Below are 115,343 nucleotides of genomic sequence, written 5' to 3'. Positions count from 1 at the left end.
CGCCAGCATTTTTGCGGCGACTGGGGCGGGCGCTGGATTTTGACGGCGGGCCTGGGCGGCATGGGCGGCGCGCAGCCGCTGGCCGCCACCATGGCGGGCGCCGTGTCGCTCAATATCGAATGCCAGCAAAGCAGCATCGACTTCCGCTTGCGCACGCGCTACCTGGACAAGCAGGCGGCCAGCCTGGACGAAGCCCTGGAACTGGTCAAATACCATACCGAACGCAAGGAAGCCATTTCCATTGGCCTCCTGGGCAACGCGGCCGAAGTGCTGCCGGAGCTGGTGCGCCGCGCCAAGGCGGGCGGCCTGCTGCCGGATCTGGTGACGGACCAGACGTCCGCGCATGACCTGGTCAACGGCTATCTGCCACGCGGCTGGAGCGTGTCGGACTGGAAGGCGGCGCAGCAAGACCCGCAGCGCCACGCGCGCCTGTCGGTGGCCGCCGCCGATTCCTGCGCCGCCCACGTGCAAGCCATGCTCGATTTCCACGCCATGGGCGTGCACACCGTCGACTACGGCAACAACATCCGCCAGGTGGCGTTCGACCAGGGCGTGCTGAACGCCTTCGACTTCCCCGGCTTCGTGCCCGCCTACATCCGCCCGCAATTTTGCGAAGGGCGGGGGCCATTCCGCTGGGTGGCCCTGTCGGGCGACCCGGAAGACATCTATAAAACGGATGCGAAGATCAAGGAACTGTTCCCGCACCACGCGCAGGTGCACCACTGGCTGGACATGGCGCGCGAGCGCATCGCCTTCCAGGGCCTGCCGGCGCGTATCTGCTGGCTGGGACTGGGCGAGCGCCACATCGCCGGACTGGCCTTCAACGAGATGGTGCGCACGGGCGAACTGAAGGCGCCCATCGTCATCGGCCGCGACCACCTGGACACGGGTTCCGTCGCCAGCCCGAACCGCGAGACGGAAAGCATGAAGGACGGCACCGACGCCGTCTCCGACTGGCCGCTGCTGAACGCCATGCTGAACACGGCCGGCGGCGCCACCTGGGTCTCGCTGCACCATGGCGGCGGCGTGGGAATGGGGTATTCTCAGCATGCGGGCATGGTCATCGTGGCCGATGGCAGCGAAGCGGCGGCGAAACGCCTGGCGCGCGTGCTGGTCAACGACAGCGGTTCCGGCGTGATGCGCCATGCCGATGCCGGCTACGAAACCGCGGCCGCCTGCGCCAAGCGCAACGGCCTGATTCTTCCCATGCTACCTTGAGACCTTGATGCGAATGACTATGACACAGCATGCCAAAAGTTGGACCCTGAAACCGGGCGCGATGACCCTGGGCGACCTGCGCGCCGTCTGGGCCGCACCCGCCAAACTGATTCTCGCGGCCGAGGCCTATCCCGTCATCGAGGCGTCGGCTGCGGCCGTGCAAGCCATCGTCGCCAAGGGCGATGCGGCCTACGGCATCAACACGGGCTTCGGCTTGCTCGCCAAGACGCGCATCCCCGATGAAAAGCTGGAGCAATTGCAGCGCAACCTGATCCTGTCGCACTCCGTCGGCACGGGTGAACTGCTGTCGGACGCCGTCGTGCGCCTGATCATGCTGATGAAGATCGGCAGCCTGGCGCGCGGCTATTCCGGCGTGCGCCCGCTGATCGTCGACACCCTGATCGCGCTGTACAACGCTGGCATCATGCCGGCCATTCCTGCCAAAGGTTCCGTCGGCGCCTCGGGCGACCTGGCACCGCTGTCGCACATGACCCTGGCCATGCTGGGCGTGGGCGACGTGCGCGTCAACGGCGAATTGATGCCGGCCCCCGAGGCACTGGCGCAGGCGGGCATCGCGCCCGTCGTGTTGGCGGCGAAAGAGGGCCTGGCACTGATCAACGGCACGCAAGTGTCGAACGCGCTGACGTTGCATGGCCTGTTCATGGCCGAACGCCTGCTGGAAGCGGCCATGGTCACGGGCGCGCTGTCGCTCGATGCGGCCAAGGGCAGTGATGCGCCATTCGACGCGCGTGTGCACGCCGTGCGCGGCCAGCCGGGACAAATCCTGGCCGCGCAGATGTACCGCCAGCTGGTGGCCAATAGCGCGATTCGCGCCTCGCACCTGGAAGGCGACGAGCGCGTGCAAGACCCGTACAGCCTGCGCTGCCAGCCGCAAGTCATGGGCGCCTGCCTGGACCTGATTGGTAACGTCGGCCGCACCCTGCTGATCGAAGCCAACGCCGTCACGGACAATCCGCTGATCTTCCAGGACGGTCCCGGCGGGCAGGCGGAAATCGTCTCGGGCGGGAACTTCCACGCCGAACCGGTGGCGTTTGCCGCCGACACGCTGGCGCTGGCGATCGCTGAAATCGGCGCGCTGGCCGAGCGCCGCATCGCGCTGCTGATCGACGCCACGCTTTCCGGCTTGCCACCGTTCCTGGTGCGCGATCCGGGCGTCAATTCCGGCTTCATGATCGCCCACGTGACGGCCGCCGCGCTGGCGTCGGAAAACAAGTCGCTCGCGCATCCGGCCAGCGTCGACAGCCTGCCGACGTCCGCCAACCAGGAAGACCATGTGAGCATGGCCACGTTTGCCGGGCGCCGCCTGGACGACATGGCGCACAACACGGCCGTCATCGTCGGCATCGAGCTGCTGGCCGCCGCGCAGGGCATCGATTTCCACCGTCCGCTGAAAACCTCGCCGCACCTGGAACACGTGCATCACCAGTTGCGCCAGAAGGTGCCGTTCTTCGACGCCGACCGCTTCTTCGCGCCCGATATCGAAGCGGCCAAGCAGATGGTGCTGCAGGGTGAATTGAGCAGCACCTGCAAGAATTTGTTCGCCCCGTTGTACGCCTGAGCGGGCGCAAGGAGACTAGCATGGATTTCCGCTTCAACGAAGGCAGCATTCCGCTGCTGGTATCGATGCCCCACGTGGGCACCGACATACCCGACGATATCGCCGCGCGCATGACGCCGCAGGCCCTGATCAAGGCCGACACGGACTGGCATTTGCGCGAGCTGTATGGCTTTTTGCAGGAGATGGACGCGTCCGTGCTGTCGGCGCGCTGGTCGCGCTACACGATCGACTTGAACCGCCCGCAGGAAGACACGAATCTGTATCCGGGCCAGGATACGACGGGCTTGCTGCCCAACGATACCTTTCATCGCGAGCCGCTGTACCTGGCCGGCAAAGAGCCCGATGCGGCTGATGTGCAGCGCCGTCTGCAGCGCTACTGGGCGCCGTATCATGCGCAGCTGCGCGGGGAACTGGACCGCCTGCTGCGCGTGCATGGCGCGGTGGTGCTGTGGGATGCCCATTCCATCGCCTCGCACGTGCCGCGATTTTTTGAGGGCAAGCTGCCCGACCTGAACTTCGGCACGGCCGATGGCGCCAGTTGCGATAGCGGCCTGACCTCCGCCGTGGTCGATATCGCACGCGCGCAGGAGCAATTTACGGTTGCCCTGAATGGCCGCTTCAAGGGCGGTCATATCACGCGCCATTACGGCCAGCCGCAAAGCCGCGTGCATGCGATCCAGCTGGAGATGTGCCAGTGCCTGTACATGAATGAACCTGGCATGGACGACGCGGCGCCGTTCGGCTACCGGCCCGATCTGGCGGCGCGGGTGCAGCCGCTGCTGCGCCAGATGATGGACGCGGCCGTGGCGTGGGTGGCGCGTTGAGCAGCTGTCTGTTCGCGCGCCATGCGCTGCTGCCGCAAGGCTGGCGCCGCGACGTGCTGCTGGAATGGGACGCGGCCGGCGATCTGACGCGCATCCAGGAGGATGCCGTTCCGGCGCCTGGCGTGGAAGTGGCGCAATATGTCTTGCCCGGCATGGTCAACCTGCATTCGCATGCGTTCCAGCGCGCGCTGGGCGGCATGACGGAAGTGGCCGGTGACGAGGTTAATCATGTAGCGGATAGTTTCTGGACCTGGCGCGACCTGATGTACCGTTTCGCGCGTCACATCACGCCAGAGCAGATGCAAAGCATCGCCGCGCAGCTGTTTGCGGAATGCCTGCGCCATGGCTACACGGCCGTGTGCGAATTCCATTATCTGCAGCGCGATGCGGCCGGCGCGCTGTATGCGCGTCCCGCAGAAATGGCCGAACGGGTGCTAGCCGCTGCGCGCAGCAGCGGCATCGGCCTGACCATGCTGCCCGTGCTGTACAGCCATGCGGGCTTCGGCGCACAACTCCTCAAACCCGAGCAGGCGCGCTTCCGCACCGATGCGGATGATGTCTTGCGCATCATCGAGGCGCTGGCGCCGCAGCGCGGCGGGCAGGTGGAGGTGGGCTTCGCGCCGCACTCGCTGCGCGCGGCCGACGTGGCGCAGATCCGCGCAGTGGCGCAAGCGTTGCCGCCACTGCGCCCCATTCACATTCACATCGCCGAGCAGCAGGGCGAGGTGCGCCAATGTGTTGACTACAGCGGCCGGCGCCCGGTGCAGTATCTGTATGATCAGGTCGATGTCGACGCGCGCTGGTGCCTCGTGCATGCCACGCATGTACAGCCAGACGAGGTGGCGCTGATGACCGCCAGCGGCGCCGTGGCGGGCCTGTGTCCGACGACGGAAGCGAACCTGGGCGACGGCCTGTTCCCGCTGGCCGAATTCATCGCCGCCGGCGGGCGCTTCGGCGTCGGCAGCGACAGCCATGTATCGCAGTCGCCGGTGGAAGAATTGCGCTGGCTTGAATATGGCCAGCGGTTGCAGCGCCAGCAGCGCAATGTCGCCGCCACACCCGATGAACGGCATGTGGGCGACTACCTGTGGCAGGCCGCCTTGCGCGGCGGCGCGCAGGCGTCCGGACGCAAGCTCGGTGCCCTGGCGCCGGGCTGTCGCGCCGACTTGCTGGTGCTCGACGAGGCGCATGTGAACCTGTGCGGCGTGGCCATCGCCGATGTGCTGGGCAGTTTTATCTTCTGCGGCAACGACAAGCTGGTGCGCGACGTGCTGTGCGGTGGCCAGTGGCAGGTGCGCGATGGGCGCCACGTGGCGCAGGACGCCATCGCGGCTGCCTACAAGCGCACCCTGGCGCAACTGAGAGCGCTCTGATGGCGACCTTCATCCCGCAGGAATGCCTGCGCGCCGCGCCGTGGAAAAACGGCGGCGGCAGTACGATGGAAATCGCCATTTCGCCAGCGGGCGCCAGCCTGATGGAATTCGACTGGCGTATCAGCCTGGCGACGATCACGGCCAGCGGGCCGTTTTCCAGCTTTCCCGGCATCGACCGCAGCCTGATGCTGGTCGATGGCGACAGCGTGCAATTGACGCTCGATGGCACGCGCAAGGTGACCTTGAGCGCGGCGCAACCGATGCTGTGGTTTCCCGGCGAGGCCGTCGTGTCCGCGCAAGTCAAGGGGACGACGACGGATTTCAATGTGATGACGCGGCGCGACCGCTGCCGCCACCAGCTGGAAAAAATCACGGCGCCGGGCAAGCTGGCGCGGCGCAGCGCAGCCACCTTGCTGTTCGTCGCCGGCGAGGGGCCCGTGCTGGCGCGCGCAAGTGACCAGCAGTTCGCGCTGGCCCGCCATGACGCGCTGCTGCTCGATGCCGACGATGCGCAGGAATGGCGGCTGGAAGCTCTGCAGCGCACGGCCGTGTTCCGCGTCGACCTGTTCATCTAACGAGGAAAATACCATGCAAGACTGGGATCTGGTCATCCACAACGTTCACCTGGCCACCATGGAACACGGTTATGGCGAGCTGCTGGACGCGGCCATCGCCGTCAAGGATGGCCGCATCGCCTGGTTCGGCCCCGGCGACGAGCTGCCGGCCAGCGGCGCGGTGCTGCAGGATGGCCAGGGCTGCTGGCTGACGCCCGGCTTGATCGACTGCCATACGCACATCGTCCACGCGGGCAACCGCAGCGACGAATTCGAGGCGCGCCTGAATGGCGCCAGCTATGAAGACATCAGCCGCGCCGGCGGCGGCATCATGTCCACCGTGCGCGCCACGCGCGCGGCCAGCGACGACGAGTTGCTGCGGCAAAGCTTGCCCCGCGTGCTGGCGCTGCTGGCCGAGGGCGTGACCACGCTGGAGATCAAGTCCGGCTATGGCCTGACTGCGGACAGCGAAGCGAAGATGCTGCGCGTGGCGCGCAGGATCGGGCAAACGCTGCCCGTATCCGTGCGCACCACCTTCCTCGGCGCGCACGCGCTGCCGCCCGAATATGCGGGCCAGGCCGATGCGTATATCGAGCTGCTGTGCGCGCAGATGCTGCCCCGGCTGGCGGGCGATGGCCTGGTCGACGCCGTCGACGCGTTTTGCGAACGCATCGGCTTTACGCCGGCGCAAACCGAAAGGGTGTTCGCGGCGGCGCGCGCCTTGAACCTGCCCGTGAAACTGCATGCGGAGCAGCTCTCGGACCTGGGCGGCGCGGCCCTGGTGGCCAAGTACGGCGGCCTGTCGGCTGACCATCTGGAGTTCTTGTCGGAAGAGGGCGTCGCCGCCATGGCGCAGCATGGCACGGTGGCCGTGCTGCTGCCGGGAGCGTATTACTTTTTGCGCGAGACGCAGCAGCCACCCGTCGCGGCCTTGCGCGCGGCCGGCGTGCCGATGGCCGTGTCCACCGATTGCAATCCGGGCACCTCGCCCATGACGTCCTTGCTGCTGGCGATGAACATGGCGTGCACCTTGTGGCGGCTGACGCCGCAGGAAGCGCTGGCCGGTGCTACCTGTCATGCGGCGCGCGCGCTGGGCCTGCAGCATGAAACGGGCAGCCTGGTGGTGGGCAAGCGCGCCGATTTCGCCCTGTGGCGCATCGCGCGCCCGGCCGACCTGGCGTATGCGCTGGGCCTGAACCCGTGCGCGGGCGTGGTGCACGGCGGTGTCTGGCGCACGCCGGTGGTAAGCTTGCCGGATTGATCACTCATCCCGGAGCGCCGCGTGCGTGCTGCTTATTTGCCGTTTTATTTGCTGTTCTTGCTTGTCTTCGCCGCCGCGCCCATGTCCTCCCTTGCCATGGACGGCGGCACCCTGAAGGTGGGCTCGAAGCGCTTCACGGAATCGTATATTCTCGGCGAAATCGTCCAGCAGAGCGCCGCGCCGCACGTCAAGGCGGAGCACCGCCAGGGACTGGGCAATACGGCCATCGTGCTCGCTGCGCTGCAGGCGGGCAGCATTGACGTGTATGCCGAATACATGGGTACCATCGCCAGCGAAATCCTCAAGCACGAGAAAGCCATCGATCTGGAACAGATGCGGCGCGAACTGGCGGCACTGGGGCTGGGCGTGGCCGTGCCGCTGGGCTTTAACAATACCTATGCGCTGGCCATGCGCGGTGATGAACAATCCATCGCCAGCCTGGCGCAACTGGCGCAGCACCCGGCCCTGAAGTTTGGCCTGTCGCATGAATTCATCGGCCGTGTCGATGGCTGGCCGGGCCTGGCCGCGCGCCATGGCTTGCCGCAGCGCCCGCGCGGGCTCGATCATGGCATCGCCTATGAAGCGCTGGCGCAGCGCCAGGTGGACGTGATCGACATTTATTCGACGGATGCGAAGATCCGCCAGTACGGCTTGCGCGTGCTGGCCGACACGCAGCAGTATTTTCCCCGCTACGACGCCATGCTCCTGTACCGCCTCGACCTGCCGCCGCGCTTTCCCGCCGCCTGGCAAGCCTTGCAAGGGCTGCAGGGACGCATCAGCGAGGGCGACATGATCGCCATGAATGCGGCCGTGGAAATCGACGGCAAGAGCTTTGAGGACGTGGCGCGGCAATGGCTGGCCTCCGGCACGCAGGTGGATAAACCAGCCGCCGCGCGCAGCAATCTGCTCGATAAAATCATCGGCGACGATCTGTGGACGCTGACGCGCCAGCATCTGACCCTGGTACTGCTGTCGGTGGCACTGGCCTGCCTGATCGGCATTCCGCTGGGCGTGCTGGCGGCGTTTTCGGCGCCGCTGCGGCAAACGGTGCTGGCCTTCGTCGGCGTGCTGCAGACGGTGCCCTCGCTGGCCCTGCTGGCGATCTTGATCCCGGTGCTGGGCATGATCGGCACCGTGCCGGCGCTGGTGGCGCTATTCGTGTATGCCTTGCTGCCCATCGTGCGCAACACCTGCACGGGCATCTTGCAGGTGCCGCAAGGCTTGCGCATGGCGGCGCTGGCGCTGGGCTTGAACCGGCGCGACCGCCTGCTGCACGTGGACTTGCCGCTGGCCTTGCCGGTGCTGCTGGCGGGCGTGAAAACGGCGGCCGTGATGAGCGTGGGCACGGCCACCATCGCCGCCTTCATCGGCGCGGGCGGCTATGGTGAACGCATCACCATCGGCCTGGCGCTGAACGACAACGACATGCTGCTGGCCGGCGCGATCCCTGCAGCCGTGCTGGCCCTGCTGACGCAAGGCTTGTTCGAGCTGGTGGAGCGCTGGGCCGTGGCCGGCCGGCAGCGCTGACGGCATCACGCTTACAGCGAGTGCAGTTTCGAGCGCACCGAGACGACGGCCTGGTGCAGGATGCGTTCGGCCTGGAAGTCGTTCTCGCGCTGTTCGGCGATGGCTTGCAAGTCGCGCGTGTAGCGTTCCAGGCGGGAACGCAGGTAGGCGCGGTAGATTTTCATGACGAGCGGTTTGGCAGAGACATTCATGATGTGGCTCCCGTATGCGATTCGTTCATTGATTCGTTCATTGTGTGTGAGCGCATTGCCGCCATTTTGCGTCGCATCAAACGCCAGCGCGCCGTCACGTTGACGCGTTTGATATTGCGCAATGCCCCACCAGCAGAAGATGCCACACTGAATCTTCCCTGTTTGGCCATCATCGGCCGCAGGCTCTGTTTTCCCTGATACCTATAAAAAACTCAAGGAGCGTCGCATGGTCATTTTTGCCGTGGTAGCTGGCTGCATCGCCTGCCTGACAGTGTACCAAATCTATCAAAATGCGCAGGGTGGCAGTGGGGTTGCGCAACAACATATCGGCTTGCATGGCACGTTGATTGAACCACGGAAATAATCAGTGTCCTCCGAGCGACACTTGGTTAGCGGACTTAAGTCAAATGTAAGGCCCGGTAAGCAAATGTAAAGGTCGACGCGTTGGCAAGTCGTAGCGTTTATATTGATAACCGTTGATTGCATTCTCCCCCTCCCACTTGACAATGGGTTCACCCCGCGGTGCCGCTAGCCCGCGGGGATTTTTTTGGGAACTTACTGCGCGGCGCGCCTTGCGGCCTGCGATGCTTACTGTACCTAGCGTACAGTTCCGCTTCTCGGCCACAAATCGCATCCGCTCGCTACAGTTCCCCCTTCTTACCGTTTCCCCTCTAATCAGGCCGCTTTCGGCGTGCCCGCCGACAATTGCGTCAAGGCATCACCAGCCACGCGGCAGATGCGCCAGTCCGGCATCACGTCCGCGCCCATGCCCTTGTAGAAGTTGATCGCGTTTTCATTCCAGTCCAGCACCGACCATTCGAAGCGGCCGCAATCGCGTTCGACGGCCAGTTGCGCCAGCGCCACCAGCATCTGCTTGCCATAGCCCTTGCCGCGCACCGATTGCTTCACATACAGGTCTTCCAGGTATAGCCCCTTGCGGCACAGGAAGGTGGAAAAATTATGGAAGAACAGGGCGAATGTCACCACCTCGCCATCTTCCTCGCCGACCAGCGCTTCGCACGCGGGGTGCTTGCCGAACAGGCTGTCGTGCAGCATGGATTCTTTGGCGATCATCATGTGTTCCAGTTTTTCAAACACGGCCAGTTCATGGATCATGCCGAAGATGGCGGCCACGTCGGTTTCCTGGGCGGGACGGATGGCGAGGGAGGAATAGGTGCTCATGTTGCCTTTGCTGATGGAGTGGTGGAAAGGGATGCAATGGTATTCGTCTTGCGCGCGCCCGAGGTCAGGGCCCAGGCCACGCTGGACAGGCATAGCAGCATGCCCACCCATTCGATGGGGGCGGGCCGGTAATGTTCGAATTGCACCGACAGCAGCACGGAAATGACGGGCGTGACGACGCCGATGTACACGGTCTTTTGCGTGCCGATGCGGGCGATTAACGTGAAATACGCACTGAAGGCGATCACCGAGCCGAAGATGGCCAGGTACACCAATCCCATCCAGTAACTGGGGCGCGTGGGCAACTGCCAGGACTGGCCCGTGGCGATGGCCCAGGCGGCCACCATCAAGGTGCCCCACAGCATGGCCCAGGCCATGGTCAGCATCACGTTGCCCGAATGTTCGCGCACTTTCATGACCAGGGCATTGCCGGCCGTGCTGGAAATGGTGGCCACCAGCGCCAGCATGAAACCGAGCAGAAAGTGGCCATTGCCGCCGCCTAGAATATCGTGCAGCGCCGCGCCGATGGACTGGTAAAACAGCAGCACGATGCCGCAGATGGCGACAAACGCCGCGCAGCAGGTGCTCCAGGTAATCGGCGTGCCGAAGGCGATGCGGTTGAGCAAGGGCGTCCAGAACACCATCAGCGCGAACAGCACGCTGACGAGGGCCGAGACCAGGTATTGCTCCGAGCTGTAGGTGCACACATAGCTGAGGGCAAACGAGGCCAGGCCTTGCAGCAGCATCCATTTTTGCGCGCGCCAGGGCAGGCGCAGGGTGTCGCCGCGCAAGGCGCACCAGGCAAACAGGGTGGCCGAAGCCAGGCCGAAGCGGTAGACCACGGAAACGGCGGGGGCGACATCGCCCAGCTGCAAGGTGATGGCCCAGAAGGTGGAGCCCCAGATCAGGCAGGCAATGATGAACAGGAGAGGAGAGGACATCGCGCAAGTATACGGGCATCGCGCGGGGATGGCGAGTCTTGGTCGAGCTTGCTCACAGAACGGTCAGGAGACACCCGGGCATTGAGCCAGCGCAGCGCTTCTGGAAAATGTTGAATTTATGAAAATATTTACTTTATTATTAGGTAAATATTTTTTGAATTGCCTCTTTGAAAGGGAGCCGCCATGCCAGCCTCACTGCAGATCAAAGTCTGGAGCCTGCTTGTGTATGTCGTCGTGACCGCTGTGATTGCCATCTGGCTACACCCTTCTGCCTTGCTCGCTGCCGGCGCATTCGGCTGAGCGCATGCGCCGACAAGCAGATCAATGCGTGACGCGGGTCTTGCGGCCATCGGACAGCAAGCGCACGCGCTCGCCCGGGCGGAACAGTTCGTCCGCGTCCTGCACGATGGCGCGCATGTCGCCATTGTCCAGGCGCACGGTGATTTCCAGGCCGGCTTTGTTCGAGGCATTCGCTTCGATGCTCTTGCCGGCCATGCCGCCGGCAACCGCGCCGAGGATGGTGGCCGCGATGGCGCCCTTGCCGCCGCCCACTGCGGAACCGGCCACGCCGCCCAGTGCCGCACCAGCCAGCACGCCCGTGCCCGTTTCTCCCTTGTCGATGCTTACCTGGCGCACGGATTCAACCGTACCCATGCGAACCGATTGTTCATTCTGCGCCTGGCGTGCGTTGTACACGTTCGCCGAGTTCGGTTGTACGGCGCAGCCGGCCAGGGTGGCGAGCAATGCCACTGCAATAATTGGTGCTTTCATGTAGGACTCCCTTGGACAAAAGTTAGTTGCCGATTGCGTCGACCGGCAGTAAAGATACTGACTTATCATAAGGACACTTGCCTCAGATAACTAGTTGCGAATAGTAAAAATCTGTTACCGGTTCCGCGTGACCAAGGGGCCACCTGCTGCTCAATACGCCAGCCGCAGGCGCCGGTATAAAAATCCCAGCACGAACAGCGGACCCACGAGTAAAAAGCGCACATCGTCGAGAAACGACGGTTTCTTGCCTTCGATCTGGTGGCCGATGAACTGGCCTATCCAGGCCAGCACGAACAGCGCCAGCGACACGGGCAGGATGGTCAGCGCCGGCATCAGCAGCAGCAGGCCCAGCATGATGGCCAGGATCGCCAGCATGCCCGCCGCAAACGGACGCGACAGCTTGTAATAATAGTATAAGGCGAGAATACTGGCGAGCAGCGCCACGCTGGGATGCGCGCTCCACAGCAGCCCCAGCAGACTGAAAACGATCAAGGGCACGCACACGATGTGCACCCATTCATTGACGTGGTTGCGGTGGCTTTCGCCATACTGGGCCAGCAGGGTGTCGATGGTGCGCATGGGCGGTCTCTTGTGTGGGGTTGTCCGGGAATTCTACACCGTCGCGTGGCCGGGTAAAATGGCCCTTCATTTCCCCTTCCGGACATCTCATTTGAATAGCCCAGTCTTCTTGCCAGACGATGGCGCCGCCCCGCGCAAGCGCTGTTTCGATCCCGTCGTCGACGCCGATACGCGTTTGCTGATACTGGGCAGTCTGCCAGGAGAAAAATCGCTGGCGGACAGCCAATACTATGCGCACCCGCAAAACAAGTTCTGGATGCTGCTGGGTGAAGTGCTGGGCGTGGAGTTGAAGGGCCTGCCCTATGTAGAGCGCCTGGCAACCTTGCTGGCGCACGGCGTGGGCCTGTGGGACGTGGTGGCGCAGGCGCAGCGCACGGGCAGCCTGGACAGCAATATCCGCGCCCGCGACGACAACGACCTGGTGGCCCTGGCCGCCAGCCTGCCACGGCTGCAGACGATCGCTTTCAACGGCGGCACGGCGGCGAAGCTGGGTGTCAAGGTGCTGGGCGAGCACGCGCAGCGTTACCGCATCGTCAGCTTGCCGTCGAGTAGCCCCGCCTACACCTTGGCGTATGTGCAGAAATTGCAGGCTTGGCGGGCCTTGCGTAACTGATATGGGATGTCAGACAGCGGCCCTGTGCATGTGGCGTCGCGCCTGTTCCTGCCGGTACTGGCGGCGCCAGAACCAGGCGATGCAGATCAAGCCCAGCAGGGATGGCGCCAGCTGCGTCCAGGGTTGGCCCATGCGCAGCAGGTTGCCTGCGGCGGCCGAGAGCATGGCGAACAGCGAGGCGAGCAGCTTGTAGATGTGTTCATAGCGCCACAACACGCCATGCCAGCGGCGGGGAAAGGCCCAGCGCGCGCCGTCGTAGACGAGGATGGCGGCCAGGCCGCCCAGCGATGACAGCACGACGATGGCTTGCTGACCGGAAGCATCGTGCTGCAGGCGCAGCAGGATCAGCCCGCCCGCCACCAGCGCCGCTGCCGTCATGGCGCCATCGACGGCTTGCGGACCGGCCTCGCGCGTGTAGACGGTGCGCCAGCCGCTCAGCAACTGGTACAGCACCAGCACGGTCAGCACGGCAAAGACGGGGCGATAGTCAAACAGCAGATTGCCGATGGCAGCCGTGGCGCAGACCAGCAAGGTCAGCCAGGCGAACAGCCTGCCGCGGCGGCGATGCTGCGGCGTGCCCTTGGCAGTCGCCACCAGGAATAGCCCCAAGCCGATGGCGGCGCTGCCGGCCAGCACATGGGTGGTGATATTGATCAGTTGCGGCTGGGGCATGCGCATCTCCGGACGGTGCGCCTGGCTGGTCGCACGTTAACGGGATATGGTATCTTGATAACTGCCGCCTGTCGAGATGGCGGGCGGCAGGGCGAATTCAGGCAGGCGCGTACGGCTGCGCTTCCAGCGGCTGTCCCTTGGCATCGAACTTCAGCGCCACGGACAATTGCGTCACGCCGATGGTGGCCAGCGCATCGCAGATGTCGTCGACTTCGTCCTGCAGGTCGGCAACCAGGTCGAGCGGCTTGTCGGCGCTGTGCAGCAGCTCGCCGCCCGCCGTGCTGACATTGACGCGCAGCAGCATTTCGCCGTGCTCATCGGCCGGGCCGACGACGACTGATACATCGCCGGCGTCTACCTTGTTTTCCGCCAGCGCGTGGTTGATGCCGGACATCATCTGCAGCATCGCATACTCGCTCATGCCTTGTTCCTTGCCACCGTGGAACAGATCCTGGTAGAGGAAGCTCACTTCCAGCGCGCTGCCGGCCGGCGCCAGGCAGCGTTTCACCAGGTCGCCCACTTCCGTCGTCCACTGCTGGTAGCGGGCCATGCGCGCGTCGAACCAGGCGTCGAGCGCCGCTTCGTCTTTTGGTTCCGCATAGAACGGGTCGTCCACGCGCTTGAGGGCAAAGCCCAGCAGGAAGCGCAGTTCGATGGCCGTGTCTTGCGGGCCGAAGGCCGTCTCGCTCCAGCCGACGATGCTGCTTTCCAGGCCCGGCGTGGCGACGATTTTCTTGTCCGTCATCGATGAGTACGCATCGCGCACCATCTCGTGCAAATGGCTATACGTGATGCGGTCGATTTCATCGAGGTCGTAGGCATGGCTCATCAAGACCACCTTGGCCTTGGCGCTTTCCAGTTGTGCCTGTTGAACACTCTTGACCAGCGCTTCGAATGCGTCCTGGTCCTGGAAGCTGTCCGCTTCCTTCAAGCCACCCGTGCTTTGCACCAGCAGCGGTACGACGAAGGCGTTGATTTCCATGGTGGGGGCATTCTCGCGGCGGATCGTCACGACGGACGCGGCTTCCTCGATATGGCTGCGCAGGTATTGATAGGCGCCCACGTCTTCGTACTTGGCGCGCTCGATGGCGTCGTACAGGATTTCATCCTTCTTTTGATTCAAGGCCTTGCGGATCAGGCGGCCGAACTCGACGGCTTGCTCGGCCAGCACCGTGCCCTGCGATTCGCTGTCTTCCTGCTCCGCCAGGTTAAGGGCCATCGTGCACAGCATGCGCGTGACGGACTCATCCTTGTCTTCAGGCGTGTTGGCGGATTTACGGGGGACAGGGCGCTTATTTTTGGGCATGGCGATCAACAGGTTAAGAAATACGGGTCGGGCAAACGGAAACGGGCGCCAAGGCTTCGCCAGGGCGCCGGCACAGATCATACAGGCGGACGCGGCCGCCTGATACCTCAATGGTCGGTATCGAACATCTCGTGCAGCTCGTCGAGCAGGTCGGCGGCTTCTTCCTGCGACAGGCCGAGATGTTGGCAGGCAAGTTCGCCGCCCTTGTCCCACTCCAGCGAGGTACTGTTGCCATGGTAGCGCTGAATGCCCTTTTCGGCCAGCAGCGACAGGGCGACGAGCGAGCGGATGGCGTCGTCCGTGGACGGGTCGGCCAGCACCGTGTAGTCGTGGTGGTGCAAAATGGCCCAGGAGACATCGGAAGACAGGCCCCAGTTGCGCGCCAGCAAGCAGCCGATGGCCGCGTGGTTGGTCTGGTGGCGCGCGTCTTCCAGGCGGGTAAAGCAATTGTGCGCATCGTTGGCCGCCGCCGCGTAGGTCTTGACGTAGTCGGGGAATCGGTTCATCAGCAGGGGCACGCCGATATCGCAGAACAGGCCGAAGGTGTGGGCGATGTCGGGCGGGGCGATACGCAGCTTGCGCGAGGTAAATACCAGGGCGCGCGCGCGCTTGGCCGACACATCCCAGAAGTTGGTCAGTTCCACGCCTTCCGCTTCCAGCGCCTGGCGCGCCAGCAAGCCCGTCATCAGGGCGCTGCACTGGTTGATGCCGAGAAAGTTGATGCCTTGCTCGACCGATTTGGCCTTGCGCGCGGCGCCATAGAACGGTGAATTCGCCAGTTTCAGCAGGGCGCCGGACATACCGACATCGTCGGCGATGATGCGCGCGATGCGCCGCGGCGACGGGTCGCCTTCGGCCAGTTCGCGCTGCAAGTCGACCAGCAGGCTGGGACGCGGCGGGATACGGATGGAACGCATCAAGGCGTCAACCGGATCTTCCTGCACTACCTGCTTTTGCGCTGCCGCTCTCATCATCACGCTTTCATCATCATTTTGTGCCCGGTGCTTATTCTGTCGCACGCTGCCGCTGCCCGCTTCATGAGCGTCTGGCGCAGTGCCCAACGATTATCGCTGTTTATGCGCGGCAATAGTTCATCTCGACAATATATTCTGGAAAAAATCCCCATTTTGCTCTGGTCCCTACGCTATTTTCGTCATTTTACGACGCTGTCCTTCCCGGATTAGGTGACCAAACAATCAAGTTTTACTTGTTTTTAAGATGGGGCAAGACGCGCGGCGGGAAGCGCGGCAGTACAATTGCCGCATGAAAAAACTCCTGGCCGGTATCGATTTTGCGGACGATTCCAGCAGCGTGGCGCGCCAGCTGATCGGCGTGATCGTGCTGGTCGACGGCGTGGGCGGACGCATCGTGGAAACGGAAGCGTATGACCGGCTGGACCCCGCTTCGCACACGTATGCCGGCATGACGCCACGCAACGCGGCCATGTTCGGCCCGCCCGCGCACGCCTATGTCTACCGTTCCTACGGCATCCACTGGTGTTTGAATTTTGTGTGCCGCGAAGCGGGCCATGGGGCGGGCGTGCTGATCCGCGCCATCGAGCCGCTGGCGGGCATCGATGCCATGCGCGAGCGGCGTGGCGTCGAGGAACTGCGGCGGCTGTGTTCGGGGCCTGGCAAGGTATGCCAGGCGCTCGGTATCACGCAGAGGCATAACCGGCTGGCGCTCGATGCGCCGCCGTTCATGCTGCTGGCCCGCGAGGATGACGTGACGGTGCAAGCGGGGCCGCGCATCGGCATTTCCAGGGCGATGGACACGCCGTGGCGTTTCGTCCTGGCCGGCTCGCCGTATTTAAGCAAACCGATGCGCGCGCCAGCCGCTTAGCTGTGGCGGCGCTGCGGCGTCGTGTCTGCGCCGCGCACGGCGGACTTGCCGCGCAGCGGGCTGTGCAGTGCGCGCCGCTCCTGTTGCGCACTGGCCGGATGCCGGAACGCCTCTGCTTCGGTAGGGCCGCTCGGCGCTGCCGGGCGCTCGTCCAGGGTGAACACGCTGACTGCCGCCGACAACTTGACGGCCTGGTCCTGCAAACTGGCCGCCGCTGCCGCCGCTTGCTCCACCAGGGCCGCATTTTGCTGGGTGACGTCATCCATTTGCGTGACGGCCTGGTTCACTTCCGTGATACCCGAGGCCTGCTCGGCGCTGGCCTCTTTGACGCGCTGGATGATGGCATTGACTTGCTGCACCGAGGCCACGATGGCGCCCATGCTGTCGCCCGCTTGCTGCACGGCCACGCTGCCGCCATCGATGGTAGTGACCGAGGTGGCGATCAGGGTCTTGATTTCCCTGGCCGCCTGTGCCGAGCGTTGCGCCAGGGTGCGCACTTCGGACGCCACCACGGCAAAGCCGCGGCCTTGCTCGCCCGCGCGCGCCGCTTCCACCGCGGCATTCAGCGCGAGGATATTGGTCTGGAAGGAAATACCATCGATCACGCCGATAATATCCACGATCTGGCGCGAATTGGCACGTATCGTCGCCATCGTCGCCACCGCCTGCTGCATCGACGCCCCCCCTTGCACGGCCAGGGTGGACGCTTGCCCCGCCAGCTCGCAGGCCAGTTGGGCGTTGTCGGCGTTGTCATTGACGGCTTGCGTCAGCGCTTCCATGGCGCTCGACGTTTCTTCCAGCGAACTGGCTTGCATTTCCGTGCGCGCCGACAGATCCAGATTGCCGGTGGCAATTTCACGCGACGCCGTATCGATCGATTGCACGGCGCCCATGATGGTGCGCAAGGTCTGGTTCAGGTGGGCGATGGTCTGGTCCAGCACGCGCGAGGTGGAGGCGATCTCGTCATTGCCTTGCTTGGGCGCACCGGCGATCAGCTTGCCCGCCGCCAGGTCTTGCACGGCGTCGGCGATGCCGCGGATTTCCAGCAGCATGGCGCGCCGCACCAGCATGGTCACCACGATGGAGGCCAGGATGGAGAGCATGACGGTCAGCAACAGGCTCCAGCCCAGGTTGCGAAACTCGGCGCTGGCCGTCGCATGGGCCTGGCTGCTGAGCGTCGTTTCCAGGGCCGACAGCTGCGCCAGCTGCGTATTGAACTGGCCGAATTGCGTTTCCGCCTTGAGCATGGAATTGGTGGCGATCGACTGGTCCATCTGCGCCATTTCCATGGTTTCCAGCACGGCCTTGCGGTAGCCGGCCAGGGCCGTGATCGCGGCATCGACCAGGTTGCGTTCGGCGCCCGTGGCCGTGGCGCGCAGCGTGGCCAGCTGGGTGCCGATGGCCGCGTGACGCGCCTTGATCTGTTGCTCCAGTGTATCGAGGCGAGCCTTGGCGAAGCTGCCATTCGTCCACGACAGCAACTGGTACATATTGCCGTGGACGTGCTTGGCCTCGCCGAGTATGTCGGCGGCCGCTTTCAGATGCGTGATGCGCACGCGTACCATGTTTTCCAGCGAGGTATTTTGCCGCACCATGCCATACCAGGCGCCGCTCGAGCTGAGGATCAGCAGCAGCAAGACCAGGGCGGGCGCCAGCAATAATTTTGGTCCGATGCGTAATTGATTGAGCATGCTTGACTCCTGGCTATGGCTGTTCCAGGCACTGGCGGCGCACAGCGTTCGTGTACGCCGCCGCTGCCTTATTTTTTGTAGATGCCCGCTTCCAGCACCACGTCGTTGACGCGCAGGATGTACGTGGTCTTCGGCTCGATCTTGCCGCTGGTGGGGTTCTTGTACTGGTAGTCGACCCAGCCCTTGCCCTGCTTTTGCGCCAGCTCAATGATTTCACGGCGATATTTCTTGCCATTCGCATCAGGCACATCCGTCAAATCCTTGCCCACGATGGAAGGATTGATGGGGTGGGCCAGCACGATGCCCGTCTTGATGTCACGCATGTCCACATACAGCGAGCCCTGCACGAAGTCGGGGTCTTTCGCCGTGATTTTCTTCATCATTTCTTCCTTGCCATGCGCCTTCATGAAGGCGGCGCCCCGTTCGGCCATGGCGATGGCGTCTTTTTCCGTTGGTTCGACGGCGGCATTGGCGCTGCCGCCGGCAAATGCCAGGCACAGCAGGCTACCCGTGAATAAGCGTTTCATGACAGCTCCTTGTGAGAATCGAGGGATGTATTGCCAAGCCGTAATTTACGTCGTCGAGGGTTCCATCAAATTGCGATGGAACAAACTAAGGTGTTGCTTGTAGGCAGCGAACAACGTATCGGAATGCTTGTTGATGTGTAGCAATTTAGTTCCAGATGGCAAGAATTATGATGACTTTCACAGCATGCCGAGCTGGCATGGCCTGTGGGAGAAAGAGGCTGTAATTGGCCGATATAGGGTCAATTTCATGAAAGTTATCGCTATTTATTGGCAAGGAGACTATCGTGTCCGCACTCATTACCGAGCCGTTTTCACCCAAGTTCAAGCCGTATACGCGGCAAACCATTCATCAGGCGCGGCAGTGGGAATGGCTGCCGGAAGAGCAACGCGAAGCCGTGCAAGTGGTGTCGCACGTCTTGCCGTTTCGCACCAATGCCTATGTGCTAGACCAGCTGATCGACTGGAACAACATCCCTGACGACCCCATCTACCGCCTCGTCTTTCCCCACCGCGACATGCTGCCGCCCGAGCAGTACGCGCACTTGCGCGACCTGGTGCTGGTGCAGCGTGACAAGGCTGCCACCGATGCCTATGTGCATGGTATCCGCCTGGGCATGAATCCCCATCCGGCCGGGCAGATGACGCATAACGTGCCGAAAGTCAACGATGCACCCGTGCGCGGCTTGCAGCACAAATATGTGCAGACGGTGCTGTTTTTCCCCAGCGCGGGCCAGACGTGCCACGCGTATTGCACCTTCTGCTTCCGCTGGCCCCAGTTCGTCGGCATGGACGACATGAAGTTCGATGCGCGCGAGTCGCATGAGCTGGCCGCCTACCTGACACTGCATCCGGAAGTGACGGATGTGCTGATCACGGGCGGCGACCCGATGATCATGAACACGCGGCAACTGGCCGCCTACCTGGAGCCGTTGCTGGCGCCGGGCCTGGAACACATCCAGAACATTCGCATCGGCACCAAGGCGGTGGCGTATTGGCCGCAGCGTTTTGTTTCCGACCGCGATGCGGATGATTTGCTGCGCCTGTTCGAACGCATCGTCAAGGCGGGCAAGAACCTGGCCGTGATGGGCCATTACAGCCACGCCGTCGAGTTGCGCCAGGATATTGCGCAGCAAGCGGTGAAACGCATCATCTCCACGGGCGCCACCTTGCGCATGCAGGGGCCGCTGATCCGCCATATCAATGAAGATCCGGCTAGCTGGGCCGAGCTGTGGCAGACGGGCACGCGCCTGGGAGCGATTCCGTACTACATGTTTGTCGAACGGGACACGGGGCCGCGCGGCTATTTCGAATTGCCGCTGGCGAAGGCACATGAAATCTTCCAGGCCGCCTACCAGATGGTGTCCGGCCTGTCGCGCACGGTGCGCGGGCCCTCCATGAGTGCGTTCCCCGGCAAGATCGTCATCGATGGCATCGTCACCATCAATGGCGAAAAACTGTTTGCTCTGCAATTTTTGCAGGCGCGCAATCCGGATTGGGTGCGCCGGCCGTTTTATGCGAAGTTCGATGCGGAAGCGACGTGGATGGACGATTTAAAGCCCGCATTCGGCCACGACAAGTTTTTCTTTGAAACGGATGAGCCTATGCCGCAGGTGCCGCATAAAATCATCCGCCTGGCACAGGCCGCCTGAGTATGCACGCCGCCGGCGCCTCTTCGCGTTGCGGGGTGGCCGTGTTTTGCCTGGTGTTCCTGCCGTTCGCGCTCGGGCATTACCTGTCGTGCCTGCTGCGCGGCGTGAATGCCGTGCTGACGGCGGAATTGCTGGGCGCCATCGCCCTGACGCCAGCGCAGCTGGGCTTGCTGACCAGCGCCTTTTTTCTCGCCTTTGCGCTGGTGCAACTGCCGATCGGCATGGCGCTCGATCGTTACGGCCCCCACACGGTGCAACTGTGGCTGCTGGGGCTGGCGGCCCTGGGTGTGTGGCTGTTCAGCCGGGGCCACAGCTTTGCCGAGCTGATGTGGGCGCGCGCCCTGATGGGGGCTGGGCTGGGCGGCTGTTTCATGGCCGCCGTGAAAGCGATCTCGTGCGCCGTCGCCCCAGCGCGCCTGCCTTCCGTGCATGGTTACCTGATCGCCGTGGGCGGCCTGGGCGCGGCCACGGCCACCATGCCCGTCAAGCTGGCCCTGCACTACACGGACTGGCGCGGCGTGTTTCTGGGCCTGGCGCTGGCCGCGCTGGCCATCGGCCTGCTGATCCGCCTGCTGTCGCCGGCCATGCCCAGGCCCGCCACCGCGCACCCGGTGAGCAAGGTCAGCGTCTGGAGCGTGTACCGCGATCCCGGCTTTCGCCGCACCATCGCGCTGATCTTGCTGCCGCACACGGTGTTCTTTGGCGTGCAGGGCTTGTGGGTGGGGCGCTGGCTGGCCGACGTGGGCGGCTTGTCCGATGACAATGTCGCGTATCTGCTGTACCTGGGCATGGCGGCCGTCATCTTTGGCGCCATCGGCATGGGCATGCTGACGGAGTGGGCGGGGCGGCGCGGCATTGCGCCCATGCAAGTGGCGGCCGCCGGCATCGTCCTGTTTGTCGCCGTGCAAGTGGCGATGGCGTGTAACGTCGTGCCCAGCCTGCCCATGCTGTCCGTGCTGTTTGCCTTGCTGGGCACGGTGACGGGCCTCGAGTATGCGATCGTCGCGCAAAGCATGCCGGCCAGCCTGACGGGTAGGGCGGCCACCTGCCTCAATCTGCTCATTTTCACGGGCGCCTTTCTGGTGCAGGCGGGCTTTGGCCTGATCCTCGGCTGCTGGCCCCTGGACAGCTTGCAGCAGTATCCGCCGCAAGCGTATCAGGTGGCGTTTGGCGTGCTGGCGGCTTTGCAACTGCCGGGACTTGCGATGTTTTTCATTCGCCGCTACAGGCGTGCCGGGCCATCCGGTAAAATGGCAGCCTGCACAGCGGCAATGATCAACTCCAAGGAAGACTATGAAACTCGTTCGTTATGGACGTCCAGGCAAGGAAAAACCGGGCCTGATCGATGAAGAAGGCAAACTGCGCGACCTGTCCGGCGTGATTGCCGATATTGACGGCGCACAACTGTCCGACAAGGCCTTGCGCAAGCTGGCCAAGCTCGACGAAAAGACGCTGCCCCTGGTGCGCGGCAATCCCCGCTTCGGCGTGCCGCTGGCGAAAGTCGGCAAATTCATCGGCATCGGCCTCAATTACGCGGACCACGCAGCCGAATCGGGCATGCCGATTCCCGCCGAACCGATCGTCTTCATGAAGGCGATCACTTGCCTGAATGGCCCTGACGACAATGTCGTGTTGCCGAAAGGCTCGAAAAAGACGGATTGGGAAGTGGAGCTGGGTGTCGTCATCGGCACGCGCGCACAGTACGTGAGCGAAGAGGATGCGCTGAAATACGTGGCCGGCTACTGCGTCGTCAACGATATTTCCGAGCGCTCGTTCCAGCTGGAGCGGGGCGGCCAATGGGATAAGGGCAAGGGCTGCGACACCTTCGGCCCCATCGGCCCGTGGCTGGTGACGCGCGATGAAGTCATCGACGAGCAAGACCTGGACCTGTACCTGGAAGTCAATGGCAAGCGCATGCAGACCGGCAATACGCAAACCATGATTTTCACGGTGGCGCAGATCGTCAGCTACCTGTCGCAATTCATGACCCTGGAACCGGGCGACGTCATCGCCACGGGTACGCCTCCGGGCGTGGGCCAGGGCCGCAAGCCGCAGCGTTTCCTCAAAAAAGGCGACAGCATGCGCCTGGGCATCCCCGGCCTTGGTGAACAGCAGCAGGACGTGGTCGCCTGGACTGCCTGATGGCAGGGGGCGATATCGACCGTTTGCCCGCGCTGCCGCTGGACCGGCTCGACGCCCAGCAGCGCGCGGCCGCGCAAGCCATCATCGATGGTCCGCGCGGGGCCCTGTATGGCCCCTTCGTGCCGCTGATCCGCAGCCCCGAGCTGATGGAAACGGCGCAGCGCATGGGCGAGTATTTGCGCTACCGCAGCGCCATCGGCACGCGCCTGTCCGAGCTGGCGATCCTGGTGACGGCGCGCCAGTGGAACCAGCAGGTCGAGTGGGCCATCCACGCGCCGCTGGCCGTGCAGAACGGTATCGCGCAGGCGGCCGTGGACGCCATCGCCGCGCGGCGCGCGCCGCTTGCCCTGAAGGAAGACGAGCAAGCCGTGCATGACTTCTGCATCGAATTGCAGCAGAACAAGCGCGTCAGCGATGCCACGTATGCGCGCGCGCTGGCGCTGTTCGGCGAGCATGGCGTGGTCGACTTGATGGGGATCAATGGCTACTACACTTTCCTGGCCATGGTCATGAACGGGGCGCAGACGGCCGTGCCAGCCTTGGGCGTCACGCCTTTGGCCGATTAGAATAGTTCTTCGGGCAAAGATGGACAAAGTGTAATGAAGTTGAAATTATTCAATATATAATTTTGCTTCCCTTCCATTGCTAAAAAGCTCAATGAAAACTCGTCCGTGCTTCACCCTGATGGGCCGCGCCTTCCTGGCGTTGGCCCTTTCTTTTTCCCCCTTGATGACGGTACGGGCGCTGGCCGCCGAGACCGCCGCTAGCGCTAGCCCCAGCGCTTCCGCCCTGGAAAATTCCGTCGTCAAGGTGTTTTCCACCCTGCGCGGACCGGACCCCTATAAACCCTGGAGCAAGGCCGCTCCGCAAGAGGTGACGGGCTCCGGCGTCGTCATCGAAGGCCGCCGCATTCTCACCAATGCGCACGTGGTCGGCTATGCCAGTCAGGTGCGGATCCAGGCCAATGGCGCCGGCGACAAGATACCGGCGACCGTGCTGGCCATCTCGCGCGGCATGGACCTGGCTTTGCTGAAGATCGACGATGACAGTTTTTTCGCCAGCCATAAAGCGGTGCCGCGCGCCAATGTCTTGCCCGACGTGCGCGATGCCGTGCTGGCGTATGGCTATCCGACGGGCGGCACGTCGCTGTCGATCACCAAGGGCATCGTTTCGCGCATCGAATTCGTGCGCTATAACTTCCCCGTGTCCGGCTTGCGCATCCAGATCGATGCAGCCATCAACCCGGGCAATAGCGGCGGCCCTGTGATTGCCGGCGAGAAGATGATCGGCCTGGCCTTTGCCGGCATGCTCAATGCGCAAAGCATCGGCTACATCATCCCCAACGAGGAAATCGAGCTGTTCCTGCGCGACCAGGAAAGTGGCGCGCCCCAGGGCAAGCCGGCCATGCGCGACGTGACGCAAACGCTGGAAAATCCCGCACTGCGCACCTACCTGAAGCTGGCCAAGGGCGTCGAGGGCGCCGTCGTGATGACGCCGGCCAGCAAGGACGCCGCCTATCCGCTCAAGGAATGGGATGTCATCACGCATATCGGCGATTTTCCCATCGACAACCAGAGCATGGTCAAGCTGAATGCCAACAGCCGCGTGCGCTTCCAGTACCGGGTGCAGCAGCTGGCGAAAGACGGCGAATTGCCGTTGACGGTGGTGCGCCAGGGCGCGCCCCTGAAAATCAAGATACCCGTCTCGGCGGCGCACCCGATGCTCATCAGCGGCCTGCAAGGCAATTACCCATCCTATTTCATTTTCGGCCCGATGGTGTTTTCGCGCGCCAGCACGGAATTCATGGCCGCGCCCAATGGCAACCCGGCTATGTTGGGCGGCATGAGTTTTGCCGGCAATCCGCTGGCCACGCGGCGCGGCGATGCACCCGACAGCGAGCGCGAAGAGCTGGTGGTGATCGCCGCGCCGTTCTTCCCGCACAAGCTGATGAATGGCTACAGCACGCGTTTCTTTTCGGTCGTCGATTCCGTCAATGGCGTGCGCGTGCGCAGCCTGGCGCACCTGGTGGCCTTGCTGCGCGACCAGACGGATGAATTGCTGACGTTCCGCTTCCAGCAGCGCGATGCGGAAATGGTCGTCGTGCCGCGCAAGGAGATGCTGGCAGCGACGGAATCGGTGCTGACGGACAACGGCATCCGCTCGGAAGCGTCGCCAGACATGTTGAAGGTCTGGAATGAAAAAACGCCGGCGAACTGATCGTTCCCGGCGTTCCATACGACAGCAGGCGCGGCATACACCGCGCCTGTTTTACTTTAAGCCAATACTTTTTTCAGCCACGCGCCGATGGCGTCGATCTCTTCCTGGCACAGCGAGTGCTGCATCATGTAGTCATGCCATTCCACCTTGTAGCCCATGCCGGTGAGCAAGTCGCGCGACTGCTGGGCGCGAGTGATCGGCACCACGGGGTCGGCCGTGCCGTGCGCCATGAAGATCGGTGTGTCCAGGCTGGCCGGCGTGCGCTCAAGCGCCGTCTTGTCGGCCAGCGGCAGGTAGCCGGACAGGCACATCAGGCCGGCCAGCGGTTCCGCATGGCGCAAGCCCGTTTGCAGGGTCATGGCGCAGCCTTGTGAGAAGCCGGCCAGGATGATGCGGCTGGCGGGAATGCCGCGCGCCTTTTCGCGCGCGATCAGCGCCTCAATTTGGGCTTGCGAGGCGCGCAGTCCACCCTCATCTTCGCGGCGCACCAGGTCATTTTCGCGGATGTCGTACCAGGCGCGCATCACGTAGCCGTTGTTGATGGTGACGGGCATGGTGCCGGCGCTGGGGAAAATGAAGCGGATGGCGGGGCAGCCGCGCAGGTCGAGTTCCTTCACCAGGGGCACGAAGTCATTGCCGTCGGCGCCCAGGCCGTGCATCCAGATGATGGAAACGGTGGGGTTCGGTGCGCTGTCGAGTTGTATGGTTTCCAGCAAGGTGCTCATGTATTTTCCTCAGGTAGGGGTTGCGCCGGACGCAGCGCCGATTTGGGACGGAAGGCCTTGCAGATGGCCGGGTCGGTTTCCATGTAGGGACCGCCGATGAGATCGATGCAATATGGCACGGCGGCAAAGATGCCGTTGACCAGTTGCACGCCCTCGGCATCTTTCAAGCCTTCCAGGGTTTCCTTGATGGCTTTCGGCTGGCCCGGCAAGTTCATGATCAGGCAAGCGCGCTCGGGCGTCTCGCGGACCACGGCTACCTGGCGCGACAAAATCGCCGTCGGCACGAATTGCAGGCTGATCTGGCGCATCTGTTCGCCGAAACCGGGCATTTCCTTGGTCCCGACGGACAAGGTCGCGTCCGGCGTCACATCGCGCCGCGCCGGGCCCGTGCCGCCCGTCGTCAGGATCAAATGGCAGTGGCTCAGGTCGACCATGTCGATCAGGGTGTTTTCAATCTGCGAGCGCTCATCCGGGATCAGGCGTTTTTCCAGGCGAAACGGCGTGCGGATGGCGGCGGACAGCCAGCTTTCCAGCGCGGGGATGCCCAGGTCTTCATACACGCCGCCGCTGGCGCGGTCCGAGATCGACACGAGGCCGATAATCAATTCGTCTTCGAGAGTGGTCATGCGGTACCTGTCTATGTCGTAAAAAAACCGGGCTGATCCCGGTTTTTAGCTACTTTCGGGGTCAGACCCGCCGGGTCTGACCCCAGTTTCTTACTCGTCGTCTTCGCCTTCAACGTCATCTTCGTCGGCATCTTTCTTGCCGCCGTTTTTCTTCTTGGCGATCTCTTTCAAGATCTGGAAGATTTCACGGTAGGCTTTTGGCGGCTTGTTCTCGGCCTGCTCCTTGCGGGCATTGCGGATCAGGGTGCGCAGGTGCTGCACGTCCAGTTCCGGGTTTTCCGACAGCAAGACGGTCAGTGCCTTGTCGTCCGTCAAGAGTTTGTCGCGGCGGCGTTCCATCGCGTGCATATTGGCCGTGTCGGCTTTCGACAAGCCTTTCCAGCTATCGATGGTGCGTTGGATGGCGGCAACTTCTTCTTCATCCAGGGTGCGCATTTTCTTGCCCACGTACTGCAGCTGGCGGCGGCGGCCTTCGTGATCCCTGATTTGCTGGCATTCGAGAATGGCGTCGCGCACGTCTTCCGGCATCGGGACGCGCTTGACGCGGTCGCGTGCTTCATTGACGAGTTCTTCGCCCAGCTTTTGCAGGACGGTCATCTGGCGCTTGAGTTCCGACTTCGACGGACGTTCATATTCCTGTTCGAATTCGGTGGATTGGAAGCCGCAAGCTCCCCGGTTTGGATTTGGCATGATAAGGCGGGATTGGCCGCGTAGGCCGCACCTGTAAACTGTAAACGACTGCTATGATACCCTTTTTAGCGGCTTTCCGAAGAAAACAGCGCATGAACGACTCCGTATTTACCCATAGTCAAGAGCAATTGCAGCAACTGGCCCGTGATGTGTTGTCTTTTGCGCGGGAAGCGGGCGGCACCGACGCAGCCGTCGAAGTCAGCGAAGGCGGCGGCTTGTCCGTTTCTGTACGAAAAGGCAAGATCGAGACGATCGAGCAAAACAAGGACAAGGGCATGGGCGTGACCGTGTTTGTCGGCAAGAAACGCGGCAATGCCAGCACCTCCGACTTTTCGCCATCGGCCCTGCGCGCCACCGTGGACGCCGCCTACAACATCGCCCGTTTCACGGCCGAAGACGATTGCGCGGGCCTGGCCGACGCGGACATGCTGGAAATGTCCCCCCGCGACTTGCAACTGTTCTATCCCTGGCTGATTTCCGCCGAGGAAGCCGTCGTGCTGGCCCAGCGGGCTGAAGCGGCCGCGTTTGCCGTCGACCCGCGCATCACGAACAGCGAAGGCGCCGGCGTGCACGTGCAGCAATCGCATTTTGTGTCCGCCAATTCGCGCGGCTTCATCGGCGGCTACCCATTCTCTCGTCATACCCTGTCCGTGGCGCCCATCGCCGGCAAGGGCGCGAAGATGCAGCGCGACGACTGGTATTCGTCCGTGCGCGACGCCGCCAAAATGTCGAGCCCGGAAGCCATCGGCCGCTACGCCGCGGAACGCGCCCTGTCGCGCCTGAACGCGCGCAAGCTGGGCACGCGCACCTGTCCCGTACTGTTCGAGGCGCCGCTGGCGGCCGGTTTGCTGGGTACCTATGTGCAAGCGACCTCGGGAGGCGCTCTGTACCGCAAGTCCACTTTCCTGAACGATTCCCTGGGCACGCAAGTGCTGCCGTCGCACGTGCAGATCTTTGAAGATCCGCACGTGATCGGCGGGGTCGGTTCCGCGCCGTTCGACGAAGAAGGCGTAAAAACCGTTAGCCGTGACGTCGTCAAGGATGGCGTGGTGCAAGGCTATTTCCTGTCGACTTACACGGCCCGCAAGCTGGGCATGCAGACGACGGGCAACGCGGGCGGCTCGCACAATCTGTACCTGACGTCCAGCCAGACGGCCGCCACCGATGATTTCGTTGCCATGCTGAAAAAGCTGGGCACGGGCTTGCTGGTGACGGAACTGATGGGACAAGGAACCAATTACGTGACGGGCGACTATTCGCGCGGCGCCTCCGGTTTTTGGGTGGAAAATGGTGTGATTCAGTATCCGGTGGAAGAAATCACCATCGCCGGCAACATGAAGGACATGCTGCGCAACATCGTCGCCGTGGGCGCCGATGTGCTGCGCCGTGGCACCAAAGAGACTGGTTCCATCCTCATCGAGAGCATGGTGGTGGCGGGCGGCTGAGGCGCAGGCCTAAGGCGTGCGCCGCTGCAAGCTGCTTGATGCCTTGTGGCAGGTGGTGCCTCAGTACTCTTCCCACTCGGTCTCGGCGACTGCGGCCTGTGCGACCACCTTGTCTGCTTTCCTGGCGGGTGCGGCAGCGGCCTTGGCCGTGACGCGTGGCGCGGCGGCAGGCTTGGCCGGCGCGCGGATGGCTGGAACCGGAACCGGTGGCAGCGCTTGCATGCCGTCGAGCTTGAACACGCTGACGGCTTCGGCCAGGATGGCGGCCTGATCCTGCAACGCTTCGGACGCGGCTGCCGCCTCTTCCACGAGGGCGGCATTTTGCTGTGTCACGGCATCCATTTCCGTGATGGCCTGGTTGATCTGTTCAATCCCCGTTTCCTGCTCGTTGCTGGCAGACGTGATCTCGGCCATGATGTCCGTAACGCGCCGCACGCTGCTGACGATCTCTTGCATGGTGCTGCCGGCCTGGTTCACCAGGTTGCTGCCGAGATTGACCTGCTGCACGGAGTCGTCGATGAGGATCTTGATTTCCTTGGCGGCGGCAGCGGAGCGGTGAGCCAGGTTGCGCACTTCCGTGGCCACCACGGCAAAGCCGCGGCCCTGTTCGCCCGCCCGGGCCGCTTCCACGGCCGCATTCAGGGCCAGGATATTGGTCTGGAAGGCAATCCCATCGATGACGCCGATGATATCGACGATTTTCTTCGACGAGGCATTGATCGTATCCATGGTTGTGATCACTTCCGCCACCACCTGGCCGCCCTTGCTGGCCACGCTGGAGGCCGATTGCGCCATCTGGTTGGCCTGGCGTGCGTTTTCGCCATTCTGCTTGACGGTCGACGTCAGTTCTTCCATCGACGATGCCGTTTCTTCCAGCGAGCTGGCTTGTTGCTCCGTGCGCGAGGACAAGTCCATATTGCCGGAGGCGATTTCACGCGAGCCATGGGCGATGGCATCCGTGCCATGACGCACGCGGGCCACGATGCCTTGCAGATTGTCGTTCATTTCTTTCAGGGCACGCAGCAGCAAGCCCGTTTCATCGGTGCCGCGCGCGTCGATGCTGCCCGACAGGTCGCCGGATGCCACGCGTTGCGCCACTTTGACAGCTTCGCCTATGGGGCGGCTGATGGAGCGGCTGATCAGGATGGCCAGCACGATGGCAATGAGCGTCGCGGCGAGCGACAGCGACAGGGTCAGGATGATGGCCAGACGCCCGTCGGCGAGGGCTTGCTTGCCTTCGTCTGCCATCAGCGATTCCTGGAAGCCGGCCATGGCCGCCAGCGCCGTCAAGATTTTTTCTTGTGGATAGCGCAGCTGCGTCAGCAGGAAGATGCCGGCCGTTTCAGTTTTCCCCTCTTGCAACAGTTTGATATTCGCATCGCGCGTCTTGCCATACGTTTCGCGGCTGCTCATCACGGCCTGGAGCAGTTCCTGGCCCTTGGGCGTGTTGATCATGGTTTTCAGGCGCGCCAGCAGTTCCGTGTTCTTTTTTACCGATGCCTGAATCTTGGTCACGGCACTGCTGACTTCGTCAGGATCGTTGGCGCCGATGATGGCATTGCCCAGCAGGCGGGCCTGGATATTGATCTCGGACTGGATGGTGTTCGACAGCATGACCTTGACATAGCGGTCATTGACAATTTTTTCCGTCGAGGCATTGATGTTGCGGATGCGGCTCACGGAAACAAATGCCACCATGGCAAGCAGGACAATGATCAGGCCGAAACTGAAGGCCAGGCGGGTACTGATTTTAAGCTTGGACATAGGGTATTCATCCTCGACGTAAAGCGGAAAGCGTGCGCTTGGCATGGTCCTGCGGACAAGCGGTGCCTGTGCATGACGATGCTGATGCGGTCAGTTTGCGTTACATAAAGCTAATTCGGCGGGGATAGGGCCGTGGATGCGTATTTCGGTGGCGGGAAGTCGTGGCGACCTGCCCGGCCGTATATTCTTGCGGGGCCGCGCAGCGTGGCACGGCCTGATTCTGTTGAATAGTGTAGGACGATAATTTCTGACAGGCAAGATGTTTGCGAAAAAAACCATTTGTCCAGCAACGCTTGCCGTGCGGTCAAAAAAAATGCCCCGGCGTGCGGGGCATGGGGCTTACGCGGGCCGGTCCGGCCCTGATGCTCAGGCGCGCAAGGTGGACAGGATAGGCTGCAGGACGGCCGCGCCCAGGGCAGCGCTGCGGGCGCCGCTCCAGCCCGTTTGTGGGTCGGGATCGTTGGCATTGTCCTTGAACGGCAGTTCCAGGGTCAGTGCCAGGCAGCCGAAGGCGTGCGTGATGTGAGGCGAACCCATGGTCAGTACTTCCGGCGTGAACGGGCCGTCTTCATAGCCGTGCTCATCCTGGAAGTCGGGGCTGGCCACCTTGAAGTCGGCGATGAAGCGGTCTTGCTCGGCCTTTTGTGCTGGCGTGAAATTTTCCAGCGCATCGCTGCCGGCCACGAACACGTAAGGCAGACCTTCGTCGCCATGTACGTCGAGGAACAGATCGCAGCCGATTTCATGCATTTTCTGTTTCACCAGGAATACTTCCGGGCTGCGTTCCATGGTCGGCGTCATCCATTCACGGTTCAGGTTGGCGCCGGCCGCGTTGGTGCGCAGGTTGCCATGCACGGAACCGTCCGGGTTCATGTTCGGCACCACGTAGAAGACGGCGTCTTGCAGGCATTGGCGGGCAAACGGATTGGCCTGGTCCAGCAAGGCTTCGAGCATGCCCTCGACAAACCATTCCGCCATCGTTTCACCGGGATGCTGGCGCGCGATGACCCAGACTTTTTTCTCGGCATCGGCGTCGCCGACCACCAGCAGATTCATGTCGCGTCCTTCCACGGTGCTGCCCAGGTCGATCAGGCGCACCAGCGGCGACGCTTGCGCGCTGTCGATCAGGGCCAGATGGCGATCCCATGGGTACGGCTCGAAGTAGGCGTAGTACACGCTTTCTTCCTCGGGTGTGTGTGCGATGGTCATCACCGTGCCGTCGAAGCTGGTTGGCACGCGGAACCAGGTTTCGCGGTCATAGCTGGCGACGGCCTGGTAGTCTTTCCAGCCGTCCGGGTAGGCCGACTTGCCTGCATTCATGAAGCGGATCGAGCACGCCTCGCCTTGCGCGCCTTGCAGGCGGAAATAAAACCACTGCGTGATGTCGGCGTGGGAATCCTTGCGGATGTTCAGCTCGATGGATTGGGCATCGTCGGCGCGCAGCACCTCGATCGCGCCGGCGTCGAATTGCTGGCTGATTTTAATGGTCATGAGTGTTCCTGATAAAAACATATGGGTTTTGCATCGTGTGCAATGGCGCGATGATACCCGTTTTAGCCGCGCCTTTGTGCTGGCGCAAACGACGCGGGACATGCTTTGCTAACGTGGAAGCTCCGACACGGGGAGAGCATCATGGACGACAACGGCAAGCACATACGCGACCTGGAAAAGAAAGTCAGCGCCCTCAGCGACGCCCTGGCGCACCTGGGCAAGGGCACCACCTTGCAGGAATTGCTGCGCATCCTGCGTTTTCCCGGCTATACGACGCCGGCCGAATTTACCTTCAATACCGCCATCCTCGACACCATGCTGGTGCAGGCCAATGCGCTGGAAAAGCTGGGGCAGGATTTGCTGGCTGGGGCGAAGCAGGTGGTGGCGAAGCAATAGGTTGAGTTGGTTTTAATATTTTCACCCCAAACGCAGAGGCTGGGGTCGGACCCTCAGGGGGAATAGGGGCCAATGGATCGTATTCCAATTCCGAAGGAACCGCCCCGGTATTAAGCCGTTGGGTTCAAGTAGTCAGGCCGCCAAAACGTTCAAAAAACCAGGGCTCCACGTCCGGCGCATGCTCATCCTCGCGCCGCAGGGTGGTCAGGATATGTTCCTCGGCCGCCGCATGGGTGATGCGGTACAGGTCGCGCGCCAGTGCATACGCTTGCGTGCCGGGCCACGGTTCGGGCAGCAGTTCTACGGGCAACTGTGGGTCGTGCAACTGCACGCGGCGGTAGGCGTGCGTCAGCAGCGAGCGGATGACGAAGGCTTGCTCGGCATCGAACACGGGCGCTTCTTGCAGCAAGGTCAGCAGCGGCTGGAAGCTGGCGATGAATTTTTCGTAGCCGGCCATCACTTCCGACAAGTCCCAGCATTCGCCCACCATGTCGCGCAGCGGGCGTGTGCTGACATCCGGCAACTCCGTAGTGTGGCAGACATACAGCTTGCCCTGTACCTCGTTGCGCACGAGGATGTCTTCCAGCGCCTCCGAGTTGCTGGCAGGATGGCCAAAGATGCCAGGAGAGATCAAGCCATAGCCAGCCCACAATAATTCCTTGCGCAGCGCCCCCCGCTCGGCGGCGCCGATGCTGCCGGCCGGCCCGATCACCAGGGTCCAGCTGCCATCCCAGTGCACGACCAGTGGCGCATAGATGCGGCGATACGCGCGCTCGAAGCGGGCCAGCGCCTCCGGGCGTATCGTATAGGCGCTGCGGCGGCCGTCGCGTTGCGAGCTGAGCCAGCCCTCCTGCGCCAGGCGGAACACGCTGGTGCGCAGCAAGCGGTCATTCACGCCAAACGGTGCCAGCAGTTCGATCAGGCTGCCCAGCCAGATGGCGCCGCCGCGCGGCACGATGGCGTCGCCGAAAATCGTCATCACCAGGGACTTTGAGCGGGGTGGGTCGCTTTCCAGGAAATCGGCTATCCATGCCGTGCAGCGGGTGTTCTTCATGTGGTTCCGGTCTGGCCGTGTTGCGGTCGATTCAATAAAAGCAGCAGTTTACTTGGCTGCGCGGGTAGCGCGTCAATAATTTGCAGGAAGCGCGGGTGGCACTTCGCAGTGTTTTCTCATCAGCAATATCATACGCACAAAAAAGCCGCACAAGATACGAATTTTTAAAATGACTCACATCAAGTGTATGCAAATAGTTTTTTGTATCGTATTATCTGTTCATCGCACCGCGTTGCTGCGCAAAATCAAAGACATGGGAGACAGATCATGTACGCACAAATGGTTGAAACCGGCCTCAAGAACGTCCGCTCCATCGACGACATGGGGCAAGAAGAGCGCGCTTTTCAGGCGCGCATCGACGAAGGCATCAAGATCGAGGCCAAGGACTGGATGCCGGACGCTTACCGCAAGACCCTGATCCGCCAGATTTCGCAGCATGCGCATTCGGAAATCGTCGGTCAATTGCCCGAAGGTAACTGGGTCACGCGCGCACCGACCTTGAAACGCAAATCCATCCTGCTGGCGAAGATCCAGGACGAAGCCGGTCACGGCCTGTACCTGTACAGCGCCGCGGAAACCCTGGGCGTGTCGCGCGACGATCTGCTCGCTGCCTTGCACTCGGGCAAAGCCAAGTATTCCAGCATCTTTAACTATCCCACCCTGTCGTGGGCCGACATGGGCGCCATCGGCTGGCTGGTCGACGGCTCGGCCATCATCAACCAGATCCCGCTGTGCCGCTGCTCGTATGGCCCGTATGCACGCGCCATGATCCGCGTCTGCAAGGAAGAATCATTCCATGCACGCCAGGGTTACGACATCATGATGTCGCTGTGCAAGGGCACGCCAGAACAGAAAGCCATGGCGCAGGATGCGCTGAACCGCTGGTGGTGGCCGTCCTTGATGATGTTCGGTCCGTCCGATGCCGCCTCCGTCAACAGCGCCCAGTCGGCGCAATGGCGCATCAAGCTGTTCTCGAATGATGAATTGCGCCAGCGCATGGTCGACCAGACCGTGCCGCAAATCGAATACCTGGGCCTGACGGTGCCCGATCCCGACCTGAAGTTCAATGCGGAAACGGGCCACTATGAATTCGGCGAGATCGACTGGTCCGAGTTCAACAATGTCTTGAAGGGCAATGGTCCGTGCAACCGCGAGCGCCTGCAAACGCGGGTGAAAGCGTATGCAGACGGCGAGTGGTTCCGCGATGCCTTGCTCGCGTATGCAGACAAGCAAGCCGCTAACAAAGCAGCAGCGTAATTACATAAGACAGATAGGGGAGAGCAACATGAGCAAAGAATGGCCATTGTGGGAAGTTTTCATCCGCAGCCAGCACGGCCTGGCGCACAAGCATGTGGGCAGCCTGCACGCCTCCGACGCCACCATGGCGGTCAACCATGCGCGCGACGTCTACACGCGCCGCAATGAAGGCGTGAGCATCTGGGTGGTGCGCGCGGCCGATATCGTCGCCAGCAGCCCGGGCGACAAGGGCGCCCTGTTCGAACCGTCGAACAGCAAGGTGTACCGCCATCCCACCTTCTTCCCGATGCCGGAAGAAGTCAAGAACCTGTGATGGGAGCGCCTGCAATGGATGACAAGCTGACTCAACAAAAGTTCGATTACCTTTTGCGCCTGGGCGACAACGCCCTGATCCTCAGCCAGCAGTTGTCGCAGCTGTGCGGCAAGGGGCCCGCGCTGGAAGAAGACATGGCGCTGACCAACGTGGCGCTCGACCTCCTGGGCCAGACGCGTTTGTGGTTCAGCTATGCGGCCGAACTGGAAAACGCGGGCCGCGACGAGGACGACATCGCCTTTTTGCGCGACGCCCACGACTTCAAGAATTGCTTGCTGCTGGAGCAGCCGAACGGCAATTACGCCGACACCATGATGCGCCAGTTCTTCTTCGACACCTGGCACTACTTCCAGCTGCTGGAACTGGCGAAATGCAGTGATCCACGCATCGTCGAAGTGGCGCAGAAATCGATCAAGGAAGTGACGTATCACCTGCGCCGCAGCGGCGACCTGATCGTGCGTCTCGGCGACGGCACGGCGGACAGCCATGCGAAGACGCAGGCGGCCGCCGACAAGCTGTGGATGTACACGGGCGAAATGTTCAAGTACGACGCCGTCGACCAGGCCATGGTTGCCGCCGGCATCGCGCCGCCATCGGACGTGTTGCGCCAGGCCTTCCTCGAACACGTGGCCGAGATCTTTGCCGAAGCCACCTTGAGCATGCCGGCGCCCGACGCCTGGATGCAAAAGGGCGGCAAGCAGGGCACGCACACGGAACACCTGGGTTTTATTCTGGCCGAGATGCAGTTCCTGCAGCGCGCCTATCCCGGGGCGGAGTGGTAGTGAACACGCCCATCGCAGCGCTGGACGCCGCCCAGGTCTGGGCCTGGCTGGGCGACGTGCCGGACCCGGAAATTCCCGTCATTTCGGTGGTGGACCTGGGCATCGTGCGCGCCGTCGATGTGGTCAGCAGCGACGAGTGCATCGTGACGATCACGCCCACGTATTCGGGCTGCCCGGCCATGCAGGTGATCGCCGATGCCGTCACGGAGGCCTTGCGCAGCCATGGCGTGGCCAAGGTGACGCTGGTAAACCAGCTGGCGCCCGCCTGGACCACGGACTGGATGAGCGAGGCGGGCAAGGCCAAGCTGAAAGGCTATGGCATCGCCCCGCCGCAGCAGCAGGTGATCGACATCAGCGGCCTTCGTAGCGGCACAGCAGGCGGTGTCAAGCGCCAGCCCATGCCGACGCTGGAGGTGGTCTGCCCGAATTGCGGTTCCACGCATACGCAGCTGACCAGCCAGTTTGGCTCCACGCCGTGCAAGGCCCTGTACAAATGCCTGGCTTGCCGCGAACCGTTTGATTACTTCAAGTGCCACTAAAAAAATCAGGCACACGTTCCGAAGAAAATGGAGATGAAGCATGAGTAAATTTTATCCGCTGTGCGTAGCGAACGTGCGCAATGAAACGCGCGACACCATCGCCGTCACGTTCGACGTGCCGGCCGAACTGCAGCAGCAGTTCCGCTTCCAGCAGGGCCAGCACCTGACCCTGCGCGCCAATATCAATGCGGAAGACGTGCGCCGCTCGTATTCCATCTGTTCGGCGGTGCAGGACGGCACCCTGCGCGTGGCCATCAAGCGCACGCCCGGCGGCGCTTTCTCTACCTGGGCGAACGATACGCTCAAGGCCGGCGCGACCATCGAGGTGATGCCACCCATGGGCCACTTCAACGTGCCGCTCGACTGCGTCAACCGCAAGCACTACCTGGCGTTTGCGGCCGGCAGCGGCATCACGCCCATCCTCTCCATCATCAAGACGACACTGCTGACGGAGCCATTGAGCCGTTTCACGCTGTTCTACGGCAACCGCGCTTCGTCGTCCGTCATCTTCAAGGAAGAATTGACGGACTTGAAGGACGTGTACCTGGAGCGTTTGAACCTGGTGTACGTGATGAGCCGCGAGCAGCAGGATATCGAGCTGTTCAACGGCCGCATCACGCAGGAAAAATGCGAGCAGTTCCTGCAGCACTGGATCAAGGTAGAAGATTACGACAACGCCTTCATCTGCGGCCCGGAAGACATGATGCTGGGCGTCTCCTCCGCCCTGCAGGCGGCTGGCATGCCCAAGCAGAACATCAAGATCGAACTGTTCGCCGCCAGCATCCCGAAAAATGCCCACAAGCCGCGCGCCCAGTTCGACGCGGGCGCCGTGCAGGAAACGGAAGTGACCGTCATCATGGATGGCAACCACACCACCTTCACGATGGACAAGGACAAGGAATCCATTCTCGACGCGGGCCTGCGCGCAGGGCTGGACATGCGCTACTCGTGCAAGGGCGGCGTGTGCTCGACTTGCCGCTGCAAGATCCTCGACGGCAAGGTCGAGATGGACGTCAACTACGCGCTGGAAGACTACGAAGTGGCGCGCGGCTTCGTCCTCAGTTGCCAGAGTTTTCCCCTCACCGACAAAGTGATTGTCGATTTCGATCAGGCCGAGTAAACGCCGACCCCAAACAACATCTGGGGTCGGACCTTAAGGTCCGACCCCGGCAGTGGCACCTGGGTTAAAAATAAACGTATACGAGACACGCCATGACCTACCAAAACATCCTCTTCACCATCGAGCAGGGCATCGCCACGCTGACCCTGAACCGTCCCGACAAACTCAATAGCTTTACGCAAGCCATGCACGAGGAAGTGCGCGACGCGATTGCGCAAGTGAACGCCGACAGCACCGTGCGCGTGTTCGTGCTGACGGGTGCGGGGCGTGGCTTTTGCGCGGGCCAGGATTTGTCCGACCGCGCCGTCGAACCAGGCTCGAAGGGCGTGGACCTGGGCGAGTCGGTGGAAAAAAACTATGCACCGCTGGTGCTGGCCTTGAAAGCACTGCCGATGCCCGTGATTTGCGCCGTCAATGGCGTGGCCGCCGGCGCGGGCGCCAATCTGGCGCTGGCCTGCGACATCGTCATCGCCGGCAAGTCGGCTAGCTTCGTCGAAGTGTTCTGCAAGCTGGGCCTGATCCCGGACACGGGCGGCACTTTCTTCCTGCCGCGCTTGATCGGTTCGGCGCGCGCCATGGGCCTGGCCATGCTCGGTGAAAAGCTGACGGCCGAAAAAGCCGAAGACTGGGGCCTGATCTGGAAATGCGTGGACGACGCGCAGCTGGCGGAAGAAACGCGCAAGCTGGCCGTGCATTTTGCCAGCGCGCCGACCAAGGGCCTGGCGTACACCAAGCAGGCACTGGCCGCCAGTGGCGCCAATACCCTGCCGCAGCAGCTGGCGCTGGAAGCGCGCATGATGAGCGAACTCGGTAACAGCGACGATTACCGCGAAGGCGTGGCCGCCTTCATGGAAAAGCGCGCACCGCAATTCAAGGGACACTGATATGACCGCATTGGCAAACAACAGTATCGTCGCCGTCATCGGCAGCGGCGCCATGGGCGCCGGCATCGCGCAGGTGGCCGCAGCTGCCGGTTACACAGTCAAACTGTACGACACGCGCGCGGAAGCGGTGAGCAAGGCCTTGCTCGATATTGGCAAGATGTACGCGAAGCTGGCCGAAAAGGGCCGCATGACGTTTGACGAAGCGGCGGCCGCCACGTCGCGCCTGCAGGCGGCCGGCAGCCTGGCCGATGTGAGCGATTGCGCCCTGGTGGTGGAAGCCATCGTGGAAAACCTCGACGTCAAGCGCAGCCTGTTCGCCGAACTCGAAGCGTTGGTCAGCGACGACTGCATCCTGGCGACGAACACGTCGTCGATTTCCGTGACGGCCATCGCCGCCAAGTTGCGCCGCCCTGAACGCCTGGTCGGCATGCACTTCTTTAATCCTGTGCCCCTGATGGCGCTGGTCGAAGTGATCAGTGGCCTGGCCACCAGCGAGCAAGTCGCCGCCACCGTGTATGACACCTCGATCGCCTGGGGCAAGAAACCCGTGCATGCGAAATCGACGCCCGGCTTCATCGTCAACCGTGTCGCCCGTCCGTTTTACGCGGAAGGCTGGCGCCTGTTGAACGAACAGGCAGGCGATCCCGCCACCATCGATGCGGTGCTGCGCGAAGCGGGCGGTTTCCGCATGGGGCCATTCGAGTTGATGGATCTGATCGGCCACGACGTCAATTTCTCCGTCACCCAATCCGTGTTCGGCGCCTATTTCAACGACCCCCGTTTCACGCCGTCCGTGCTGCAGCAGGAAATGGTCAACGCCGGTTTCCTCGGCCGCAAATCGGGCCGTGGCTTTTACCTGTACGGCGAAGGCGCGCCGGCCCCCGTGGCGCAGGCGGAAAGCGCGCAAGCGACCCCGGAATATGTTGCCCTGTCGGCCGCCGTCGGCGGCGATGGCCGTGGCCACAGCGGCGTCATTCGCAGCCTGGTGCAGCGCCTGGAGCAGGCCGGCATCACCGTCAGCCGCCGCGTCACGCAGGAAGGCCAGGCACACGACGAAGCGCCGGCCCTGCATTGCAACGGCGCCGCGATTTATCTCACGGACGGACGCAGCGCCACCCAGCGCGCGCACGATAACCAGCATCCGGACACGGTGCTGTTCGACCTGGCGCTCGATTACGCCGGAGCCAAGCGCATCGCCGTGGCGCGTGCCGACCAGTGCAGCGATGCCGCCTACGTGGCCGTCGTCGGCCTGTTCCAGGCAGCCGGCTTTACCGTCACGCGCCTGGACGACGTGCCTGGCCTGGCCGTCATGCGCACGGTCGCCATGCTGGCCAACGAGGCGGCCGACGCCGTCAACCAGGGTGTGTGCACGGTGGCTGCCGTCGATATCGCCATGCAGAAGGGCGTCAATTATCCGCGCGGACCGCTGGCCTGGGCCGACGCGGTGGGCGTCCAGCAGATCGTGACCGTGCTGCACCACCTGGCGCATGGCTATGGCGAAGACCGCTACCGTGTCTCGCCGCTGCTGCGCCGCAAACTTGCCACTGGAGCGACGTTTCATGCCGAATGATATGTCAAATAAGGACCACAACATGACCGCGCAAGCTCTGGCCGAAGCGGCCGCCGCTTCCATGCTGTCGCGCGATAACGCCACCGCTGCCATGGGCATCGCCTTGGCCGAGGTGGGCCCCGGCCATGCGCGCATGACGATGACGGTGCGCCCAGACATGCTCAACGGTCACCAGACCTGCCACGGCGGCTTTATCTTTGCCCTGGCCGACAGCGCCTTCGCGTTTGCCTGCAACAGCTACAACATGAATACCGTGGGCGCCGGCTGCACCATCGATTATCTGGCGCCGGGCCGCGAAGGCGACGTGCTCACGGCGCATGCCGTCGAACAGGCGCTGGCCGGCAAGAGCGGCGTCTACGACGTCAAGGTCAGCAACCAGGATGGCCGCGCCGTCGCGCTCTTTCGCGGCAAGTCGATCCGCGTGGCGGGCGAAGTCATCAGCAATTGAAGTGATAAGAGCAGGCTTGAACTGCCAGTACCGATTGAATAGTTAAGGAATTAAACAGGAGACAATGATGGTCCAACGTACGCCTTCCCCCAATGACCTCGAACCGATCGAGCGCGCCAGCAAGGATGAATTGCAGGCGCTGCAGCTCGAACGCATGAAATGGACGCTCAAGCACGCGTATGACAACGTGCCCCATTACCGCGCCGCTTTTGACGAAGCGGGCGTGCATCCGGACGACCTGAAGTCGCTGGCCGATCTGTCGAAATTTCCGTTCACGGATAAAAAAGTATTGCGCGACAATTATCCGTTTGGCCTGTTTGCCGTGCCGCGCGAGCAAGTGGTGCGCATCCACGCGTCGAGCGGCACCACGGGCAAGGCAACGGTGGTTGGCTACACGCAGAACGACATCGATACCTGGGCCAATGTGGTGGCGCGCTCGATTCGCGCCGGCGGCGGCCGCGCGGGCGACATGGTGCATATCTCCTACGGTTACGGCCTGTTCACGGGCGGCCTGGGCGCGCACTATGGCGCCGAACGCCTGGGCTGCACGGTCATCCCGATGTCGGGTGGCCAGACGGAAAAGCAGGTGCAACTGATCCAGGATTTCAAGCCATCTATCATCATGGTCACGCCGTCGTACATGCTCAACATCATCGAGGAATTCACGCGCCAGGGTCTCGATCCGGCTGAATCGTCGCTGAAGGTGGGCATCTTCGGCGCCGAACCGTGGACGGACGCCATGCGTGCGGAAATCGAAGCGCGCGCCGGCATCGACGCCGTCGACATCTATGGCCTGTCCGAAGTGATGGGGCCTGGCGTGGCTTCAGAATGCATCGAAAGCAAGGACGGTCCCGTCATCTGGGAAGACCATTTTTATCCAGAAATCATCGATCCGGAAACGGGCGAAGTACTGCCGGATGGCGAGGAGGGCGAACTGGTCTTCACCTCGCTGTCGAAGGAAGCGCTGCCCGTCATCCGCTACCGCACGCGTGACCTGACCCGCTTGCTGCCGCCTACCTCGCGTTCGATGCGCCGCATCGGCAAGATCACGGGCCGCTCGGACGACATGCTGATCATCCGCGGCGTGAACGTCTTCCCCACCCAGATCGAAGAGCTGATTTTGAAGATGCCGAAGCTGGCGCCGCAATACCAGCTGGTGGTCACGCGCGACGGCCACCTCGACAAGCTCGAAGTGATCGCCGAGCTGCGTATCGATCTCACCGCCACCATCTCGGCCAGCGAGACCGATGGCCTGGCGCGCGAGCTGGAACACCGCATCAAGACGCATGTGGGCGTGAGCACGCGCGTGCGCCTGGTGGCCGCCGCCGGCATCGAACGCACCCTGACGGGCAAGGCCCGCCGCGTGGTCGACCAGCGCCCGAAGCTTTTCCCCTGATAGCCCGAACAAGGAACCAAACATGAACGACGCTTTTATCTGTGATGCCGTGCGTACGCCATTTGGCCGCTATGGCGGTGCACTCTCCAGCGTGCGCGCCGACGACCTGGGCGCGCTGCCGATTGCCGCGCTGATCGCCCGCAATCCTTCCGTCGACTGGTCCGCCATCGACGACGTGTTCTACGGCTGCGCCAACCAGGCGGGCGAAGACAACCGTAACGTGGGCCGCATGGCTGCGCTGCTGGCCGGTTTGCCGGCTGCAGTACCGGCCAATACCATCAACCGCCTGTGCGGCTCCAGCCTGGACGCCGTCGGCATGGCGGCCCGCTCCATCAAGGCGGGCGAGGCGGAGCTGATCATTGCCGGTGGCGTGGAAAGCATGACGCGCGCGCCTTTCGTGATGGGCAAGGCTGACGGCGCATTCTCGCGCGCTGCGAAAATCGAAGACACGACCCTGGGCTGGCGCTTCGTCAATGGCAAGATGAAAACGCAGTACGGCATCGACACCATGCCGGAAACGGCGGAAAACGTGGCCGTGGAATTTGGCATCAGCCGTGCCGACCAGGATGGTCTGGCCTTTCGCAGCCAGCAGCGCTGGGCTGCCGCCAACGCGGCTGGCGTCTTCGATCGCGAAATCGTTCCCGTCGCCGTGCCGCAGAAAAAAGGCGAGCCGAAGATGGTCACCAGCGACGAACATCCGCGTCCCGATACCTCGATCGAGATGCTGGCAAAGCTCAAGGGCGTGGTCAAGCCGGATGGCACGGTCACGGCTGGCAATGCCTCTGGCTTGAACGACGGCGCCTGTGCGATTTTGCTGGCGTCCGCCGCCGCCGTGGATAAATACCAATTGACGCCGCGCGCCAAAGTGCTGGGCATGGCCACGGCCGGTCTGGCGCCGCGCATCATGGGTTTTGGCCCGTCGCCCGCCTCGCGCAAGGTGCTGGTGCTGACAGGACTCACCATCGAGCAGATGGATGTGATCGAGCTCAATGAAGCGTTTGCGGCGCAGGCGCTGGCCGTCACGCGCGACCTGGGCCTGGCGGACGACGCGGCCCACGTGAACCCGAATGGCGGCGCGATTGCCATCGGCCATCCGCTGGGCGCATCGGGGGCGCGCCTGGTGATGGCGGCCCTGAACCAGCTGGAACGCACGGGCGGGCGTTATGCGCTGTGCACCATGTGCATCGGCGTGGGGCAGGGTATTGCTGTCGTAATTGAACGCGTATAAAAAAGTAAAAAAGGCGCAGGCTGGTAAAAAAGCGCCAACCATACATTGACCGTAGTGCCAACCTGGTGGAGACCACAATGATTGCCAATATTTTCAAGAAAACCCTGATCGCCGGCGTGCTGGCCATGTCCGCCGCAGGCGCGTATGCGGCCGAGAACATCAAGATCGGATCCGTGCTGTCCGTCACGGGACCTGCCGCCTTCCTGGGCGACCCTGAACTGAAAACTCTGCAGCTGTATATCGAGAAAATCAATGCGGCCGGCGGCGTGCTGGGGCGCAAGCTGGAACTGGTGCACTACGATGACGGCAGCGATGCGGCCAAGGCCAACGGTTTCACCAAACGCCTGATCGAGTCCGACAAGGTCGACGTGCTGATCGGTGGCACCACCACCGGTGCGACGATGGCGATGGCGCCGCTGGTGGAGCGTGCCAGCATGCCGTTCATTTCGCTGGCAGGCGCCGTGGTGATCATCGATCCCGTGAAGAAATGGGTGTTCAAGACGCCGCATACGGACCGCATGGCGGCCGAGAAGGTGTTCGAGGACATGAAGAAGCGCGGCATCAGCAAGGTAGGCCTGCTGTCGGAAACGAGCGGCTTCGGCGCCTCGGGCCGCAAGGAATCGCAGATCGTCGCCTCCAAATATGGCATCACCCTGGTGGCCGATGAAACCTACGGCCCGAAAGACACGGACATCACGGCGCAGCTCACGCGCATCAAGAACACAAATGGCGTGCAAGCCGTCTTCGTCTTTGGCCTGGGTCAGGGGCCGGCCGTGGTGACCAAGAACTACGGCCAGCTGGGCATGTCCGCGCTGCCGCTGTACCAGTCGCACGGGGTGGCGTCGGACGAGTATCTGAAGCTGTCGGGCAAGGCCGCCGAAGGCGTGCGCCTGCCAACGCCAGCGCTGTTGATCGGCGCCATGCTGCCGGACAGCGACGCGCAGAAGGCCATCGTGGTCGGTTACGACAAGACGTATAAAGAGCGCTACAAGATCGATCCGTCGACCTTTGGCGGCTATGCACTCGATGCCCTGAACCTGTCGGTCGACGCCATCAAGCGCGCCGGCGGCACGGACCGCGAAAAAGTGCGGGCGGCGCTGGAAACGACCAAGGGTTTTGTCGGCACCACCGGCGTCTTCAACATGTCGGCGAAAGACCACATGGGCCTGGACCTGTCGGCGTTCCGCATGGTGGAAGTGAAGAACGGCGAATGGCAATTGTCGAAGTAATGTAAGCCAGAAGTACCTGCGCGGGCTGCCCTCGAAGGCGGTCCGCGCGCAGCCGAACATAATGGAGACACCATGGAAGTCGCTCAATTTCTACAATTTCTGTATTCCGGGATGACGGTCGGTTCCGCCTACGCACTGGCGGCGCTGGGCTTTACCATCATCTATAACACCAGCGGCGTGATCAACTTCGCCCAGGGCGAATTCATCATGCTGGGCGGGATGCTGGCCGCCGTGATGTCGGCCGCCGGCGTGCCGCTGCCGTTGGCCATCATTCTGGCCGTTATCGCCACGGGCCTGGTTGGCCTGCTGATGGAAAAAACCGTGATCGAACCGGCGCAAAATGCGCAGGTCATTACCCTCTTGATCATCACCATCGGCGCCTCGCTGGTGCTGCGTGGCCTGGTGCAAATCTGGCTGGGCAAGGATACGCATACACTGCCGGCGTTTTCCGGCGACGCGCCGATCGAGTTTTTGGGCGCCAGCCTGCTGCCGCAAAGCCTGTGGGTGCTGGGCGTGACGGTCGTCATCGTGCTGGTGCTGGGCTGGTTCTTCGGCCGCACCTTGATGGGCAAGGCCATGCTGGCCACCTCGCACAACAAGCTGGCCGCGCAACTGGTGGGCATCAACACGCGCAAGGTGCTGCTGTTTTCGTTCGGCCTGTCGGCCCTGCTGGGCGCGGCGGGCGGCATCCTCGTCGCGCCGATCACGTATACCTCGTATGACGCGGGCATCATGCTGGGCCTGAAAGGCTTTGTCGCCGCCGTACTCGGTGGCCTGGGCGGCGGCGCCGGTGCGATTGCCGGTGGCCTCATTCTCGGCATCGCCGAAGCCATGACGGCCGGCTACATCTCCTCGGCCTACAAGGACGCCGTGCCGTTCGTGCTGATCTTGTTGATCCTGTTCTTCCTGCCGCAAGGCTTGTTTGGCGCTAAAAATTCGGAGCGTGTATGAAGACGCGGTTATCAACATTATTTTCCCGCTCACGCCACGGTGGACTGCTGGTGCTGGCCCTGGTGCTGGCCATCCTGCCGCTGTTCCTCACCAATGCGTTCTACTATGACGTGGCGATCCGCATTGCCCTGAACGCCATCGTCGTCATCGGCCTGAACCTGTTGATGGGCTACACGGGCCAGATCAGCCTGGGCCACGCGGGTTTCTATGGCCTGGGTGCGTATGCATCGGCCGTGCTGACCACGCACTACAGCTGGCCGCCGCTCGCCGCCCTGGCCGCCGGTGCCGTCGCCACCGGCTTGCTGGCGCTGCTGCTGGCGCGTCCCGTGCTAAAACTCAAGGGCCATACCCTGGCCATGGCCACCCTGGGCCTGGGCATCATCATCTCCATCGTCATCAACAACGAGACGCAATGGACGGGCGGCCCCGATGGCATCGGCGTGTCCACCTTCAGTGTCGCCGGACTGGAAATCGCCGGTGAAAAATCGTGGTACCTGGTGTGCGCCGTGCTGCTGTTGCTCGTCACCTGGCTGGCGCTGAACCTGATCGATTCGCCCGTCGGCCGCGCGCTGCAGGCGATCCACGGTTCGGAAGTGGCGGCCCGCGTGGTCGGCGTCGATACGACACGCTTCAAGGTGCGCGTGTTCGTGCTGTCGGCCGTCATTGCCAGTATCGCGGGCAGCATCAGCGCCCATTACATCGGTTTTATCACCCCCAACCTGGCCGGCTTCTTCCACTCGATCGAGCTGGTAACGATGGTGGTGGTGGGCGGCATGGCATCGATCTTCGGCTCCATCATCGGTGCGGCCCTGCTGACGATCCTGCCGCAGTTGCTGTCCAGTTTTGAAGGCTGGGAAACGGTGGTGTTCGGCGTGATTTTGATGGCCACCATGATTTTCATGCCCAAAGGTCTCGTACCGAGCCTGGCCAGCCGTTCGCGCAAGCGGGCAGCGGTGCCCAAGGCGCCCGCCGCATCAAATAAACCACCGGCACAGGAGGTGTGAGATGTTGACGATTAACAATCTGAGCAAGAGCTTCGGCGGCGTGCACGCGGTGCAGGACGTGAGCTTCACCGTCAAGGAAGGCAATATCCACTCCGTGATCGGGCCGAACGGCGCCGGCAAGACGACGCTGTTCAACCTGATTACCGGTGTGTACACGCCGACCCGTGGAGAGATTTTGTTGAATGGCGAAAACGTGGCCGCCATGCCGCCCGATGCGCTGGCGCGGCGCGGCATGAGCCGCACCTTCCAGAATCTGCAAGTGTGCATGAACATGACGGCCATCGATAACGTGATGGTGGGTGCGCACCTGCGCCTGAACCAGAACCTGTTCGCCTCCATGCTGCGTTTGCCGTCCGTGCGCCGTGCCGACGCGGCTTGCCGCGACGAGGCGGCGGGCCTGATGGAGTTTGTCGGCGTGGGTCGGCATATCGATGACGAGGCGGGACAGATGTCGTATGGCGCCTTGAAACGCCTGGAAATCGCGCGTGCGCTGGCGGCCAAGCCGAAGGTGCTGCTGCTCGATGAGCCGGCGGCGGGTCTCAATCATACCGAGACGGGCGAGATCGAAGCCTTGATACGCAAGGTGGCGCAATCTGGCGTGACGGTGGTGCTGGTCGAGCATGACATGAAACTGGTGATGAACCTGTCGGACCATATCCTGGTGCTCGACTATGGCAAGAAGCTGGCCGAGGGAACCGCCGCCGAAGTGCGCGCCAACCCCGACGTGGTGGCCGCGTATCTGGGAGTGGCGGCATGATGAAGATGGAAAAACCTCAAACTCCGCTGGTGCTCGATATCGCCGGCCTGACCAGCCATTACGGCCGCATCCAGGCCCTGCACGGCATCGACCTGCAGGTACGCCAGGGGCAACTGGTGGCGCTGGTGGGCGCGAATGGCGCCGGCAAGACGACCCTGCTGCGGGCCATCTCCGGCGTGCAGCCGATCAGCGCGGGCAGCATCGCCTTCGCCGGCCAGGACGTCAGCCGCATGAGCGCCGACAAGCGCGTGCGCAGCGGTATTTGCCAGGTGCCGGAAGGGCGCCAAGTGTTCGGCCCCATGACGGTGGAAGACAATCTGCGCCTGGGCGCCTTTACGCGCCCCGCGCAGGACGTGGCGGGCGACATGGAGCGCATGTATGGGCTGTTCCCCATCCTGAAGGAAAAGCGCTTGCTGCTGGCCGGGACCTTGTCCGGTGGACAGCAGCAGATGCTGGCCATGGCGCGCGCGCTGATGGGCCGTCCGCAACTGCTGCTGCTCGATGAGCCGAGCATGGGTCTGGCGCCGCTCTTGATTGCGGAAATCTTCCGCATCGTCGCCGAGTTGCGCGACCAGGGCATCACCATCTTCCTCGTCGAGCAAAACGCGCACGCGGCCCTGTCGATTGCCGACGTGGGTTACGTGATCGAGACGGGCGCCATCACCTTGTCCGGCCCCGGTCCCGAATTGCTGCATAACGAGCAAGTACAGAGCGCGTACCTGGGCATGTAACCCAAGAGCAGAGACTGGGGTCGGACCCTGAGGGTCCGACCCCGGCAGTTGAGGTCTTGGGCTGAAAGCACGCTTTATCTCAAGGCATATAGGAGTTTTTATGGTCAAAGTCTACGAAATCAACGGCGTCACCCCCGTCGTCCACCCCAGCGCCTATGTGCATCCGAGCGCGGTCTTGATCGGCGACGTGATCGTCGGCCCGCGCTGCTATATCGGTCCGCTGGCCTCGATCCGCGGCGACTTCGGCCGATTGATCCTGGAAGAGGGCGCCAATCTGCAGGACACCTGCGTCATGCATGGTTTCCCCGGCTGCGACACGGTGGTCGAAGTCGACGGCCATATCGGTCATGGCGCCGTGCTGCACGGCTGCCGCATCGGCCGCAATGCGCTGGTCGGCATGAATGCGGTGGTGATGGACAACGCCATCATCGGCGCGGAATCCATCGTCGCGGCCATGAGTTTCGTCAAGGCTGGCATGATCGTCGCGCCGCGCAGCATGGTGGTGGGCACGCCCGCCAAGGTGATACGGTCGTTGACCGACGATGAAATCAAATGGAAAAGCTCGGGCACGGGCCAGTACCACGAACTGGCCGTGCGCTCGATGCAGACGATGCGCGAGGTGGACGCTCTGACGCAAGTCGAGGCGAATCGCCAGCGCCTCAATTTCGAATCCGCCTTGCCGCTGCATTTGCACAAGAACGCAGCAGCGCAGTAACCTTTAACCCTTTAAATGCTGGGGTCAGACCCGACGGGTCTGACCCCTAACGGAGAAACCACATGGCTCACATATCCACCCTGCAAAGCCTGATCGCCGGCCGCTGGCTGGGCGAAAGCGCCGCCGTGCCCCTGCATAGCGCCTTGAACAACCGCGTCATCTATCACACGCATGCCGAGAAGATCGACTTCGACGAAGCCGTCACGTATGCGCGCAAGACGGGCGTGCCGGGCCTGATGGCGCTGGACTTCCAGCAGCGCGCCGCGCGCCTCAAGGCGTTGGCCCTGTACCTGGTCGAGCGCAAGGAGGAGCTGTATGCGATCTCGCACCTGTCGGGCGCCACGCGCGCCGACAGCTGGGTCGATATCGAAGGCGGCACGGGTACCCTGTTCGCCTACGCCAGCATGGGCAGCAACGAGCTGCCGTCGTCGAACGTGTTGCACGAAGGCCCGGCCATCGCGCTGGGTAAAAAAGGCGGCTTCGTCGGCACGCACATCCTGGTGCCGCGCGGCGGCCTGGCCGTGCACATCAACGCCTTCAATTTCCCCATCTGGGGTCTGCTGGAAAAATTCGCACCGAGCTTCCTGGCGGCCATGCCCTGCATCGCCAAGCCGGCCACGGCGACGAGCTACCTGACGCAGGCCGTCGTGCGCATGATGCATGAATCGGGCTTGCTGCCGGCCGGCAGTTTGCAACTGGTGATCGGTTCCACGGGCGACTTGCTGGACCGTTTGAATGGCCAGGATTTCGTCACGTTTACAGGGTCGGCTGCCACGGCCGCCAAGCTGCGCACCAACCCGAACCTGATCGCTCAATCCGTACCCTTCAACGGCGAAGCCGATTCGCTCAATTGCGCCATCTTGGCGCCGGACGTCACGCCCGACGATGTGGAATTCGATCTGTTCGTCAAGGAAGTGGTGCGCGAAATGACGGGCAAGTCGGGCCAGAAGTGCACGGCGATTCGCCGCATCATCGTACCCGAGCACCTGATGGATGCCGTTGGCACGCGCCTGCGCGAGCGCCTGGCCAAGGTGGTGGTGGGCGATCCGTCCATCGAAGGCGTGCGCATGGGCGCGCTGGCCTCGAAGGAACAGCAAAGCGATGTGGCGGAGCGGGTTGCCACGCTGTCGCAGGGAAATGAAGTGGTGTTCGGCGCGGCCGACGGTTTCAGTCCCCTGGGTGATGGGGCACAGGATGGCAGCTTCTTCTCGCCGACCCTGCTGCTGTGCCGCGACGCCTTCGGCAACGACGCCGTGCATGACGTGGAAGCATTCGGCCCCGTCAGCACCATGATGGGCTACAAGGATATCGACGAAGCGCTGGCCCTGGCCGCGCGCGGCAAGGGCAGTCTGGTGAGCACCCTGGTGACGTGCGATCCGAAGATCGCCGCGCGCGTGGTGCCGCAAGTGGCGGCCACGCATGGCCGCGTGCACGTGCTCGAGCGCGTGGCTTCCGTCGATTCGACGGGCCATGGCTCGCCCCTGCCGCAACTGAAGCACGGCGGCCCTGGCCGCGCGGGCGGCGGCGAAGAACTGGGCGGCGTGCGCGCCGTGCGCCACTACCTGCAACGGGCGGCGGTGCAAGGCTCGCCGACCATGCTGGCGGCGATCACGGGTGAATACGTGCGCGGCGCGGACGTCAACGAAAGCCCGATCCACCCGTTCCGCAAGCACTTCGAAGACTTGAAGACGGGCGACTCGCTGCTCACGCACCGCCGCACCGTCAGCGAAGCGGACATCGTCGCCTTTGGCGGCATTTCGGGCGATTTCTTCTACATGCACTTCGATGAAATCGCGGCGAAAGAGTCGCAATTTGGCAAGCGCATCGCCCATGGCTACTTCGTGCTGTCGGCCGCCGCCGGTCTGTTCGTCTCGCCCGGCGTCGGCCCCGTGCTGGCCAACTATGGCCTGGACAACCTGCGTTTCGTCGCCCCCGTCGCCATTGGCGACACCATCCGCGCGCGCCTGACGTGCAAGCGCAAGGTCGACCGCAACCGCAAGGACGTCTTTGGCGTGGGCCAGGGCGTGGTGGCGTGGGACGTGCAGGTGACCAACCAGAACGAGGAGCTGGTAGCCAGCTACGACATCCTGACCCTGGTGTCGAAGCGCGAGTAAGCGTTTTCGCAGCACGGCATCGACCGGCGCCATCCGCGATCTTTGCGCGGGTGGCGCTTTTTTTTATCCGAGTTCTTTTCGTCTTGAATTATCCATAAGTGTATGAAAAATATACCGAAAGTGTGGTTTTTCACGTCTGCCCATTAGATAAAATCCTCTAGAAAGCATGTTTTTTCCATGAAAAATGGCAAAATCGGTAATTGCCTTGGGAAAACTTTTCAAATCAGACTTTTTCTCTGTAGCATGGTTCTACTCACTGGTCACACCGTCATTCACGCCATGCAAGGCGACGGCGGCGCAAAAAAGGACCCGGCCTGTTATAGCCGGTGAACCTCCGATCTAGAGCCCAACTCCACGATTAACGTTCACCGCTACGGGTATTTAATTACTATGAATAAACACGTCCTGATTTTTCTGCTGGCCATGCCCCTGGCCATCAGCCACGCCTACGCTGAAGATGTCGCCAGTGGCCCGACCGTCAAGATCAGCGGTTTCGGCACGGCCGCGCTGACTGTGGCCGATACCGACAAGGCGCAGTTCGCGCGTCCGAACCAGGCCGCCGGCGCCGGTCGGACAGCCCGTACGGGCGTCGATTCGAACCTGGGATTGCAGGCCAATGTCACCGTCAATCCCTGGTTGTCGGCCACCGTGCAAGGCCTGGCGCGCAAGGATGGCGAAGATGATTTCGGCGCCGAGCTGGCATGGGCCTTCGCCAAGGCCAAGGTGTCGGACAGCTTCAGCGTGCGCGTTGGCCGCATGGGTCTGCCCGTCTTCATGATTTCCGATTACCGTAACGTGGGCTATGCCAACACCATGCTGCGCCCACCGGGCGAAATGTATTCGCAGGTGCCCCTCAACAGCATCGATGGCATCGATGGCACTTACCAGTTCAGCTTGGGCGATACCAGCATCACCACGCAGCTGGCGCTGGGCCGCACCAAGGCCACCCTGGCAACGGGACCCGATTCGACCGTGCATGTGGAAGGCAAGTCCATCGTTGCGCTGAACATGGTGGCCGAACATGGTCCCCTGACCCTGCGTTTCGGCCGTGCCGAGACCAAGCTGACGATCAATGATTCGCCCAGCCTGAATACCTTAATGGGCAGCTTGCGCGCGGCCGGCAGCGGCTACCGGATCGCCCAGCTGGGCGCCCTGGCTGATGCGCTGGAAGTCAAGGACAAGAAGGCGTCCTTCACGTCCGTGGGCCTGGGCCTGGACTGGAACAATGTCCTGGTGCAGTCCGAGTATGCCAAGCGCAAGACGGACAGCTATATCAGCGACAGCACCTCGTGGTACGTGATGGGCGGCTACCGCATCGGCGCCTTTTTGCCGTACTACAGCCATGCCAGCCTGAAGGCCGATGATCGCGTGAATAACACTGTGCCTGCTGCCTGCCCGGCCGGTTATCCAGCCGCCTGCACGCCAACCCTGCGCGCACTGTCGGCCGGCGTCAATACCATGGCCAACACGCGCAACCAGCTGGAGCAATCGACGGACAGCATCGGCGTGCGCTGGGATTTCCACCGTTCGGCCGCCTTGAAGGTGCAGATCGACCGCATCAAGCCCAAGAATGGCCAGGGCCTGTTCGTGCAAGCCAAGCCGGGTTTCAGCGGCCCCGTCACGGTGGTGGCTGCCGCCATCGATTTTGTTTTCTAAGGAGCGCCGCATGAAACCATTTATTTTGCATATGGCTGCCTTGCTGGCCTTGTCGATGAGCGTTCCCGCCATGGCCGAAGTGGTCGTGGTGGTCAATCCCAAAAGCGCCGCCGGCGCGATGACGAATGAACAGGTAGCGCAGTTCTTCCTCGGTAAATCGACGGCCATGACGCCGATCGACCAGCCTGAAAGCGCTCCCGTGCGCGCCGAGTTCTACAAGAAAGTGACGGACAAGGAACCGTCGCAGGCGAAGGCCCTGTGGTCCAAGCTGGTCTTCACGGGCAAGGCGACCTTGCCGAAAGAGGTGGCCAATAGCGCCGACGTGAAAAAGGCCGTGGCCGCCGATCCGAAAGCCATCGGCTATATCGAGAAGAGTGCCGTCGACGCCAGCGTCAAAGTAGTGCTGACGGCGCCATAAAGCCGGCTCGGGCCGCGCGCCATGCGGCGGCCCGATAATTCATCAGAATCAGGAGACAGCAATGAGCATCAAACGCAAGATATGGGCGCTGCCCGTCGTCTCGGCCGTGATCTTCGGCCTGGGACTGGCCGTCAGTGCCTACCTGTCTACGGCCGCGCTCAATTCCATTCACGCCACCGAAAGCGCCGACTATCCCGTGCTCGACATGGCCAAGTCGCTGACGCTGGACCTGGCCGCCGTCGGTGACGGCTTGCGCGACGCCGTCAGCGAAGGCGACAAGGAGCGCATCGGGCAAGTCGATGGCCAGGCCGTCAAGCTGCGCGCCAAGCTGGCCGCCTTTGCCGCCATTCCTGGCCAGCGCGAGCACGGCATGCAACTGGCGAAGGAGTTTGACGCCTACTATGCGCCGGCCACGAGTGCGGCGCGCATCATGCTGGAAATGGAAGAGGGCGACCCGCAAGCGACCGTGGCGCGCATGCAGGGCGCGCTGGCGGTGCTCAATACGGACCTGGCCAAGACCAACGAACAGGCGCAAGCGCAATTCAAGCAGGGCATCGAGCGCAGCGCGGCGAATGTGCGTCATGCCCTCAATACCAGCATCGCCGTGGCGCTGGCCGTCATTGTTTGCCTGGCGGCCGTGTCGCACTTTGTCGTGCGCGCCATCTGGCAGCAGCTTGGCGGCGAACCGGAATATGCGCGCCAGATCGCGCGCGCCGTGGCCGATGGCGACCTCTCGATGGAGATCGTCACCGAATCGGGCGACCAGGCCAGTTTGCTGGCGGCGCTGAAGGAGATGCGCGGCCGGCTGGCCGGCATGGTGTCCGGCATCAAGGCATCGGCCGAAACCATCCAGGTGGCCAGCGCGGAAATCGCGCAAGGCAATGCGGACCTGGCCGCGCGCACGGAATCGCAGGCGGGCAGCCTGGATCAGACGGCGCGCAGCATGGATAGCCTTACAAGCACCGTGCGCGACAACGCGGCCAATGCGGGCCAGGCGCATGCACTGGTGGTGTCGGCGTCTTCTGTCGCGGTGAAAGGCGGGCAGGTGGTCAGCCAGGTGGTCACCACCATGGGCGAGATCAACGACTCATCGAAACGCATTGTCGACATCATCGGCGTGATCGACGGCATCGCCTTCCAGACGAATATCCTGGCCTTGAATGCGGCCGTGGAAGCGGCGCGCGCGGGCGAGCAGGGACGCGGCTTTGCCGTGGTGGCGTCCGAAGTGCGCAACCTGGCGCAGCGCAGCGCGGCAGCGGCGCGCGAGATCAAGCAATTGATCGGCGATTCGGTGGACAGGGTGAATGTCGGCTCGAAGCTGGTCGACGAGGCGGGGCTGACCATGGGCCAGATCGTCGACTCGGTGAAAAAAGTGGCCGACATCATGGCCGAAATCAGCGCCGCCAGCCAGGCGCAGAGCACCGGCATCGGCGATATAGGCGTGGCCATCGGCAGCATGGACCAGATGACGCAGCAAAACTCCGCGCTGGTGGAAGAGGCGTCGGCGGCCGCCGAATCGCTGCAGGAGCAGGCCGTGCAACTGGGCGTGGCGCTGGCCGTGTTCAAGCTGGCGAAGGACGGCGCTGTGTCGGATTACGTGCAAGGCGCTCCCGCGGCTTACCTGGCGTTGCGGTGATGTCGGATTACGCGCTACGCGCCTCGGCGGCCCCGCTAATCCGACCTACCTGGCTACCGGGCATTGGTGGCGTAGGTTGGATTAGCGCAGCGTAATCCAACACCCGGCTTAAGCCTGCAGACCGAACGGATCGTCGATGCTGTGCGCAGGTTGCGTGAACCAGCGCGGACCGTCTTGCGTCATGTAGAAATGGTCTTCGTGGCGGATGCCGAACTCGCCGGGGATGCAGATCATCGGCTCGTTCGAGAAACACATGCCCACGTCGAGCGGCGTCGTGTCGTTGCCCACCAGGTAAGGCCACTCGTGGATATCGAGGCCGATGCCGTGGCCCGTGCGGTGCGGCAGGCCGGGCAGCTTGTAGCCGGGGCCAAAGCCGTCTGCCTCCAGGGACACGCGCGCGGCGCGGTCCACGTCGCCGCAGGGCACGCCCAGCTGGGCGGCCGCGAACGCGGCTGCCTGCGCCGCTTTTTCGCTGTTCCACACGCTGCGCTGGCGCGCGCTGATCGTACCAAACACATAGGTGCGCGTGATGTCGGAGATGTAGTTCATCACCTGGCAACCCGTGTCGATCAGCACCGTGTCGCCCGCCTTCAAGGTCTGCACATAGTTGACGCCATGCGGGTAGGCCGTCGCTTCGCCGAACAGCACGATGCAAAAATACGAGCGCGGCGCCCCCACCTTGCGGTGCGCGCGCTGGATGAATTCTTCCACTTCCACCGTCGTGATGCCCTCGACCAGCATGCTGGCCGTGGCCACGTGTACGGCCAGGGTCATGTCCATCACACGCTGCATCAGGGCGATTTCCGCCGGTGACTTGCGGCTGCGGCAGTACGCGGTGACGGCGCGTGCGTTTTCCAGCGCATAGCCAGCGGCGAGCGGATTGATGCCATCGTAGATGAAGAAGGCGGCACTTTCGCAGATGCCCACGCGCGGCGGCGCAGCCGCATCCTGGGCTATCCCCATGCGCGCCAGCACGTCGGCGAACAACTGGTACGGGCTTTCATGCTCTTGCCAGCAATTGACCTTGCCCTCGATGAGCATGAAGCCCGTCAAGGTGCTTTCCTCGAAGGCTGGGGCGATGTATTCGATCTCGCCGCTGGCCGGCAGGATGGCGCCCACCATGCGTTCGCTGGCATACCATTTGGTACCCGTAAAATAGGTGAGGTTGGCGCCCGCGTTCAGGTAGATCGCGGCGATGCCCTGTTCGCGCATGAAGTCCTGCGCCCTGGCGATGCGTTGCGCATGTTCGTCCTTGCCGATGGCGACCATGCCGCCCGTCATGTCCGACAGCGATGCCAATGCCTGTTCGATGGAAATGCCACCTATGCTCATGCCTGCTCCTTTGTGCGATGCTGAATATGGAATGCGGGCATGATATCAGTTTGCGCCTTTCGGCTTGAGTCCCGGCGCGCCGCCAGCGACATCGGGCTGGGCCAGCATCAGGTCGTGCGGATAGGTAAAATGCCAGTCTGCGTAGCGCTGCTTGCGGCGCAGGCTGGCGTCTTCGTCGAGAAAATGATCCTGCTTGATGGGCAGTTGCGGCGACAGCGAATGGATGCCGACGATGCGTCCCTCCTGCCGCAGCACGCCCCATTCCGCCTTGCCGGTGACGGGGTCCGCATACAGGCGGCGCAAGTGCCGCCGGGCGTTGGCAAAGCGTGGGTCGCGCAGCAGTTCCTGCAAGGTCAAGGGATAGCGGGGTCGCCCGTCGCCCGGCGTGCTGTCGTAGTAACGGCCCAGCGCATTGCGGAATTCATGGCCGATGAACAGCAGTTCGCGCTCCTTCTCGCGCCGTGCGGCGGTGGCATGCAATTCGCTGGCCAACACCAGGCCGACACCCATGAAGGCCACCAGCATCAGGGTCCAGATATACGCGAAGCCCCGTGCGCGGCGTCGAAAACTAGAGCTGCTCAAAGGGGATGCCCTCGCGCGTCTTGCCCTTGGCGCCGCTGCGCACGTCGGCCACGCCGCTGATCTCGCCGTTCGGAGAAGGGATCAGTTGCCAGGTGGCGGCGGACTCCGTGACGGGGTCCAGCGGTACGCTGCGGAAGTAATGGTGGGTCACGAGGTCGGCCAGCTCGGTCGGATATTCTCCCTTGTCGGCGTAGTATTTATCCAGGCCGCTCCTGAGCACTTGCAGGTTTTCCTTCAGCGCGACTTCCTTCGATTTTTCCACCGAGCCGAAATAGCGGGGAATGGCAATCGTCAGCAGCAGCGAGATGATCGCCAGCACCACCAGCAATTCGACCAGGGTAAAGCCGCGCCGCGGGGATGAATAGGGCATGGGGATCACCATTGATTGAGCGGCACGCCGTTCAGGCCTGCCTTGGTCGAGCGCGAGGCGACGTCGAATACGTCCTCCCCTTCGCTGGGATTATCTGGCGGCGAGGCATAGGCGCGCTTGCTCCAGCTGTCGGCGGCGCTGCCTTCTTCCCTGGGCTGGAATGGGTCGCGTGGCAGGCGGCGCAAAAAATAGATGTTCTGCTTCGAGGGACTGCGCTGGTCGGGCACGCCCTCGACCAGTTCCTCAAGTTTTTTCGGGTAGCCGGAGGCGCCCAGCGACAGCTTGATGCGGCCATTGTCCGAGGCGCGCTTGTAGGCATCGATGGCTACGCGTATCTCGATCAGGGCGCTGCGCAATTCCTGCTCCTTCGCTCGTTGCAAGGCCACCTGCGCCATCGGCACGGCCACCGTGGCCAGGGTCGCCATGATGGCCAGGGTGATCATCAGCTCGATGAAGGTAAAGCCTTTATGCTTCACTGGCCACCTTTGCTTGTCTTGTCGGCGGCGGGCGCTTCGTCGCCGCCCGTCATGGGCGAGCCGGTACGCGGCGCGGCCTGCTCGGGTGCGGTAATGGCTTCCGGCGTGCCGCCCACGCTGGCACGGCCGCCCACCGCTGCCTCGGTGCCCGAGTTGAACTCGGCCGTCAGCAGGTCCGGGCGGCGGATGCTGCGCAGCAGGCGCGGCGTGATCGACAGCACGATCTCGCTGCGCATGGCGTCATCCTTCTGGCTGCCGAACAGGCGGTTCAACACGGGCAGTTCGCCCACGCCGGGCACCTTGTTGGCCGTGCCCCTGTCCTCGTCGCTGATCAGGCCTGCCAGCACCTGCGTCTCGCCATCCTTCAGGCGCAGCACCGTGGAAGCGCTGCGCGTGCCGATCTGGTATGCCTGCGTGCCCGTCTTGCTGATCACTTCCTTGACCACGTTCGACACTTCCAGGTTGATCTTGATGGCCACCTCGTCGTCCAGGTAGACGTTCGGTTCGACGTCGAGCTTCAGGCCCACGTCGATGTAATTGACGCTGTCGGAACTGACGCCGTTATTCGTCGTGACGGTAATGACGGGCACGCGGTCGCCGATCAGGATCTTGGCCTTTTCCTTGTTGCGCACGCGGATGCGCGGGTTGGCGAGGATATTGCTGTCGCTATCGGTCTTGTTGGCGTTCAGGGTGACGCCGCCGATGCCCAGGTTGATATTGTCGCCATTGATGCGGTGCAGGTCCGCCACTTTCAGGCCGCCCAGGCCTCCCGTGCTACCTGCGATGCCGGCCAGGGTCAGGTTGGCCTGGTCCGGCCAGCGCACGCCCAGTTCCATCAGGCGCGTGCGCTTGACTTCCAGCACCTCCACTTCCAGCATCACTTCCGGGTCGGCCAGGTCTTGCACGTTGATGATGCGTTCGGCCATGCGCACCATTTCCGGCGTATCGCGCAGCATGATGATGCCCAGGCGTTCGTCGGTGACGACGTCCTTGGCCTTGAGCAGGGTCTTGATGGAGAACGCCACCGTCTTGACGTCCGCATTGGCGAGAAAGAAGGTGCGTACCACGAGTTGCTGGTAATCCTTCACCTTTTGCGGCGTGTTCGGGTAGATCGTGATCGACTTGTCGCTGGTGACGCTTTGTTCCAGCTGGTTGGCGCCCAGCAGCATGGCAATCGCCTCTTCGATACTGGTGTCGCGCACGGAAATGGTGGCGCGCAGGGCGGGGTCGACTTCCTTGTCGAAGACGAAGTTCAGGCCCGACACCTTGCTGATGAAGTCAAACACGGAGCGCAGCGGCGCGTCGCGAAATTCCAGCGTCACGGGTTTGCGGTAGGCGGCGGCCAGCTTGCCGCCGGCCGGCCGGGCCTTGGCCTGCTCGTCGCCGATACGGCTTTTCAGGGCCAGCGCTTCGCGCTGTGCGGGGCGCTCTTGCAGCACCTGGCGCAAGGCTTCCTGCGCTTGCGCGATATTCGCTTCGCCGCCGCGCTGGTAGCTGGCCTGCGCTTCCTGCACCAGCTTGCGGTGCCGTTCCTCCTGCGCCACGCCGGCCAGGCCCCGCTGTGCCACGTCGTTGCTGGCGTCCAGCACCAGCGCCTGCTGGTACAGCGCTTGCGCTTCGGGCAGCTTGCCCTGCTGGCGCAGCGCCTCGGCGCGGCCATTCAGGTTATTGAGTGCGCGCATCCTGCCGTTGGTGACGGCGATGCGGTACTTGGCGTTGGTCGGCTCGGCCTGCGCCGCCTGTTCCAGCAGGGCCAGGCCCTGTTCCGTGCGGCCGGCCCCCAGCATGGCCTGGCCATCGTTGTAGGCCTGGTTGCCCGCACAGGCGGCCAGCAGGGACAGCACAGGGAGCAGGGTGAGGATAGTACGAGACATACGTGCGGCGCGTCGTTTCAATTGAGGTCCCCTACGGCGAGTGTCTGTTTCAGGTTGAGCGGCAGATAGGTAAATTGCAGGGCGCCCTGCACCACGCCGTCGAAGCGGTAGCTCTCTTCGAGCGTGTCGCCGGGCCGCGCCACCACGTTGCGTTCGCCCGCCTGCAGGAAGTAGGCCGCCTTGCCTTCATCGACAAAGCGGCCAAGGAATTGAAAGGGCAGCGGTGGCGGCGCGTTCGCATCGACGGCGGCGACAGTTCGCGTGGCCTGCGCCGCCTGCTGGTCGAGCATGATCTTTTTCGGCGTCTCCGGTTGCCAGCTTTGCTTGGCGAACAGGGTGGCCGCATCCTCGACTTCCAGCGCCCGGCGCGGATGGATGGCCAGCGCGCGATTGGTCTGCGGCGCGGCGACTGTAGCGAGCGGCGCGACCGCCACCCGTTCTACCTGGCGCGGCGTGGCCGTGGCCGGCCCGACGATGCTGCCTTCATCCTCGGGGGCGAAGAGGGCGGCCAGCAAGGTCGCCACGGCGGCGCCTCCCAGTACGGCTTTTTTCATCGGCGTACCTCCGCCTTTTTCACCAGCAGGATGAACTGGATGCGCGCGTCGATCTCGCCCGCTTCGATCTGCTCGCGCTTGAAGAGCACGGAGTCGAGCGTCAGGGTGGGCAGTGCCTGCAGGGCATCGACGATAAAGGTTTGCAGCTGCGCGTATTCGGCCTTCACGGGCAGGGTGATCTGGTAGCGCAAAAAGGCCGTGTTACCGTCTTCCTGCGGCTTGTAGTCAGCCTTGGCCAGGGTGACGCCGCTCTTTTGCGCCACTTCCAGCAAGGCCTTCAGCTGTTCGGGAATGCTGTCATGCGCGGGCAGGTAGGCGTGAAAGGCGGCCAGGCTGTCGGCATCGGCATCGAGCGTGATTGGTGCCGGCGGCAGCGCCGACTGTCTGGCAGCAGCGGCCAGTTGCGCCGTCAATTGCTGCTGGTGTGCGGCCAGCGCGTCGCCTTGCTGCACGGCGAAGGCGGCCAGCGCCAGGCAGGCCGCGCCGATGGCGCAAGGCCAGCCCAGCGTATGCCACAGCCGCTGCGCTTCCCACTGCAGGCGCGGCGGCATGCGCAGCTGCAGGCGCGGACGGGACACGGGCGCGCTGGCTTTTAGTGCCGGTTTTATTGCCGCCATTGCGCCTCCAGCTGAAAACGATACGCGTGTTCCGGCGCGTTGGCGTGCATCTCGTGCTTGAGCAGATACACGGAGCTGAACATGGGCTGCTGGTTCAGGAAGGCCAGGTAGTTGAGCATGTCCTGCGGCGTTTCCGCTTCGGCGGCGATTTTCAGCACGCTGGCACCATCCTGCCCCTGCTGCGCGTTCAGGTCCAGTCCCAGCAAGGCCACGCGCACGTCGCGCGGCGGCTGCACCGTCCTGACCAGGCGCGTAACGGGCAGGTTAAGCTGGCGCACGGCGGCGGCCACCTGTTTCAGTTCGAGGTCGCGTTCGCGCTGCTGGCTTGCCGAAAGGGGCGCGCGCACGGGACGCGCTGGCTGCAGCTGCGCCAGTTGGGCTTCCAGGCGCCGCGTCTCCTGCGCCTGCACCAGCCAGTACACGGCGGCCGGCAGCAGCATCAGGCCGCCCGCCAGGCACAGGGCCAGGCGCCAGCCCTTGAAGGTCTGCCTTGCTCCGGGCGGCAGGAATTCCAGGCGGCTCAGGCCCATGCGGCCTCCCGCATCAGGTGGGCGCCGCTGGCCACGGCGATGGGCACGAAGCGTTCTGGCACCTCCGCTTGCGGCACGCCGCTCAGGTCGAGCAGCGCCACCTGTTCGATGGCGTCGAGCTGCGGCGCGCGCAGGTTCCAGCGCCGCCAGGCGCTATCCAGTTCCTCGCCCCAGGCGGCGCCGCAGGACTGGCTGTGCATGGCCGTGATGCGCCCGCCGCTGGTCGTTGCCAGCAGCAGCCGTCCCGCTTCCACCAGGGCGAAGGCGGCAGGTTTGCCGCCGGCGATGTTGCGCCAGGCGGGACCGACGATGGGTTCGATGGACAGGCAGCGCCGGCCATGCGCTGCGGCCGCATCCTGCACGCCTTGCAGCAATTCCCCATCGATGCCGCAGGCCAGGCGCGGTTTGCCATAGGGCGCATCGTCGGCAGCCAGGCGCCAGGCGCGCGCGCCATCGCCATACACGGCAGCGAACTGGCCATGCAGGAAGCGCTGCGCGCTGGTTCGGTCGAGCAGGGCGCCGCTCCACGGCACCATCAGCATGGCGCACCAGCGGCTGGCCAGGCTGACGGCCAGCGGCAGTTTTTTTTCATTGTGCTGTTCGAGCCAGCCGCGCAGGGCGGCCAGCGCCACTTCCCAGCTGGCGTCGGGGTTCGCAATGGGCAGGTGGAAGGTGCTGTCGGGCACGGGACGGCCGGTGCGGCGCAGCACGCCGTCCAATCCGTGCGGCGCCAGGTGCAGGCACAGGGTGGCGCGGGTAAGGCGTTCAATAAGTGACACGATTGAGCTCCGCTAAAGTGGTTTCGCCGCGCCGCACCAGGTCCAGGCCCGCTTCGCGCGCCAGGCGAAAACCGTTGCGCGCCGCTTCTTCCTTCATCTGGCTCAGGGGCGCGCGCGTGCAGATCATTTCGCGCATGGCGTCGCTGAGCATCAGCACTTCGGCGACGGCCTTGCGGCCTTTGTAGCCGGTGCCGCGGCAATGGCCGCAGCCCTTGCCGGCCATGAATTGCCAGTCCTGCAGCTGGTGCAGGGCCAGGCCGCTGTCGCGCAATTGCTGCGCATCGGCCAGTACCTCGGCGCTGGCGTCGACGGCGCAATGGACGCAATTGAGGCGCAGCAGGCGCTGCGCCACGATGCCGTTCAGGGCCGCCGCAAAGCTGTAGGCATCGACGCCCATATGCAGGAAGCGGCCCACCACATCAAAGACGTTGTTCGCGTGCACGGTGGTAAATACCAGGTGGCCCGTGAGCGCGGCCTGCACGGCGATCTGCGCCGTTTCGTCGTCGCGGATCTCGCCGATCATGATCTTGTCGGGATCGTGGCGCAGGATGGAGCGCAGGCCGCGCGCGAACGTCAGCCCCTTCTTTTCATTGACGGGGATCTGCAGCACGCGCGGCAGTCGGTACTCGACGGGGTCTTCGATGGTGACGATTTTGTCGCGTCCCGTGTTGATTTCCGTGATGGCCGCGTACAGGGTGGTGGTCTTGCCCGATCCCGTGGGCCCCGTTACCAGCAGCATGCCATGCGGCTTGGCGGCCAGGCGGCGGATCTGCTCGATGGCATCTTCGTTCAGTCCCAGGCTTTCCAGGCGCAGCGCCTGCGCCGCTTCCGTCAGCGCGCGCCGGTCCAGCAGGCGCAGCACGGCATCTTCGCCAAAGATATTGGGCATGATGGAGACGCGAAAATCGATTTCCGCCCCTTTGACGCGCACCTTGAAGCGGCCATCCTGCGGGATGCGGCGCTCGGCGATGTCCAGGTCGGCCATGACCTTGATGCGCGAGATGATCTGTTCGGCCATCGCCAGCCCCTGTACCTGGCCCGCCTGTACCAGCACGCCGTCGACGCGGTACTTGATGACCAGGCTGGCCACGTCGCATTCGAGGTGGATGTCGCTGGCCTGGAATTTCAGGGCGTCGTAGATGGTGGAGTTCACCAGTTTGACCACCGGGCTGCTGTCCTCGCTGATGCGTATCAGCGAGATATCTTCGATACTCTGGTCAAGTCCCGGCACATCATCACCGTGTTGCATCTCCTGCATCGCCTGCTGCACGCTTTCCTGCTGCAGCAAATAGGCGGCCAGGTCGTCCGGGTGCGCCAGCGCCACCGTGAAGGGCGTGGACAGGGCAAAGTCGGCCCATTGCAGCAGGTCTTCGGCAAACGGGTTGCCGATGACGAGCACGGGCGGCGCGCCGGGGGCGCCCGGCTGCAGCAGCACGCAGTCGCGCTGGGCGCAATCCGTGTAGGGCAGCAGGGCAAAGGCGGGCAAGGCAGCCTGCAGCTCGGCCATCGTCCACGCCGGGTAGCGGAACAGGGCGGCCAGCTGGCGCAAAAAGACTTCGGGCGGCAGGGCCGCCGTTTCCTGCAGCACCGCCATCTGCGGGCGGCCCTGTTCCAGCGCGCTGGCGTGGGCCCGGCGCAGCATGGCCGCATCGAGAACGGTGCGTTCTTCGTCGCGTGCGTTCATGACATGAACTTCAAGATAAGCTCCCGGCCAGTTCAAAGATCGGCATGTACATCAGCACCACCACGCCGCCGATCACCACGCCGATGATGGTCATCAGGAGCGGCTCGAGCAGGCGGGACGCCCAGTCCACCCAGCGGGCGAATTCCTCGTCGTGGAACTTGGCCGAGCGTTCCAGCATGTCGCCCAGGCGGCCCGTGTTTTCTCCCACTTTCAGCAGCGATTGCGCCACCGGCGTGGCCATGCCGGCGTGTTCCAGCGCGGTGGAAAACGGCATGCCTTCCTGCACCGCGCGGCGCGCCTGCGCCAGCTGTTCCTGTTGCGCCGGCAGCAGCATGGGGGCCACCATGGCCAGCGCCTTGTGCAGCGGGATGCCGGCGTGCAGCAGGAGGCTCAGGGCGCGGTAGAAGCGGGCCAGGCGGAACTCCGCCGCCTTGTCCGCCAGCACGGGCAGGCGCAAGAGGCGCAGCACGAGGGCTTGGCGCATGGCGCGGTTGGCGATGCCGAACACCACGGCGGCCACGCTGGCGGCGAGCGCCGTGGCGCACAGCAGCGGATGCGCGGCCAGCGTTTGGCCAAAGCCCAGCAGCATTTGCGACATCCAGGGAATCTCGCGGCCCGAGCTTTCGTAGACGACGCTGAACTTCGGCACCACGTAGCCGAGCAGGAACAATGTCACCAGGCCGCCGACGACGAGCAGCATGCACGGGTAGATGGCGGCGGAAATGAGTTTTTTGCGGATGGCGTCGAACTGCAGCTGGTAGCTGACAAAGCGCGCCAGCGCTTCGGGCAGGTTGCCCGAGCGTTCGGCCGCATGCACGGTGGCGATGTAAATGTCGGGGAAGATGTCGGGGAAACCGGCCAGGGTGTCGGAAAAGCTTTGCCCTTGCTGCAGGTTGAGCACGATGGCGGCCAGCGTGGCCTTGGCGCCCGGGCGCGTTTCCTTGTTGTGCAGGGTGGCCATGGCCTCGCCCAGGTTCAGGCCCGCTTCGAGCAGGGCCAGCAGCTCCTGGCTGAATTGCAGCAGGGGCAGTCCCTGTTTGCCCGGGCGTAGCGCGGCGCCCGTGTCTGAGGTGGCGCCAGCGTCGACGGCCAGCACGCGCCAGCCGCCGCGCACGGCCGCGCGGATCGCCTCGGCCTCGCTGGCGGCGTCGACGGCCAATGCCTGGCTGCCGGCCGGGCCCTGCACCTGGAGGTGGAACTGCATCGCCGGCTCAGGTGAGCAGGGCGACGGAAGTAGACAGGAACAGGCTGCCAGGGAGGAAGGTGCGTGCGGTCAAAGTAGGCATCGGTAGGGAACAATCCAAAAAAAGTTCAATTCGTCGCGGGTACCGGCAGCAGCAAGAGGCAATGAGTTGCCTCAGGGTAGACTGGAATTGCCAGAAAATCAATCGTGCGGTGTTGCATGCGCGGGCAAGCCCTTGTATCGATGGCTTGCCCGCATGTTCAGCCGCTTACTGGGTGATCAGGCTGACCTTGTCGAGCACGAACGAGGTTTGCAGCGAGGCGTCCTCGGTCGCGGCAAACGAGATCTGCACGGTCTGGCCCTTGTAGGCGATCAGGTCGAAGGTGCGGATCTGGTAGCCGGCCGCCTTGTTCACGTTGGAGTACGAGGCCAGGGTACCGAGCACCGTGCCGGCGCTGTTCTTCACGGTGACGACCAGCTTGTCGTACACGGTATTGCCCGTTTCAGCCGTGTCGATATGCAGCGCAAAGCTCAAGCTGGCCGAGGTGGCGGCGGCCGGAATGGCCACGCTTTGCGTCAGCGATTCGCTGGCCGTGGCGCCATTGCCGCCCAGCCAGGCGTACTGCGTGCCTTCATACGCGGTTTGCCCCGTGAAGGTGCCGATGGCGCCCGTGGTGCCGCTCCAACCCGTGGCGCCGGACTCAAAGCCGCCGTTCGTCACGCGTTCAGTGGCGCTGCTCGTGCCCACCGTCAGCGTAGCGTTGTTCGACGTGGCCGTCACGGCAGGCGAGGACGAATCCGTCACCGTCGCCTTGAAGACGGCGCCGCTGTCGGCCGCCACAGTGGTGAAGCTGTAGGCGGGCGACGTGGCACCGCTGATCACGGCGCCGTTGCGGTACCACTTGTAGGTGTACGGCGCCGTGCCGCCGCCCGCGCCCACGGCGAACGAGGCGGTGGCGCCTGGTGCGACGGTGATGCTGGCCGGCTGGCTGGTGATGCTCACCGCGCCGCCCGTGCTGCTTTCATCGACGTCGGCACCGACGTTGATGGCCGCATACGCGCGCTTGACGGCCGTCGCCTCGGCGCTGCCCACGCCATACAGTTCCTCGGCGGCCAGCAGCACCTTGTTGCGCGCATCGGCGTAGTTGGTCGACGAAGTGAACTTGGTGGTCGCTGCCTTGAACCAGATGCGGTAGGCCTTGTCGCTGCCGATACCCGTCATGGCCAGCGGGCTCTTGTTCAGGTAGGAGCTGTAGTAGTCGCTGCTGGCGGTGGAGTTCGAGCCTTGTGACAGGAAGTAGAACATGCGGTTGTTCGGACCGCTGCTGTAGTGGACGTCGAGGTTCTTGATGGTGCTGCTCCATGCATTCGGACTGCTGCCATCCTTGCTCGGCTTATACAGCCAACGCAGCGGCTGGCCATTCTTGGCGATTTCCTTGCCCGTCATCCAATCGTTGCCCGTGTTGGGGATGCTGGTGCCAGTGCCGCCGGCGCGCGCATACGCTTCCACCATTTCGCCGGCGATGTCCGAGCTCGATTCGTTCAAGCCGCCCGATTCCTGCGAGTAGATCAGGCCCGAGGTGGCGTCCGTGATGCCGTGGCCCATTTCATGGCCGATCACGTCGATGGAACCGAGGTTGTTGAACGAGCTGCCGCCGTCGCCGATGTACATGCACTTGCAGCTGCTGTCGTAGTAGGCGTTGTCGTAAGCCGTGTTGACGTGGGCGGCGATGTGGGTGGCCGTGTTGTTGCCGTCCAGGCTGGACCAGCCCAGCACATTCTTGTGCGTGTCGTAGGTGTTCATCAGGCCCCACATGGCGTTGACGGCCGCCGTCTGGCCGTTGGCGTTGGTGGTGCTGCCGCCGCTGATGTATTGCTGGCCGTCGCCCCAGGTATTGCTGGTGCTGCTGTACACGCTGCCCGAGGTGGTGCCGTGGTTGGCATTCGTGATGGCCATGCCGCCGAAGCTGCCGCCCGTGCCGCGGCTGGGATCCTTCATGGTGTAGGTGCTGCCCGTGAGCGTGGTGTTGAGCGGAACTTGGCCGTTGTACTGGCTGTTGCCGATGCCGGCGACGGTTTTCAGGGCTTTCCACTGGCGCAGGATGCGGCCATCCTTGGCGCTGACGATGGTGTCGTAGTAGACGGGCTTGTTGCCGCTGATCATGCGCGTCTGCACCAGATAGGCCAACTCGTAGTGGTCGACCACGTCCTGCACGTCGAGGGCGTTCAGTGCCGCTTCCGATTTGTTCTCGGCGCCAGCCACGCGCACGGTTTTCATCACGGGATAGATCAGCAGTTGCGCATGCGGCGGCACGTGGTCGACGGCCGGCACGCCGATGCTTTTCACTGCGGCGGCGATGGCGGCAGCAGCGCTGACTGCCGGCGTGGTGTCGATATCGGTGGTGGCGCTGCGGGTGACGGCATTGATGCCGCCGCTACCGAGGCCCGAAGCGCGGTCCGACACGGATTCGCTGACGATGTCGCCAGCGCTGTTGCTGACCACCACCGTCTCGGAACCGAAGACGGGCAAGCCCTTGTAGGTGTGCTGTACGCGGCTCACGCGCGTGCCGCTGACGCCCGGATGCTGGGCGCCGACGGCAAAGCCATGTTCGCTATTCAGGCCGCGGCTGCGCGCCTGCGCGGCCAGCTTGTTGACCAAGCTGGCGTTCTCTTGTGGAGAGGCCAGGGTGACCGGGGCAGCCATCAAGGTCTGTGGCAGCGGCGTGGCGGCGTCTGCCGTGGTGGCCATCAGCGGCAGGGCGGCGATGGATGCGGCAACTATCGTCAAACGTAAATTCATTTCTGCTCCATGGTATCGGTTAAGGAAATGGTGAATGAGCTGGCCGCGATGCCTGATGGCCACCCCGGCCTGCCTTGCAGCGAGCGGATAGCCTGCCGTTTTGTGGTGGCATGAAGTCGGGTAAGGGGACACTAAACTTGTCGAGATCGCCATGTCAAAAAATTCAAGAAATGGGTCACTACGCGATTTTTTGTTAAGAATTGAACATTTATCGTCGCTGTATCGTCGCAAAGTTTGATGTATCGCAAGCTGCAAATTTTGTTTTGGATCCATTCCCTCAATGACGTGTTCTGTTGGAAAAACACTGTTGCATTTTCTAAATGTTGCGATCTACACTAGGTCTTCGCGTTGTCACCAGTGGCGCACGCGAAGACAAAAAAGCGCACGCGGCAATGACCGCGTCCAGATACAGCGCATCGGGAAAAAAATCAGGAGTTTCACATGACATCAGTTCTGTTTTCTGCTGTTGGTTTCAGCCATTTCCCCTCTGGAGCGGCCTGCATGCTGCATCCGCCTTCCTAGCCGCCGCTATCCGACTCCTCCCCCTGCGACGGGGGCTTTTCAGCGAGTCCGACCGCGCCACCCGGCGTGGCCGCTGGCGCAGTGCATTCTCTTTTTCAGGAAGGGTTGCCGGCTCCTGGTGCGTGCACCGGAATCACCGGCCCGACGAACTATGCTTTCGATAGCGACCAAAGTGGAACAGATCGTGATGGAATCGGCGTTTCTCAGCGAGGGGCTGGGCCGGGGCTTGCTCAACCTGTCGGAACTGGCGCGCCAGTTGCAGCCGCAATTGCAGACCGACTTATGGAAGCCGGTGGGGCAGGCCGCCGTGGTGATGGCGCTGCGCCGCCTGGCCGAGCGGATGCCGCAGCAGAAAAGCGGCGAGATCGTGCTGGCGCACCGCGCGGGCGAACTGTCCACGCGCAGCGAATTGATGATTTTTACCTACCGCTACTCCGACCAGACGTATGCCTGCCAGCGCCAGTTGCTGGCGCTGGCAGCACCCCAGCGCGGCACGTTCATCACGGTCACGCGCGGCGTCAACGAGGTGATGGTGATCTGCAGCCGTTCGCTGCATGCGCTGGTGGAAGAGGTGTTCGGCGAAGAGCAGGAACTGGCGCGCCTGGAACGGGTGACGGCCGTGACCTTGCATCTGGCGCCCGAAACCTGCTATACGCCTGGCGTGTATCACGCCATCCTCAAGCGCCTGGCCTGGGAGCGCATTAACCTGATCAATATCATCTGCACGTATACGGAGCTGACCTTGCTGCTGGAAGCATCGCAGACGGGGGCCGCTTTTTCCGTGCTGTCGAAAATCGTCGCGCAATGAAAAACGCCCCGCTGCAGCGATGCAGCGGGGCGTTTGAGCGCGCAAGCGCGGTTTATTTTTCCAGTTGCGTGCGCACGCGGGCGATCGCGGCGCGCACCTGGCGCGGCGCGGTGCCGCCCACGTGGTCGCGTGCGGCGACGGAGCCTTCCAGCGTCAGCACCTCGAATACGTCTTCGCCAGTCAGCGGCGAGAAGGCACGCAACTGCTCCAGCGTCAGGTCGGCCAGGTCGCAACCGGCGTCGACGCAGGCGCGCACGGCCAGGGCCACCGCTTCATGGGCATCGCGGAACGGCAGGCCCTTCTTGACCAGGTAGTCGGCCAGATCGGTCGCCGTGGCATAACCCTGCAGGGCTGCCGCGCGCATCGCTTCCGGTTTCACCGTGATGCCGCCGGCCATGTCGGCGAAGATGCGCAAGGTGTCAATGACGGTGTCGACGGTGTCGAACAGCGGTTCCTTGTCTTCCTGGTTATCCTTGTTGTAGGCCAGCGGCTGGCCTTTCATCAGGGTCAAGAGGCCAATCAGGTGGCCATACACGCGGCCCGTCTTGCCACGGGCGAGTTCGGGCACGTCCGGGTTTTTCTTTTGCGGCATGATCGACGAGCCGGTGCAGAAGCGGTCGGCGATGTCGATGAAGCCGATGCGAGGGCTCATCCAGATGACCAATTCCTCGGCCATGCGCGACACGTGCATCATCAGCACGGCGGCTGCGGCGCAAAATTCGATGGCGAAGTCGCGGTCCGACACGGCGTCGAGCGAGTTGTGGCAGACGTCGTCGAAGCCCAGCGTCTTGGCCACGCGCAGGCGGTCGATGGGGAAGGTGGTGCCGGCCAGGGCGGCGGCGCCCAGCGGCAGACGGTTGACGCGCTTGCGGCAATCGGCCATGCGCTCGGCATCGCGGCCGAACATTTCGACATACGCCAGCATGTGATGGCCGAAGGTGATCGGCTGGGCCACCTGCATGTGGGTAAAGCCCGGCATGATGGTGTCGGCATGCTGTTCGGCCAGGTCCGTCAGCGCGCTGCGGAACGTCGCCAGCAGGGCGGTGATGTCGTCGATGGCGGAACGCACGTACAGGCGGATGTCGGTGGCCACCTGGTCGTTGCGCGAACGGCCGGTGTGCAATCGCTTGCCCGCATCGCCTACCAGTTCGGTCAGGCGTTTTTCGATATTCAGGTGGACATCTTCCAGATCCAGCAGCCATTCGAACTGGCCGGCGGCGATTTCCTGCGAGATTTGCGCCATGCCGCGCACGATTTCCGCGTAGTCGGCCGGGCTGATGATGGCTTGCGCATGCAGCATTTCCGCATGGGCCAGCGAACCTTCGATGTCGAACAGCGCCAGGCGCTTGTCAAAAAATACAGAAGCTGTGTAGCGCTTGACGAGGTCCGAGACCGGTTCGGAAAACCGGGCCGACCAGGCTTCGCCCTTTTTGGAGAATTGATCAGTCATGAAAGAAGTCCTTTAGTGTAGGGCGATTATAAACAAGGTTGGCCTGCGTTAGGGCTTTTAGGGGCTTGCAGGGCGCTGAAATGGCCGGGAATGGGGCTGGCACGCGTCAAATGCCTCGCTGCGGACGCTGTTGTGCGTTCCATCCGGGCTTTTTGTATTCTGTCCCGCGAATCGTGCGTTTGGTCGCAATCCGATGGCAGTTCAGCGGTGATCGGCCTACAGTTCAATCATCGCAACACACAACCAGCCACTCAAAGGACACCATCATGAACATCGCTAAAAACATGGAAGCCATCTTCGTTGCCATCATCGCCATCGCCGCCGCCACCAGCCTGGCTACCGCCGCCGTGCCGAAATTGCGCGCCGCGCCCGCCCCCATCGCCGCCAGCGCCGATCAAGCCACCATGCACACCGTGTATGTCAGCGCCAAGCGTCTGAGCGCAGAAGAAAAAGTCGCCCTGTAAGCGCGGCGATGGCATTGCCGGCAGCACAAGAAGCATCCGCAGCAAACAGCAACACCGCATCACGGACAGGCAGAACGGGCGGCGCCCCCGGTTCTATCCAGCCCTGGTGACAGCCGCAGAAAAAAGGTCGATGATCGTGCTTTTAACGATAGCAGGGCCTGCGCGATGTCACATTTGATGATCAGCACCGACAAGGCGGAACTCGACGTTCCAGCCATCCACCATTTTCTCAGCACGCAATCGACATGGGCCATCGGCATCCCGCTGGCTACCGTACAGCGCGCCATCGACCATTCGCTGTGCTTTGGCGGCACGCTTGGCGGCCGTCAGGTGGCGTTCGCCCGCGTGGTCAGCGACTACGCCACGTTTGCCTATCTGGTCGACGTGTATGTGCTGCAAGAGTACCGCGGCCGTGGCTACAGCAAGCGCCTGATGGAGGCCGTGATGGCACATCCCGACTTGCAGGGCTTGCGCCGCTTCATGCTGGCCACCGGCACGGCGCATACGCTGTACGCGCGTCACGGTTTCACGGCGCCGCTGCGCCCGGAAACGCTGATGGAGCGCTATGTGCCGGACATCTACCAGCGCTGACTGGCTTACTGCCAGTGCATCAGGCAGGGTGGAATCAGCAGCAGCAGCGCCAGCACCAGGTAAATCAGCTGCAGCGGGATCATCCACTTGGCCCAGGTAATCCACGGCACGCGCGCCAGCGCCAGCACGCCGACGGTGATGCCGGAAGTGGGGATCATCGGCGTGGTGAATTCTCCGAACTGGAATGCCAGAATGGCCGTCTGGCGCGTCACGCCCACCAGGTCGGCCAGCGGCGCCATGATGGGCATGGTCAGCGCGGCCTGGCCGCTGCCGGAATGGATGAAAAAGTTGATCACCGACTGCATGAAGAACATCTTTTGCGCGGCAAAGACGGGGCTTGACGACGCCACCAGGGGCGTCAATGCATGCAGCATGGTGTCGATGATCTGCGCATCGCGCGCCAGGATCATGGTGCCGCGCGCCAGCGCGATGACGAGTGCCACGCTGACCATGTCGCGCGCGCCTTGCACGAAGGATGCCACCAGGCTGTCCATGTCGAGCCGGCCAACCAGGCCGACGACGATGGCCATCACCAGGAACAGGGCGGCGATTTCATCGATGAACCAGTCGTACTTGACGACGCCGACGACCATCGTCAGCAAGGTTGCCATGAAAATCCACAGCACCGCGCGGTGCGTGCGGGTCATGCCGGCAAAGCTGTCGAGGTCCATCGAATGCTCGCTGCGCTTTTCGATGTCGAGCAGGTAGGTCGGGCTTTTTTCCGGATGGCGCTTGATGCGCGCCGCATACCACATCAGGAACACGATGCTGACCGCCGTGGCGATGGCCCACACGATCAGGCGGTAGCCGATGCCGGAAAAGATCGGCACGCCGGCGATGCCCTGCGCGATGCCGACGTTGAACGGATTTAAAAAGGCGGCGGAAAAGCCTACCTGCGAGCCGATGAAAGGAATCGACACGCCCGTGATGGTGTCATAGCCCAGCGCCAGCGCCAGCGGCACGAAGATCAGGATGAAGGGAATGGCTTCCTCGTTCATGCCGAAAGTGGCGCCGCCCAGCGAGAACATGGTGAAGAAGACGGGAATGATGGCGGCGCGCACGAAGCGCGAACTGGTATGCGCCTTGGCGATGGCCTTGATCAGCGAATCGAAGGCTTCGGTTTTTTGCAGCACGGCGAAGGCGCCGCCGACGATCAGGATGAAGCCGATGATCAGGCTGGCGTCGACGAAGCCCTTGATGGGCGCCATCATCAGCGCGGCCAGTCCCTGCGGCTTGTTGTCCACGTAGTGAAACGTGCCGGGAATGATCAGCTGCTTGCCGTTCACCAGTTGGGTATCGAATTTCCCGCCCGGCACCAGCCAGGTCGCCAGCGCGATCATGGCCAGGATGCCGCACAGCAGGACGAAGGTATTGGGGAGCTTGAATGTTCTCATGGCGTCATTGGCTCAGCAGGCTGCCGCCGCGGAAGGCGATGGCACCGGCGACCTTGCCGACGTTCATGCCGCGCAAGACGTGGCGGTGGGCGCTGCGCGCAAAGAAGACTCCGGCGACGCTGCAGCGCAAGGTCGTCGTCTCGCCGCTGACCGGATCGATCAGGTCGGCCAGCGCATCGCCGGCGGCCAGCACGTCGCCCATTTCGCGCAGATACACCAGCACGCCGTGATGCGGCGCGAGGATCGGTTCCACGCCGGCCAGCGGCGTGGGCTGGCATTGCGGTGCGGGCAGGTCGTCGCCGGCACCGGCGATCTCTAGCACGCCCTCGATGGCAAGAAAGCGCAGCAGGGCGGTGGCGTCGCGCTCTGCCAGGGCGTAGCTCACTTCCACTTCGCCGCGCAATTCGACGGTGGTCGACAGGCAGGCGGCGGGAATCGGATAGCGGCCTTGGAAGTGTGCGTCGAGGTCCCACCACAGGCGGCTGCAGGCTTCGTCGAACGGCTCTTCGCCGGCCGCCAGTTCCAGCAGCACGGCGCGCGCGCCCAGCAGTGCGGACAGGGGCGCGATCTGCGCTGCCAGCGGCGTGCCCGTATAGATGTGCAGGGCCGCCTCGTTATCGCAATGCAGGTCGAGCACAATGTCGGCATCGATGGCCATGCCCAGCAGCGTCTTTTTCAGCGTCTCCGCATCCGTGGACGGCCGCCAGGCGGCGACGGCGTCGCGCGCATGCTGGCGTATCAGCGCCACGTTGGCTTGCGCATCCTGCCCCAGCTTGCCATCGAGCGTGGTTTTCAGTTCATCGGCCACGTGGCGGTAGGCGCGGTTGAAGTTGATGCCGGTGGTCAGGTCGAAGCGGCCGAACGGCGCGCCATGGATGGCTTGCGCCAGGCCGATGGGATTGGCGGCCGGTACCAGAATCACTTCGCCGTGGATCTTGCCCGCCGCCTCCAGCGCCAGCAATTCACGGCGCAAAAATTGCGATACCAGCATGCCCGGTACTTCGTCCGCGTGCAGCGCCGCCTGGATATACACCTTCTTGCCGCTGCGGCTATTGGCTGCTGCGGCGCCGAAGTGGAAGCTGCTCAATTGGCAGGTGATGCTGGCGTGCGCAGTGGAGATGGGATGCTGTTGTACTTGCATGGCAAATTCGCCCCAAAACGGGGCGCGGTTGATGGATTTCGGTCGATTATGTAGCATTATTTTCACGAAGTAAATCAATGAAAATCCTTTTACAAATATTTGTTGAGTTTTCTTTTTGATATGAGTAGAGTAAGTTCCAGCGACCCGTTTTCGCCTTTTTATGCGTCATCCGCCATGTACAAGAACACAGGCCGCCAGTGATATGAAATCATCCGCCAGTCCTGCCCGTAACAGCTTCCGCGCGCCGGTGGCCGCCGCCCTGTCGTCGCCCGATGCCGCCTTCGCGCAATCGCCGTTGGGGCAAACGCTGATGCACGTGCTGGCCAGCGGCTCGGCCTCGCAGCGGCAGATCGCCGATTACCTGCTGCGCAACCAGATGCGCGTGACGGCGCTGGGCATCGAGGAACTGGCCGACAGCTGCCAGGTCTCGACGGCCACCATCAGCCGCTTCGCGCGCGACATCGGGCAAAAGAATTATTCGGCCATGCGCAGCGCCATGGCCGAAACCCTGCAATCGCTGTTGCAGCCAGTCGACAAATTGCGCCGTACGATACAACGGCGTGCGCGTGCCACCTCGCCCATCACGGAAAGCCTGGAGTATGCGGCCGCGAACATTGCCGCCACTTCCGATGCCCTGTCGCCGCCGGCCATGCAGGCCGTGGTGCGGCGCCTGACGCGCGCCAAGGTGGTGTATGTGATGGGCTTTGGCCTGTCGGCCAACCTGGCGGGCATGCTGGTGCAGCATCTGCAGCCGTTTTGCCCGCATGTGGTGGAAGTGGTAGGCATTGGCGGTTCGGAAGTGGCGGCCGGGCATCTGGTCAACTTGACGGCGCACGACGTGCTGGTGGTGATCTCGTTCCCCCGCTATACGCTCGACTGCATCGGCCTGGCCAGCTTTGCGCGCGACCGTGGCGCCTGCATCGTGGCGCTCACCGACTCTCCCGCATCCCCCCTGGCCGAACTGGCCGATCACGCCTTGTATGCGCAAAGCACGCATCCCGTCCTGCCCAGCAGCGCCAGCACGGCGCTGGCCATGATCGAGGCGCTGGCCGTGGCGCTGATGGTATCGAACAAGAACAACGTTGAAAAGGCGGCCCGCCTGAGCGAAGTCATCGCCGCCTATCTGTACGGCGGCGAGCATGGCGTGCCGGGTCCCCGGAAAGCAGTATTCAGGCAGCGCAAGGCAGTACAAAAATCATGATAAAAATCAGACATACACCATTGGGGAGAGTTGCAATGCACATGAAAAGACAGGACGGCCGTTCCGTATTGCCACGCGAGTCGGTGCTGGCGCAAGGCGTGCGCCTGGCGCTGGGCGCCTTGAGCGTGTCGGCGGCGCTGGGCATGCTGGCCAGTGGCGCGCAGGCGCAGGCGCAGGTACAGGAGCAGGAGCTGGCGCGGGATGGCGAGCCGGCGCCGAAAAAAATGCAGCGCGTGGAGATCACGGGTTCGGCCATCAAGCGCCTGGAATCGGAGACGGCGCTGCCGGTGCAGGTCATCACGCGCGCCGATATCGAAAAGGCGGGCGTGACGACGGCGGCCGAGCTGATGGCGCGCGTGTCGGCCAACGTGGGTGGCCTGACCGATGGCGTCAGCATCAATGTGGGCGGCGACCAGCGCGGCTTCAACAGTGCCAACCTGCGCGGCGTGGGCACCTCATCGACCCTGGTGCTGCTCAATGGCCGGCGCATGGCCAACTTTGCCTCGCCCGGCGACGATGCGGGCGTAGACCTGAATAACATTCCCGCCGCCGCCCTGCAGCGCGTGGAAGTATTGCTCGACGGTGCCTCGGCCCTGTACGGCACGGACGCCATCGGCGGCGTCATCAATTTTATTACGCGCAAGGATTACCAGGGCGTGGAGCTGAATGTCTACGGCAGCCGCACCGATGAAGGCGGGGCCGGCAAGCGCACGGCCAGCATTACGGCCGGCACCGGTGACCTGGCGGCAGATGGCTACAATATCTTTGCCGTGGTCGACCTGCAAAAAACCGACCGCCTGAGCACTTCGCAGCGCAAGTTCATTCCGAACCTGCATGTGCCGGAACGCCTCGGCCATTTGTTGTCCAGTTACACCAGTCCGGCAAATATCCGCCTCTCCAGCGACCAGCGCGACTACCTGCAGGAACAGGGCTTCCTGCTCAATGGGAAGCCGATCACGAATCGCCTCATCAACCTGTCGATTCCTGGCTGCAGCGGACCGGCCAATGTGTACCTGCCGGGGGGCACGGGCGGCGTCGATGCGTGTACCTATAACTATATGGGCGACACCGAGCTGTATCCGAAGACGGACAAGCAGAACCTGCTGACGCGCGGCGTCCTCAAATTGAACAATGACCACCAACTGTATGCCGAGGTGGCGTTGAGCCGTTCGCGCAGCTATTACGTGGGATCGACAGCGCGGCCGGATGGCGAAATCGACGCCAGCATGGTGCCGCAGCTGAGCGCGGCCGGGCTGACTGACACGCTGGCCCTGCGCATCCGCCTGAATGAAGCGGGCATGCGCACCAGCGAGTTGACCAGCGAAAGCCAGCGTTACGTGGTGGGCGCCACCGGCACCGTGGGCGGCTGGGATTACGACGTGGGCTTGAATCACAGCGTCAACGTGGTCAGGGACAAGGACACGCACGGCTACCTCCTGGCCGACCAGCTACAAAAGGGCATCACGGATGGCACCATCAATCCCTTCGGCCCGTCCAGCGCGGCGGGCAAGGCACTGCTCGATAGCATCCAGGTCAACGACGAAGTGCGGCATGCGCGCGGCGTCATGGACTCGCTCGATTTCAAGGTGTCGCGCGCGCTGATGGCACTGGGCGGCGGCGACCTGGCGCTGGCCGTGGGCGGCGAAGTGCGGCGCGAGCGCACGGACTTCCGGCCATCCGCATTGTTGATGAGTAATAACATCACCAACGACGAAGCGCCCGAAGGGGGCGTGGCCACCAGCGACAGCCGCAATGTGCAGGCCATCTACAGCGAACTGCTGCTGCCATTCAGCAAGCAGTGGCAGGCGCAGCTCTCGGGCCGCTATGACCATTACCAACAGGTGGGCGGCGCCTTGAGTCCTAAAATCGGCCTGACCTACATGCCCAGCAAGCAGGTGCTGCTGCGCGCCTCGGCCGGCAAGGGCTTCCGCGCGCCATCGATGTCGGACCTGCACCGGCCCACCGTCTACAGCCAGACGGCGACCCTGCCCGATCCCGTCTACTGCGAAGCCGAGGACAACGACTACTCTGTCTGCGCCGACAACTGGCGTACGCGCCGCTACAGCAACGACAAGCTGAAACCGGAGCGCAGCCGCCAGTTCACGGCCGGTGTGGTGCTCGAACCGAGCCAGCACTGGACCTTCAGTGCCGACTACTGGAACATCCAGCGTACGGACCTGATCAGCGAAATCGGCGACGACATCATCCTCGGTAACCTGGCCAAGTATGGCGATCTGGTGCACCGCGACGAAGACAATGAAATCCGCTACATCGAGCTGCGCAAGGAAAACCGCGGTGCGCAAAAAGCTGCGGGCATCGATATCACGGCCGACCTGCATGGCGTGAAAACGGCGTGGGGGCGTTTCGGCGGCCACCTGAGTGGCACGTATGTGCTCGACTCGAAAATCCAGACCAGCCCTGGCGACGTTTTTATCAGTAACTTGAATAAATTCGTCACGGATGGCGTGGTGCAGCGCTGGCGCCATACGATCACGCTGGACTGGGATAATGGCCCGTATTCGGCCAGCCTGTCGAACACGTATTCGAGCGGCTATGATGACCAGAATTCGGCCATCAACACGGACGACGGCAGCGTGGTCAAGCCGAACCGGGTGAAGGCTTACACGCTGTGGGACATGTCGGGTGCGTATGCGGTCAGCAAGCAGTTCAAGCTGCGCGCGGGCATACAGAATCTGTTCAATACCAGCCCGCCGTACTCGAACCAGGCGTACTTCTTCCTGTCCGGCTATGACCCTACTTATTCGGACCCGCGCGGCCGGCGCTTCTATGCCAGCGCCAATTACAGCTTCAAGTAAGGCGGCAAAGCAGGAGATACCGCAATACGGCTGTCACACGCAGCAGGTAGTATCGTAGTCCGATGGCGTTGGGTTGCAAGCAGCAGTTTTGGCAGCAAGGGCGCGCGCCAGGCGCGTGCCCCTTTCCATGTATTCGAGAGGCACCATGAAATCATCTTCAAGCCTGTATCAGACCTTCCGCGCCGCGCTGCTGTTCGCGCTGGCATTGTGCAGCTTCCATGCCGTGGCGGCGCCTGGCGGCAGTGCCATCGGCAGCGCCCCGCAGGGCACCCTCGTCATCATTGGCGGCGGCCTGCGCGCCGACAATGCCGAAGTCTGGCAGCGCATCGTCAAGTTGTCGGGCGGGCCGGGCGCGCGGATCGCCGTGCTGGCCTCGGCTGCGATGAATCCGGAAAAGTCGGGTGAAAGCATCATCCAAAAACTCAATCAGTATGGCGCCGATGCCTTTTTCGTGCCGCTGGCCGTCAAGCTGCCCAATCGCGATTACCGCAAGGCGGCCGAAGATCCGGCCATCGTCACGCAGATCAAGTCGGCCAGCGGCATCTATTTTGCCGGCGGCGACCAGGGCCGCATCACGCAAGCCTTGCTGCGCCCGGACGGCAGCCGCACGGCCGCGCTGGAAGCCATCTGGTCGGTCTACCGCAATGGCGGCGTGATCGCCGGTTCCAGCGCCGGCGCGGCCATCATGAGCACCACCATGTTCTACGATGCCAAGCCCGTGCTCGACATGCTCAAGATGGGCGTCACGGATGGGCGCGAGATCGCGCCGGGCCTGGGTTTCATCGGCAGCGATGTCTTCGTGGACCAGCATCTGCTGGTACGCGGGCGCTTTGCGCGCATGATTCCCGTGATGCTGAAAAAAGGCTATCACCTGGGGCTGGGTATCGATGAAAACAGCGCCATGGTGGTCGACGCCATGCGCGATGTGGAAGTCATCGGCTACAGCGGCGCCTTGCTGATCGACCTGTCGGGCGCCATCAGCGACCGTGGCGTGAAAAATTTCAATATCAGCAACGCGGCCATCAGCTACCTGGACCGGGGCGACAAATTCAACCTCGTCACGCGCGTATTTACGCCTTCGCCGGACAAGGCCGACAACAAGCTCGATCCGAACCAGCCCGACATGCGCGAACCCGTGTTTACCAACGATATCCTCGGCAATAACGCCGTGCTGGACCTGATGGGCAACCTGATCGACAACGCGCAGCAGGAAGCCATCGGCATCGCCTTCGGCAACCCGCGCGACCCGTACCCGGACCTGGGTTTTGAATTCAGGTTCAGCAAGACCGTCAACAGCGTCGGCTACAGCTCGACCGAGGCGGAAGCGTATTCGGTGCTGAAGCTGCGCCTCGATATCCGCCCGATCCAGCTGCGCCAGCCGCTGTACCGCTACAAATAGGCGGTGCGCTATCGCCGCCAGCGCGGCCACGCGGCGATCGTCAATGCCCGCAGCAGCCACTCGACGGGGCCATACGCGTGGCCGCGCAGCCACCGGCGGCTCAGTGGCAGCTGCAGGCTGAAGATGATGACGGCCAGCGCCAGCGCACCGAGCGGCGAGACGCTGCCCATCAGCCGTGCGCCATACGCGAGGAACAGCCAGGCACAGATGGCCGACTGCAGCAGGTAGTTCGACAGGGCCATGCGGCCCGTATCGGCCAGCAGGGAAAACAGCGTGCCACCGCGCAGGCGTTCGAACAGGGCCAGTGCCAGCGCCAGGTAAGCGCCCGCCAGCAGCGGCGCGCTCGCCAGGCCCACGGCCAGTCCCGCCACCTGCCATGCCTGGCTTTGCGCATACACGGAGGTCCACGCATACAAGGCGGCGCCGGGCAGGCCCACCAGGGCGCCGGCCCACAGCAGGCGGCGGCGCAGCGGCAGATACGCGCTGGCGTGCAGCAGCATCTCGCGCTTGCCGGCGGCCAGGCCGCACAGGAACATGGCCAGCGCGCACGGTGCCTGCACCAGCAGCAGGACGATCCAGATGTCACTCAGTTCGCGCAGGTGCTGCAGGATGACGGTGGCCGGTGTGGCGCGGTAGGCGGCCAGCGCGCTTGCCGCTTTCTGCGCCATCGCCACGGCGTTGTCCGCCGCGTCGCCCGCCGGCTGCAGGCTTTGCAGCCAGGCCATCGATGCCCAGAACGCCACGCAGACGGTGACGAGCATCAAGGCCAGGGACAGTGCCTGGCGTTCGCCGCAGCGGTGCAGCGCCAGCAGCACGATGCCCAGCAGGGCGTAGGTGGTGAGTATATCGCCATGAAACAGCAACACGGCATGCAGGGCGCCGATCAGCCACAGGCCCGCTTGCCGGCGCAGCATGCGCGGCACGAACGGCGCACCGGCGCGCGCGGCCGCCTGCATCTGCAAGGTGAAGCTGTAGCCGAACAGGAAGGAAAACAGCAGATAGAACTTGGTCTCGAACAGCAGCGCGACGAGAAAATGCGTGGCGCGGTCCACGCCGCCGTGAAAGGCAGGATCGGTCAAGCCCAGGCCGAACCACGGCGTGGCGAAGGCGCCGATATTGACGACCAAAATGCCGAACAGGGCGCAGCCACGCAGGGCGTCGACGTCGGCGATGCGCGCCGGCGGGGTTTGCATGGAGGCGCTCATGCCAGGGCAGGGCGCAGGAAGCGCGCCAATAACAGGTGCAGGCTGGCGCGCTGCGCTGGCGGTGCATAAGCGGGATCGACGGCGACCCGGTTGAAGATGCCGTCGATCAGCGCAGCGATCCAGCCTGCCGTTTGCGCGGGGTCGAGCGCGGCGTCGACCTGGCCTTGTGCCGCAGCGCTTTCCAGCAGCGCCTGCACGCCGGCGCGCAGCACGGCATCGTTGCGTGCCACCCTGGCCGCGATATCCGGATCGCGCATCGCTTCGGCGGAAATGTCCAGCGCCAGTCCCGCAAAATCCCCGTCGGCCGCCAGCGCCAGGACCAGGTCCATGAAATCGAGCAGGGCGGCGTACGCATCGGCGCTGCCTTGCACGCCGGCGAAATAGGCGGCCGTCTCGCTGCCTTCCTGGTCGACGATGGCGGCGATGATGGCTTGCTTGGTGGGGAAGTAATGAAACAGGTTGCCGGGACTCATGCCCGCTTGCGCGCAGATGGCGGCGGTGCTGGTCTGGTGAAAGCCCTTGCGCGCGAAGCAGCTGCGCGCGGCGGCGAGAATGGCGTCGCGACGGGCCGCGTGTTTGCCGGGATCGATGGTGCGCATGGCGGTTGGTTCTCCTTTTAATTGATCGACTAGTCAGTCTAATGTAAATGGATTGCGTGGCGCGGTCAAGCGGGTGCGTGAAATAGGTGCTTTGCAGTGCGTATTCCTGTCGCTACAATGTGCCGCACCGGATTTTTCCATGCCCGCCGCTGGCGCCGCTGTTTGTTTGGAAAACCGCTTCTTTTACCCGTTTTTCTACCGTGTCAGGAATGAAATGCAGCAGACCCCGATTCGATCCTTCCTCTGCGCGCTGGCGCTGGCCGCCGGCATCGTCCCTGTCGCGCAGGCTGCCGGTGCCGCCCAGCCGGCCACCATGCGCCTCGATTACCAGCACAGCGGCAATGCGCTGGGCGAGCATTATGCGGTCGAGCGCGTGCTGGTCGAACCCTTGCCATGGCCGGGCAATCTGGCGCGTCCCATCGACGACAGCAACCGTGGCAACAACCTGCTGGAAGTGGTCGATATCCAGTCGGGCAAGGTGCTGTATTCGCGCGGCTTCTCCACCATTTTCGGTGAATGGGCCAGTACCGACGAAGCGAAAACCACCACGCGCGCGTTCCAGGAATCCGTGCGTTTCCCGCAGCCGCAGCAGCCCGTGCGCGTGCGCATCCTCAAGCGCGACGAGCGCGGTCTGTTTTCCGTTGTGTGGAGTACCGATGTCGACCCGGCCGCGCAGGACTTGATCCGCAAGCAGCCGCCGGCACCCGTCAAGCCGATACCGATCCGCATCAGTGGCCCCTCGTCCGGGAAGGTCGACCTGCTGATCATGGGTGACGGCTATACGGCCGCCGAAATGGGCAAGTTCGAAGCGACGGCGCGCAAACTGGCCGAACACCTGTTTACGGTGTCGCCATTTCGCGAGCGGGCCGATGACTTCAATGTGTGGGCCATGGCCGCGCCGACGCAGGAATCGGGCGTGTCGCGTCCATCGACGGGCGTGCACCATGCGTCGCCGCTGGGCACGCGCTACGATATCTTTGGCAGCGAGCGTTATGTACTGACCACCGACAACCGCGCCCTGCGCGACCTGGCGCAGTATGCGCCGTATGAATTCATCGAAATCCTCGTGAACAACGACACCTACGGCGGTGGCGGCATCTTCGGCCAGTTCAGCACGGCCGCAGCCAACAACGACTGGGCCAATTACCTGTTCGTGCATGAATTCGGCCACCATTTCGCCGGCCTGGCCGACGAGTACTACACTTCGCCCGTGGCCTATCAGTCAAATGGCGAGCGGCAGGAACCGTGGGAGCCGAACGCCACGGCCCTGCGCGATCCGGCCAGGTTGAAATGGCAGAACCACGTCAAGGCAGGCACGCCGCTGCCGACGCCATGGCCGAAGGAAGCGTACGACAGCCATGCGCGCGAATACCAGAAGCAGCGCGCCGCCCTGCGCGCGGCCAACCGCCCGGAAAGCGAGATGAGCGACTTGTTCAAGGCCGACCTGGCGTACACGCAGCAGCTGTTCTCGAAGGCGCCGCAGCGCCATGCGGTGGGCGCCTTCGAAGGCGCGAACTACGAGTCGTCCGGCTACTACCGGCCCGAGATGCAGTGCATCATGTTCGACCGCAGCGAGACGTTCTGCTCCGTATGCCAGGATGGCATCAGCACCATCATCGACCTGTATTCGCGTCCCGCAGCGGCGTCGCGCCAATAAGGCCGTTCAGCGCAGTTCCGCAAGGTATGGTGGGCCATGTTGCAATGCAATAGCATGGTCCCCATTCCATCTCTCCCCCGCCGCCTGCCATCCGCCGCCGCCCAGCGCTGCTTGTTTTTACAGCAATGCCCATCTGCACCGGAAAAGTCCTTTTTCTTCCTGTCAGCCCAGCAGTGTTATCAAATATGCATGTCCGCACGCTTGCCTGAAAAATATTTCATTTAGTTAATATTGAGGTAAAATTTGATTTACATCAATGCTGCATTGCCGCAATCGCACTTATAGTTGACCTAGCTCAAAGCGTCATGGAATGCGTATCGAACTCATCACGAATCACGCTTCTAAATGCTGTAGAGTAATTTCGCCCCGTACCAGTTCCCCGAGAATGCACTGGTGCTGGCCTCGAATTTCAGTGACGGAAGCCCGATTCATGAAGATGCAGATCCCCGCGCCTGACGCGTGCAGTACCTTACACCCCCACACTCCCATTGCTTTGCCGTATGCGCGCGCCGGTGGCGTCACACTGGCCATGTGCGCCGCCGCCATGCGTGCCGGCGCGGTGCGATGCGTGCATGCGGCCACGCCCTGGCCCGCCCTGCGTCCAGTTCAGGCATGACGGCCGCCTTGCAGCAGTACTTGCCTTTGCAGGGCAAGCGCGGGCTGGTGGTCGGCATCGCCAACGCGCAAAGCATCGCCTGGGGCTGCGCCAGCGCATTGCGCGCGGCCGGTGCCGAACTGGCGGTGACCTGGCTCAATGACAAGGCGCGTCCGCATGTGGAACCGCTGGCGCAGCAAGTGCAGGCGGCCATCGTGGCGCCGCTCGACGTGGCCGTGCCAGGCCAGCTCGAAGCGCTGTTTGCGCAGATCGAGCGGCAGTGGGGGCGGCTCGATTTCGTCGTCCATTCCATCGCTTACGCGCCCAAACAAGACTTGCATGGCCGCGTGACGGACAGTTCGGCCGACGGCTTCGCGCAGGCGATGGATATCTCGTGCCACTCCTTCATGCGCATGGCGAAGCTGGCCGAACCGCTGATGCCGGACGGTGGCAGCCTGATGACCATGAGTTACCTGGGCGCCGAGGAAGTCATCGCCGACTATGGCCTGATGGGTCCCGTGAAGGCGGCGCTGGAAGCATCGGTGCGCTACCTGGCGGCGGAACTGGGTCCGCAAGGCATTCGCGTCAATGCCATCTCGCCGGGGCCCCTGGAGACGCGGGCCGCTTCCGGCATTGCCCATTTCGACCGCCTGATGGCCGACGCCATCGAACGCTCGCCCATGCGCTGCCTGGCCACCATCGACGACGTGGGCGCGCTGTGCGCCTTCCTCGCCGGCGACGGCGCGCGCGCCATCACCGGCGGCACCTTGTATGTCGACGGCGGCTACAACATTCTGAATTGACTGGAAGAAGATGATCATGCCTGTTCCCGCTTTATCTGCGTGCGCCAGGATGGCCGCGCTGGCCACTGGACTGGCCGCCACGCTGGCCCTGGCCGGCTGCGCCTCGATGGCGCCGCCGTATGCGCCACCGCCGCTACCCGTGGCGGCGCAGTATCCGGAAACTGACGCTGCCGGCGCAAGCGCGCCCGACGTCGCCTGGCAAGCCTACTTTGCCGATCCGCGCCTGCAGGCGCTCATTGCGCAGGCGCTGGCCAGCAACCGCGATATTCGCATCGCCGCCCTGCGCGTGGAAGAGGCGCGCGCCGCGTATGGCATCCAGCGCGCGGAACAATTCCCCACCATTGCGCTGGGCGCCTCCGGCAGCCGTGCGCGCGTGCCTGGTGACCTGAGCGTGACGGGCCGCCCCATGACGAGCGCGCAGTACCAAACGGGCTTGAACGTGAGCGCCTGGGAGCTTGATTTCTGGGGCCGCGTGCGCAGCCTGAAGGACAGCGCGCTGCAAACTCTGCTGGCCAGCGACGAGGCGCGCCGCGCCGTCGGCGTGGCCCTGGTGGCGCAGGTGGCCAATGGCTACCTGAGCTTGCGCGAACTCGATGAACGGGTGGCGCTGGCGCGCGCCACGGTCGACAGCCGTGCCGAGTCGCTGCGCATCTTTACGCGTCGCTTCGAGGTCGGTTCGATTTCCAAGCTGGACCTGACGCAGGTGGAAACCCTGCTCAGCCAGGCCCTCTCGCTGTCGGCGCAGCTGGAGCAGGCGCGTGCCATGCAGGCGCATGCGCTGGCCCAGCTGGTGGGCGGCCCGGTCGACCTGACGCCTGACACGCGCCGCTTCGACGATGCCAGCGTGCTGCAGCCGCTGCATGCGGGCCTGCCCTCGGCTTTACTCACGCAGCGCCCCGACCTGGTGGCGGCCGAGCATCAGCTGCGCGCCGCGCAAGCCAATATCGGCGCCGCGCGCGCCGCCTTCTTCCCGACCATTTCGCTGACGGCCGCCTACGGCACGGCCAGCGCGGAATTGAGCGGCCTGTTCGACTCGGGCAGCGGCGCCTGGAATTTCGCGCCGCGCCTGGTGCTGCCGATCTTTGACGCGGGCCGCATCCGCGCCAACATGGACCTGGCCGAGGTACGCCGCGACGTGGCCGTGGCCAATTATGAAAAGAGCGTGCAGGGCGCGTTTCGCGAAGTGGCCGACGCGTTGTCGAACCGGCGCTGGCTGGCGCTGCAGGTCGACATCGGCAAGATCACCCTGGCCGCGCAGAGCGAACGCGCGCGCCTGGCCAAGCTGCGCTATGACAATGGCGCCGCGCCCTACCTGGAAGTGCTCGATGCGCAGCGCGACCTGCTGACGGTCGAGCAGCAACTGGTGCAGACGCGCCGCGCGCTGCTCTCCAGCCAGGTCAGCCTGTATGCGGCCCTGGGCGGCGGCGCGCCTGCCAACACCCCCGCCGCCGCTTCCACCCACTAATTTGATCGCCCCGATACCATGAATGCTCAACTGAAGAAAAAACTCATCCCCGCCGCGCTGATCGTGGCCGTTCTCGTGCTGGGCTATGTGGCCTGGCAAAAAATGCGTCCTACCGGCCCTGGCGAAGGTTTTGTCAGCGGCAATGGCCGCATCGAAGCGACCGAAATCGACGTCGCCACCAAGCTGGCGGGGCGGGTTAAGGAGATCCTCGTGCGCGAGGGCGACTTCGTCAAGGCGGGCCAGCCGCTGGCCACCATGCAGGTGGACTCGCTGACTGCCCAGCGCGACGAGGCGCGCGCGCGCCAGCAGCAGGCTTCCGACGCGGTGGTCGGTGCGCAGGCGCAGGTGGCCGTGCGCGAGAGCGACAAGGCGGCCGCGCTGGCCCTGGTGGCGCAGCGTGAAAGCGAACTCGATGCGGCCCGCCGCCGCCTGGCCCGCTCGGAAACCCTGTCGAAGGAGGGCGCTTCCTCGGTGCAGGAACTCGACGACGACCGCGCCCGCGTGCGCAGCGTGGCCGCCGCCCTGAATGCATCCAAGGCGCAGGTCACGGCGGCGCAGGCTGCCATCGACGCGGCCAGGGCGCAAGTGGTCGGTTCGCGTTCCGCCGTGACGGCCGCCGAAGCGACCACCGCGCGCATCGACGCCGACCTGGCCGATGGCCAGCTGGCGGCGCCGCGCGACGGCCGCGTGCAGTACCTGGTGGCGCAGCAGGGCGAAGTGCTGGCCGGTGGCGGCAAGGTGCTCAACCTGGTCGACCTGTCGGACGTCTACATGACCTTCTTCCTGCCCGAGACGGCGGCCGGCAAGGTGGCGATGGGCGGCGAAGTGCGCATCATCCTCGATGCGGCGCCCAATTACGTGATTCCGGCGACGATTTCCTTTGTCGCCGCCAGCGCGCAGTTCACGCCGAAGACGGTGGAAACGGCCAGCGAGCGCCAGAAGCTGATGTTCCGCGTGAAAGCGCAGATCAGCCGCGAGCTGCTGCAAAAGCACCTGGCGCTGGTCAAGGTGGGCTTGCCCGGCGTGGCCTGGGTGCGCCTCGATGCAAAGCAGCCATGGCCGGCTGAACTGACGAGCAAGGTTCCGCAGTGAGCATGGACGTGACCCCATTTGTTGTCAGCATCAAGGGCGTCAGCCAGCATTACGGCAAGACGGTGGCGCTCGATGCCATCGACCTCGATGTGCCGGCCGGCCGCATGGTCGGCTTGATCGGGCCCGATGGCGTGGGCAAATCGAGTCTGCTGTCGCTGGTGGCCGGCGCGCGCGCCGTGCAGCAGGGCAGCGTCATGGCGCTGGGCGGCGACATGCGCGAGGCGCGCCATCGCGACGATGTTTGTCCGCGCATCGCCTACATGCCGCAAGGCCTGGGCAAGAATCTGTATCCGACCCTGTCGGTCGAGGAAAACCTGCAGTTTTTCGCGCGCCTGTTCGGCCACGATGCCGCCGAACGCCGGCGCCGCATCGACCAGCTGACCCGCAGCACGGGCTTGCATCCGTTCCTGACGCGCCCGGCGGGCAAGCTGTCGGGCGGCATGAAGCAGAAACTGGGTCTGTGCTGCGCCCTGATCCACGATCCCGACCTGCTCATTCTCGATGAACCGACGACCGGCGTCGATCCACTGGCGCGGGCCCAGTTCTGGGACCTGATCGCCGGCATTCGCGTGCAGCGCCCGCAAATGAGCGTGATGGTCGCCACCGCCTACATGGACGAGGCGCAGCGCTTCGACTGGCTGGTGGCCATGGATGACGGCAAGGTGCTCGATACGGGCACGCCGGCCGAACTGTTGGCGCGCACGCAAAGCGACAACCTGGAGGCGGCCTTCATCAAGCTGCTGCCCGAAGCCAAGCGCGCGGGCCACCAGCCTGTGGTGATCACGCCGCTGGACGCTGCCAGTGCGCAGGACGTCGCCATCGAGGCGCAAGACCTGACCATGCGCTTCGGCGATTTCACGGCCGTCGACCATGTGAATTTCCGCATCGGCCGCGGCGAAATTTTTGGTTTTCTCGGCTCGAACGGCTGCGGCAAATCGACCACCATGAAGATGCTCACGGGCCTGCTGCCGGCAACGGAAGGCAAGGCCTGGCTGTTCGGCAAGGAAGTCGATTCCAACGATATCGACACGCGCCGCAGGGTCGGCTACATGTCGCAGGCGTTCTCGCTGTACAGCGAACTGACGGTGCGCCAGAACCTGGTGCTGCATGCGCGCCTGTTTCACGTGCCGGAAGCGCAAATCGCTGCCCGCATCGACGAAATGGCGCAGCGCTTCGACTTGCTCGAGGTGATGGACGACCTGCCCGACAGCCTGCCGCTGGGCATACGCCAGCGTTTGTCGCTGGCCGTGGCCATGGTGCACAAGCCGGAGATGCTGATCCTCGACGAGCCCACGTCCGGCGTCGACCCGATCGCGCGCGACAATTTCTGGCGCCTGATGATCGAGCTGGCGCGGCGCGACCGCGTCACCATTTTCATTTCCACCCACTTCATGAACGAGGCCGAGCGCTGCGATCGCATCTCGCTAATGCATGCCGGTAAAGTGCTGGTCAGCGATGCGCCGGCCGAACTGGTACGCAAGAAGGGCGCGCCATCGCTGGAAGCGGCCTTCATCGCCTACCTGGAAGAGGCGGGCGGCGGCACGGCAGCGGCGACAGTCCCGGAAACGCCGGCGCCCGCGCAGCAGGAAGCGGCACCGGCGCCACAGCAGAAGCAGCAGCGCAGCCGCTTCAGCCTGGGGCGCATGCTCAGCTACATGTGGCGCGAAACGCTGGAATTGCGCCGCGACCCCGTGCGCCTGACCCTGGCGCTGGGCGGCTCGGTGCTGCTGTTGTTCGTCATCGGCTTCGGTATCAGCCTGGATGTGGAAGACCTCAGTTATGCGGTGCTCGACCACGACCAGACCACCCTGAGCCAGAATTACACGAACAACCTGGCCGGTTCGCGCTACTTCGTCGAGCGAGCGCCGCTGCGCGACTATGCCGATATCGACAAGCGCATGCGCAGCGGCGAACTGTCGCTGGCCATCGAGATTCCACCCGGCTTTGCGCGCGACGTGCAGCGCGGCGCGCCAGCCCAGGTGGGCGCCTGGATCGACGGCGCCATGCCGATGCGCGCCGAAACCGTGCAGGGCTACGTGCAGGGCATGCATCAGCTGTGGCTGGCCGACCAGGCCCTGCACCGCTATGGCATCACGATGAGCAATCCCGTCGCCATCCAGACGCGCTACCGCTACAACCCCGACGTGAAAAGCCTGCCGGCCATGGTGCCGGCTGTGATTCCCCTGCTGCTGCTGATGCTGCCGGCCATGCTGGCGGCGCTGTCCGTGGTGCGTGAAAAGGAACTCGGCTCCATCATCAACCTGTACGTGACGCCCGTCACGCGCCTGGAATTCTTGCTCGGCAAGCAGGTGCCGTACGTCGTGCTGGCCATGTTCAACTTCGCCCTCATGGCGCTGCTGGCGGTCACCGCCTTCGGTGTGCCGATCAAGGGCAGTCTGCTGACCCTGATCGGCGCCACGTTCATCTTCAATATCTGCGCCACCGGCATCGGCCTGTTCGCTTCGACGTTTACGCGCAGCCAGATCGCAGCCCTGTTCGTGACCATGATCGGCACCATGATCCCGGCCATCCAGTTTTCCGGCCTGCTCAATCCCGTCTCGTCGATGGAAGGCGTGGGCAAGGCGATCGGCCTGATGTATCCGGCCACGCACATGCTTAATATCAGCCGCGGCGTGTTCAACAAGGCGCTGGGCTTTGGCGACCTGCACGCCTCGTTCTGGCCCCTGATCGTGGCGATCCCCGTGATCCTCGGCGTGACGGTGGCGCTGCTGAAGAAACAGGAGAGCTGATATGCGGCATCTTGAAAATATCTACCGCCTGGGCGTGAAGGAAATCTGGAGCCTGATCCGCGATCCGATGATGCTGATCCTGATCCTCTACACCTTCACTTTGGCCATCTACGTGGCCGCCACGGCCAAGCCGGAAACCCTGCACATGGCCTCGATCGCCATCGTCGACGAGGATGGTTCGCCGCTGTCCGGGCGCATCGCCTCGGCCTTCTTTGCGCCGCAGTTCACGCCGCCGGCCATGATCAACCAGAGCCAGGTCGATGCGGGCCTGGACGCGGGCCAGTACACCTTCGTGCTGACGATCCCGCCCAAGCTGCAGGCGGACGTGCTCGGTGGGCGCCAGGCGGAGCTGCAGCTGAACGTGGACGCCACGCGCATGAGCCAGGCCTTCAGCGGCAGCGGCTACATCCAGCAGATCGTCGCCGGCGAAATATCCGAATTCGCCAAGCGCTATCGCGGCGCGACGGTCTCGCCGGTGGAGCTGGTGATGCGTGCGCGCTTCAATCCTTCGCTGAGCCAGGCGTGGTTTGGCTCGCTGATGGAACTCATCAACCAGGTGACGATGCTGTCGATCATTTTGACGGGTGCGGCGCTGATCCGCGAGCGCGAACACGGCACCATCGAGCACTTGCTGGTGATGCCCGTGACGCCGGCCGAAATCATGCTGGGCAAGGTCTGGTCGATGGGCCTGGTGGTGCTGCTGGCCGCCGCCCTGTCGCTGAACCTGGTGGTGCGCGGCATGCTGCATGTGCCCATCGAAGGCTCGATCGCGCTGTTCCTGTGCGGCGCAGCCCTGCACTTGTTTGCCACCACCTCGATGGGCATTTTCCTGGCCACCGTGGCGCGCAGCATGCCGCAGTTCGGCATGCTGCTGATCCTCGTGCTGCTGCCGCTGCAGATGCTTTCGGGCGGCAGCACGCCGCGCGAAAGCATGCCCGAACTGGTGCAGAACATCATGCTGATCGCTCCGACCACGCATTTCGTCGAACTGAGCCAGGCGATCCTGTACCGGGGCGCCGGCATCGACGTAGTGTGGAAACCGTTCCTGGCCCTGCTGGCCATCGGCACGGCCTTGTTTACCTTCGCGCTGGCGCGCTTTCGCAAGACCATCAGCCAGATGGCGTAGCCCCCGCGCCGGAATGTTCCGGCGTTTGTTTGCATGAAAAGGATAGCCATGAAGATCGAAACTGCTCCATTTTTCTCCACCGGCGGCTTGCCGCCGCTGGGCGTGCTGGGCGACTATGCGCGCGACTCGTGGCAGCGCATCGTGCTGTACGCGGACGTGATGCGCCGGCGCGGCAACCAGTACCAGGAGCATCTGGCCGAGGAAGTGCCGAACGTACTGGACTTCCCCGCCGAACTGGTGATGTCCGGCCTGGAGCTGGCGCGTCCCGTCAACTACGGCCTGGCGCGCATATTGACGCCCGATGCACCGGAGCCAGATCCGGGCAAGCGGCCGTTCGTCGTCGTCGATCCGCGCGCTGGCCACGGTCCCGGCATCGGCGGCTTCAAGGCCGAGAGTGAAATCGGCGTGGCCCTGCGCGCCGGCCATCCGTGCTACTTCGTCGGCTTCCTGCCCGATCCCGTGCCGGGACAGACGGTGGAAGACGTGATGCACGCCGAGGCGGCCTTCCTGGAAAAAGTCATCGCCCTGCATCCGCTCAGCGAAGGCAAGCCCGTCGTCATCGGCAATTGCCAGGCGGGCTGGCAAATCCTCATGACGGCGGCCATGCGTCCGGAGCTGTTCGGCCCCATCATCGTGGCTGGCGCGCCCGTGTCGTACTGGGCCGGCTGGCATGGCCGCAATCCGATGCGCTATGCGGGTGGCCTGATGGGCGGCAGCTGGGCCACGGCCCTGGCGGGCGACCTGGGCAAGGGCCGTTTCGACGGCGCCAGCCTGGTGCAGAATTTCGAGAAGCTGAACCCGGCCAATACCCTGTGGGGCAAGCAGTACAACCTGTACGCGAACATCGATACGGAAGCGCCCCGTTATCTGGAATTTGAAAAATACTGGGGCGGCCACGTGTTCCTCAACGACGTCGAGATGCAGTACATCGTTGACAATCTGTTCATCGGCAACCGCCTGGCCACTGCCGAGCTGATCACCTCCGACGGCGTGCGCCTGGACTTGCGCAATATCCGTTCGCCCATCGTCGTGTTCTGCTCGAACGGCGACAACATCACGCCGCCGCCGCAGGCGCTGGGCTGGATCACGGACCTGTACCGCGACGACAATGATGTGCTGCTGCACGACCAGACCATCGTGTATGCCGTACATGACAGCATCGGCCACCTGGGCATTTTCGTCTCGGCCAAGGTAGGCCACAAGGAACACCAGAAATTCGCCAGCAATATCGACCTGATCAACCTGCTGCCGGCCGGCATTTACGAAGCGCGGATCGTCGACAAGACGCCCGATACGCCGAACGCGGACCTGGCCAGCGGCGACTACGTGCTGCAGGTCGAACACCGCGGCATCGAGGATGTGCGCGCCATCGTGCAGCCAAGCGTGGAAAATGACCGCAAATTCGCCGCCGCCGCGCGCGTGTCCGAAGTGAACCTGGCGTTGTACCGCACGTTTGCGCAGCCGTGGGTGCGCGCCATGGTCACGCCGCAGTCGGCGCGCTTCCTGCAGCTCACGCATCCGCTGCGCGTCTCGTACGAGCGCTGGACGGACCACAATCCGCTGGCCAAACTGGTGGCCAAGGAGGCGGAAAAAGTGCGTGCCCAGCGCCAACCGGTGGCGCCGGACAACCCGCTGCTGGCCATGCAGGAAGCCTTCTCCGACGCCATCACGGCCGGCTTGAACAGCTGGCGCGACTGGCGCGATACGGTGCAGGAAACGACCTTCGACCTGGTGTACGGTTCACCCCTGGTGCAGGCGCTGACGGGACAAGCCATCGGCGACACCTCGCCGCCGCGCCCGCATCCCGGTATCTCGCCCGAGCATTGCGAATACGTGCGTTGCGAAACGCTCAAGATGGACGCGGACATGCAGCATGGCGGCCTGGTGGAAGCGGCCGTGCGCGCGCTGTTCTACATCTACCGCTTCCGCATGATCGCCGACGAGCGCCGCGTCAACCTGGCGCTCAAATTGGTCAAGCCGCAGTACACGCAGGGCTTCAGCATGGAAGAATTCCGCGGCATCGTGCGCCAGCAGGCGCGTTTGATGCTGCATGATTTCGATGCCGCCATCGCCGCCTTGCCGACTTTGCTGGCACGCGCCGAACCGGATGCCATCGGCGCGCTGGGCGAATGGATGCAGCAAGTGCTGCAAGTGCCCGAAGCGCCGACGCCGGACGAGGAAGCGAGCCTGCAGCAAATGCTGGAGGTATTCGAGCGTGCGATCAAGGCGCACGCGAAGGCGCTGCCACCGGCCGCGCATGCATCTCAAACTGCGTCCCAGCCTGCTGTCCAGGCCAAACCTGCCAAAAACACTACCTCTGCCTAGAAGACCATGATGACTACCACCCAAGACGATGATTTGCATATCGTGCGTAACCGCACCTTCGACCAGATCGCCATCGGCGACACCGCCAGCATCACGCGCACCCTGAGCATGGACGATATCGCCCTGTTCGCGGTGATGTCGGGCGATGACAACCCGCAGCACCTTGATGTCGAATTTGCCGCTTCCAGCCGCTACCAGGGCGTCATCGCGCACGGCATGTGGGGCGCCGCCCTCATTTCGGCCGTGCTGGGCACGCGCCTGCCCGGCGCCGGCACCGTCTACACGGGCCAGACCCTGCGTTTCCTGCAGCCCGTGCGCGTCGGCGATACGCTGGCCATCAGCGTCACCGTCACCGCGCGCGAGCCGCGCAACCGCCACGTGACTCTGGCCTGCCGCTGCGTCAACCAGCATGGCGCCGTGGTGCTCGACGGCGAAGCGCAGGTGATCGCGCCCGCTGAACAGATTGAAAGAGTGCGCGCCACCTTGCCTGAAGTGCGCCTGCATAACGGCGACGGCACGCGGCGCCTGCTGGAACACGCGCGCACGCTGGGCCCGATCCGGGTAGCCGTGATCCACCCGTGCGATGAACTGAGCCTGGCGGGCGCGCTCGATGCGCATGCGGCCGGCCTGATCACGCCCGTGCTGGTGGCGCCGCGTGCGCGCCTGGAAGCGGTGGCCCTGGAAGCGGGCCTGAGTCTGGCCGGTATCGCCATCGAGGATGTCGAGCATAGCCATGCTGCCGCCGCGCGCGGCGCCGAAATGGCGGGCAAGGGCGAAGTCGAGGCGCTGATGAAGGGCAGTCTGCACACGGATGAACTGATGTCGGCCGTGCTGGCCGCCAGCGCCGGCCTGCGCACCAAGCGCCGCATCAGCCACTGCTTCCTGATGCAGACGCCTGCCTATCCGCGTCCTTTCATCATCACCGATGCAGCCATCAATATCGCGCCGAACCTGGCCATGAAGGCCGACATCGTGCGCAACGCCATCGACCTGGCGCACGTGATCGGCGTGGCCTGCCCGCGCGTGGCCATCCTGGCCGCCGTGGAAACGGTGAACGCGGACATGCCGGCCACCTTGGACGCGGCCGCCCTGTGCAAGATGGCCGACCGTGGCCAGATCACGGGGGCGATCCTCGATGGCCCGCTGGCCTTCGACAACGCCGTGTCGATTGCCGCCGCCACCGTCAAGGGCATCGTCTCGGAAGTGGCGGGCCGCGCCGATATTTTGCTGGTGCCCGACCTGGAAAGCGGCAACATGCTGGCCAAGCAGCTTGAATACATGGGCGACGCGGACAGCGCCGGCATCGTGCTGGGCGCGAAGGTCCCCGTCATTCTCACCAGCCGCGCCGATTCGCGCGCCAGCCGCATCGCCTCGTGCGCCATCGCCGTGATGCTGGCCAATCATTACCGGAGCACGCCGCCATGAACGCACCCGTCCAACATGCCGACGGCGCCCTGATCCTGGTGCTCAATTGCGGCTCGTCGAGCATCAAGTTCGCCCTGTTCGAGCAGGCCGGCGGCGTGCTGCCGCAGCAGGCGCAATGGAGCGGCAAGGTGGAAGGCATCGGCCGTGAAAACGCCACTTACCGCGCTGGCGGCCTGCCGGCAGTCGCCTTGCAGCTCGATGCGCAGCAGCCGCATCACGCGGCCCTTGAATACATCCGCGCGCAAGTCGTGGCCCAGCTGGCCGGGCGCCCGCTGCGCGCCGTGGCGCATCGCGTGGTGCATGGCGGCAGCAAGTATTTCGCCCCCGTGCGCATCGATGCCAAGGTGCTGGCGGACCTGAAAAGTTATGTGCCGCTCGCACCGCTGCACCAGCCGTTCGCGCTGGAGGCGATCGAGGTGTTGCTCGAATCGCGGCCCGATATCGCCCAGGTGGCGTGCTTCGACACGGCCTTCCACCACACGGTGCCGCAGGTCGAGCAGATGCTGGCCCTGCCTTACGATGCGTGGGAGCGGGGCTTGCGTCGCTACGGCTTCCACGGCCTGTCGTACGAATACCAGTCGCTGGTGCTGGAGCAGCGCTTTGGTGCTGTCGCGCGCGGCAAGGTCATCGTGGCCCACCTGGGCAGCGGCGCCAGCCTGTGCGCCATGGAGAATTTGCACAGCGTGGCCACGACCATGGGCTTTTCCGCGCTCGATGGCCTGATGATGGGCACGCGCTGCGGTTCGCTCGATCCTGGCGCCGTGATCTACCTGATGGAAATCGAAAAACTGTCGCTGGAAAAAGTGGCGCATGTGCTGTATCACGAGTCGGGCTTGCTGGGCGTGTCGGGCGTGTCGGCCGATCCGCCGGTGCTGCTGGCGCAGCAGGACCGGCAAGATGCCACGGGCGAGCGCATCCGCGCCGCGCTGGCCCTGTATATCCGCCGCATCGTGCGCGAGATCGGCGCCCTGACGGCCGTGCTGGGTGGGCTGGACATGCTGGTATTTACGGCCGGTATCGGTGAACATAGCGCCGAACTGCGCCAGCGCATCTGCGCCGAACTCGGTTTCATCGGCCCTGTGCTCGATGCGCAGGCCAATGCGCGCAACGCCAGCCGCATTTCCAGCGATGCCAGCCGCATCGTGGTGGGCGTGGAGCCAGCCAATGAGGAGTGGGTCGCTGCCCGCCATGCGGCGCTGGCCGTGGGCGCCTGAGGATCTGAAGCGTCAGGCCGCGCTCAATGGGAAATTTGCCGAATTGCATATATTTCCCGTTGAGTGCGCTAGCGCACTGTGTGGTTTGCCAGTTATCTTTATTATGAAGTCATGCCATTGCGCTCTATCCAGAAACAGCGCGATGCCTGGCAAATTTTGAACATTTTGCCCGCCTTTAGTAAGAATAAAATTAAACCATATTGAAAGGTCTCATCATGAACAAATTACTCGCCGCACTGATCGCCACCCTGTTTGCTACCGCTGCCTTCGCTCAAACCGCGCCGGCTACCGAAGCTGTCGTGAAAGCCCAGGCTTCCGCGCAAAAAGACGTCAACAAGGCTGTCGCTTCGGAAGCCAAAGTCGATGCCAAGGCTGACGCCAACGTCGCCAAGGCTGAAATGAAGGCCGACGACAAGAAAGCCGACGCCCATCACAAGGCCAACAAAACCAAAGCCAAGGCCCACGACAAAGTCGTCAGCGCCGATGCGGAAGACAAGCTGAAAGCGGAAGCCAAGGCCGATAAAACCGATGCCAAAGCCGATGCGAAAGCCACCAAAACGGCCGTGAAAGCCAACGCCAAGGTCGCCAAGGAAAAAGTGGAAGCGAACGCCGATAAAGCCATCGCCGCCACCAAGACGGCAGAAGTCAAGGCCAAGGCCGACGCTGAAGTCAAGGCCGCCGCCGCCAAGTAATTCCCCGTTTGCGGGCCACGGCCTGCAAGCCCCAAAGACAGCTTCGGCTGTCTTTTTTTTCGTCCTCCACTTTTCTTGGCCACCGCTTGCCAGTCTTGATCTGGCGCAAATGCTCCTCTTTTCGCCGTGCCATAGTGAACTGGCAAACAGACGAAGGGAGACATCATGAGCACCGTTAAAACGAAAAAATCACCGGCCACCGGTTCGGCGGAAGGCATACCTGCCATGTCTTCCATGCAGGCGATGCCGGTCGAGGGCGACGTACGGGCCGACGCTGGCGCGGCAGGCAGCGACGATGCCATGTCCGGGACCCGCCTGGGCATGTCGTATGCGGACCAGGCGGCGCTCACCCAGGGCACGGCCGCCGCAGATGCCAGCGCCATGCCGGGTGGCGGCATGCAGCAGGCATCGCAGGGCATGGCGGGCGCCAGTTGCATGCACGTGGGCGATGGCGGTGGCATGGGAAGTGGCGGCGCTGCGGGTGGCGGCGGCATGGGCGGCGGTAGTGGTGGCAGCGGCGGTGATGGGGGGCAGGGCGGCGGCACGCCGCAAGTGCGCACCTGCGCCACGATGGACGTGCATCGCCGCCTGCTGAGCGAAGATCCCTCGTATGCGAACGTGCGCGCCGATATCGAAAACCTGGCCGGACTCTACGAGGGTGACAGCGGCATTGCCGGCCGTTCCGGCGTGACGCAGATACCGGTGGTGGTGCACGTGGTGTGGAATACGGCCGCGCAGAATATTTCGGATGCGCAGATCGCCAGCCAGATCGATGTGTTGAACCGCGATTTCCGGCGCGTCAACCCGGATGTGAACGGCACGCCGGCGCCATTCCTGCCGCTGACGGCCGATGCGCGCGTGGAGTTCGTGCTGGCCACGATCGATCCGCATGGCGCGGCCACCAGCGGCATCGAGCGGCGCCAGACGACGGTGGCCTCGTTTGGCGCCGACGATGCCGTCAAGTCGCAGGCGACGGGCGGCATGGACGCCTGGCCGGCCGACAGTTACCTGAATATCTGGGCGTGCCAGCTGGGCGGCGGCTTGCTGGGCTATGCGCAGTTTCCCGGCGGCCCAGCCGCCACCGACGGCGTGGTGATCCTGCAATCGGCCTTCGGCACGAGCGGCACGGCGGCGCCACCGTTCCACCTGGGACGTACGGCCACGCATGAAATCGGCCACTGGCTGAACCTGAACCATATCTGGGGTGATGACGGCACGGGCTGCTCGGGCACGGACAACGTGTCCGACACGCCGAACCAGGGTGGGCCGAACACGGGCCAGCCTTCGTTCCCGCATGTTTCCTGCAGCAACGGGCCGAATGGCGACATGTTCATGAACTACATGGATTACGTCGACGATCCCGCCATGTTCATGTTCACGGCGGGCCAGGTGGCACGCATGCAGGCCTGCCTCGATGGTCCGCGCGCCAGCATCGGCACGGGCACGGGCGGCACGGGCGCCACGCCGTGCCAGAGCTCATCGCCCGTCGTGGCCTGGGGTGCGAATCGTCTCGACGTCTTCGTGCTGGGCACGGACCGCGCGCTGTATCACAAGGCCTGGAATGGCTCGGCCTGGGTACCATCCGTCACCGGCTACGAGGGGCAGGGTGGTATCTGTACCAGTGCGCCGCAAGTGGTCTCGTGGGCGCCGAACCGGCTCGATGTGTTCGTCACGGGGACCGACAGTGGCTTGTTCCACAAATGGTGGAACGGCACGGCGTGGGGGCCGTCCCTGACCGGCTATGAAGCGATGGGTGGCTTGTGCGTGGGCGACCCGCGCGCCGTAGCGTGGGGGCCGAACCGTCTCGACGTGTTTGTCGTCGGCACGGACCGTGGCCTGTATCACAAGTGGTGGAACGGATCCGCCTGGGGGCCATCCTTGACGGGCTATGAAGCCATGGGCGGCATCTGCCTGGGCCAGCCGGAAGCGGTGGCGTGGGGACCGAACCGCCTCGACGTGTTCGTCATCGGTTCCGACCATGCGCTGTACCACAAGTGGTGGAACGGCACGGCCTGGGGACCGTCGCTGACGGGCTACGAGCGCCTGGGGGGCATCTGCACCTCGTCGCCGAAGGCCGTGGCGTGGGGACCGAACCGGCTCGATGTGTTTGTCACGGGCACCGATGGCGCGCTGTACCACAAGTGGTGGGATGGCGCAAAATGGGGGCCGTCCATCGACGGCTTCGAACGCCTGGGCGGCATCTGCGTGGGCGAGGTGGAAGCCGTGTCGTGGGCAGCCAACCGGCTCGACCTGTTCGTCATCGGCACCGACAGCGCCCTGTACCACAAGGCGTGGAACGGCACTGCCTGGTCGCCATCCCTGACGGGATTTGAAAGCCTGGGCGGTGTGTGTACCTCGCGTCCGCGCGCCACGGCCTGGGCAGCCAACCGCCTCGACGTGTTTGTCACGGGCACGAATGGCGCCCTGTTCCACAAGGCGTGGAACGGTACGGCCTGGTCGCCTTCCGTGAGCGGCTATGAAAGCCTGGGCGGCGTGGTATCGTGCTTCTGACGTCAAAGTGATCAAGGGGAGGCGGCATGCACGGCATGACAACGGCACTGCCCAGCGGTAGCTGGACGCATTCCTTCGAGGAGGATGCAGACGGTATCGAGGTGTACCGGCCCACGGCCACCTTCGTCTTTCCGCCCAGCCGCAAGGGGCGCAAGGTGCTGGAGTTTGGCGCTGGAACAGCGAGCATGGAAGGAGGAGAGGCGACGTTGACCTCCATGGCGCCCGGCCCCGATGACCGTCCCCGCGCCGGTCCCGTGACCCGGCTGGTGCCCCTGGGCATGGGCCGCTATGCCCTGGGGGATGCCAGCGGGGCGCAGGACGTGATCGATATCGTCGAGGCGACGCCCGGCGTGTTGCGCCTGGCGCGGCATCAGGGGTGACCGCGCAGCTTGTGCGCAAGCGCCGTACGGTTGCCCACGCCGAGTTTCTGGTAAATCGCATGCAGCTGGTTGCGCACGGTGGCCGGCGACTTGCCCAGTTCCCTGGCGATGCTTTTATATGGCAAGCCTTCGGCCGCCATGGCCGCCACCAGCCGCTCGGCCGGGGTCAAATGCTGCATGGCAGCCTGTCTGCAACGTTGTTTGTCATCCTGGTTCTCCTGTCCGTGGGCGGCACGCCGGTGGCGTGCCTGCAGGAGTAACGGGAACGGGGGACGTATTTGTAAAACTATTTTTCCCGCTGCGATGGGCGAAAAAAAAAAGACAGGCGAACCTGTCTTTTCGTGTGAACCGATGGCGCTTAGCCGATGGCCGCCATCGAGACCGGTTTCAGCTTGGCCGCCAGTGCCTTGCCCTTCTTCGCGCGCTTGCCGAAGTGCTCGGCCAGGGCGGTGGCACCGAGCGACGCATCTTGCGGTTTCGCGGCCCGGCCGATACCCGAGACCACCACGCCGCGCTGGGTGATCGGCTGCACGGCCAGCAGCTTGTCCTTGGCATCGAGGTCGATCAGCTTGACACCGGTGCCGCCCTTGGTCAGGGTTTTCATTTCATCGAGGCCGAACACCAGCAGGCGCGCGCCTTCCGTCAGGCAGGCCAGGGCGCTGGCCGCCTCGGGGATGACTTTCGGCGCCAGAGGCACGTCGCCATCGTCCAGGGTGATGAAGGCCTTGCCGCCTTTCAGGCGGCTGCTCATGTCGCCCGCCTTGGCGACGAAGCCGTAGCCTGCGCTCGACGCCAGCAGCAAGTTGGTCGCGCCATTGCCCGCAAAGTAGTGCAGGATGCGCACGGCGTTGCCCGGTGTGCCGCCGCTCAGGTCGCACAAGGTCGTGATCGGCACGCCGTCGCCGCGCGCGTTGGGCAGCGCCGAGACGGGCACCGAGTAAATCTTGCCGTTGTTACCAAAGCCCAGCAGCGTATCGACCGTGCGGCATTCGAAGGCGCCATGCAGGGTGTCGCCCGCCTTGAAGGTGAATTGCGCCGCGTCGTGGCCGATGCCGGTGCGTGCGCGCACCCAGCCTTTTTCCGAAATGATGACGGTGACCGGTTCATCGACCACCTTCTGTTCGGCCACGGCTTTTTGCGCTTCCTCGATCAGGGTGCGGCGCGCGTCGCCGAACTGCTTGGCGTCCGCTTCGATCTCGCGGATGATGGCGCGCTTCATCGAGCCCGGGTTGTCGAGCAGGTCTTGCAGCGACTTTTCTTCCTTGCGCAGCTCGGCCAGCTCCTGCTGGATCTTGATCGTTTCCAGGCGCGCCAGCTGGCGCAAGCGGATTTCCAGGATGTCGTCGGCCTGGCGTTCGGACAGCTTGAATGCTTCGATCAGGGCCGTTTTCGGTTCATCCGAATTGCGGATGATCTGGATCACCTTGTCGATATTGAGCAAGATCGCTTCGCGTCCTTCCAGGATATGGATGCGGTCCTTGACCTTGCCCAGTTTGTAGCTGGTGCGGCGCGTGACGGTCTCGAAGCGGAAATCGATCCACTCGCGCAGGATGTCGCCCAGCCCTTTTTGGCGCGGACGGCCATCGCCGCCTATCATCACCAGGTTGATCGAGGTCGACGATTCCAGCGAGGTGTGCGCCAGCAGCATCAGCATGAATTCGGTCTGGTCCTGGTTCTTCGACTTCGGCTCGAACACCAGGCGCACGGGCGCGGCACGGCCCGATTCGTCGCGGATGGTGTCGAGCGAATTGAGGATCAGCGCCTTCAGGGCCACCTGATCCGGCGACAGCGCCTTCTTGCCCAGCTTGATCTTCGGATTCGTCAGTTCCTCGATTTCTTCCAGCACCTTTTGCGACGAGGTACCCGGCGGCAGTTCCGTCACCACGGCTTGCCATTGGCCGCGCGCCAGTTCTTCGATCTTCCAGCGCGCGCGCACCTTCATGCTGCCACGCCCGCTCGCATACATGTCGGCGATCTGCGATGGCGGCGTGATGATCTGGCCGCCGCCGGGGAAGTCCGGGCCGGGAATGAAGGCCATCAGCTCGGCGTGCGTCATCTTCGGATCGCGGATCATGGCGACGGCCGCTTTCGCCACTTCCGCCAGGTTGTGCGACGGGATTTCCGTCGCCAGGCCCACGGCGATGCCGGAGGCGCCATTCAGCAGCACCATCGGCAGGCGTGCTGGCAGCAGCTTCGGTTCTTCCGTCGAACCGTCGTAGTTGGGCTGGAAATCCACCGTGCCCATGCCGATTTCATCCATCAGCAGCTTGGCGATCGGCGTCAGACGCGCTTCCGTGTAACGCATCGCCGCCGCGCCGTCGCCATCGCGCGAGCCGAAGTTGCCCTGGCCATCGATCAGCGGGTAGCGCAAGGAAAAATCCTGCGCCATGCGCACCAGCGCGTCGTACACGGACTGGTCGCCGTGCGGATGCAATTTACCGAGCACGTCGCCGACCACGGCCGCCGATTTGCGCGGCTTCGCCGTGGAATTCAAGCCCAGCTCATTCATCGCATACAGAATGCGGCGCTGCACGGGTTTCTGGCCGTCGCACACGTCGGGCAGGGCGCGGCCCTTGACGACGGAGATGGCGTAATCGAGATAGGCGCGCTCGGCAAAGGTGGACAGGGTCAGCGCTTCGCCGTCGAATACCGGTTCATCCGGCAGGGTCGGATCAGGCTGGGCATCGTCAAATAAATTGGTTTGTGTGGACATGGCGCTTGTTTCAGTATGAAGTAGTTGCGTTTGAATTCATGGGGCCGATTATGACAGCCCGGTTGCTTGTGCGGATCTGCGCTGCTGCAGATAAAGATGACGCACGGTGAAATACAGGACGGACAGCGCCAGTACGGCGCTCAGCTTGACGATGGCCTGGTCTGGTGGACCACCGAGCTGACTGGCGAGCAAGAAGGTGGCGGCTGCGGGCGTGATGGCAATTGGCCAGGCTGCGCGCCAGTTCAGCTCGAAAGGAGCAAACAGCATGCCGATGCAGGACCAGACAAACAGCACGGCACCTAGCACATGCGCTGGCGCTGCATGCAGATGTATGGCCAGGAACGCGATGGTGCAACCGATCATCCAGACAGCGCGCAGGCGCGGCAGGAGATGCGCTGGTCCGCCGCTATCGACATACAGTCCCGTCATCGAGCGCAGTGCCAGTACCTGCACGCAGAAAAGCAGCATGATGCCGTCGCTCAGTGCCAGGCCGGTATCGGTCCTGTCCAGCGTGAAAACCATGGTTGCCGTAAAGGCGATCAGGATGCAAGCCAGCAGGCGTCCGCGCAGCAGTGCGTAGTTGGCTTTCGCGGCCAGCAGCGCCGTGATGCACAGTCCTAACGAGGTGGTAATGCGCAGTGGAGCAGCAGGCGCTGGTATGAATAGCAGCAGCGCCAGGCACAGGAACGGCACGATCCAGCCCAATTGCCCCAGGCCGGGGTGCCTGCGCAGCGCTGGCAGGCAGGCGTGCAGTTCCTCTCGCAAGGAGGCCATCCATGCATATGCCGGCGCCGGCTTTTGCCATGCGTTCATGGCCAACAGCAGGAATGCCAGCACTTGAAATCCGATCAGGCTGGCATAGCCGCCCGCGTTGCTCAGTTCCAAGCCTGCTACGCTGATCACGCCCGACAGCATGAAATGCAGCACGAAACCCAGGCCGCACGAAGCCAGCGCCGTCTGCTTGAAGTAGCGCTTGGAAAAGACCGCCTGTTCCCATTGCTCGAACAGGTCGGCATCGAGTTTATAGGCCAGCATCTCGCCGTGCTGCCAGCGTATCGCCTGCAGCAGTTCGCGCAATTGCAGCGTGAATTTTTGGTCGAACAGCTGGCGCGCGTAGGCGCTTGGCGGCTGTTGCGACATGATGCAGTCCAGGCCGGGGTAGCTGTCCCGGTTGTCGCTGAAATGGGCGAACGAGCGGTCTGCCCGGTAGCGCTGCACGGCGCCGCGCACCAGGTCCGCATGGCTGCGCGCCAGGTAGGAAAAGTCGTGGTCCCAGCCTAGCTGCTCGAACAGGGCCTGGCGCAGCGCCAGGTCATAGCCGGCGCAGGCGCAATAGCGCAGCGCGCACAGCTCGAATTCCTCGCGCACGTCGAGGTTCAGCATGGCGTCGTCCTGCAGCATGCGGGCCAGCACGTCGCTGGCATTCGCTTGCCGCGTCAGCGCCAGGCAGCCTTGCCAAAGGCTGGCCGCTTCCTGCGCCGGGTCAATGGCAACCACGCCCCACAATTCGGGTGGCGGCATCTGTTCCTGTGCAATGACGCCCCACAGTTCTGCGGGCAGCTTCTGCGTTTCCTGCGCGGCGTCGTCGATGACGCCCCACAGGTCGGCCGGTTCCATGGGCGGCGCTGCCATCGCTGCCGCTTCGGCCTCGGCCGCTTGCGCTTCCGGCAGCTCCTCGGCAAACAGGTGCGCATGGCGCAGTGCGTACTCATACGCTTCGCGCAGCTCCTGGAAGGCGGCAGGATCGTCTTCGGGACGCGTCACCTTCAGGCGCTTCGCGTATGCGCGCTTGAGGGCGCGCTCGTCGCCCGTCGGCTCCGTGCCCAGGATGGCCCACAGGCTGCGCTGTCCGTTGTGCATGCCGCCGTCCATTTACAGGAAGCTCTCGCTCTCGACCTGGCGCAACACCTCGTCGAGCGCCTGGCGCGCCTTGCGGATGGTGTTCGGGTCCTGCGTTTCCAGCGCGGCCTGGAAGTTCGCCGTGTGCGCCGCCAGGTACTGGCGCACGTCGCCCAGCGACTGTTCGTACAGACGGTCGGCGCGCGTGACCAGGGTGCGGTTTTCCATCTGCTCGCGCGGGTGGATCTTCAGGTCGGCCAATTCCGCAAAGCGCTGCTCGATCTGTTCCGGCGTCATCACGCCCGCGTTGTCGCTGATGACCATCTTGTGCTTTTCCTGCGTGGCCAGCACCGTCACTTCCGCTTCCAGCACGCCGCTGACGTCGTAGGTGAAGCGCACGTCGATGCCGATCTCGCCCGCTTTTTTCGCGGGGATCGGGAAGCTGATCTTGCCGAGGAAAACGTTGTCGGCCACCAGGCGCGATTCGCCCTGGAAGATCGCCACGTTGATTTCCTTCTGGTTGTCGTGGATGGTGGTGATGTTTTCCGTGCGCGAGACGGGCACCACGGAGTTGCGCTCGATGATGGGCAGGTAATGCCCGCCTTCATACTGGTTTGCGCCGACCTGGCGCGAAATCGAAATGCCCAGCGAATACGGTGCCACGTCCGTCATGACCACTTCATCGAGGGCCGCATCGCGCATCTTCAGGCCCGCCTGCACGGCGGCGCCCAGCGCCACGGCTTCGTCCGGGTCCAGGTGGATGGCGGGGAAGCGGCCGAACATGCGCGAAACGAGCTTGCGCACCAGCGGCATGCGCGTGGCGCCGCCGGCCAGTACCACTTCATTCAATTCCGCGGCGCGGATGGTGGCGTCGCGCAGCGCCCGTTCCACGGGCAGGCGCAGGCGCGCCAGCAGCGGTTCGCACAACTGCGCCAGTCTGTCTTCGCTGATCTCCCAGCTGTATTCCTTGTCCTGGTAGCGCGTGGCCATGCGCACCGATGGCTGCTCCGACAGCAGGCGCTTGACGCGTTCGGCTTCATCGCGCAGCAGCTGTTGCTGGCGCGGATCGAACAAACGGCTACCGGCCGCGTCACGCAAGCCGCTGCCGTCCAAAAAGGCGTCGACCAGCACGGTGACGAAGTCTTCGCCGCCCAAAAAATTGTCGCCGGCCGAGGCGCGTACTTCCATCACGCCTTCGAACAGTTCCAGGATCGACACGTCAAACGTGCCGCCGCCCAGGTCGAAGACGAGGAATTTGCTTTCCTGATCCTTGTCGCGGATGCCGTAGGCCAGCGCGGCGGCCGTTGGCTCGTTCAGCAGGCGCTCCACGCGCAAGCCCGCCAGCTGGCCGGCGATGCGCGTGGCCTTGCGCTGCGCATCGCTGAAATACGCGGGCACGGTGATGATGGCTTCCTCGACCTTGTGGCCCAAAAAGGATTCGGCATCTTCCTTCAGCGCGCGCAGCACCATCGACGACAGCTCTTCCGGACGGAATTGCTGCGTGCCGAGGGTGATCTTCTTTTCGCTGCCCATGTAGCGCTTGAAAACGGCCGCCGTCAGTTGCGGGTGCGTCTGCAGGCGCTCGCGCGCGGCGCGGCCCACCAGCACGCTGCCGTCGTCGTCGATGCTGACGCACGACGGCGTCAGGTGCTCTCCCAGTGCATTCGGGATGATGGCAGCCTTGCCGTCGCGCCAGATGGCGGCCAGGCTGTTGGTGGTGCCCAGGTCGATGCCGATGATCATCAGATATCCGCCTCCGCCTCATTGCCGTGTTCCTCGATCCAGGCGCGGCGTCCTGCCGCTTCGCCCTTGCCCATCAACATATTGAAGCGCGCGGCGGAAGTCATGTGGTCGATTTCGCCCAGAGTCACGGGCAGCAAACGGCGCGTGTCCGGGTTCATCGTGGTTTCCCACAGCTGCTCGGCGTTCATCTCGCCCAGGCCCTTGAAGCGCGAGATCGACCAGGCGCCCTGTTTCACGCCTTCCTTGCGCAGCTTGTCCTCGATGGCGACCAGTTCGCCGTCGTCGAGCGCATAGATTTTCTGCATCGGCTTCTTGCCGCGCGCCGGCGCGTCGACGCGGTACAGGGGCGGTCGGGCGATGCAGATGTGGCCCTTGTTGATCAGGGCCGGGAAGTGCTTGAAGAACAGGGTCAGCAGCAGTACCTGGATGTGCGAGCCGTCCACGTCCGCATCCGAGAGGATGCAGATCTTGCCGTAGCGCAGGCCGGACAGGTCGGGCGAGTCGCCCACGCCGTGCGGATCGACGCCGATGGCCACCGCGATGTCGTGGATCTCGTTATTCGCAAACAGGCGGTCGCGGTCCGTTTCCCACGAGTTCAGGACCTTGCCGCGCAGGGGCAAAATCGCCTGGAATTCCTTGTCGCGGCCCATCTTGGCCGAACCGCCCGCCGAATCGCCCTCGACGAGGAACAGTTCATTGCGCGTGATGTCCGACGATTCGCAGTCGGTCAGCTTGCCCGGCAGGACGGCGACGCCCGAGGATTTTTTCTTTTCCACTTTTTGCAGCGAGCGCTGGCGCGACTGCGCCTGCTTGATCACCAGGTCGGCCAGCTTCTTGCCGTAGTCGACGTGCTGGTTCAGCCACAGTTCCAGCGGCGGCTTGGTGAAGGTCGAGACGAGGCGCACGGCGTCGCGCGAGTTCAGGCGTTCCTTGATCTGGCCCTGGAATTGCGGGTCCAGTACCTTGGCCGACAACACGAAAGAGGCGCGCGCAAACACGTCTTCGGGCAGCAATTTGACGCCTTTCGGCAGCAGCGAGTGCATTTCGACGAAGTTTTTCACGGCGCCAAACAGGCCGTCGCGCAAGCCCGATTCGTGCGTGCCGCCATTCGAGGTGGGAATCAGGTTGACATACGATTCGCGCACGATGGCGCCTTCTTCCGTCCACGCCACCACCCAGGCCGCGCCTTCGCCTTCGGCAAAACCTTCCGAATCCGGGCCCGCGTACTGCGCGCCTTCGAACAGGGGAATCAGGGTTTCGCCATTCGATACCTGCGCCAGCGATTCGGTCAGGTAGCCGCGCAAGCCTTCCGCGTACTGCCAGGTTTGCGTATCGCCCGTCTTGGCGTTGGTCAAGGTGACGATCACGCCGGGCAGCAGCACGGCTTTCGAGCGCAGCAGGCGCTGCAGCTCGGTTTGCGAGATATTCGGCGAATCAAAATACTTCGCGTCGGGCCAGGCGGTGACGCGCGTGCCCGACTTCTTGCCGTCGCGCGGGGCGGGGCGGGAACTCAGGGGCTCGATCACGTCGCCATTCGCAAACACCATGTGATGCAAGCCATTGCCGTCGCTTTCCTTGCGCCAGACGGTGATTTCCAGGCGCGTCGACAGCGCATTGGTGACGGACACGCCGACGCCGTGCAAGCCGCCCGAGAACGCGTAGGCGCCGCCCGAACCCTTGTCGAACTTGCCGCCCGCGTGCAGCCGTGTAAACACGATTTCCACCGTCGGCACGCCTTCTTCAGGGTGGATGCCGACGGGAATGCCGCGGCCATTGTCTTCGACGGTGATGCTGCCATCCGTATTTTGCGTGACGGCGATATGCGTGCAATGACCGCCCAGCGCCTCGTCGGAGGCATTGTCGATCACTTCCTGAATGATGTGCAGCGGATTTTCAGTGCGGGTGTACATCCCCGGGCGCTGCTTGACGGGTTCCAGTCCTTTCAGGACACGGATGGATGATTCGCTGTAGTCGGATGCTGGTTTTTTAGTGGCCATACGTGTTCAAGCTAAGTAAAGACAGTGGTTGGAACGCCAGGCCGGGGCACTGCGGGGCGCAGTGACAACGGCGGCGATAACTGTATAAATATACAGTATATTCCGTCCAGCGTCACTGGCAGAGGGCAGCGCGGCAGGCTTGGCGTCCTTGTGCGGACGCTCGCGCATTCTATCTTGTCCAGCGAGCAATAGCGCTACTCCAGGGCAACAACAGTGCGCCGTGCGCGTGGTTTGGCGCCCATTGTGAAGGATTTTATGCGGCAAAGCCGCCGTTTTTACATCTTGTTTACAAGCACCTCTCCAGTCTTTACAAATTTTTTAGACCCTTTTGGCTAATCTGCTCACTATCAAAACAAACCTGAATGAGGGTGGGAATGGATATCGTGTATCTCGGCTTGATTGCCGTTTTTTTCGTCGTGGCGGCCGGCTTTGCCGTCGCCTGCGACAAATTAGGGAGCGTCAAATGAACGCGTTTTATGTGCTGGGCGCCGTGGTCTCGGCTGGCCTGCTTGTGTACCTGCTGGTGGCGCTGCTGAAAGCGGAGGAACTGTGATGACGACGCAATCGATGTTGCTGCTGGTGGCCTTCCTGGCCGTACTGCTGGCCGCCGGCTATCCGCTGGGCCTGTACATGGCCAAGGTGGCCGGCGATGGCCCCGTGCGCGGCCTGGGCTGGCTGCAAAAATTTGAAAACCTGCTGTACCGCTGGTCCGGTCTGCCTGCCGACAAGGCCATGGGCTGGAAAAGCTACGCCATCGCCCTGATCGTGTTTAACACCGTCGGTGCCGTCTTCGTGTACGGCCTGCAGCGCCTGCAGGGCTTCTTGCCCCTCAATCCACAGGGCCTGGGCGCCGTCAGCCCCGATTCTTCGTTCAATACCACCGTCAGCTTCGTCGCCAATACCAACTGGCAGGGCTACGGCGGCGAACAGACCATGAGCTACCTGACCCAGATGCTGGGCATGACGTGCCAGAACTTCTTTTCGGCGGCCACCGGCATTACCGTGATCTTCGCGCTGGTGCGCGGCTTCGCCTCGCGCTCGGGCAAATCGATCGGCAATTTCTGGGTCGACCTGGTGCGCTCCACGCTGTACATCCTGCTGCCGCTGTCGCTGGCCCTGTCCGTCGCTTTCATGGGCGAAGGCATGATCCAGAATTTTTCCGCCTACAAGGAAGTGACCCTGCTCGACCACGTGGCGTATGAAACGCCGAAAGTGACGGCCGACGGCCAGCCCGTGCTCGATACGGCCGGCAAGCCTGTGATGGAAGCGCAAGTGGCAACCACGCAGACGATCGCCATGGGCCCCGTCGCTTCGCAGGAATCGATCAAGCTGCTGGGCACGAATGGCGGCGGTTTCTTCAATGCCAATTCCTCGCATCCGTACGAAAACCCGACCGTGCTGTCGAACTTCCTGCAGATGCTGGCTATTTTCATCATTCCCGCCGGCCTGTGCTTCACCTTTGGCCGCATGGTGGGCGACCTGCGCCAGGGCTGGGCAGTGCTGGCCGCGATGACCATGATCTTCGTCGTCATGACGGTCGGCGTGATGAGCGCCGAGCAGCAAGCCAATCCCGCCTTGCAAGCCTTGGGCGTGGACCAGCAGGCCAGCAGCCTGCAATCGGGCGGCAATATGGAAGGCAAGGAAACGCGCTTCGGCATCAGCTCCTCGACCCTGTTCGCGGCGGTGACGACGGGGGCATCGTGCGGTGCAGTCAATTCCATGCACGACTCCTACATGCCCCTGGGCGGCATGGTGCCGCTGCTGCTGATGCAATTCGGCGAAGTGATTTTCGGCGGTGTGGGCACGGGCCTGTACGGCATGCTGATGTTTGCCATCCTGGCTGTCTTCATCGCCGGCTTGATGATAGGTCGCACGCCTGAATACCTGGGCAAGAAAATCCAGGCCTATGAAATGAAGATGGTGTCGCTGGCCATCCTGGTCACGCCAGCCCTGGTATTGACGGGTACGGCGATCGCCGTGATGGTCGAACCAGGCAAGATCGGCGTCGCCAATCCAGGCGCACACGGCTTCTCGGAGATCCTGTACGCCTTCACCTCGGCGGCCAATAACAACGGCAGCGCGTTTGCCGGCCTGTCCGCCAACACGCCGTTCTACAACGTGATGCTGGCGATCGCCATGTGGTTCGGCCGCTTCGGCGTGATCGTGCCCGTGCTGGCAGTGGCCGGTTCGCTGGCGGCCAAGCAGCGCCTGTCGGCCAATGCCGGCACCATGCCCACGCACGGCCCCATGTTCATCGGCCTGCTGATCGGCGTGGTGGTGCTGGTCGGTGTGCTCAATTACGTTCCCGCGCTGGCCCTGGGCCCGATCGTCGAACACCTGCAACTTTTTACAAAATAAGAGGCTACCATGTCACGCACAAGCCTGACCTTGTTCGATTCCGCATTGATTGGCCCTGCCATCGTCGATGCGTTCAAAAAACTTGACCCCCGCACGCAGTGGCGCAGCCCCGTGATGTTCGTCGTGTATGTCGGCAGCATCATCACGACCCTGCTGGCCATCCAGGCCCTGAATGGCCAGGGTGAAGCGCCGTTCGGCTTCATTGCCGCCGTCGCCGTGTGGCTGTGGTTTACCGTGCTGTTTGCGAACTTCGCCGAAGCGCTGGCCGAAGGCCGCAGCAAGGCCCAGGCGGCCTCGCTGCGCGCCCTCAAACAAACGGTGATGGCAAAGAAAATGCAAACGCCGAAATACGGCACCTCCTGGCTGCCGACGCCGGCGACCGACCTGCGCAAGGGCATGACGGTGCTGGTCGAGGCGGGTGACGTGATTCCCGCCGACGGCGAAGTGACGGCCGGCGTGGCCTCCGTCGACGAGAGCGCCATCACGGGCGAATCGGCGCCCGTCATCCGCGAATCGGGCGGCGACTTTTCGGCCGTGACGGGCGGCACCCGCGTGCTGTCGGACTGGCTGCTGGTGCGCGTTTCCGTCAATCCCGGCGAAGCGTTCATCGACCGCATGATCGCCATGGTCGAAGGCGCCAAGCGCCAGAAGACGCCGAATGAAATCGCCCTGACGATTTTATTGGTGGCCCTGTCGATCGTATTCCTGATCGTCACCGTGACCTTGTTGCCGTATTCGCTGTTTTCCGTGGCGGCGGCCGGCAGCGGCACGCCCGTCACCATCACCGTGCTGATCGCACTGCTGGTGTGCCTGATTCCGACCACCATCGGCGGTTTGTTGTCCGCCATCGGCGTGGCCGGCATGAGCCGCATGATGCAGGCCAATGTGATCGCCACCTCCGGCCGCGCCGTGGAAGCGGCGGGCGACGTGGACGTGCTGTTGCTCGACAAAACGGGCACCATCACCCTGGGCAACCGCCAGGCCTCGACCTTTGTGCCGGCCCCCGGCGTGACGGAGCAGCAGCTGGCCGACGCGGCGCAACTGGCCTCGCTGGCCGATGAAACGCCGGAAGGTCGCAGCATCGTCGTGCTGGCCAAGCAGAAGTTCAACATCCGCGAACGCGAGATGGCCAGCCTGCACGCCACCTTCGTGCCCTTCACGGCGCAAACGCGCATGAGCGGCGTGGATATCCCTGGCGAGCAGCAGGTGCGCCAGTTGCGCAAGGGCGCGGCCGATTCCATGAAAAAATATGTGGAAGCGCTGGGCCAGCCGTATCCGCTCGAGGTGTCGCGCGCCGTCGACGATATCGCGCGCCGTGGCAGCACGCCGCTGGTAGTGGTCGACGACGGCCGCGTCATGGGTGTCGTGGAATTGAAGGATATCGTCAAGGGCGGCATCAAGGAGCGTTTTGCGGAACTGCGCCGCATGGGCATCAAGACCGTCATGATCACGGGCGACAACAAGCTGACGGCGGCGGCCATCGCCGCCGAGGCGGGCGTGGACGATTTTCTTGCCGAAGCGACGCCGGAAGACAAGCTCAAGCTGATTCGCAGCTACCAGTCCGAAGGCCGGCTGGTGGCGATGACGGGCGACGGCACCAACGATGCCCCGGCGCTGGCGCAGGCCGACGTGGCCGTGGCCATGAACTCGGGCACGCAGGCGGCGAAAGAGGCGGGCAATATGGTCGACCTCGATTCGAATCCGACCAAGCTGCTGGAAATCGTTGAAATCGGCAAGCAGATGCTGATGACGCGCGGTTCGCTGACGACGTTCTCGATTTCGAACGATATCGCCAAGTACTTCGCCATCATCCCGGCGGCGTTCGTGGGCACCTATCCGCAGTTGAAGGCGCTCGACATCATGCACTTGTCCAGCCCGGCCTCGGCCATCATGTCGGCCGTGATCTTCAATGCCTTGATCATCGTCGTGCTGATTCCCCTGGCGTTGAAAGGCGTGCAATACCGGGCCATCGGCGCGGCCAGCCTGTTGCGCCGCAATCTGCTGATCTACGGCTTGGGCGGCATCATTTTGCCCTTCATCGGGATCAAGCTGATCGACATGCTGCTGTCCGCACTCAATTTAGTCTAAAGGAACCATCATGAGCACTATCGTACGTCCCGCCCTGGTCCTGTTTGCCGCGCTGACCGTGATCTGCGGCGTGGTCTATCCGTTTGCCACGGCCGGCATCGGGCAGCTGGCTTTCAACGATGAAGTCAACGGCAGCATCGTCGAGCGTGGTGGCAAGCCCGTCGGCTCGATGCTGATCGGCCAGTCCTTCACCTCGCCCAAGTATTTCTGGGGCCGGCCATCGGCCACCGCGCCGATGGCCAATAACGGCGCCGGTTCGAGCGGCTCGAACCAGGGACCGACCAATCCGGCCCTGGTGGATGCCGTCAAGGCGCGCATCGCCGCCCTGAAGGAAGCTGATCCCGGCAATACGCGCGCCATTCCCGTCGACCTGGTGACGGCGTCGAGCAGCGGCCTGGACCCGGAAATCAGCCTGGCCGCAGCCCTGTACCAGGCGCCGCGCGTGGCCCGCGTGCGCGCCGTGCCGCTGGCGCAGGTGGAAAACGCCATCGCTAAGGTGCAGAAAACCGCGTATATCGGCTTTTTCGGCGAACCACGCGTGAATGTGCTGGAACTGAATCTGGCGCTTGATGCCATGGCAAAGTAAGCTGGCAACGGTGCGTAGGTCGGCTTAGCGAAGCGTAAGCCGACATCACCACCAGCCAGGCCAACAATGTTGTCGGATTACGCGCGCCCTTCGGACGCGCTAATCCGACCTACAATGCCCAAGAAGATTAAAATACAACATGCTCCCCAACGACAGCCAACGCCCCGACCCTGATGCCCTGCTGGCGCAAGTGCAGGCGCAGGAACAGAAAGCCGCGCGCGGCCGGCTGCGCATTTATTTCGGCGCCTCGGCCGGCGTCGGCAAGACCTATGCGATGCTGGCCGCCGCCCGCAAACTGCTGGCCGATGGCCAGGACTTGCTGGTGGGCGTGGTGGAGACGCATGGGCGCCAGGATACGGCAGCCCAGCTGGACGGCTTGCCTGTGCTTCCCCTGAAGGCCATCGAGTATCGGGGCAAGACCTTGTTCGAGTTCGACCTGGACGAAGCCCTGCGCCGCGCGCCGTCGCTGATACTGATGGATGAACTGGCCCATTCGAACGTGGCCGGATCGCGCCATCCGAAGCGCTGGCAGGATGTCGAGGAATTGCTGGCGGCCGGCATCGATGTGCTGTCGACCGTGAATGTGCAGCACCTGGAAAGCCTCAATGATGTGGTGGGGGGGATCACGGGCGTGCGCGTGGCCGAAACCCTGCCCGACACGGTGTTCGACCGCGCCGATGAAGTGGTGCTGGTCGATATCCCCGCCGACGAACTGCTGCGCCGCCTCAAGCAGGGCAAGGTATACCAGCCGCAGCAGGCCGAGCGGGCGTCCCAGCATTTTTTCCGCAAGGGTAACCTGATCGCCTTGCGTGAACTGGCCTTGCGCCGCACGGCGGACCGGGTGCAGGACGACGTGCAGGCATACCGCGTCGAGAAATCCATCAATCCCGTGTGGAAGACGGGCGCCGCGCTGCTGGCCTGCGTGGGACCGTACGCGGGTGGCGAACACGTGATCCGCAGCACGGCGCGCCTGGCCAGCCAGCTGAACGCGGAATGGCACGCACTGTACGTGGAAACGCCACGCCTGCAGCACCTGCCGGCGCGCGAGCGCGAACGCATCCTGAAAACGCTGAAACTGGCGCAGGACCTCGGTGCACGCACGGCCATTGTGCCGTCCGCCGACATCGCCGGTGCCGTGGTCGAGTATGCGCGCAATGCGAATATCTCGAAAGTCATCGTGGGCCGTGGCCGTTCCGGTGCGCTGGCGCGCCTGTGGCATGCGCCGCCGGCCGTGCGCATGGCCAGTCTGGCGCCCGATATCGATTTGATCGAGGTTGGCTTGCCACCTGCCGATGCGGCGCTACGGCGCGCGGCGGGCGACGATGCGCCGGCGCCGCGCAGGCCATCGCGCCATTTACGCTACCTGCTGGCCGCCGGTGCCAGCCTGGGCACGGCCCTCGCCTCGGTGCCCCTGCAACCCTACCTGGACCTGGCCAATATCGCCATGCTGTCGTTGTTGACGGTGGTGCTGGTGGCCGTGCGCCTGGGGCGCGGACCGGCGGCGCTGGCCAGCCTGCTGGGCGTGGCCAGCTTCGATTTCATCTTCGTGCCGCCGCGTTTTTCGTTTGCCGTGGGCGATTTTCAGTACGTGATCACCTTTGGCGTGATGCTGGCCGTAGGCCTGATCACGGGCCACCTGACGGCCGGCCTGCGCTTCCAGGCGCGCGTGGCATCGCACCGTGAAGCGCGTGCCCGCGCCCTGTACGAGTTTTCGCGTGAATTGTCCGGGGTGCTGCAGACGGAGCAGATTTTCGACATCACGAAAAGCGCCATCGAGCGGGCTTTCCGCGCGCGTGCCACCTTGCTTTTACCTGATGACGAGGGCAGCTTGCAGACGCCGAACGGCGGCGAGCCGCTGGACATGGGCATCGCGCAGTGGGCCTTCGACCATGCGCAGGCGGCGGGGACGGGCACGGATACCTTGCCGGCTTCGCCCATTTTCTACCTGCCGCTGATTGCGCCGATGCGCACGCGGGGCGTGCTGGCGCTGTTGCCGCTGGAGGCTGCCCAGCACGGGCGCTGGCTGCTGGTGCCGGAACAGCGTCAGCACCTCGATACCTTTGCCGCCCTGGCGGCCATCGCCCTCGAACGCGTGCACTACATCGACGTGGCCCAGGGCGCGCTGCTGCAGATGGAGTCCGAGCGGCTGCGCAATTCGCTGCTGGCGGCCCTGTCGCACGACTTGCGCACGCCATTGACGTCACTGGTGGGCCTGGCCGAATCGCTGGCGCTGTCCAGGCCTGCGTTGTCGCCCGCGCAGCTGGACATGGCGCGCTCGCTGCAGTCCGAAACCGTGCGCATGAGCGCTTTGGTGGCGAACTTGCTGGACATGGCGCGCATCGAAAGCGGGCAGGTGCGCCTGAACCTGCAATGGCAGGCGCTGGAAGAAGTGGTGGGCAGCGCGCTGCGCGCCAGCGGCCCGCAATTGCTGCAGCATGCCGTGCAGACGCAGCTGGCGCCGGATTTGCCGCTGGTGCGCTACGACGCCGTGCTGATCGAACGCGTGCTGTGTAACCTGCTGGAAAACGCGGCCAAGTACACGCCGCCCGGCAGCACCATCACGGTCGCGGCCGGGGTGCACGGCCAGTTCCTGCAGGTGAGGGTGTTTGACGATGGCCCGGGCCTGCCGCCCGGCCGCGAAGAGGCCATCTTTGAAAAATTCACGCGCGGCGAACGCGAATCGAACAAGCCGGGCGTCGGACTGGGGCTGGCCATTTGCCGCGCCATCGTCGAAGCCCACGGCGGCACCATCCACGCGCAGCCGCACACGCCGGGACAGGGCGCTGCCATCGTCTTCAGCCTGCCGCTGGGCACGCCGCCTGCGCCGCCAGAGATCGAACTCGATGACGCCAACGATTATGAAACAGGAAAACCATCATGAACGAACCTTCCGCCACCGCCTTGCTGGTCGAGGATGAACCGCAAATCCGCCGCTTCGTGCGCGCCGCGCTGGAAGACGAGGGCTGGCAGATTTTCGAGTCCGCCACCATGCAGCGGGGCCTGATCGATGCCGGCACGCGCCGGCCCGACCTGATCGTGCTCGACCTGGGCCTGCCTGACGGCGACGGCATCGACTTCATCGCCGACATCCGCAAATGGTCGGCCGTGCCCATCATCGTGCTGTCGGCGCGGGTCGACGAAGAGGACAAGATACGCGCGCTGGACGCGGGCGCCGACGATTACCTGACCAAGCCGTTTGGCGTGGGCGAGCTGCTGGCCCGCGTACGGGCCACCCTGCGCCGCCAGCGCCAGCCCGCCGCCAGCGACGATGGCGTGGTGCAGTTCGGCGACGTGCGGGTCGACCTGAAAGACCGCCTGGTGACGCGCAACAAGCAACTGGTGCACATGACGCCGACGGAATTTCGCTTGCTCTCGGTGCTGGTGAAGAACGCGGGCAGGGTGGTCACCAATCCGCAGCTGCTGCGCGAAGTGTGGGGGCCGTCGAATAGCGAAAACGGCCATTACCTGCGCATCTACATGGGGCATCTGCGCCAGAAGCTGGAAGCCGATCCGGCCCAGCCGCAGTATCTGCTGACGGAAACGGCCGTCGGCTACCGGCTGCTGCTGCCGCTCTAACACCTGTGAATCCCCTGTTTGAAAACGGGCGCCGCGCGCGCCGGGGGGACGCTTTACTTTAAATTTTTGCAGCGAATTTTTGCAGCGGCGGGCCAGCTGCGCCATGTTGGCAAAGGCCCATACCACCCATGAAGAAGAAGAAACCATGAATAAAATGATACTTGCACTTGCCGTCGCCACCGCCTTTACGGGCAGCCTGGCCCACGCGGAAGAGGCCAAGCCCGACAACGAAGTCAGCTTCAACGTGGCCGGCGTGTCCGACTACCGTTATCGCGGCATTTCGCAGACGCGCTTGAAACCCGCGCTGCAGGGCGGCGTCGACTACGTCAACAACCCGACCGGCCTGTATGCGGGCGCCTGGGCTTCCACCATCAAGTGGACCAAGGATGCGGGCGGCAGCGGCGACGTGGAATTGGACCTGTATGCGGGCAAGCGCGGC

At 63.6% G+C, this 115,343-nt stretch carries 100 protein-coding genes (2 of these 100 cut by a window edge); 62 read left to right on the top strand and 38 right to left on the bottom strand.

Going from position 1 to position 115,343, the window contains the following annotated elements; genetic code table 11:
* The 7 genes from hutU to C8C92_RS25645 all read left to right on the top strand — a co-directional run.
* Positions 1–1,218, top strand: partial view of a urocanate hydratase gene (gene hutU, locus C8C92_RS25675; RefSeq protein ID WP_116745645.1) — the 3' portion only. It extends 486 nt beyond the left edge of the window; only the last 1,218 of its 1,704 coding nucleotides appear in the window; its start codon lies beyond the left edge, outside the window; the stop codon is at positions 1,216–1,218.
* A 19-nt stretch (positions 1,219–1,237) separates the two neighbouring features.
* Positions 1,238–2,797, top strand: coding sequence for a histidine ammonia-lyase (gene hutH / locus C8C92_RS25670; protein WP_099762046.1), 1,560 nt, complete (start codon positions 1,238–1,240; stop codon positions 2,795–2,797).
* Between the two features lie 20 nt (positions 2,798–2,817).
* Positions 2,818–3,621, top strand: a complete 804-nt coding sequence (hutG, locus tag C8C92_RS25665; RefSeq protein ID WP_116745644.1) for an N-formylglutamate deformylase — start codon at positions 2,818–2,820, stop codon at positions 3,619–3,621.
* Complete coding sequence (locus C8C92_RS25660) at positions 3,618–4,994, top strand: formimidoylglutamate deiminase (RefSeq protein ID WP_243420358.1); 1,377 nt, start codon at positions 3,618–3,620, stop codon at positions 4,992–4,994. The genes hutG and C8C92_RS25660 overlap by 4 nt, the downstream gene beginning before the upstream one ends.
* Positions 4,994–5,569, top strand: a complete 576-nt coding sequence (locus tag C8C92_RS25655) for a HutD family protein (RefSeq protein ID WP_099762049.1) — start codon at positions 4,994–4,996, stop codon at positions 5,567–5,569. The genes C8C92_RS25660 and C8C92_RS25655 overlap by 1 nt, the downstream gene beginning before the upstream one ends.
* Before the next feature lie 13 nt (positions 5,570–5,582).
* The gene (hutI, locus tag C8C92_RS25650; RefSeq protein ID WP_116745642.1) at positions 5,583–6,809 is read left to right on the top strand and encodes an imidazolonepropionase; all 1,227 of its coding nucleotides are present in this window, start codon (positions 5,583–5,585) and stop codon (positions 6,807–6,809) included.
* An 81-nt stretch (positions 6,810–6,890) separates the two neighbouring features.
* Positions 6,891–8,336, top strand: a complete 1,446-nt coding sequence (locus C8C92_RS25645; RefSeq protein WP_165829618.1) for a glycine betaine ABC transporter substrate-binding protein — start codon at positions 6,891–6,893, stop codon at positions 8,334–8,336.
* Positions 8,337–8,347: 11 nt separating this feature from the next.
* On the opposite strand, the gene C8C92_RS25640 is transcribed toward C8C92_RS25645, so the two are convergent.
* Positions 8,348–8,527 carry a hypothetical protein gene (locus C8C92_RS25640; protein WP_034746290.1) on the bottom strand — a complete coding sequence of 60 codons (180 nt, stop codon included), beginning with the start codon at positions 8,525–8,527 and terminating at the stop codon, positions 8,348–8,350.
* 226 nt (positions 8,528–8,753) lie between these two features.
* On the opposite strand from C8C92_RS25640, the gene C8C92_RS27615 reads away from it, so the two are divergent.
* The gene (locus tag C8C92_RS27615) at positions 8,754–8,891 is read left to right on the top strand and encodes a hypothetical protein (protein WP_165829549.1); all 138 of its coding nucleotides are present in this window, start codon (positions 8,754–8,756) and stop codon (positions 8,889–8,891) included.
* Between the two features lie 311 nt (positions 8,892–9,202).
* On the opposite strand, the gene C8C92_RS25635 is transcribed toward C8C92_RS27615, so the two are convergent.
* The 4 genes from C8C92_RS25635 to C8C92_RS25620 all read right to left on the bottom strand — a co-directional run bounded on the left by C8C92_RS25635 (position 9,203) and on the right by C8C92_RS25620 (position 12,000).
* On the bottom strand, positions 9,203–9,709 hold the full coding sequence (locus C8C92_RS25635; protein ID WP_116745641.1) for a GNAT family N-acetyltransferase: 507 nt from the start codon (positions 9,707–9,709) through the stop codon (positions 9,203–9,205).
* Complete coding sequence (locus C8C92_RS25630; RefSeq protein WP_116745640.1) at positions 9,706–10,650, bottom strand: EamA family transporter; 945 nt, start codon at positions 10,648–10,650, stop codon at positions 9,706–9,708. Before C8C92_RS25630 ends, C8C92_RS25635 begins: the two co-directional genes overlap by 4 nt.
* Before the next feature lie 321 nt (positions 10,651–10,971).
* Complete coding sequence (locus C8C92_RS25625; protein WP_096237940.1) at positions 10,972–11,421, bottom strand: glycine zipper 2TM domain-containing protein; 450 nt, start codon at positions 11,419–11,421, stop codon at positions 10,972–10,974.
* Positions 11,422–11,571: 150 nt separating this feature from the next.
* The gene (locus tag C8C92_RS25620) at positions 11,572–12,000 is read right to left on the bottom strand and encodes an Mpo1-like protein (RefSeq protein ID WP_099762053.1); all 429 of its coding nucleotides are present in this window, start codon (positions 11,998–12,000) and stop codon (positions 11,572–11,574) included.
* 91 nt (positions 12,001–12,091) lie between these two features.
* Between C8C92_RS25620 and C8C92_RS25615 the strand changes: the two genes are divergently transcribed.
* Complete coding sequence (locus C8C92_RS25615) at positions 12,092–12,613, top strand: DNA-deoxyinosine glycosylase (RefSeq protein WP_243420357.1); 522 nt, start codon at positions 12,092–12,094, stop codon at positions 12,611–12,613.
* A 9-nt stretch (positions 12,614–12,622) separates the two neighbouring features.
* On the opposite strand, the gene C8C92_RS25610 is transcribed toward C8C92_RS25615, so the two are convergent.
* From C8C92_RS25610 to C8C92_RS25600, 3 genes are all read right to left on the bottom strand, one after another.
* Positions 12,623–13,285: a hypothetical protein gene (locus C8C92_RS25610; protein ID WP_133250830.1), complete on the bottom strand. Its 663-nt coding sequence runs from the start codon at positions 13,283–13,285 to the stop codon at positions 12,623–12,625.
* Between the two features lie 97 nt (positions 13,286–13,382).
* Complete coding sequence (locus C8C92_RS25605; protein ID WP_116746125.1) at positions 13,383–14,591, bottom strand: hypothetical protein; 1,209 nt, start codon at positions 14,589–14,591, stop codon at positions 13,383–13,385.
* A 107-nt stretch (positions 14,592–14,698) separates the two neighbouring features.
* Positions 14,699–15,565 carry an HDOD domain-containing protein gene (locus C8C92_RS25600; protein ID WP_099762056.1) on the bottom strand — a complete coding sequence of 289 codons (867 nt, stop codon included), beginning with the start codon at positions 15,563–15,565 and terminating at the stop codon, positions 14,699–14,701.
* A 289-nt stretch (positions 15,566–15,854) separates the two neighbouring features.
* On the opposite strand from C8C92_RS25600, the gene C8C92_RS25595 reads away from it, so the two are divergent.
* Positions 15,855–16,433: a DNA-3-methyladenine glycosylase gene (locus C8C92_RS25595; protein WP_099762057.1), complete on the top strand. Its 579-nt coding sequence runs from the start codon at positions 15,855–15,857 to the stop codon at positions 16,431–16,433.
* Here C8C92_RS25595 and C8C92_RS25590 read toward each other — a convergent pair.
* Positions 16,430–18,124 (bottom strand): methyl-accepting chemotaxis protein, encoded by a 1,695-nt coding sequence (locus C8C92_RS25590; RefSeq protein WP_116745637.1) that lies wholly within the window; start codon positions 18,122–18,124, stop codon positions 16,430–16,432. The genes C8C92_RS25595 and C8C92_RS25590 overlap by 4 nt on opposite strands.
* Before the next feature lie 68 nt (positions 18,125–18,192).
* The gene (locus C8C92_RS25585) at positions 18,193–18,651 is read right to left on the bottom strand and encodes a cache domain-containing protein (RefSeq protein WP_116745636.1); all 459 of its coding nucleotides are present in this window, start codon (positions 18,649–18,651) and stop codon (positions 18,193–18,195) included.
* A 284-nt stretch (positions 18,652–18,935) separates the two neighbouring features.
* Between C8C92_RS25585 and C8C92_RS25580 the strand changes: the two genes are divergently transcribed.
* The 5 genes from C8C92_RS25580 (at position 18,936) to C8C92_RS25560 (ending at position 24,659) form a co-directional block, all read left to right on the top strand.
* The gene (locus tag C8C92_RS25580; RefSeq protein ID WP_165829548.1) at positions 18,936–20,300 is read left to right on the top strand and encodes a lysine 2,3-aminomutase; all 1,365 of its coding nucleotides are present in this window, start codon (positions 18,936–18,938) and stop codon (positions 20,298–20,300) included.
* Between the two features lie 2 nt (positions 20,301–20,302).
* The gene (locus C8C92_RS25575; protein ID WP_165829547.1) at positions 20,303–21,649 is read left to right on the top strand and encodes an MFS transporter; all 1,347 of its coding nucleotides are present in this window, start codon (positions 20,303–20,305) and stop codon (positions 21,647–21,649) included.
* Complete coding sequence (locus C8C92_RS25570; RefSeq protein ID WP_096237933.1) at positions 21,594–22,442, top strand: fumarylacetoacetate hydrolase family protein; 849 nt, start codon at positions 21,594–21,596, stop codon at positions 22,440–22,442. The genes C8C92_RS25575 and C8C92_RS25570 overlap by 56 nt, the downstream gene beginning before the upstream one ends.
* Positions 22,442–23,008 (top strand): carboxymuconolactone decarboxylase family protein, encoded by a 567-nt coding sequence (locus tag C8C92_RS25565; RefSeq protein WP_099762061.1) that lies wholly within the window; start codon positions 22,442–22,444, stop codon positions 23,006–23,008. The genes C8C92_RS25570 and C8C92_RS25565 overlap by 1 nt, the downstream gene beginning before the upstream one ends.
* Before the next feature lie 91 nt (positions 23,009–23,099).
* Positions 23,100–24,659 (top strand): S1C family serine protease, encoded by a 1,560-nt coding sequence (locus tag C8C92_RS25560; RefSeq protein WP_243420356.1) that lies wholly within the window; start codon positions 23,100–23,102, stop codon positions 24,657–24,659.
* A gap of 56 nt (positions 24,660–24,715) precedes the next feature.
* Here C8C92_RS25560 and C8C92_RS25555 read toward each other — a convergent pair whose 3' ends face one another.
* From C8C92_RS25555 to yjgA, 3 genes are all read right to left on the bottom strand, one after another.
* Positions 24,716–25,384, bottom strand: coding sequence for an alpha/beta hydrolase (locus tag C8C92_RS25555; protein WP_116745634.1), 669 nt, complete (start codon positions 25,382–25,384; stop codon positions 24,716–24,718).
* Positions 25,381–26,010 carry a molybdopterin adenylyltransferase gene (gene mog / locus C8C92_RS25550; RefSeq protein WP_116745633.1) on the bottom strand — a complete coding sequence of 210 codons (630 nt, stop codon included), beginning with the start codon at positions 26,008–26,010 and terminating at the stop codon, positions 25,381–25,383. Before mog ends, C8C92_RS25555 begins: the two co-directional genes overlap by 4 nt.
* Positions 26,011–26,100: 90 nt before the next feature.
* Positions 26,101–26,700: a ribosome biogenesis factor YjgA gene (yjgA, locus tag C8C92_RS25545; protein WP_116745632.1), complete on the bottom strand. Its 600-nt coding sequence runs from the start codon at positions 26,698–26,700 to the stop codon at positions 26,101–26,103.
* Positions 26,701–26,792: 92 nt separating this feature from the next.
* Here yjgA and pmbA point away from each other — a divergent pair, with 92 nt between their 5' ends.
* Complete coding sequence (gene pmbA, locus C8C92_RS25540) at positions 26,793–28,145, top strand: metalloprotease PmbA (RefSeq protein ID WP_116745631.1); 1,353 nt, start codon at positions 26,793–26,795, stop codon at positions 28,143–28,145.
* Between the two features lie 60 nt (positions 28,146–28,205).
* Here the strand turns inward: pmbA and C8C92_RS28030 are convergent, their stop codons facing one another.
* Together C8C92_RS28030 and C8C92_RS25530 are read right to left on the bottom strand one after the other, a co-directional pair.
* Positions 28,206–29,909: a methyl-accepting chemotaxis protein gene (locus C8C92_RS28030; RefSeq protein WP_116745630.1), complete on the bottom strand. Its 1,704-nt coding sequence runs from the start codon at positions 29,907–29,909 to the stop codon at positions 28,206–28,208.
* 366 nt (positions 29,910–30,275) lie between these two features.
* Positions 30,276–31,400, bottom strand: a complete 1,125-nt coding sequence (locus tag C8C92_RS25530; protein WP_116745629.1) for a M14-type cytosolic carboxypeptidase — start codon at positions 31,398–31,400, stop codon at positions 30,276–30,278.
* Between the two features lie 141 nt (positions 31,401–31,541).
* Between C8C92_RS25530 and C8C92_RS25525 the strand changes: the two genes are divergently transcribed.
* Positions 31,542–31,796, top strand: a complete 255-nt coding sequence (locus C8C92_RS25525; protein WP_116745628.1) for a hypothetical protein — start codon at positions 31,542–31,544, stop codon at positions 31,794–31,796.
* 124 nt (positions 31,797–31,920) lie between these two features.
* On the opposite strand, the gene paaX is transcribed toward C8C92_RS25525, so the two are convergent.
* Positions 31,921–32,850, bottom strand: a complete 930-nt coding sequence (gene paaX, locus C8C92_RS25520; RefSeq protein ID WP_116745627.1) for a phenylacetic acid degradation operon negative regulatory protein PaaX — start codon at positions 32,848–32,850, stop codon at positions 31,921–31,923.
* 267 nt (positions 32,851–33,117) lie between these two features.
* Between paaX and paaA the strand changes: the two genes are divergently transcribed.
* The 20 genes from paaA to C8C92_RS25420 all read left to right on the top strand — a co-directional run bounded on the left by paaA (position 33,118) and on the right by C8C92_RS25420 (position 53,598).
* Positions 33,118–34,107: a 1,2-phenylacetyl-CoA epoxidase subunit PaaA gene (gene paaA / locus C8C92_RS25515; protein WP_116745626.1), complete on the top strand. Its 990-nt coding sequence runs from the start codon at positions 33,118–33,120 to the stop codon at positions 34,105–34,107.
* A gap of 28 nt (positions 34,108–34,135) precedes the next feature.
* The gene (gene paaB / locus C8C92_RS25510; RefSeq protein WP_034746356.1) at positions 34,136–34,420 is read left to right on the top strand and encodes a 1,2-phenylacetyl-CoA epoxidase subunit PaaB; all 285 of its coding nucleotides are present in this window, start codon (positions 34,136–34,138) and stop codon (positions 34,418–34,420) included.
* Between the two features lie 14 nt (positions 34,421–34,434).
* Positions 34,435–35,202, top strand: a complete 768-nt coding sequence (paaC, locus tag C8C92_RS25505; protein ID WP_116745625.1) for a 1,2-phenylacetyl-CoA epoxidase subunit PaaC — start codon at positions 34,435–34,437, stop codon at positions 35,200–35,202.
* Positions 35,202–35,741 carry a 1,2-phenylacetyl-CoA epoxidase subunit PaaD gene (paaD, locus tag C8C92_RS25500; RefSeq protein WP_116745624.1) on the top strand — a complete coding sequence of 180 codons (540 nt, stop codon included), beginning with the start codon at positions 35,202–35,204 and terminating at the stop codon, positions 35,739–35,741. The genes paaC and paaD overlap by 1 nt, the downstream gene beginning before the upstream one ends.
* A 40-nt stretch (positions 35,742–35,781) precedes the next feature.
* On the top strand, positions 35,782–36,861 hold the full coding sequence (gene paaE, locus C8C92_RS25495; RefSeq protein WP_116745623.1) for a 1,2-phenylacetyl-CoA epoxidase subunit PaaE: 1,080 nt from the start codon (positions 35,782–35,784) through the stop codon (positions 36,859–36,861).
* A gap of 92 nt (positions 36,862–36,953) precedes the next feature.
* Positions 36,954–37,745: a 2-(1,2-epoxy-1,2-dihydrophenyl)acetyl-CoA isomerase PaaG gene (gene paaG, locus C8C92_RS25490; protein WP_116745622.1), complete on the top strand. Its 792-nt coding sequence runs from the start codon at positions 36,954–36,956 to the stop codon at positions 37,743–37,745.
* Between the two features lies 1 nt (position 37,746).
* Positions 37,747–39,315 (top strand): 3-hydroxyacyl-CoA dehydrogenase PaaH, encoded by a 1,569-nt coding sequence (paaH, locus tag C8C92_RS25485; RefSeq protein WP_116745621.1) that lies wholly within the window; start codon positions 37,747–37,749, stop codon positions 39,313–39,315.
* 1 nt (position 39,316) lies between these two features.
* Positions 39,317–39,763: a hydroxyphenylacetyl-CoA thioesterase PaaI gene (paaI, locus tag C8C92_RS25480; RefSeq protein WP_116746123.1), complete on the top strand. Its 447-nt coding sequence runs from the start codon at positions 39,317–39,319 to the stop codon at positions 39,761–39,763.
* 67 nt (positions 39,764–39,830) lie between these two features.
* A complete protein-coding gene (gene paaK / locus C8C92_RS25475) occupies positions 39,831–41,159 on the top strand; it encodes a phenylacetate--CoA ligase PaaK (protein ID WP_116745620.1) in 1,329 nt (442 codons plus the stop codon).
* Positions 41,160–41,181: 22 nt separating this feature from the next.
* Complete coding sequence (pcaF, locus tag C8C92_RS25470; protein WP_116745619.1) at positions 41,182–42,387, top strand: 3-oxoadipyl-CoA thiolase; 1,206 nt, start codon at positions 41,182–41,184, stop codon at positions 42,385–42,387.
* Positions 42,388–42,464: 77 nt separating this feature from the next.
* Positions 42,465–43,616, top strand: coding sequence for an ABC transporter substrate-binding protein (locus C8C92_RS25465; RefSeq protein ID WP_099762078.1), 1,152 nt, complete (start codon positions 42,465–42,467; stop codon positions 43,614–43,616).
* Positions 43,617–43,688: 72 nt separating this feature from the next.
* Complete coding sequence (locus C8C92_RS25460) at positions 43,689–44,567, top strand: branched-chain amino acid ABC transporter permease (protein ID WP_010401459.1); 879 nt, start codon at positions 43,689–43,691, stop codon at positions 44,565–44,567.
* On the top strand, positions 44,564–45,571 hold the full coding sequence (locus C8C92_RS25455; RefSeq protein WP_116745618.1) for a branched-chain amino acid ABC transporter permease: 1,008 nt from the start codon (positions 44,564–44,566) through the stop codon (positions 45,569–45,571). Before C8C92_RS25460 ends, C8C92_RS25455 begins: the two co-directional genes overlap by 4 nt.
* Position 45,572: 1 nt before the next feature.
* A complete protein-coding gene (locus C8C92_RS25450; protein ID WP_086137156.1) occupies positions 45,573–46,328 on the top strand; it encodes an ABC transporter ATP-binding protein in 756 nt (251 codons plus the stop codon).
* Positions 46,328–47,059, top strand: a complete 732-nt coding sequence (locus tag C8C92_RS25445; protein ID WP_092796538.1) for an ABC transporter ATP-binding protein — start codon at positions 46,328–46,330, stop codon at positions 47,057–47,059. Before C8C92_RS25450 ends, C8C92_RS25445 begins: the two co-directional genes overlap by 1 nt.
* A gap of 100 nt (positions 47,060–47,159) precedes the next feature.
* A complete protein-coding gene (gene paaY / locus C8C92_RS25440) occupies positions 47,160–47,774 on the top strand; it encodes a phenylacetic acid degradation protein PaaY (protein ID WP_099762082.1) in 615 nt (204 codons plus the stop codon).
* Between the two features lie 62 nt (positions 47,775–47,836).
* Complete coding sequence (gene paaZ, locus C8C92_RS25435) at positions 47,837–49,888, top strand: phenylacetic acid degradation bifunctional protein PaaZ (RefSeq protein WP_116745617.1); 2,052 nt, start codon at positions 47,837–47,839, stop codon at positions 49,886–49,888.
* A 390-nt stretch (positions 49,889–50,278) separates the two neighbouring features.
* The gene (locus C8C92_RS25430) at positions 50,279–51,544 is read left to right on the top strand and encodes a hypothetical protein (protein ID WP_096237911.1); all 1,266 of its coding nucleotides are present in this window, start codon (positions 50,279–50,281) and stop codon (positions 51,542–51,544) included.
* A 10-nt stretch (positions 51,545–51,554) separates the two neighbouring features.
* Positions 51,555–51,962 carry a hypothetical protein gene (locus C8C92_RS25425; RefSeq protein WP_096237910.1) on the top strand — a complete coding sequence of 136 codons (408 nt, stop codon included), beginning with the start codon at positions 51,555–51,557 and terminating at the stop codon, positions 51,960–51,962.
* A 61-nt stretch (positions 51,963–52,023) separates the two neighbouring features.
* Positions 52,024–53,598, top strand: a complete 1,575-nt coding sequence (locus C8C92_RS25420; RefSeq protein ID WP_116745616.1) for a methyl-accepting chemotaxis protein — start codon at positions 52,024–52,026, stop codon at positions 53,596–53,598.
* 108 nt (positions 53,599–53,706) lie between these two features.
* On the opposite strand, the gene C8C92_RS25415 is transcribed toward C8C92_RS25420, so the two are convergent.
* From C8C92_RS25415 to C8C92_RS25360, 12 genes are all read right to left on the bottom strand, one after another.
* Entirely contained in the window at positions 53,707–54,930 is a 1,224-nt protein-coding gene (locus tag C8C92_RS25415) for a Xaa-Pro peptidase family protein (protein ID WP_116745615.1), read from the bottom strand.
* Between the two features lie 45 nt (positions 54,931–54,975).
* Positions 54,976–55,512 carry a type II secretion system protein gene (locus tag C8C92_RS25410; protein ID WP_243420355.1) on the bottom strand — a complete coding sequence of 179 codons (537 nt, stop codon included), beginning with the start codon at positions 55,510–55,512 and terminating at the stop codon, positions 54,976–54,978.
* The gene (locus C8C92_RS25405; protein WP_116746122.1) at positions 55,499–55,882 is read right to left on the bottom strand and encodes a prepilin-type N-terminal cleavage/methylation domain-containing protein; all 384 of its coding nucleotides are present in this window, start codon (positions 55,880–55,882) and stop codon (positions 55,499–55,501) included. Before C8C92_RS25405 ends, C8C92_RS25410 begins: the two co-directional genes overlap by 14 nt.
* A gap of 5 nt (positions 55,883–55,887) precedes the next feature.
* The gene (locus tag C8C92_RS25400; RefSeq protein ID WP_279340952.1) at positions 55,888–56,358 is read right to left on the bottom strand and encodes a type II secretion system protein; all 471 of its coding nucleotides are present in this window, start codon (positions 56,356–56,358) and stop codon (positions 55,888–55,890) included.
* Positions 56,355–58,232: a secretin and TonB N-terminal domain-containing protein gene (locus tag C8C92_RS25395; protein ID WP_116745613.1), complete on the bottom strand. Its 1,878-nt coding sequence runs from the start codon at positions 58,230–58,232 to the stop codon at positions 56,355–56,357. Before C8C92_RS25395 ends, C8C92_RS25400 begins: the two co-directional genes overlap by 4 nt.
* Before the next feature lie 17 nt (positions 58,233–58,249).
* Positions 58,250–58,786, bottom strand: coding sequence for a hypothetical protein (locus C8C92_RS25390; RefSeq protein WP_116745612.1), 537 nt, complete (start codon positions 58,784–58,786; stop codon positions 58,250–58,252).
* Positions 58,783–59,403 carry a type 4a pilus biogenesis protein PilO gene (gene pilO, locus C8C92_RS25385; protein WP_116745611.1) on the bottom strand — a complete coding sequence of 207 codons (621 nt, stop codon included), beginning with the start codon at positions 59,401–59,403 and terminating at the stop codon, positions 58,783–58,785. Before pilO ends, C8C92_RS25390 begins: the two co-directional genes overlap by 4 nt.
* Complete coding sequence (locus C8C92_RS25380; RefSeq protein ID WP_116745610.1) at positions 59,391–59,933, bottom strand: hypothetical protein; 543 nt, start codon at positions 59,931–59,933, stop codon at positions 59,391–59,393. Before C8C92_RS25380 ends, pilO begins: the two co-directional genes overlap by 13 nt.
* A complete protein-coding gene (locus tag C8C92_RS25375) occupies positions 59,924–60,712 on the bottom strand; it encodes a hypothetical protein (RefSeq protein WP_133250829.1) in 789 nt (262 codons plus the stop codon). Before C8C92_RS25375 ends, C8C92_RS25380 begins: the two co-directional genes overlap by 10 nt.
* Entirely contained in the window at positions 60,699–62,396 is a 1,698-nt protein-coding gene (locus C8C92_RS25370) for a GspE/PulE family protein (protein WP_116745608.1), read from the bottom strand. Before C8C92_RS25370 ends, C8C92_RS25375 begins: the two co-directional genes overlap by 14 nt.
* A gap of 10 nt (positions 62,397–62,406) precedes the next feature.
* Entirely contained in the window at positions 62,407–63,600 is a 1,194-nt protein-coding gene (locus C8C92_RS25365) for a type II secretion system F family protein (RefSeq protein WP_116745607.1), read from the bottom strand.
* A gap of 247 nt (positions 63,601–63,847) precedes the next feature.
* Complete coding sequence (locus C8C92_RS25360; protein ID WP_116745606.1) at positions 63,848–66,379, bottom strand: M4 family metallopeptidase; 2,532 nt, start codon at positions 66,377–66,379, stop codon at positions 63,848–63,850.
* Positions 66,380–67,052: 673 nt separating this feature from the next.
* Between C8C92_RS25360 and C8C92_RS25355 the strand changes: the two genes are divergently transcribed.
* Positions 67,053–67,709, top strand: coding sequence for a hypothetical protein (locus C8C92_RS25355; protein ID WP_096237898.1), 657 nt, complete (start codon positions 67,053–67,055; stop codon positions 67,707–67,709).
* A gap of 52 nt (positions 67,710–67,761) precedes the next feature.
* Here the strand turns inward: C8C92_RS25355 and argH are convergent, their stop codons facing one another.
* Complete coding sequence (gene argH, locus C8C92_RS25350) at positions 67,762–69,159, bottom strand: argininosuccinate lyase (RefSeq protein ID WP_116745605.1); 1,398 nt, start codon at positions 69,157–69,159, stop codon at positions 67,762–67,764.
* 266 nt (positions 69,160–69,425) lie between these two features.
* Between argH and C8C92_RS28025 the strand changes: the two genes are divergently transcribed.
* Entirely contained in the window at positions 69,426–69,623 is a 198-nt protein-coding gene (locus tag C8C92_RS28025; protein WP_116745604.1) for a hypothetical protein, read from the top strand.
* Positions 69,624–69,788: 165 nt separating this feature from the next.
* Positions 69,789–70,214, top strand: a complete 426-nt coding sequence (locus C8C92_RS25340) for a GNAT family N-acetyltransferase (RefSeq protein ID WP_116745603.1) — start codon at positions 69,789–69,791, stop codon at positions 70,212–70,214.
* A 5-nt stretch (positions 70,215–70,219) separates the two neighbouring features.
* Here C8C92_RS25340 and C8C92_RS25335 read toward each other — a convergent pair whose 3' ends face one another.
* Positions 70,220–71,608, bottom strand: coding sequence for a YfcC family protein (locus C8C92_RS25335; protein ID WP_116745602.1), 1,389 nt, complete (start codon positions 71,606–71,608; stop codon positions 70,220–70,222).
* Between the two features lie 4 nt (positions 71,609–71,612).
* On the bottom strand, positions 71,613–72,749 hold the full coding sequence (locus C8C92_RS25330) for a succinylglutamate desuccinylase/aspartoacylase family protein (RefSeq protein WP_116745601.1): 1,137 nt from the start codon (positions 72,747–72,749) through the stop codon (positions 71,613–71,615).
* A gap of 202 nt (positions 72,750–72,951) precedes the next feature.
* Here C8C92_RS25330 and C8C92_RS25325 point away from each other — a divergent pair, with 202 nt between their 5' ends.
* The 3 genes from C8C92_RS25325 to C8C92_RS25315 all read left to right on the top strand — a co-directional run bounded on the left by C8C92_RS25325 (position 72,952) and on the right by C8C92_RS25315 (position 78,165).
* Positions 72,952–73,950, top strand: a complete 999-nt coding sequence (locus tag C8C92_RS25325) for a MurR/RpiR family transcriptional regulator (protein WP_116745600.1) — start codon at positions 72,952–72,954, stop codon at positions 73,948–73,950.
* A 35-nt stretch (positions 73,951–73,985) separates the two neighbouring features.
* Positions 73,986–76,766 (top strand): TonB-dependent receptor, encoded by a 2,781-nt coding sequence (locus C8C92_RS25320; RefSeq protein ID WP_116745599.1) that lies wholly within the window; start codon positions 73,986–73,988, stop codon positions 76,764–76,766.
* A 145-nt stretch (positions 76,767–76,911) separates the two neighbouring features.
* Positions 76,912–78,165, top strand: a complete 1,254-nt coding sequence (locus C8C92_RS25315) for a cyanophycinase (RefSeq protein ID WP_116745598.1) — start codon at positions 76,912–76,914, stop codon at positions 78,163–78,165.
* 8 nt (positions 78,166–78,173) lie between these two features.
* Here the strand turns inward: C8C92_RS25315 and C8C92_RS25310 are convergent, their stop codons facing one another.
* Both C8C92_RS25310 and C8C92_RS25305 read right to left on the bottom strand, forming a co-directional pair.
* The gene (locus C8C92_RS25310) at positions 78,174–79,358 is read right to left on the bottom strand and encodes a DUF418 domain-containing protein (RefSeq protein WP_116745597.1); all 1,185 of its coding nucleotides are present in this window, start codon (positions 79,356–79,358) and stop codon (positions 78,174–78,176) included.
* Positions 79,359–79,366: 8 nt separating this feature from the next.
* Positions 79,367–79,969, bottom strand: a complete 603-nt coding sequence (locus C8C92_RS25305) for a TetR/AcrR family transcriptional regulator (protein WP_116745596.1) — start codon at positions 79,967–79,969, stop codon at positions 79,367–79,369.
* 214 nt (positions 79,970–80,183) lie between these two features.
* Here C8C92_RS25305 and C8C92_RS25300 point away from each other — a divergent pair, with 214 nt between their 5' ends.
* The 12 genes from C8C92_RS25300 to C8C92_RS25245 all read left to right on the top strand — a co-directional run bounded on the left by C8C92_RS25300 (position 80,184) and on the right by C8C92_RS25245 (position 98,004).
* Entirely contained in the window at positions 80,184–81,626 is a 1,443-nt protein-coding gene (locus tag C8C92_RS25300; RefSeq protein ID WP_116745595.1) for an IgA Peptidase M64, read from the top strand.
* A 612-nt stretch (positions 81,627–82,238) separates the two neighbouring features.
* Positions 82,239–83,024 carry an enoyl-ACP reductase FabI gene (gene fabI / locus C8C92_RS25295; protein ID WP_116745594.1) on the top strand — a complete coding sequence of 262 codons (786 nt, stop codon included), beginning with the start codon at positions 82,239–82,241 and terminating at the stop codon, positions 83,022–83,024.
* A gap of 10 nt (positions 83,025–83,034) precedes the next feature.
* Positions 83,035–84,489, top strand: coding sequence for an efflux transporter outer membrane subunit (locus C8C92_RS25290; RefSeq protein ID WP_116745593.1), 1,455 nt, complete (start codon positions 83,035–83,037; stop codon positions 84,487–84,489).
* Between the two features lie 18 nt (positions 84,490–84,507).
* Positions 84,508–85,581 (top strand): HlyD family efflux transporter periplasmic adaptor subunit, encoded by a 1,074-nt coding sequence (locus C8C92_RS25285; protein ID WP_116745592.1) that lies wholly within the window; start codon positions 84,508–84,510, stop codon positions 85,579–85,581.
* 2 nt (positions 85,582–85,583) lie between these two features.
* On the top strand, positions 85,584–88,331 hold the full coding sequence (rbbA, locus tag C8C92_RS25280; protein ID WP_116745591.1) for a ribosome-associated ATPase/putative transporter RbbA: 2,748 nt from the start codon (positions 85,584–85,586) through the stop codon (positions 88,329–88,331).
* A 1-nt stretch (position 88,332) separates the two neighbouring features.
* The gene (locus C8C92_RS25275) at positions 88,333–89,457 is read left to right on the top strand and encodes an ABC transporter permease (protein ID WP_099762101.1); all 1,125 of its coding nucleotides are present in this window, start codon (positions 88,333–88,335) and stop codon (positions 89,455–89,457) included.
* 48 nt (positions 89,458–89,505) lie between these two features.
* Complete coding sequence (locus C8C92_RS25270) at positions 89,506–91,782, top strand: DUF3141 domain-containing protein (RefSeq protein WP_099762102.1); 2,277 nt, start codon at positions 89,506–89,508, stop codon at positions 91,780–91,782.
* A gap of 9 nt (positions 91,783–91,791) precedes the next feature.
* A complete protein-coding gene (locus tag C8C92_RS25265) occupies positions 91,792–93,207 on the top strand; it encodes a bifunctional enoyl-CoA hydratase/phosphate acetyltransferase (protein ID WP_116745590.1) in 1,416 nt (471 codons plus the stop codon).
* Entirely contained in the window at positions 93,204–94,421 is a 1,218-nt protein-coding gene (locus C8C92_RS25260; protein WP_116745589.1) for an acetate/propionate family kinase, read from the top strand. Before C8C92_RS25265 ends, C8C92_RS25260 begins: the two co-directional genes overlap by 4 nt.
* 215 nt (positions 94,422–94,636) lie before the next feature.
* Positions 94,637–95,113, top strand: a complete 477-nt coding sequence (locus C8C92_RS25255) for a hypothetical protein (protein ID WP_116745588.1) — start codon at positions 94,637–94,639, stop codon at positions 95,111–95,113.
* Positions 95,114–95,278: 165 nt separating this feature from the next.
* Entirely contained in the window at positions 95,279–97,624 is a 2,346-nt protein-coding gene (locus C8C92_RS25250; RefSeq protein ID WP_243420354.1) for a M43 family zinc metalloprotease, read from the top strand.
* Positions 97,625–97,650: 26 nt separating this feature from the next.
* Positions 97,651–98,004 (top strand): hypothetical protein, encoded by a 354-nt coding sequence (locus C8C92_RS25245; RefSeq protein WP_133250828.1) that lies wholly within the window; start codon positions 97,651–97,653, stop codon positions 98,002–98,004.
* On the opposite strand, the gene C8C92_RS25240 is transcribed toward C8C92_RS25245, so the two are convergent.
* The 5 genes from C8C92_RS25240 to C8C92_RS25220 form a co-directional block, all read right to left on the bottom strand.
* Entirely contained in the window at positions 97,995–98,183 is a 189-nt protein-coding gene (locus C8C92_RS25240; protein ID WP_116745586.1) for a helix-turn-helix transcriptional regulator, read from the bottom strand. The two genes, C8C92_RS25245 and C8C92_RS25240, sit on opposite strands and share 10 nt — an antisense overlap.
* Positions 98,184–98,362: 179 nt before the next feature.
* Positions 98,363–100,717 carry a DNA topoisomerase IV subunit A gene (gene parC, locus C8C92_RS25235; protein WP_116745585.1) on the bottom strand — a complete coding sequence of 785 codons (2,355 nt, stop codon included), beginning with the start codon at positions 100,715–100,717 and terminating at the stop codon, positions 98,363–98,365.
* 48 nt (positions 100,718–100,765) lie between these two features.
* On the bottom strand, positions 100,766–102,577 hold the full coding sequence (locus tag C8C92_RS25230) for a J domain-containing protein (protein WP_133250827.1): 1,812 nt from the start codon (positions 102,575–102,577) through the stop codon (positions 100,766–100,768).
* A 12-nt stretch (positions 102,578–102,589) separates the two neighbouring features.
* Entirely contained in the window at positions 102,590–104,299 is a 1,710-nt protein-coding gene (locus C8C92_RS25225; protein ID WP_116745583.1) for a molecular chaperone HscC, read from the bottom strand.
* Positions 104,299–106,296: a DNA topoisomerase IV subunit B gene (locus tag C8C92_RS25220; protein WP_116745582.1), complete on the bottom strand. Its 1,998-nt coding sequence runs from the start codon at positions 106,294–106,296 to the stop codon at positions 104,299–104,301. Before C8C92_RS25220 ends, C8C92_RS25225 begins: the two co-directional genes overlap by 1 nt.
* A 463-nt stretch (positions 106,297–106,759) precedes the next feature.
* Between C8C92_RS25220 and kdpF the strand changes: the two genes are divergently transcribed.
* The 7 genes from kdpF to C8C92_RS25185 form a co-directional block, all read left to right on the top strand.
* On the top strand, positions 106,760–106,849 hold the full coding sequence (gene kdpF / locus C8C92_RS25215; RefSeq protein WP_034746483.1) for a K(+)-transporting ATPase subunit F: 90 nt from the start codon (positions 106,760–106,762) through the stop codon (positions 106,847–106,849).
* Positions 106,849–108,654 (top strand): potassium-transporting ATPase subunit KdpA, encoded by a 1,806-nt coding sequence (gene kdpA, locus C8C92_RS25210; protein ID WP_116745581.1) that lies wholly within the window; start codon positions 106,849–106,851, stop codon positions 108,652–108,654. Before kdpF ends, kdpA begins: the two co-directional genes overlap by 1 nt.
* Before the next feature lie 9 nt (positions 108,655–108,663).
* On the top strand, positions 108,664–110,742 hold the full coding sequence (gene kdpB, locus C8C92_RS25205; protein ID WP_116745580.1) for a potassium-transporting ATPase subunit KdpB: 2,079 nt from the start codon (positions 108,664–108,666) through the stop codon (positions 110,740–110,742).
* A 10-nt stretch (positions 110,743–110,752) separates the two neighbouring features.
* Positions 110,753–111,328, top strand: a complete 576-nt coding sequence (kdpC, locus tag C8C92_RS25200; RefSeq protein ID WP_116745579.1) for a potassium-transporting ATPase subunit KdpC — start codon at positions 110,753–110,755, stop codon at positions 111,326–111,328.
* A 139-nt stretch (positions 111,329–111,467) separates the two neighbouring features.
* On the top strand, positions 111,468–114,209 hold the full coding sequence (locus C8C92_RS25195; RefSeq protein ID WP_116745578.1) for a DUF4118 domain-containing protein: 2,742 nt from the start codon (positions 111,468–111,470) through the stop codon (positions 114,207–114,209).
* Positions 114,206–114,904, top strand: coding sequence for a two-component system response regulator KdpE (gene kdpE, locus C8C92_RS25190; protein WP_071075474.1), 699 nt, complete (start codon positions 114,206–114,208; stop codon positions 114,902–114,904). Before C8C92_RS25195 ends, kdpE begins: the two co-directional genes overlap by 4 nt.
* A gap of 145 nt (positions 114,905–115,049) precedes the next feature.
* Positions 115,050–115,343, top strand: partial view of a TorF family putative porin gene (locus C8C92_RS25185; protein WP_116746119.1) — the beginning only. 456 nt of this gene lie beyond the right edge of the window; only the first 294 of its 750 coding nucleotides appear in the window; the start codon lies at positions 115,050–115,052; its stop codon lies beyond the right edge, outside the window.

It is taken from the genome of Janthinobacterium sp. 78, assembly GCF_003096775.1.
GTDB lineage: Bacteria > Pseudomonadota > Gammaproteobacteria > Burkholderiales > Burkholderiaceae_D > Janthinobacterium > Janthinobacterium tructae.
This window is presented reverse-complemented; position numbering and strand designations above follow the sequence as displayed.

Excerpts from the sequence above, each read along its gene's own strand:
- hutH (WP_099762046.1), top strand. The coding sequence starts at position 1,238 with ATGACACAGCATGCCAAAAGTTGGACCCTGAAACCGGGCGCGATGACC.
- hutG (WP_116745644.1), top strand. The coding sequence starts at position 2,818 with ATGGATTTCCGCTTCAACGAAGGCAGCATTCCGCTGCTGGTATCGATG.
- C8C92_RS25655 (WP_099762049.1), top strand. The coding sequence starts at position 4,994 with ATGGCGACCTTCATCCCGCAGGAATGCCTGCGCGCCGCGCCGTGGAAA.
- hutI (WP_116745642.1), top strand. The coding sequence starts at position 5,583 with ATGCAAGACTGGGATCTGGTCATCCACAACGTTCACCTGGCCACCATG.
- C8C92_RS25645 (WP_165829618.1), top strand. The coding sequence starts at position 6,891 with ATGTCCTCCCTTGCCATGGACGGCGGCACCCTGAAGGTGGGCTCGAAG.
- C8C92_RS25640 (WP_034746290.1), bottom strand. The coding sequence starts at position 8,527 with ATGAATGTCTCTGCCAAACCGCTCGTCATGAAAATCTACCGCGCCTAC.
- C8C92_RS27615 (WP_165829549.1), top strand. The coding sequence starts at position 8,754 with ATGGTCATTTTTGCCGTGGTAGCTGGCTGCATCGCCTGCCTGACAGTG.
- C8C92_RS25635 (WP_116745641.1), bottom strand. The coding sequence starts at position 9,709 with ATGAGCACCTATTCCTCCCTCGCCATCCGTCCCGCCCAGGAAACCGAC.
- C8C92_RS25630 (WP_116745640.1), bottom strand. The coding sequence starts at position 10,650 with ATGTCCTCTCCTCTCCTGTTCATCATTGCCTGCCTGATCTGGGGCTCC.
- C8C92_RS25625 (WP_096237940.1), bottom strand. The coding sequence starts at position 11,421 with ATGAAAGCACCAATTATTGCAGTGGCATTGCTCGCCACCCTGGCCGGC.
- C8C92_RS25620 (WP_099762053.1), bottom strand. The coding sequence starts at position 12,000 with ATGCGCACCATCGACACCCTGCTGGCCCAGTATGGCGAAAGCCACCGC.
- C8C92_RS25610 (WP_133250830.1), bottom strand. The coding sequence starts at position 13,285 with ATGCCCCAGCCGCAACTGATCAATATCACCACCCATGTGCTGGCCGGC.
- C8C92_RS25605 (WP_116746125.1), bottom strand. The coding sequence starts at position 14,591 with ATGCCCAAAAATAAGCGCCCTGTCCCCCGTAAATCCGCCAACACGCCT.
- C8C92_RS25600 (WP_099762056.1), bottom strand. The coding sequence starts at position 15,565 with ATGATGAGAGCGGCAGCGCAAAAGCAGGTAGTGCAGGAAGATCCGGTT.
- C8C92_RS25595 (WP_099762057.1), top strand. The coding sequence starts at position 15,855 with ATGAAAAAACTCCTGGCCGGTATCGATTTTGCGGACGATTCCAGCAGC.
- C8C92_RS25590 (WP_116745637.1), bottom strand. The coding sequence starts at position 18,124 with ATGCTCAATCAATTACGCATCGGACCAAAATTATTGCTGGCGCCCGCC.
- C8C92_RS25585 (WP_116745636.1), bottom strand. The coding sequence starts at position 18,651 with ATGAAACGCTTATTCACGGGTAGCCTGCTGTGCCTGGCATTTGCCGGC.
- C8C92_RS25575 (WP_165829547.1), top strand. The coding sequence starts at position 20,303 with ATGCACGCCGCCGGCGCCTCTTCGCGTTGCGGGGTGGCCGTGTTTTGC.
- C8C92_RS25570 (WP_096237933.1), top strand. The coding sequence starts at position 21,594 with ATGAAACTCGTTCGTTATGGACGTCCAGGCAAGGAAAAACCGGGCCTG.
- C8C92_RS25565 (WP_099762061.1), top strand. The coding sequence starts at position 22,442 with ATGGCAGGGGGCGATATCGACCGTTTGCCCGCGCTGCCGCTGGACCGG.
- C8C92_RS25560 (WP_243420356.1), top strand. The coding sequence starts at position 23,100 with ATGAAAACTCGTCCGTGCTTCACCCTGATGGGCCGCGCCTTCCTGGCG.
- C8C92_RS25555 (WP_116745634.1), bottom strand. The coding sequence starts at position 25,384 with ATGAGCACCTTGCTGGAAACCATACAACTCGACAGCGCACCGAACCCC.
- mog (WP_116745633.1), bottom strand. The coding sequence starts at position 26,010 with ATGACCACTCTCGAAGACGAATTGATTATCGGCCTCGTGTCGATCTCG.
- yjgA (WP_116745632.1), bottom strand. The coding sequence starts at position 26,700 with ATGCCAAATCCAAACCGGGGAGCTTGCGGCTTCCAATCCACCGAATTC.
- pmbA (WP_116745631.1), top strand. The coding sequence starts at position 26,793 with ATGAACGACTCCGTATTTACCCATAGTCAAGAGCAATTGCAGCAACTG.
- C8C92_RS28030 (WP_116745630.1), bottom strand. The coding sequence starts at position 29,909 with ATGTCCAAGCTTAAAATCAGTACCCGCCTGGCCTTCAGTTTCGGCCTG.
- C8C92_RS25530 (WP_116745629.1), bottom strand. The coding sequence starts at position 31,400 with ATGACCATTAAAATCAGCCAGCAATTCGACGCCGGCGCGATCGAGGTG.
- C8C92_RS25525 (WP_116745628.1), top strand. The coding sequence starts at position 31,542 with ATGGACGACAACGGCAAGCACATACGCGACCTGGAAAAGAAAGTCAGC.
- paaX (WP_116745627.1), bottom strand. The coding sequence starts at position 32,850 with ATGAAGAACACCCGCTGCACGGCATGGATAGCCGATTTCCTGGAAAGC.
- paaA (WP_116745626.1), top strand. The coding sequence starts at position 33,118 with ATGTACGCACAAATGGTTGAAACCGGCCTCAAGAACGTCCGCTCCATC.
- paaB (WP_034746356.1), top strand. The coding sequence starts at position 34,136 with ATGAGCAAAGAATGGCCATTGTGGGAAGTTTTCATCCGCAGCCAGCAC.
- paaC (WP_116745625.1), top strand. The coding sequence starts at position 34,435 with ATGGATGACAAGCTGACTCAACAAAAGTTCGATTACCTTTTGCGCCTG.
- paaE (WP_116745623.1), top strand. The coding sequence starts at position 35,782 with ATGAGTAAATTTTATCCGCTGTGCGTAGCGAACGTGCGCAATGAAACG.
- paaG (WP_116745622.1), top strand. The coding sequence starts at position 36,954 with ATGACCTACCAAAACATCCTCTTCACCATCGAGCAGGGCATCGCCACG.
- paaH (WP_116745621.1), top strand. The coding sequence starts at position 37,747 with ATGACCGCATTGGCAAACAACAGTATCGTCGCCGTCATCGGCAGCGGC.
- paaI (WP_116746123.1), top strand. The coding sequence starts at position 39,317 with ATGTCAAATAAGGACCACAACATGACCGCGCAAGCTCTGGCCGAAGCG.
- paaK (WP_116745620.1), top strand. The coding sequence starts at position 39,831 with ATGGTCCAACGTACGCCTTCCCCCAATGACCTCGAACCGATCGAGCGC.
- pcaF (WP_116745619.1), top strand. The coding sequence starts at position 41,182 with ATGAACGACGCTTTTATCTGTGATGCCGTGCGTACGCCATTTGGCCGC.
- C8C92_RS25465 (WP_099762078.1), top strand. The coding sequence starts at position 42,465 with ATGATTGCCAATATTTTCAAGAAAACCCTGATCGCCGGCGTGCTGGCC.
- C8C92_RS25460 (WP_010401459.1), top strand. The coding sequence starts at position 43,689 with ATGGAAGTCGCTCAATTTCTACAATTTCTGTATTCCGGGATGACGGTC.
- C8C92_RS25455 (WP_116745618.1), top strand. The coding sequence starts at position 44,564 with ATGAAGACGCGGTTATCAACATTATTTTCCCGCTCACGCCACGGTGGA.
- C8C92_RS25450 (WP_086137156.1), top strand. The coding sequence starts at position 45,573 with ATGTTGACGATTAACAATCTGAGCAAGAGCTTCGGCGGCGTGCACGCG.
- C8C92_RS25445 (WP_092796538.1), top strand. The coding sequence starts at position 46,328 with ATGAAGATGGAAAAACCTCAAACTCCGCTGGTGCTCGATATCGCCGGC.
- paaY (WP_099762082.1), top strand. The coding sequence starts at position 47,160 with ATGGTCAAAGTCTACGAAATCAACGGCGTCACCCCCGTCGTCCACCCC.
- paaZ (WP_116745617.1), top strand. The coding sequence starts at position 47,837 with ATGGCTCACATATCCACCCTGCAAAGCCTGATCGCCGGCCGCTGGCTG.
- C8C92_RS25430 (WP_096237911.1), top strand. The coding sequence starts at position 50,279 with ATGAATAAACACGTCCTGATTTTTCTGCTGGCCATGCCCCTGGCCATC.
- C8C92_RS25425 (WP_096237910.1), top strand. The coding sequence starts at position 51,555 with ATGAAACCATTTATTTTGCATATGGCTGCCTTGCTGGCCTTGTCGATG.
- C8C92_RS25420 (WP_116745616.1), top strand. The coding sequence starts at position 52,024 with ATGAGCATCAAACGCAAGATATGGGCGCTGCCCGTCGTCTCGGCCGTG.
- C8C92_RS25415 (WP_116745615.1), bottom strand. The coding sequence starts at position 54,930 with ATGAGCATAGGTGGCATTTCCATCGAACAGGCATTGGCATCGCTGTCG.
- C8C92_RS25405 (WP_116746122.1), bottom strand. The coding sequence starts at position 55,882 with ATGCCCTATTCATCCCCGCGGCGCGGCTTTACCCTGGTCGAATTGCTG.
- C8C92_RS25395 (WP_116745613.1), bottom strand. The coding sequence starts at position 58,232 with ATGTCTCGTACTATCCTCACCCTGCTCCCTGTGCTGTCCCTGCTGGCC.
- C8C92_RS25390 (WP_116745612.1), bottom strand. The coding sequence starts at position 58,786 with ATGAAAAAAGCCGTACTGGGAGGCGCCGCCGTGGCGACCTTGCTGGCC.
- pilO (WP_116745611.1), bottom strand. The coding sequence starts at position 59,403 with ATGGCGGCAATAAAACCGGCACTAAAAGCCAGCGCGCCCGTGTCCCGT.
- C8C92_RS25380 (WP_116745610.1), bottom strand. The coding sequence starts at position 59,933 with ATGGGCCTGAGCCGCCTGGAATTCCTGCCGCCCGGAGCAAGGCAGACC.
- C8C92_RS25370 (WP_116745608.1), bottom strand. The coding sequence starts at position 62,396 with ATGAACGCACGCGACGAAGAACGCACCGTTCTCGATGCGGCCATGCTG.
- C8C92_RS25365 (WP_116745607.1), bottom strand. The coding sequence starts at position 63,600 with ATGCAGTTCCACCTCCAGGTGCAGGGCCCGGCCGGCAGCCAGGCATTG.
- C8C92_RS25360 (WP_116745606.1), bottom strand. The coding sequence starts at position 66,379 with ATGAATTTACGTTTGACGATAGTTGCCGCATCCATCGCCGCCCTGCCG.
- C8C92_RS25355 (WP_096237898.1), top strand. The coding sequence starts at position 67,053 with ATGCTTTCGATAGCGACCAAAGTGGAACAGATCGTGATGGAATCGGCG.
- argH (WP_116745605.1), bottom strand. The coding sequence starts at position 69,159 with ATGACTGATCAATTCTCCAAAAAGGGCGAAGCCTGGTCGGCCCGGTTT.
- C8C92_RS28025 (WP_116745604.1), top strand. The coding sequence starts at position 69,426 with ATGAACATCGCTAAAAACATGGAAGCCATCTTCGTTGCCATCATCGCC.
- C8C92_RS25340 (WP_116745603.1), top strand. The coding sequence starts at position 69,789 with ATGTCACATTTGATGATCAGCACCGACAAGGCGGAACTCGACGTTCCA.
- C8C92_RS25335 (WP_116745602.1), bottom strand. The coding sequence starts at position 71,608 with ATGAGAACATTCAAGCTCCCCAATACCTTCGTCCTGCTGTGCGGCATC.
- C8C92_RS25330 (WP_116745601.1), bottom strand. The coding sequence starts at position 72,749 with ATGCAAGTACAACAGCATCCCATCTCCACTGCGCACGCCAGCATCACC.
- C8C92_RS25325 (WP_116745600.1), top strand. The coding sequence starts at position 72,952 with ATGAAATCATCCGCCAGTCCTGCCCGTAACAGCTTCCGCGCGCCGGTG.
- C8C92_RS25320 (WP_116745599.1), top strand. The coding sequence starts at position 73,986 with ATGCACATGAAAAGACAGGACGGCCGTTCCGTATTGCCACGCGAGTCG.
- C8C92_RS25315 (WP_116745598.1), top strand. The coding sequence starts at position 76,912 with ATGAAATCATCTTCAAGCCTGTATCAGACCTTCCGCGCCGCGCTGCTG.
- C8C92_RS25310 (WP_116745597.1), bottom strand. The coding sequence starts at position 79,358 with ATGCAAACCCCGCCGGCGCGCATCGCCGACGTCGACGCCCTGCGTGGC.
- C8C92_RS25305 (WP_116745596.1), bottom strand. The coding sequence starts at position 79,969 with ATGCGCACCATCGATCCCGGCAAACACGCGGCCCGTCGCGACGCCATT.
- C8C92_RS25300 (WP_116745595.1), top strand. The coding sequence starts at position 80,184 with ATGCAGCAGACCCCGATTCGATCCTTCCTCTGCGCGCTGGCGCTGGCC.
- fabI (WP_116745594.1), top strand. The coding sequence starts at position 82,239 with ATGACGGCCGCCTTGCAGCAGTACTTGCCTTTGCAGGGCAAGCGCGGG.
- C8C92_RS25290 (WP_116745593.1), top strand. The coding sequence starts at position 83,035 with ATGATCATGCCTGTTCCCGCTTTATCTGCGTGCGCCAGGATGGCCGCG.
- C8C92_RS25285 (WP_116745592.1), top strand. The coding sequence starts at position 84,508 with ATGAATGCTCAACTGAAGAAAAAACTCATCCCCGCCGCGCTGATCGTG.
- rbbA (WP_116745591.1), top strand. The coding sequence starts at position 85,584 with ATGGACGTGACCCCATTTGTTGTCAGCATCAAGGGCGTCAGCCAGCAT.
- C8C92_RS25275 (WP_099762101.1), top strand. The coding sequence starts at position 88,333 with ATGCGGCATCTTGAAAATATCTACCGCCTGGGCGTGAAGGAAATCTGG.
- C8C92_RS25270 (WP_099762102.1), top strand. The coding sequence starts at position 89,506 with ATGAAGATCGAAACTGCTCCATTTTTCTCCACCGGCGGCTTGCCGCCG.
- C8C92_RS25265 (WP_116745590.1), top strand. The coding sequence starts at position 91,792 with ATGACTACCACCCAAGACGATGATTTGCATATCGTGCGTAACCGCACC.
- C8C92_RS25260 (WP_116745589.1), top strand. The coding sequence starts at position 93,204 with ATGAACGCACCCGTCCAACATGCCGACGGCGCCCTGATCCTGGTGCTC.
- C8C92_RS25255 (WP_116745588.1), top strand. The coding sequence starts at position 94,637 with ATGAACAAATTACTCGCCGCACTGATCGCCACCCTGTTTGCTACCGCT.
- C8C92_RS25250 (WP_243420354.1), top strand. The coding sequence starts at position 95,279 with ATGAGCACCGTTAAAACGAAAAAATCACCGGCCACCGGTTCGGCGGAA.
- C8C92_RS25245 (WP_133250828.1), top strand. The coding sequence starts at position 97,651 with ATGCACGGCATGACAACGGCACTGCCCAGCGGTAGCTGGACGCATTCC.
- C8C92_RS25240 (WP_116745586.1), bottom strand. The coding sequence starts at position 98,183 with ATGCAGCATTTGACCCCGGCCGAGCGGCTGGTGGCGGCCATGGCGGCC.
- parC (WP_116745585.1), bottom strand. The coding sequence starts at position 100,717 with ATGTCCACACAAACCAATTTATTTGACGATGCCCAGCCTGATCCGACC.
- C8C92_RS25230 (WP_133250827.1), bottom strand. The coding sequence starts at position 102,577 with ATGCACAACGGACAGCGCAGCCTGTGGGCCATCCTGGGCACGGAGCCG.
- C8C92_RS25225 (WP_116745583.1), bottom strand. The coding sequence starts at position 104,299 with ATGATCATCGGCATCGACCTGGGCACCACCAACAGCCTGGCCGCCATC.
- C8C92_RS25220 (WP_116745582.1), bottom strand. The coding sequence starts at position 106,296 with ATGGCCACTAAAAAACCAGCATCCGACTACAGCGAATCATCCATCCGT.
- kdpF (WP_034746483.1), top strand. The coding sequence starts at position 106,760 with ATGAACGCGTTTTATGTGCTGGGCGCCGTGGTCTCGGCTGGCCTGCTT.
- kdpA (WP_116745581.1), top strand. The coding sequence starts at position 106,849 with ATGACGACGCAATCGATGTTGCTGCTGGTGGCCTTCCTGGCCGTACTG.
- kdpB (WP_116745580.1), top strand. The coding sequence starts at position 108,664 with ATGTCACGCACAAGCCTGACCTTGTTCGATTCCGCATTGATTGGCCCT.
- kdpC (WP_116745579.1), top strand. The coding sequence starts at position 110,753 with ATGAGCACTATCGTACGTCCCGCCCTGGTCCTGTTTGCCGCGCTGACC.
- C8C92_RS25195 (WP_116745578.1), top strand. The coding sequence starts at position 111,468 with ATGCTCCCCAACGACAGCCAACGCCCCGACCCTGATGCCCTGCTGGCG.
- kdpE (WP_071075474.1), top strand. The coding sequence starts at position 114,206 with ATGAACGAACCTTCCGCCACCGCCTTGCTGGTCGAGGATGAACCGCAA.